This is a genomic window from Massilia agilis (assembly GCF_024756255.1).
GTDB lineage: Bacteria > Pseudomonadota > Gammaproteobacteria > Burkholderiales > Burkholderiaceae_D > Telluria > Telluria agilis.
The window spans coordinates 1,424,018-1,539,360 of sequence record NZ_JANUHB010000001.1 but is presented as its reverse complement, the minus strand read 5'-3'; the positions used below and the strand labels follow the sequence as shown (position 1 = coordinate 1,539,360).

Below are 115,343 nucleotides of genomic sequence, written 5' to 3'. Positions count from 1 at the left end.
GGGGGTCAAGCCCGTGGTCGGGGTCGATGCCTGGATCACCAACGACGAGAACCGCGACAAGCCGTCGCGCCTGCTCATCCTGGCCAAGAACCGCACCGGCTACCTGCAGCTGTGCGAGCTGCTGTCCAAGGCCTGGCTGACCAACCAGTACAAGGGCCGCGCCGAGATCCGCGTCGAATGGCTGGAGGCGCTGGCCACCAGCAAATCGACGCTGGAGCCGGACGTGGACCAGGCCAACGCGCTGATCGTGATCTCGGGCGCGCACTTCGGCGACATCGGCCAGGCCATCGACAACGGCGACCTGGACAAGGCCGAGCGCTGCGCGCAGCGCTGGGCGGCGATCTTCCCGAACCACTTCTACATCGAGATCCAGCGCGCCGGCCAGCCCAACCAGGAGCAGCAGGTGCGCCAGAGCGTGGCGCTGGCGTCCCGCCTGGGCCTGCCCGTGGTGGCCACCCACCCGGTCCAGTTCATCAACAAGGACGAGTTCATCGCGCACGAGGCGCGCGTGTGCATTGCGGAAGGCGAGATGCTCGCCAACGCCAAACGGGTGCGCCGCTTCAACGAAGAGATGTGCTTCAAGTCGCAGGCGGAGATGGCCGAGCTGTTCGCCGACCTGCCCGGGTCGCTGGCCAACTCGGTCGAGATCGCCAAGCGCTGCAACGTGGAGCTGGTGCTGGGCAAGCCGCAGCTGCCGAACTTCCCGACCCCGGGCATGACCATCGACGAGTACCTGGTCGCGGAAACGAAGAAGGGCCTGGAGATGCGGCTGGAGCAGCTGTTCCCCGACCCGGCGCAGCGCGAGAAGGAGCGTCCGCGCTACGAACAGCGCCTGGCGTACGAGAACGAGATCATCATCAAGATGAAGTTCCCGGGCTACTTCCTGATCGTGGCGGAGTTCATCCAGTGGGGCAAGAACAACGGCGTGCCGATCGGCCCGGGCCGCGGCTCGGGCGCGGGCTCGCTGGTGGCGTACTGCCTGAAGATCACCGACCTCGACCCGCTGCGCTACAACCTGCTGTTCGAGCGCTTCCTGAACCCGGAACGGGTGTCGATGCCTGACTTCGACATCGACTTTTGCCAGGAAAAGCGCGAACTGGTGATCCAGCACGTGAAGGACCTGTACGGCCGCGACGCGGTGTCGCAGATCGCCACCTTCGGCACCATGGCCGCCAAGGGCGCGATCCGCGACGTCGGCCGCGTGCTCGACTTCGGCTACAACTTCTGCGACGGCATCTCCAAGCTGATCCCGTTCAAGCCGGGCAAGCAGGTCTCGATCGCCGAGGCGATCGAAGAAGAGCCGATGCTCAAGGAGCGGCTGGAAAACGAGGAAGAGGTCAAGCAGCTGCTCGACCTGGCGCAGCAGGTCGAAGGCATCACCCGCAACATCGGCATGCACGCCGGCGGCGTGCTGATCGCCCCGGGCAAGCTCACCGACTTCTGCCCGCTGTACACGCAGTCGGGCGACACCGGCGTGGTGTCGCAGTACGACAAGGACGACGTGGAGGCCGTGGGCCTGGTCAAGTTCGACTTCCTGGGCCTGACCACGCTCACCATCCTCGACCGCGCGGTCAACTACATCAAGGCGCTCGACCCGGCGCAGGCCGACTTCGACCTGTCCAAGGTGCCGCTGGACGACAAGCCGTCGTACAAGCTGCTCACCGACGCCAAGACGGTCGCGATCTTCCAGCTTGAATCGCGCGGCATGCAGGGCATGCTGAAAGACGCGCGGCCCGACCGCTTCGAGGACATCATCGCGCTGGTGGCGCTGTACCGCCCGGGCCCGATGGACCTGATCCCCGACTTCTGCAAGCGCAAGCACGGCGAAAAATTCGACTACCCCGACCCCCGCACCGAGGGCATCCTGTCCGAGACCTACGGCATCATGGTCTATCAGGAGCAGGTGATGCAGATGGCGCAGATCATCGGCGGCTACACGCTCGGCGGCGCGGACATGCTGCGCCGCGCGATGGGCAAGAAGAAGGCCGAGGAGATGGCCGAGCACCGCGCGATCTTCCGCAAGGGCGCGGCCGAGGGCGGCCTGACGACCGAGAAGGCCGACGAGATCTTCGACCTGATGGAGAAGTTCGCGGGCTACGGCTTCAACAAGTCGCACGCGGCCGCGTACGCGCTGCTGTCGTACCACACGGCCTACCTCAAGGTGCACCACACCGCCGCGTTCATGGCAGCCAACATGTCGCTGGCCATGGAAGACACCGACAAGATCAAAATCCTGGTCGAGGACTCGATCGACGTATGCGGCCTGACCATCCTGCCGCCGGACGTGAACGAATCGCAGTTCCGCTTCACGCCGGAAGGCCCGCCGCAGTCGGTGACGGGCAAGCAGGTCAGGCAGATCCGCTACGGCCTCGGTGGCGTGAAGGGCGCGGGGCAGGGCGCGATCGAGGCGATCATCGCGGCGCGCCAGGAAGGCGGCAAGTTCAAGGACCTGTTCGACTTCTGCAAGCGCGTGGACCGCAAGCAGATCAACCGCCGCACCATCGAGGCGCTGATCCGCGCCGGCGCCATGGACTGCTTCGGCGTGGACCGCGCCGTGCTGCTGGCCTCGGTCGCGTTCGCGGTCGAGGTGGCGGACCAGGCGGCGGCATCGGCCAACCAGGTCAGCCTGTTCGGCGGCGACGACAGCGACCTGGTGGCGCCGCCCGAGTACGTGAAGGCCACGCCCTGGACCGACCGCCAGAAGCTGTCCGAGGAAAAGATCGCGCTGGGCTACTACCTGTCCGGCCACATGTTCGACTCGTACGAAGCCGAGGTGCGGCGCTTTGCCAAGACCAAGCTGTCTTCGCTGGAACCGTCGCGCGAGCCGCGCATGCTGTGCGGTGTGATCACGGGCCTGCGCACCCAGATGACCCAGCGCGGCAAGATCCTCATCGTCACGCTCGACGACAAGACCGCGGTGCTCGAGGTGACGGTGTACGGCGAGCTGTTCGAACAGTACAAGAACATCTTCAAGGAAGACGAATTCCTGCTGGTGGTGGGCAAGGTGTCGGAGGACCGCTTCAATGGCGGGCTGCGCATCACGGCCGAGAAGGTATACGACATCGCGGCGGCGCGCATCCAGTACGGGCACAAGCTCGAAATGGAGATCGACTGCGGCGTGGACCGGGACAAGCTGGCCGAGGTGCTGCAGCCGTACCGGGTGCAGGACGGGCTGCCGGTCAGCCTGCGCATCAGGCCGCAGGGCATCGAGTGCGTGCTGCAGCTGGGCGACGAATGGCGCGTGGCGCCGTCCGACGTGCTGACGCAGGCGCTGCAGCTGACGCTGGGCGCGAAGGACGTCGCGGTCGAGTATTGAGGACGGCAGTGCCAGCGTGGTTTGAACGCGTGGGCAGGAAACCTGCCCACCCTACGGACAACGTTTGCGCTGGCGCGCGCGTGCCTACCCGTAGAACGGCGTGAAGGCGATCCCGTGTTCGATCTGTCCGGTCACCTGCGCCTGGTTCTCGGGGCTCTCGCTGACTCGTGCCAGCACGTCGCCCTCGCTGACGCCGGCGTGCATCGCCTTGGCCCAGAAATCGACACCGTCCTGGTCCGGCGCGCGGTGCAGGACATTGCGGTAGAGCGTGTCGAGGAATGACTCGGGTGAGCGCGTGGCGCCGTACATTTTGGTGAATTCGTCGTTCTGTGTGAACGCGGTCGCCACGTCCACCAGCGACATGCCCTTGTCCATCTGCGCGATCCAGTAGCCCAGCCCGGCGACGTCGGGCTGGCGGTTGAACGCCGCCGCGTACAGGCGGTAGGCTTGGGCGGCGGTCCCGTCCAGGTCCAGCGCCAGCGCGCCGTCGCTGAACAGGATGCGTTCGATCCCAACCAGCGTGTCGGTGCCGACGGCGCCCGTCTTGTCGGCCACCGTCCAGCCTTCGGCGCTGCGCGTGACCGTGAAACCTGCGCTGCTGGCCAGGTACAGCGCCATGTCGCGCCCGGCGCCGCCGTCGAGCCGGTCGTCGCCGGCCCCGCCGCCGAGCAGGTCGTCGCCAGTCCCGCCCCTGAGCTGGTCGTTGCCATCGCCGCCGGCCAGCGTGTCGTTCCCGGCGCCGCCCTCGATCTGGTTGGCGGCCCCGTTGCCGACGATGACGTCATTGCCGGCGCCCCCGATCGCGTTCTCGATCACGCTGCTGAAATTGATCGTCACCTGCCCGGGATCGGAAATCAGCGTGCCCCGTTCGCCCACGTAGCTCCAGTAGCCCGGCTCCAGGTATAGCTGCATCGGTTTGGTCTGGCCGGATCCGTCCAGCGTGTCGATGCCGCCGCCGTCGCCGATCATCAGGCTCTGCTTGTCGCTCACGGTCCAGCGCGTGTCGCCCGCCGCCGCGGCGCTCGACGGTCCGTACAGGAACTGCAGCGCGGCGATGTCGAGCGGGCTGTAGGTGGACGCGTCCGCCTTTTCGCCGGTGTAGCTCATCACCGAAGAGACCACGTTGTCTTCGGCGGCCGGCAGGTAGGGGCCTTCGCCGACGTGGCCGAGCGAGTCGGGAGCGCCGAACGGGTGCTTCAGGCCCAGCGCATGGCCCAGTTCGTGCAGCGCCACCGCGAAGAAGTCCTGGCCGCCGTCGGCGCCCGGATGTTGCGCGTTGCCCCGATCGTTGGACGCCAGCAGCAGCACGCAGTGGGTGTCATCGTGGTGCTCGTAGCCGCCGCTCTTGTCCTGGTGGTTGTTGCCGAACACGATGGTGTAGCCGCTGGTGCTCGCGGCGTCAGTGGTCTGGACGAAATGCACGCCGACCACCGACTCGACGTAGGCCAGCATCTTCTTGGTGTACGCGACCTGGTCGTCGGTGAACGGGGTAAAGCCGTCCTGGTCGGTGGCGTCGAAATAGCTGGCTGGCGCCTGTGCAAAGCAATACTTGATGGTGCCGGTGGTGGCGATCGACACGGCCAGGTTGATATCGTTGCCGAAGGTGAGCGCGTCGATCCAGTAGGGCAGCTTTTCCACGTTGGCCGCCCAGGTCCAGTTTTCCACGCTCGGGTCGGTCTTGTACCAGTCGACATAGATGATGCCGCTGTCCTGGCCCGCCGAGTCGTAGACCCGGTCGTAGAGGCTGCGCACGATATACGTGTCGTCGCCGGCGCCGCCGTACATGCGGTTCACCCCGCTGCCGCCGTCGAGGGTGTCGTTGCCGTCGCCGGCGTCGAGCAGGTCGTTACCGTCGCCGCCCGCAAGCTTGTCGTCGCCGCCGAAGCCGCGCAGGGTGTCGTTGCCGGCGCCACCCACCAGGCCGTCCACGCCCGCGCCGCCGATCAGCATGTCGCTGCCGGCCCCGCCATCGAGATAGTCGCCGTCCGGGTCGTCCACCCACGCCTGGGTGGCGTTGTCCCACACATGGCCGCCGTCGAGCCAGTCGTCGCCGTTGCCGCCGTAGATGAGATCGTGGCCGCCATTGCCCACGATCGTGTCGTTGCCGTCGTTGCCGTAGATTTGTTCTGCGGCCGCGCTGCCCTTCATGTTGTCGTCGTTGGCGCTGCCGTCAATGCGCGGCAGCGGCGTGCCGCTTGCGTGGATGCTCATGCAGTTTCCCTAGGGCCCGGACCGGAGATCCGGTTTATTGTTATTTCCGTAGGGCAATATTACTGCACATCTTATCAATAAGCAAACTAACGACCCGATCTAACGCCGCGACACCAGCGCGCGCACGCGCGCCAGCAGCGCATTCATGGCAAACGGTTTGACCAGCAGCTCCATCTGCGGCGGCAGCGGCTCGTTCTTCATCACCGTGCCCTCCGCATACCCGGTCACCAGCAGCACCGGCAACTGCGGCCAATGCGCGCGCGCGATGTCGGCCAGCTGGCGCCCGTTCATCCCGCCGGGAAGGCCGATGTCGGTGACCAGCAAGTCCGGCGCCAGGCCCGCGTGCAGCTGCCGCAGCGCGGCGTGCGCGTCGGCGGCCAGCGCCACCGTGTAGCCGTGCATGCCCAGCACTTCGGCCATCACCGCGCGGATGTTCTCCTCGTCGTCCACCACCATCACCACGCCCTTGCCTTGCCCGCCATCGGGGGCGGCGTCCGGATGGCGCGGCTGGGTTTCCTGGTCGCCGGCCACGTGGCGCGGCAGCGTCAGCCGCACCGTGGTGCCCAGCCCGGCCTCGGAGCTGATGCGCACGTGCCCGTGCGACTGGGTGGCAAAGCCGTACACCATCGACAGCCCGAGCCCGGTGCCGCGGCCGAGCGGCTTGGTGGTGAAGAACGGGTCGAACGCGCGCGCCAGCACGTCCGGCGTCATGCCGCTGCCGTTGTCGCTCACGCTGATGGCCACGTGCTCGCCCGCGCGCAGGCCCGGGTGATGCGCCGCGGCCGCTTCGTCCAGCACCACGTTGCTGGTCTCGATCAGGAGCAGCCCGCCGTCGGGCATCGCGTCGCGCGCGTTGTTGGCCAGGTTGAGCAGGGCGCTTTCGAGCTGGTTGGGATCGCAGAAGGTGGTCCAGAGCGACGTTGCCAGCCTGGTTTCGAGCTTGATCGACGGCCCGGCGGTGTGCGTGACCAGGTCCATCATCGAGGCGACCAGCGTGTTCACGTCGGTCGGCTTGGGGTCGAGCGCCTGGCGCCGCGAGAACGCCAGCAGGCGGTGGGTGAGCGCCGCCGCGCGCTGGGTGGCGCCCAGCGCGGTGTCGATGCGCTCGCCCAGGTCGGCGGTCTGGCCCAGCCTGAGCTTGAGCTTCATGAGCTCCAGGTGGCCCGCCACCCCGGCCAGCATGTTGTTGAAGTCGTGCGCCAGGCCGCCGGTGAGCTGGCCCACCGCCTCCATCTTCTGCGACTGGCGCAGCGCGTCCTCGGCCTGGCGCAGCGCCTCGCGCTGCTGCCTTTCGGCGGTGATGTCGCGCGCCACGCCGTACAGCAGTTCGCCTTCGGGCACGATGGTCCACGACACCCAGCGGTGCGAGCCGTCCTTGTGCATCACGCGGTTCTCGTAGCGCACCAGCGGCGTGCCGCCGGCCAGCACCTGCATGTGCTGCGCCACGTCCTGCTTGTCGTCGGGGTGGACCAGGTCCATGAACGGCACGCTGGTCGCCTCGTGCTCGCTCCAGCCGAAGGTGTCACTGAATGCCGGGTTGACCGTCAGGAAGCGCCCGGTGGCCAGCGAAGCGGCCGCCATCACGTCCTGCGAAATGCGCCATAAGCGGTCGCGGTCGGCCGCGTGCGCCGCCGCCTGGTGCGCCAGGCGCTCGTTCAGGTGGCGCAGCGCATCCTCCTTTTCCTGCAGCTCGGCGATCGCCTGCACCTTGGCGGTGGTCTCGATCACCGTGCACAGGATGCCGCCGACACTGCCGTCGTCCGCGCGCACCGGGCTGTACGAGAAGGTGTAGTAGGTTTGCTCGCGGTAGCCGTGCCGCTCCAGGATGAGCGGCAGGTCCTCGAAATAGCTGGCTTCGCCGGCCAGCGCGCGCGCCACGATCGGCCCGATCGTGTCCCAGGCCTCGGGCCAGACCTCGCGCAGCGGCCGGCCGAGCGCGCATTTCTCGCCCAGCAGCGGCTGGTAGGCGTCGTTGTGCAGGATGGTGAACTCGGGCCCCCAGCCTAGGTAGCAGGGGAATTTCGAGTTGAGCACCAGCGACAGCGCGCTGCGCAGCGATCCCGGCCAGCCGTCGATCGGACCCAGCGGCGAATGCGACCAGTCGTGGGCACGGATGCGCGCACCCATGTTTCCCCCGCCGGTCAGGAACCCCAGGCCTGGCTTCACAGCTTCCATCTGCACCCGCCTTGCGAAATGTACCCGTATTGCATTGTAACCACGCGTTGCTGGCTTTTGCTGCTTTTTGCTCTTCAGTTAAGGCTGGCGTTGCAGAGAAAACACGGCGCGGAAGCAATGTTGCGCCGGGAAAATCAACCCAGTATGGGTATTTTGGGCGGGAGCGGGCGCACGATTGCGGCTAGGCCGCCGCCATGCGCTGCCACAGCTTGATGCGGCGGCTGGCGGCCCTGGCCAGTGCGAAGCCGAGGCTGTCGCCCAGGGCCAGGCGCACCTGGCGCGCCACCGCGCGCTCGCGCGCCGGGTCGGGCCAGGGCAGCGTGCCGCTGGCCATGGCGTCCAGCACCTGGCCAGGTGCGTGGAACAGGCTGTCGAGGAAGATCTCCTTGACCTGCCTGCGCGCCGCGCGCCCCTGGGCCCAGGGCAGCTGGTAGGAGTTCTTGACGATGCCGATGTAGAAATGGCAGGCCGCCGCGTCGATGAAAAGGCGCAGCGCCTGGCTGGCGCCGCGCTCGGCAAAGGTCGATTTCACCTGGCGCAGCGCCAGCGCGAAATCGAGGCACCACGCGGGCGAGATCGCGCGGGTCAGGCTGGCCGCATGCTGGCGGTAGGCGACGGCCGGCAGCGGCAGGTGGACCATGGTGGCGCATTCGGACAGCAGCCGCGACAGCACGGCCACGTCCTCGTACGCGCGCCCCGGCGGGAACACCGGCTGCGGCAGGCCCGCGTAGATGGCGCGCCGTATCACATGGGCCCAGACGTACATGTGGCGATGGGCGAAGAAGGGCGAGAGGATGGCGTCGCGGCCGGTCACGCTCTGCCCTGGCGCATAGCCCAGCGCGACGCGGCGCGTCTTGCGCTCCTTGTGCGGGTGCCACATCAGGAAGTCCCACGCGACCACGTCGGGATGGTGGTGCGCGATGGCCCGGTCCAGCGCGGCCAGCGCGCCGGGCAGCAGCAGGTCGTCCGCGTCCAAGAAACAGAGGTAGGTGCCACGCGCCTCCAGCAGGCCGCGGTTGCGTGCCGCCGCCACGCCGCCGTTCGGCTGGCGCACCAGGCGCGCGCGCAGGCCGGGGCGCTCGTCGAACACGGCCTGCGCGCGTTCGGCCGTGCGGTCGCGTGAGCCGTCGTCCACCAGCACCAGTTCGTGCGCCGCCGTCATCTGCGGCACGATCGACTGCAGGCAGGCTGCCACCAGGTCCTGCGCGTTGTACGCCGGTACGACGATCGAAACGGCCGGGCTGCCGCGCGATGCCAGCTGTGCCTGCATATGCGTACCCCCTTGCGCCGCCACGGCGCCCTCCGATAGCGGCCGATTGTAGGGGGACGCCCGGCGCGTGCGGCCGGCCTGGATCAAGGCGCGCGGCGCGGGTTGCGGGGAACGGACGGCGTCGTGGCGGGCGGCGCCGGCGGCAGGCGCTTCAGGCGGCGAGCGCGCGCTGCCACTGCTTCAGGCGGCGGCTGAGTGTCTTGCCCAGGCTGAAGGCCACGCTGCCGGAGAGCGCCTTGCGCGCCTGCAGCGCAGCCGCGCGGTCGGCCTTGCGGTCGCGGCTTGGCAGCGTGCCGCGCTCCATCGCGTCCAGCACTTGCTCCACTGGATGGAACAGCGCGTCCGCGAACAGGCGCCCGGCATGATGTCGCGCGGCGGTCCCTTCGCGCCAGGACAGCTGGAACGAGGCCTTGATCATGCCGATGAAAAAATGGCAGGCGCAGATGTCGATCTGCATGCGCAGCGCGGGGCTGGCCGGCCGCTGCTCGAACAGGTGCTTGACGTGCCGCAGGGCCAGCACATAGTCCTCGCACCAGGACGGCGACACCGCGTTCTTCAGGCTGGCCGGATGCTGGCGGTAATCCACCCCCGGCCGCGCCAGCCGGAACAGGCTGCGGCAGTCCGCCAGCAGGCCCGCCAGCGCGGCCACGTCCTCGTAGGAGCGCCCGGGCGGGAATACCGGCTGCGCCTGCTGTTGGTAGATCGTACGCCGGAACACGTGCGCCCACACATAGGTATGGCGGTCGGTGAAATAGGTGGCCAGGATCGCTTCGCGCTCGCAGGTAAGGGTGTCGGGCGCATGGCCCATCGTGACCGGATAGCTCTTGCGTGGATTGTCGGGCCGCCACATGTTGAAGTCGAACACGATCACGTCCGGCGCGTGCGCGGCGATCACGGCGCCCACGTCGGCCAGCAGGCCCGGCAGCAGGATGTCGTCGGCGTCGAGGAACAGCAGGTAGTCGCCGGCCGCCTCAAGCAGGCCGCGGTTGCGCGCACCGGCAATGCCCTGGTTAGGCTGGCGCACCACGCGCAGGCGCGCGTTCGGATACTGCGGCGCCAGCCCTTCGACCAGGGCGGCGGTGTTGTCGCGCGAGCCGTCGTCGATCACCACCAGCTCGTGCGCCGGGGTCATCTGCTGCAAAACCGGCGCCAGGCACGACTCGATGAAGGGCGCGGCGTTGTAGGCGGGGACGACGATCGACAGTTCAGGCGTGGCTGGCATATTCCGGGTCGTCCAGCTCCTGGTGGTCGCGCAGCCCGCGCTCCGCTTGCGTGGTCTTGTTGGCGGCGCGCTCGAGCACCACGCGGCGGTTGCTGGACTCCTGGTCGCGCTTGGCCTCGCGGTGCCACAAGTGGAACACCTCGGTGGCGAACGCGCCGTCCTTGCGCATCACGCCGGCGTGGTACAGGCGCACCACCAGGTCGGCATCCTCGTGGCCCCAGCCGGTGAAACTCTCGTCGAAGCCGTTGATGCGCTCGAGGTCGTCGCGCCAGACGCCCATGTTGCAGCCCTTGATGCGGCGGAACGAGAAGCGCGCTTTTTCGCGCCCGATGTCGGGCAGGGTCCACAGCAGCTGGGCCAGCTTGTTCGCTTCGCCCGACAGGCGCATGCGCAGCTTGTCGAACAGCCCCAGCGACTGCAGGTCGAGCTGGCCGGCCAGCGCGCGCTCGCTGGCCGACGGGTTGAGCAGGATGCGGCTGCCGGTGACCATGAAGCCGCGCCGCGCCAGCTTGCGGTGCTGGGCGACGAAATGGCGTTGCGGGACGCAGTCGCCGTCCACCAGCAGCACGTAGTCGCCGCTGGAGGCGCGAATGCCGCGGTTGCGCGACATCGCCAGCCGGTAGCCGATGTCCGGCTGCCATACGTGCTTGATCGGCACTGGCGAGCGCTCGCGCAGGCGCTCGATGCAGTCGCGGGTGGCCTCGCGCGAGCCGTCATCGGCGATGACGATCTCGAAATCCATATCCGTTTGCGAGAAAAACCCTTCCACCGCGGCCTGCAGCGCCTCGGGCCAGTTGTAGGTGCTGATGACAACCGATAGTGTTGGACGTTTGGTCATGCTCTTGTTGTAGTTATTGTTGTGATGATGATTCGACTACTTTCCGTGCTTGCTATGTTACCGGACCTGCCTGGCTGTGTCGCAGGTGCTCGCGCAGCCCCTTTTCGGCCTGCGTGATCTTGCGCGAGGCGCGCTCGAGCACCACGCGGCGGTTGCTGGCGGCCTGGTCGCGCTGCGCTTCGGGGTGCCACAGGTGGAACACTTCGGTGGCAAACGCGCCATCCTTGCGCTTGACCCCCGCGTGGAACAGGCGCACCACCAGGTCGGCGTCTTCGTGGCCCCAGCCCTGGAAGCTTTCGTCAAAGCCGTTGACCCGTTCCAGGTCGGCACGCCAGACGCCCAGGTTGCACGACTTGATCCGCCGCCAGGTGAAGCGGCGCCGCACGCGCAGCACGTCGGGCCAGCGCACCAGCAGCTGCAGCACCTTGTTCAGGTGGCCGGCGAAACGGTAGCGCAGCTTGGCGCCCAGGCCCAGCGTGGGCAGGGAGATATGGTCGCGCAGCACCTGCGCGGTCAGCTCCTTGCTGAGCAAGATCCGGCTGCCGGACACCATGAAGCCCGGCTCGGCCAGTGCGCGGTGGCGCGCGATGAAGTCGCGCTGCGGGATGCAGTCGCCATCGAGGAACACGATGTACTGGCCGGTGGCGGCCAGCGTGCCGCGATTGCGCACCATGGCCGCGCGGAAGCCTTCGTCGGGCTGCCATACGTGCAGCAGCGGCACCGGCGAACGCGCGCGCAGCCGGTCGATGCACTCCCGCGTGTTGGCAGTCGAGCCGTCATCAGCGATAATGATTTCGAAGTTCTTGTCGTCCTGCGCGAAACAGCCCTCCAAGACGGCTTCGAGCGCATCCGGCCGGTCGTAGGTGGTAATAACGAGCGAAATAATCGGTGAGGGCTGCATGTGTCGCTGGAGTTGGTTGGGGTTAAGGATATCCTACAAGAATATGAATGAACAATAATTTGACAAAAGCTTACAAAGCGTCGCCCTTGTGGGTCGCCGCGCTTGCCTTCTCTCTTCCTTTCCTCAGTCTCATTACCCTGTCCGGCACCAGCGCAACCAGTTACCTGTTGCTGCTGTCGGCCTTGTTGTCGTTCAAGGAGTGCCGCGCCGCGCTCGCGCGCCACTGGCATGATACACGCCTGGTTGTAACGGCATTTCTGATTAATTTCGTATTTGTGTTGCTGTGCTTCGTGCTGCGGCCCGAGGCCAGCGCGAACCACCTCGAAAAGCCGCTGCGCATGCTGCTGGCGGTATCGGCGCTGGCGCTGGTGCTCGCGCGCCGGCCGTCGCGCCAGGCGCTGTGGTGGGGCGCCGTCGGCGGGGCGCTGGCCTGCCTGCCGTTTGTGGCCTACCAGCGCTTCGACCTGGCCCAGGAGCGGCCTGGTGGCCTGATCAATGCGATCACCTTTGGCGACCTGGCGCTGCTGCTGGGGCTATTGTCGCTTGTCGCGGCGATCGACCTGCGCCACTCGCGCGCGCGCGCCGCGCTGGCGGCGCTGGGCGCGCTGGCCGGGCTGCTGGCTTCGCTCCTGACCGGCACCCGCGGCGGCCTGCTCGCGCTGGTGCCGGCGGCGGTGATTTTCTACGTGCTGTCGCGCCATGAACGCGGCGTCGGCCAGCGCGTGCGCCTGGGCCTGCTGGCCGGGACCGTTTTGCTGGCGGGGGCGTACTTCGTGCCCGCGCTCGGACTGGAGGGGCGCATGGCCGAAGGGCTGGCCGACGTGCGCGCATGGGACGGCGGCGGGAACAAGGTGACCAACGTCGGTATCCGGCTCGAATTGTGGAAGGGCGCGATAATGCTGATCCGCGACCACCCGCTGTTCGGGATCGAACCGAACCTGATGAAGATGTACCTGGGCCGCTACGTGGCCGCGGGCGCGCTCGATCCGGTGGTGCTGACGATGCCGCACCTGCATAATGCGATCTTGCAGGCGCTGGCAACCGGCGGCATTCCGGGCCTGCTGGCATGGTTTGGCATGTTTGCCGCGCCGTTCGTGTACTTCGTGCGCGCGATCGGTGCGCGCGGCGCCGCGAGTGCGGCGTTCGCGCCGGCGCTGGCGGGCCTCCTGGTGGTCACCAGCTATTTCTGCTTTGGCCTGACCGAAGTGATTTTCTGGTCCATGAAGGCCTGCCTGTTCTACGCGCTGACGGTGTTCTTGCTGGTGGGGTTCTGCCAGCTTGCAAAGGAAGAAATTGGAAAATAGTGTCATCATCAAGCGCCTGTGGGCGTACATCAAGCCCTATCGCGTGCGCGGCCTCATGTCGATGCTCGCGATGGCGCTCACCGCGGCCACCCAGCCGCTGCTGGGCAAGGCCGTCGAACTGCTGATCGACCAGGGCTTCACGCAAAAGGTCCCGTTCAGCCTGTGGCTGATCCCGGCCGTGCTGATCTCGATCTTCGTGCTGCGCGGGATCGGCACCTTCGCCACCGCCTACCTGAACAACTGGGTCATCAGCCGCGTGCTCAACGACATGCGCGCGCACGTGTTCGAGCGCCTGCTGCGCCTGCCGGTGGCGCGCTTTCACGAGGAGTCGACCGGCCGCATCATCAATACCGTGGTGGGCGACGTGCGCCAGGTGGTGGACATGATCACCTCGGTATTCGTGGCCAGCATCCGCGATTCGCTGGTGGTGGTGGGCCTGATCGCGGGCCTGTTGTATTTGAACTGGAAGCTGACCCTGGTGGCGGTGGTGATCCTGCCGCTGACGGCCGCCATCGTGCGCACCACCACCGGCCGCCTGCGGCGCCTGAACCGCGACAACCAGCGCGTGACGGCCGAGATGACCCAGGTGGTGGAAGAGGCCGCGCGCGGCCACCAGGTGATCCGCGTGTTCGCCGGCGAAGCCTACGAGCGGCGCCGCTTCCACCAGCGCAGCGAGGCCCTGCGCGGCTTCTCGCAGCGCATGACCGTGGCCTTTGCGGCCACCGCGCCGGTCACCCAGATCGCCACCGCGGTCGCGCTGTCGGTGGTGATCGTGCTGGCGGTGCAGTCGCAGATGTCGGCTGGCGAGTTCACCAACTTCGTAACCATGATGCTCATGCTGCTCACGCCGATGAAAGCGCTGGCCGAGGTCAACGGCCCGATCCAGCGCGGCATTGCCGCCGCCGAAAGCGTGTTCGAGATGATCGACGCGCCGGTCGAGGAAGACACCGGCACCAGGGTGCTGGGCCGTGCCCGCGGCCACCTGCGGTTCGAGGGCGTGTCGTTCCGCTACCCCGGCGCGCACAACCCGGCGCTGACCAACATCACGCTCGACGTCCCGGCCGGCAAGACGGTGGCGCTGGTAGGCATTTCGGGCGGCGGCAAGTCCACCTTCGTGAACCTGGCCACCCGCTTCTACGACCCGGAAGCCGGCCGCATCGTGCTCGACGGTGTGCCGTATCCCGAGATCGCGCTGGCCAGCCTGCGCGAGCAACTGGCCATGGTGAGCCAGAACGTGGTGCTGTTCGATGACACCCTGGCCGCCAACGTGGCCTACGGCGCGCGCGAGGTGGACGAGGCGCGGCTGATGGCCGCGATCCGCGCCGCCCACCTGGCCGACGTGGTGGACAAGCTGCCCGAAGGCGTGCACACGATGATCGGCGAGAACGGCATGCGCCTGTCCGGCGGCCAGCGCCAGCGCGTGGCGATCGCCCGCGCGATCTACAAGGACGCACCGATCCTGATCCTGGACGAGGCCACCTCGGCGCTGGACAACGAGTCCGAGCGCGCGGTGCAGGCGGCGCTCGACACCCTCATGGCCGGCCGCACCACGATCGTCATCGCGCACCGCCTCTCGACCATCGAGCGCGCCGACCGCATCGTCGTGCTCGAGCACGGGCGGGTGGTGGAGCAGGGCACGCATGACGAGTTGCTGGCAGCCGGCGGCATGTACGCCAACCTGTACCGCCTGCAGTTCGCCGACACGGTGGCCGAGAAATGAGCGGCCGCACCCTCGTCATTTCGCCGAACTGGATCGGCGACGCGGTGATGGCGCAGCCGCTGCTGGCGCGCCTGAAGGCCCTGCATCCCGAGCGCCCGATCGACGTGCTGGCCCCGCCCGCGGTGGCCCCGGTGTGGCGCGCGGTGGCCGAGGTGGACACCGTGCTCGAGACGCCGTTCCGGCACCGCGCCCTGCAGCTGAAGGAACGCTGGAAGTACGCGCGCCTCTTGCGCGCGCGCGGCTACCTCGATGCCTATGTGCTGCCCAATACGATCAAGTACGCGCTGATTCCCTGGCTGGCCGGCATACCGCGCCGGGTCGGCTACAAGGGCGAGATGCGTTACGGCCTGCTGAACGTGATGCACCACGACGAGCAGCCGGCGCGCCCGATGATGCCGTTCTACGCGGCGCTGGCGCAGGACCCGTCGCTGCCGGCGCCAATGGATGTGGCGCGGCCGTCGATGCGGGTGGCGCCCGAACTGGTGAGTGCCGCGTGCGCGCGGCACGGCATCGACACCGGCAACAAGCTCGTGGTGTTCGCGCCGGGCGCCGAGTTCGGCCCGGCCAAGCGCTGGCCGCCGCGCTATTTCGGCGCGCTGGCGGAGAAAATCGTGCAGGCCGACCCGCAGGCCCGGGTCGCGCTGCTCGGTTCGCCCAAGGACCGGCCGACCTGCGACGAAGTGGTGGCAGCCGCCGGCGTGGCGGCGCCGAACATCCTGAACCTCGCGGGCGCGACCAAGCTGGACGAAGCGGCCGCGCTGATCGCGCAGTGCGATGCGGTGGTGACCAACGACTCCGGCCTGATGCACATTGCGTCCGGCCTGAACAAGCCGCTGGTGGCGCTGTACGGGCCAACCGATCCGCGACACACGCCGCCATCGTCCGAGTTCGCGCGCTGGATCTGGCTGCACATCGAGTGCGCGCCATGCCAGAAGCGGGAGTGCCCACTTGGGCACCACAACTGCATGGAGAAGCTCGGGCCCGACCTGGCCTGGCAGGAGCTCAGGCCGATGCTATCGGCAAGGGTTGCCTGAAAGGTAAGTAGGGTGGGCACTTGTGCCCACGCGTCCGTTTGAGGCGCGGTGTCCCCGCGTGGGCTCGAGAGCCCACCCTGCCGGCTAGCGCCGCTGTCCCCACAGCCGGTCATTCACGGCGGTAGCAAGGAAGGTCATGAGCTCATGGCGCTTTCTCGCCTCCGAGCGCTTCTTTGACGGGATTGCCTCCAGGTCGGGCGCCTGCAGCGGGGTGCAGGCGATGCGGTAGTCGCCGTCGGCCATGCGCTCGGCGCCCATCTCTTCCCAGGTCTGGTTGTAATCGGCCAGCACCCGGCCCTTGCGCATCGCGCAGCGCACCACGCGGTTTTCGTTCGACACCAGCATCATCTGCGCGCAGCCGAACCGGTGGCCGAGCTGGCGCACCAGCGTCACCAGGAGCTGCTTGGGGCGCATGCCGTGCAGCTCGCGCGTGGCCACGCGGATCGCGTCCTGGTTGCCGGCGCTCCGGCCGCCCTGCACGCAGCCGATGCTGACCGCGTGGCTCTCGCCGCGCCACGCAAAAGTGAACGCGGCCGCGTACACCAGCTCGTCGTCCTGGCACAGCTGCAGCACCAGTTCGCCTTCGCGTTCCAGGTTGGTGCCGACCGCGCGCAGCACCAGCTGGTAGCGGGTTCCGCTCTTGCCCTCGAACGCCACCAGCGGCACGCCCGAGTGGCTGGCCTGCACCAGCAGCGGCCCAAGGCCATGTTCGAACATGAACTGGTAGTGCGACGACAGCACCGCAATGCGCGCTTCCATCGGCAGGGTAGCGGTCAGGTAGGGACGGTAGATCTTGTACAGGAAGCGCGGCCAGTTGCGCACGTACTCGGAAAAGGCCGGGTGCGAGTTGAGCAGGCCGAGCCAGCGGCGCGTGTGCTGGTAATGGGCCAGCGACCGGACCTTCAGCTTGAGCAGCTCGCGCCAGTAGGGAACCGGCTTCAGTTCAGGCGACACGCCGGACCGGATCGTGATCGATGGCTGGGCGGTCGAGATCAGGTGTTCCGCCAGCCCGGGCTCCGCGGAATAGAGCCTCATCGGGCACGCTCTCGCAGCAAGGGAACACAGGGGGGCAGGGCGGGGCGCAACAGCGGCATTTCGACGGCACTTGTAAAGTTAGGTGAGCGCTAAGTAACGCTTTGTAACTTAGTGTATCAGAACGATTCACGCTGTAAATATTTTTTATATGAAACTTGAATATCCGGGTTGGAATAGTTCTTCCGTGCAATGATTTTGTAGCGCACATGCCACCATCCTGTCGCACGCGTGTCCTGGCGTGCGCCGGGACACGCGGCAACCCTTACTGGTTCGCGTAGCTTGCCGATTCGATCGTGTTGGCGCGTTCGGCCACTTCCTGGACGAACCGGGCCAGCGCGTCGTCCAGCGGCGGCAGCAGGGACGCCCGTTCGCTGGCCAGGGCGCTGTTCCCCGGACGCCGCGCCGGCTGGCCGAAGCTGTCCCACGGCCGCGCCGTGATGCCGGCCGGGTCCAGCCCTGCCGCGATTGCCGCGCGGCGCGCCAGCTCGGCCCAGCTCACCGCGTCGCCGTTTGACAGGTGCCAGATGCCGCGTTCGCGGTCCACCAGCAGGTCGAGCGTGGCGTTCACCAGGTCCGGCACGAAGGTCGGGCTGACGAACAGGTCGTCTGCCGCGGCGAATGGCTCTCCTGCATCCAGCGCGTTGAGCGCATGGGTCACGAAATTGTGCGCGTCCCACGGGCCGAAGAAGGCGCTGGAACGGATGACCAGGGCCTGCGGGTCGGCGTCCAGCACGCGGCGTTCGGCCTCGGCCTTGCTGCGGCCGTACACGTTCAGCGGCGCCACGAGGTCCGATTCGACATAGGGCGCGCCTTTCGCGCCGTCGAACACCAGGTCGCTGGAGAAGGTCACGAAGCGCAGCGCATGGCGCATGCACGCCAGCGCGAGCACGGTCGGGCCATGCGTGTTCTCGCGCATGCAGCGCGCCGCATCCTGCTCGGCCTCGTCCACGCGCACGTAGCCGCCGGCGTTGATGACGGCCCACGGCTTGAAGCGCGCGATCGCCGCCTCCACCGAGGCCGGGTCGGCCATGTCCATCTCCTGCCGCGTGAGCACGTGGCAGGCCAGGCTGCGCTGTTCGCAGATGCGCGCAAACGCCGAGCCCAGCGTGCCGGTGGCGCCGGTGATCAGGATCGGCTGCACCGCCTGCGACCTGGCCTGGCTGCGCAGCGCGATGTCGGCCACCGCGGTGCTGGTGGCGACCGGCTTGCACAGGAAGCGGCCGGGCCGGCGCCACCAGCCCTGGCCCTGCAGCACCGGGTTGGACAGCGGCCGGTTGGTGGCCAGCTCGCGCATCATGGTGGCCACCGCGGTCGGGCGCGGCGCGGGGCCGCGTACGTCGAACGGGCCGGGCTCGTAGTAGCCCCTGCATTCGGTGACCAGGCAGTTCCAGTCGAACGAGCCAAGGAGCGCCCACACCGTCACCGCGCGCACGTCGACGCCGCCATCGCGCAGCCGCGTGGCCGCGTTCCAGATTTCGAGCAGCCAGCGCAGCTGGTCCTCGCGGTTGGCGTCGATGTGCGCCTCGGTCACCGCCAGCGGCAGGCCGTAGCGTTCCCACGCCTCCTGCATCAGCGGCCCGATGCCGGGTGTGGGCGTGGCCAGCGCGCGCGGGGTCTCGATGTCGGCGTGGTGGATGCCGCGGTAGGTGTGGCGGTGCTGCGGCGGATAGCGCTCGGGCCGGTGGTCGATCCAGCGCTCGCTGGTGACGTAGTAGTTCACGCCGATGATGTCGGGCGGGCAGGTGTTATCGCGGAACCAGAGCAGTTCGGTTTCGCCCGCGCCCGATTCGCGCAGGTAGTTCCACAGCGCGTGGCCGGGCTCCACTTTCCCGCACAGCAGGTCCCAGGCCAGCCAGCGGCGCTCGTTGTAGAACTCGGCCAGCGCCGCCATTTCGGGCGTGCCGTAGGTCTTGGACAGGTCGTCGGTCTGCACCAGCCTGGCGTTGGGATTGACTTCGCGGATCGCGCGCATCGACAGCACCACGGCGCGGCACTGGTTCAGGAGCGCGCGCACGAAGGTCTGTTCGCTGGAACCGTGCGGGTACCACACACCGCTCAGGCCCGAGAAGCGCGCCGTGGTCAGCGGTTCGTTGACCGGCGTGTAGTAGTCGACCCAGGGATAGCGGCGCGCCACCGCGCCCGCGTACTCGGCCAGCTGCTCGGCAAAGCGGGGATCGATGAGGCTGGTGTGGCGCGGGCCGCTGCCGTGGTGGACCAGGCCCACGATCGGCGCGACGCCCAGGTCGCGCAGGGCGGGCAGGCGCTCGTCCGGCCAGCTCCAGTCGGCCTTGTCGATGCCGTCGGGCGCGGTGCGTTCCCACAGCACGGGGTAGCGGATGGCCTGGATGCCGAGGGAAGCGAAGCGCTCGATGTCCTGCAGGCGGTCGGCGTGGCCGTTGCGTTCCATTTGGCTGAAATAATTGTCGCGCACTCGGTTGACCGTGCACTCGAGTCCGCCCCACAGCGCCAGTTGCGCTGCGGTTGACGGGTGACTATTGGTGCTCAGGTTCATGGGGTTCCCTGCGTTGTTGTGACGAGGGTATAGCCTAGACGGCAGGCAAGGACGGCCTGTGTGGGTTGGCGCACACAACGAGGAAGTTTCGGACAAGTCCTACGTGTTCTCGTTCTTTCAATTAATTCGCTGTGACGCGTGTTCGATGTGCGGCTTGGACTTGCGGTCGCAATCGTGGAACAATCGGCGCAACGGGAGAGCAATGCAATGTACATGGTGTACTGGACGATCGTGAACGGCGAAGAGCACGTGCCGCACGAACGCATTTTCGACACGGCCGACATGGTCGCGGCCATGCGCTTCATGGAAGAGCTGCGCCGCCGCCAGCGCGCAGGCGAGGGCGTGCGTTTCATCACCATGTGCTCCGAGCATCCGGACGTGGTGGGCCATCCGGGCGTGGACGTCACCGGACCGGAATACGACTGGAAGAAGCGGCGCCGCTAGGGGCGCAGGGCGGGGAAGGCTTGGTGCAGCGATGCCGTCCTGCCGGTGTCGATGGCGGCATAGCCGGGCAGGGCATCGACCATCGCGTGGTACATGCTGTCCTGTAGCAGTTCCACCAGCTGGCGCATCAGCGGCTCGGCCAGCGCGTCGGTGCGCAGCGCAAAGAAGTAGCGCTCGCGCGCCAATGGAATGAAGTCGAGCCCGAAGCGCGCCGCGGCCGGGCGCACGCCCAGCCCCACGTCGCCCATGCCGCTGGCAATGTAGGCCGCCACCGCAGAGTGCGTGAACTCGGCGCTGTTGTAGCCGTTGATGCTGTCGGGCGCGATGCCGGCATCGTCCAGCATCATCTCCAGCAGCATGCGCGTGCCCGAGCCCGACTGCCGGTTCACGAAGCGCACCCCGTCCCGCGCCAGGTCGGCCAGCCCCTGCACGCCCAGCGGGTTGCCGCGCGCGACCATCAGGCCCTGCTCGCGGTGCGCGATGTGCACCAGCATGTGCTGTTCCGGGTCGAGCCAGCGCAGGTAGCGCGCCAGGGTGGGCGCTTCGAATTTGCCTTCCGGGGTGTGAAAGCCCGCCAGGTCGCATTCGCGCCGCGCCAGCGCGGCCAGCGCGTCCGAGCAGGTGCGGTAGCGCAGCTCCACCGGCACCTCGATGCGGTTCAGGTAGCCGGTCAGCGCGGCCACCGCAAAGCCATGGCTGGCGTCCATGCGCAGCGTGCGCAGCCCGCCTTGCGTCAGCCTGGGCAGCTCGCTTTCCAGTTCGGACGCCAGGCTCTCCAGCGTCGGCGACAGGCGCGCGGCGATGCGGTGGTCGGCCCACACCAGCTTTTGCGACAGCGGCGTGAGCGTGGTGCCGCGCCCGCGGCCGCTGTCGATCAGCTTTTCGCCAAACAGCCGCTCCGCCTCGCGCAGCAGCCCCCAGGCATAGCGGTACGATAACCCGACCGCCTTGGCCGCGTGCGCGATCGAGCCGCTGTCGTGGATCGACAGCAGCAGTCCAAGCAGCGCCGCGGTGTCGAGCGGGGGCTCGGAATGGAAGCTGATCTCCCAGTGCGGACGGATGTGGACTCTGAGCATATGCACAAAATAGCTTATTTTTTGTTGATATGCATCATGCTACCCTGCCGGGAAATAAAAAAGGTTGTAGCAAATATATGTTCTTTAGAGCATATTAAGGTGTAAATATAACAACAAGGAGGAGACATGGCATTACTCGATATGCTGGACAAAGACCGGACCATCGCCGGCCCGATGTTCAACCGCTGGCTCGTGCCCCCCGCGGCGCTGGCCATTCACCTGTGCATCGGCATGGCCTACGGTTTTTCGGTGTTCTGGCTGCCGCTGTCCAAGGCGATCGGCATCAAGGAACCGATCGCCTGTCCGGCCGACATGGGCTTCATGGCCGAGATCTTCAGCACCACCTGCGACTGGAAGATCTCGATGCTGGGCTGGATGTTCACGCTGTTCTTCGTGTTCCTGGGCCTGTCCACGGCGCTGTTCGGCGGCTGGCTCGAGCATGCCGGCCCGCGCAAGGCCGGCGTGGTGTCGGCGCTGTGCTGGTGCGGCGGCCTGGTCATCTCGGCGCTGGGCATCTACCTGCACCAGATCTGGATGATGTGGGTCGGCTCGGGCGTCATCGGCGGCATCGGCCTGGGGCTGGGCTACATCTCGCCGGTCTCCACGCTCATCAAATGGTTCCCCGACCGGCGCGGCATGGCCACCGGCATGGCGATCATGGGCTTTGGCGGCGGTGCCATGATTGGCGCGCCGCTGGCGGACAAGCTGATGAAGTACTTCGCCACGCCCACCTCGGTCGGCGTGTGGGAGACCTTCCTGGCGCTGGCCGCGATCTACTTCGTGTTCATGATGGCCGGCGCGCTGGCCTACCGCGTGCCCGCCGCCGGCTGGACGCCGAAGGGCTGGACCGCACCGGCTGCCAAATCGTCGAACAAGATGATCACCAACCGCCATGTGCACGTGAACCGCGTGTGGAGCATCCCGCAGTTCTGGCTGGTGTGGGGCGTGCTGTTCCTGAACGTCTCGGCCGGCATCGGCATCCTCGCGATGGCGTCGCCCTTGCTGCAGGAAGTCTTCGGCGGGCGCCTGATCGGCGTGAACCTGCCCTACAACGACCTGGACGCGGCGCAGAAGGGCCAGATCGCGGCGATCGCGGCCGGCTTCACGGGCCTGCTGTCGCTGTTTAACATCGGCGGGCGCTTCGTGTGGGCCTCGTGCTCGGACTACATCGGGCGCAAGGCCACCTACTTCGTGTTCCTGGTGCTCGGGCTGGTCCTGTACGCGTCGATCCCGTCGCTGGCGCACTCGGGACAGCTGGCCTTGTTCGTTGGCTTTTTCTGCATCATCCTGTCGATGTACGGCGGCGGCTTTTCGACCGTGCCCGCCTATCTTGCCGACCTGTTCGGCACGCAGATGGTGGGCGCGATCCACGGCCGCCTGCTGACCGCGTGGGCCGCGGCCGGCGTGCTGGGGCCGAGCCTGGTCAACTACGTGCGCGAATACCAGATTTCCCATGGCGTGGCCAAGGCCGAGGCGTACGATCTGGCCATGTACATGCTGGCAGGGCTGATCCTGCTGGGGCTGGTCTGCAATGCGCTGGTGCGCCCGCTGGCGGACAAGTACTTCATGACCGAGGAGGAGCTGGCCACCGAGAAGCGCCTGGCGCACGAGCGCGACGTGGCCGCGTCCAGCGGCACCGGCAGCAGCGTGGTCGCCACCGGCGGCAGCAACCCGGCCATTGCCACCTTTGCGTGGCTGGCGGTCGGCCTGCCGATCCTGTACGGCGTGTGGGTGACGCTGCAGAAGGCGGCGGTGCTGTTCAAGTAGAGGCCGTTCGCAAGCTGGCTGAACGCGTGGGCAGAATCTGCCCACCCTACCGGTAGGGTTACCGTAGGGCGGGCAGGTTTTCCTGCCCACGCGTTCAACGAACCTTGCCTTACCAAAGAAATCTGAATCACATCAGGGACTGTCAACATGAACCACCCCGTCATCCCGATCGCCGTGCAGGGCCCGTCGCGCCAGCGCAAGCGCGAGGCGCCGCGTGGCCGCCGGGTCGATCCGCAAGCCCTGCAGGAGGTGCGCGAACTGCTGGGCGATGGCGCGCGCCGGCGCGACCTGCTGATCGAGCACCTGCACAAGATCCAGGACCGCTTCGGCTGCATCGCCAGCCACCACATCGCCGCGCTGGCGCAGGAGATGCGCCTGGCGCAGACCGAGGTGTACGAGGTGGCCACCTTCTACCACCATTTCGACGTGGTCCGCGAGGGCGAGGCCGCGCCAGCGGCGCTGACGGTGCGCGTGTGCAGCGGCCTGTCGTGCGAGATGGCGGGGGCGGCGCAGCTGATCGAGCGCCTGCCCGCCATCCTTGGCCGCGAGGTGCGCGTGCTCGCAGCGCCCTGCATCGGCCGCTGCGAACAGGCGCCGGCTGCGGTGGTGGGCCAGAACCCCGTGCCCAACGCGACCGAAGAAGCGGTCGCCACGGCCGTCGCGCTGGGCAGCACCACGCACCAGCCGGCTGGCTACATCGGCTACCAGGAATACAAGGAACAGAGTGGCTACGCGATGCTGCGCGCGTGCGTGGGCGGGGCGCGCGACCCCGAGCAGGTGATCGCCACCCTGGAAAGCTCGCACCTGCGCGGCCTGGGCGGCGCCGGCTTTCCGACCGGGCGCAAGTGGCGCATCGTGCGCGGCGAGCCGGGCCCGCGCCTCATGGCCATCAATCTCGACGAGGGCGAGCCGGGCACCTTCAAGGACCGCGTGTACCTGGAGCGCGATCCGCACCGCTTCCTCGAAGGCGCGCTGATCGCGGCCTGGGCCGTGGGCATCGAGGCCATCTACATCTACCTGCGCGACGAATACCACGGCTGCCGCGCGCTGCTGGAACAAGAGCTCGCCAGGCTGCAAGCAAACCCGCCGGTGGCGAACATGCCGCGCATCGAGTTGCGGCGCGGCGCCGGCGCCTACATCTGCGGCGAAGAGTCGGCGATGATCGAATCGATCGAAGGCAAGCGCGGCATGCCGCGCCTGCGCCCGCCCTACGTGGCCCAGGTGGGCCTGTTCGGCCGGCCCACGCTGCAGCACAATTTCGAGACGCTGCACTGGATCCGCGACATCCTGGAACACGGCGCCGACTGGTTCGCCAGCCACGGCCGCAACGGGCGGCGCGGCCTGCGTTCGTTCTCGGTATCGGGCCGTGTGCGCGAGCCGGGCGTCAAGCTGGCCCCGGCCGGCATCAGCGTGCGCGAACTGATCGACGAATACTGCGGCGGCATGCTGGAGGGGCACAGCTTCTATGCCTACCTGCCGGGCGGCGCCTCGGGCGGCATCCTGCCCGCGTCGCTGGGCGATGTGCCGCTCGACTTCGACACCCTGCAGCCCTATGGCTGCTTCATCGGCTCGGCCGCGGTCGTGATCCTGTCCGACCGCGACAGCGCGGTGGCCGCGGCGCGCAATACGCTGCGCTTCTTCAAGGACGAATCCTGCGGCCAGTGCACGCCGTGCCGTGCCGGTACTGCCAAGGCGCTCGCGCTCATCGAGCAGCCGCGCTGGGACACCGCCTTGCTGGCCGAGCTGTCGCAGGTGATGCGCGATGCGTCGATCTGCGGCCTGGGCCAGGCGGCGCCGAACCCGTTCGACTGCGTCATCAAGTACTTCCCGCAGGAGCTGGCATGAACGCGATCAACCGAACCGTACGCTTTTCGATCAACGGCCGCGAGGTCGAGGCGCTGGAGCACGAAACCCTGATCGAGGTGGCGCAGCGCGAGGGCGTCGAGATCCCGCGCCTGTGCTACAAGGAAGGCATGGCGGCGGTGGGCAACTGCCGCTCGTGCATGGTGGAGATCGACGGCGAGCGTGTGCTCGCGCCATCGTGCTGCCGCTACCCGTCGCAAGGCATGAAGGTGACCACCGACAGCGCGCGCGCCGTGGCCGCGCAAAAGCTGGTGCTGGAGCTGCTGCTGTCCGACATGCCCGAGGCCGAGTACACGCGCCACAACGAGCTGGACGAGTGGGCAGACAAGCTTGGCGTTGGCCAATCGCGCTTTGCGCGCACCAGGCGCCAGAGCGCGCCCGACCTGTCCAATCCCGCGATCGCGGTCAACCTCGACGCCTGCATCCAGTGCACCCGCTGCGTGCGCGCCTGCCGCGACGTGCAGGTGAACGACGTGATCGGCTACGCCTTCCGCGGCCAGGATGCGCTGCCGGTGTTCGACCAGGGCGACCCGATGGGCGCCTCCACCTGCGTGACCTGCGGCGAATGCGTGCAAGCCTGCCCGACAGGCGCCCTGATGCCCGCGCGCGGCGTCGCGCTGAACATCCCGGACAAGCAGGTCGATTCGGTGTGCCCGTACTGCGGGGTGGGCTGCCAGCTGACCTATAACATCAAGGACAACAAGATCCTGTATGTGGAGGGCCGCGATGGTCCGGCCAACCACGGCCGCCTGTGCGTGAAAGGCCGCTTCGGCTTCGACTACGCGAACCACCCGCACCGCCTGACGCGCCCGCTGATCCGGCGCGAGGGCGTGCCCAAGACCGGCGACTTCGCGATCGACCCCGAGCGCGTGCTCGAGGTATTCCGCGAGGCGACCTGGGAAGAGGCGCTGGCGCTGGCCGGCGGCAAACTGAAGCAGATCCGCGATACCCTCAGCCCGCGCGCGCTGGCCGGCTTCGGCTCGGCCAAGGGCAGCAACGAGGAAGCCTACCTGTTCCAGAAGCTGGTGCGCACCGGCTTTGGCAGCAACAACGTGGACCATTGCACGCGCCTGTGCCACGCCTCGTCGGTGGCGGCGCTGCTGGAAGGGATCGGCTCGGGCGCCGTGTCCAACCCGGTGATGGACGTGACGAAGGCCGAGGTGGTCATCGTCATCGGCGCCAACCCGACCGTGAACCACCCGGTTGCAGCCACCTGGATGAAAAACGCAATCCGCGCGGGGACCAAGCTGATCGTGTGCGATCCGCGCCGGCCCGAGCTTGCGCGGCACGCGCACCGCTTCTTGCAGTTCAAGCCCGACACCGACGTTGCGCTCCTCAACGCCATGATGCACGTGATCGTGACCGAGGGGCTGGTCAACCAGGACTTCATCGACAGCCGCACCATTGGCTTCGAGGAGCTGGCGAAAAATGTCGAGGACTACAGTCCCGAGCGGATGGCGCCGATCTGCGGCATCGATGCCGAGACCATCCGTTACGTCGCGCGCCTGTACGCGACCTCGAAGGCGTCGATGATCCTGTGGGGCATGGGCGTGTCGCAGCACGTGCACGGCACCGACAACGCGCGCTGCCTGATCGCGCTGGCGCTGATGACCGGGCAGGTGGGCCGTCCCGGCACCGGCCTGCACCCGCTGCGCGGCCAGAACAACGTGCAGGGCGCGTCCGACGCCGGCCTGATCCCGATGATGTACCCGGACTACCAGCGCGTGGACAACCCGCAAGCACAGGCCCGGTTCGAGCAGGCCTGGGGCGTCAAGCTCGATCCCAGGCCGGGCCTGACGGTGGTCGAGATCATGGACGCGATCGACCGCGGCGAGATTCGCGGCATGTACATCATGGGCGAGAACCCGGCCATGTCCGACCCCGACGCCAACCACGCGCGCGCCGCGCTGGCCGCGCTCGACCACCTGGTGGTGCAGGACATCTTCCTGACCGAGACCGCCTACCTGGCCGACGTGATCCTGCCCGCCTCCGCCTTCCCGGAGAAGACCGGCACCTTCACCAACACCGACCGGCTGGTGCAGCTGGGCCGCCAGGCCATCGACCCGCCGGGCGAAGCGAAGCAGGACCTGTGGATCATCCAGCAGATGGCGTGCCGCATGGGGCTTGACTGGCGCTACGGCCACGTGTCCGAGGTGTTCGACGAGATGCGCCACACGATGAACAGCATCGGCGGCATCACCTGGGACCGGCTGGAGCGCGAGGGCGCCGTGACCTACCCGTGCCAGCACGAGGGCGACCCCGGCCAGGCCGTGGTGTTCACCGAGACCTTCCCGCGCGAAGGCGGCCGTGCGCGCTTCGTCCCGGCCGACATCATCCCGGCCAACGAGCGTCCCGATGCCGACTACCCGATGGTCCTGATTACCGGCCGCCAGCTCGAGCACTGGCACACCGGCAGCATGACCCGCCGCACCGCCGTGCTGGACGCGCTCGAACCCGATCCGGTGGCGCTGGTGCACCCGCTCGACCTTCAGAAGATGGGCGTGAAGCCGGGCGAGGTGATCACCATCGAATCGCGCCGCGGCCAGGTGGCGCTGTACGCGCGCGCCGACGACAGCTCGCCGGTGGGCGCGATCTTCGTCCCGTTCTGCTACTACGAGGCGGCGATCAACCGGCTGACCAATCCGGCCCTCGATCCTTACGGAAAGATTCCCGAATTCAAGTATTGTGCGATCCGGGCGCGGCGCGGCGGGGAGGTCGCACCGCAGGGCAGCTTCGGTGGCGGCCGAGTTTTGGAGGGCATGGCACAATAGACAACATGAAACCACGCTATCGCCCGCTGCTGTCGAACGCGCGCGCCACCCTCACGCACGAGGTGCTGGCGATCGACGAACGTGGCCGCAGCTCCACCATCTCGATCCCGGCCGAGCGTCCGCTCACCGTGTACGTGGACAAGCGCGAGCTGGTCACCTTGATGACGCTCGGCGGCGCGCCCGAGGCGCTCACGCTCGGCTACCTGCGCAACCAGCGCCTGGTGCGTTCGATCGACGAGGTGGTGTCGGTGCAGGTGGACTGGTCGGTCGATGCGGTGGCGGTCGTCACCCGTCACGGCATCGCCGACGTCGAGGAACGCACCGCGAAAAAGGTCGTCACCACCGGTTGCGGGCAGGGCTCGGTGTTCGGCGGGCTGATGGACGAGGTGGACCAGATCGCGCTGCCGCCAAACGCGCGCCTGCCGCAATCGGTCGTGTACCGCATCGTCGAGACGATCCGTACCCAGCAATCGGTGTACAAGCAGGCCGGCTCGGTGCACGGCTGCGCGCTGTTTACAGGCAGCGGCGAGCTCCTGTACTTCATCGAGGACGTGGGCCGCCACAACGCGGTGGACGCCATCGCCGGCCTGATGTGGCTGGAGGGCCTCGCGGGCGAGGACAAGGTCTTCTACACCACCGGGCGACTGACCTCGGAAATGGTGATCAAGGGCGCGCAGATGGGCATTCCGTTCCTGCTGTCGCGCTCGGGCACCACGCAGATGGGGCACATGGTGGCGCAAAAGGTCGGCATGTCGCTGCTGGCGCGCTGCACCGGCAAGCACTTTCTGCTGCTGGCCGGGCACGAGCGGCTGGTGTTCGAGCCCGACCTGCTTGAAGCAGCGGCGCGACTGGCGTAATGGGACTGCTGGACGCCACGCTCGGCGCCTTCGTGCTGCTCTTCACCGGTGACGCCGCGCTGTGGAACATCATCTGGGTGTCGCTGAAAACCAGCGTGCTCGGGCTGCTGCTGGCTACACCGCCGGCGGTGGCGATCGGCTACGGCATCGCCATGCACCGCTTCCCGGGCCGCCGCATCGCCATCTGGCTGGCTCAGGCCGCGCTGTCGCTGCCGACGGTGCTGGTTGGCCTGCTGCTCTACCTGCTGCTGTCGCGCCACGGCGTGCTCGGTCCACTGCAGTGGCTGTTCACGCAGCCCGGCATCGTGTTGGGCCAGTTCGTGATCGCGCTGCCGGTGCTGCTGGCCTTTTCGCTGGCCGCGGTGCAAGCCGCCGACCCGCGCTATGCGGAGACCGCGATCACGCTCGGCGCCTCGCGCTGGCGCGTGATGGCCACGCTGCTGTACGAGGTGCGCTTTGGCGTGATGGCGGCGGTGATTAGCGGCTTCGGCCGCGTGATCTCCGAAGTCGGCTGCGCGCTCATGGTCGGCGGGAACATCGAAAACCAGACGCGCACCATTACCACGGCCATTGCGCTGGAAACCAGCAAGGGCGAATTCGCGCAGGGGATTGCGCTTGGCATCGTGCTGATCGCGATTGCGCTTTTGATGAACGGCGCGCTGATGCTGTTGCAGGGCGAGGCGCACATGGCACGGGGCCAGGTATGAGCGCGCTGCTGACTATCCGCGGCCTGCACAAGCGCTATGGCGAGCGCCAGCTGTTCAACATCGACACGCTCACCCTCGATGCGGCCAGTGCCTACGTTCTCACGGGCGTGAACGGAGCCGGCAAGAGCACGCTGCTGCGCATTCTGGCGGGGCTGGAACGGGGCGATTGCGACAGCTTCGAGTTCGACGGCAAGCTGCTGCGGCTGCACCCGTATCCGCGCGAGCTGCGTTGCGACATCGTGTACGTGCACCAGCATCCGATCATGTTCTCGACCTCGGTTGCCGAGAACATTGGGTTCGGCTTGCGCGCGCGCGGCATGCACGGCGCGGCGCTGGCGCAGGCAGTCGATCGCGCCATCGAATGGGCCGGCATGGAGCATGCGCGTGACACCGATCCCGCGCGGCTGTCGGGCGGCGAAAAGCAGCGCGTGGCGCTGGCGCGCGCCAAGGTGCTGCGGCCGCGGGTGCTGCTGCTGGACGAGCCCACCGCCAACCTGGACGGGCCGGCGCGCGAGCAGGTGATCGCGCTGATCCCGACCCTGCTCGAGGCGGGGACCACCGTGGTGATGGCCTGCCACGACCGCGACCTGATTGGGCTGCCCGGCGTGCGGCGGCTGAAGCTGCGCGACGGGCATATCGAATACCGACCACAAAAAGGAGAACACGATGAAACGCCGTAAGCTGCTTGCCTTGCTGCTGTGCGCCACCCTTGCGAGCCCGCTCGCGCTGGCGCAGAACGTGATACGCATGTCCACCACCACCAGCACCGAAAACTCGGGCCTGCTCAAGTGGCTGCTGCCGGCGTTCGAGGCCAAGACCGGCGCCAAGGTCAACGTGATTGCGGTGGGCACCGGCAAGGCGCTCGAGCTGGGCAAGAATGGCGACGTGGACGTGTGCCTGGTCCACGCGCGCAAGCTGGAAGACCAGTTCGTGGCCGAAGGCTGGGGCATCGACCGGCGCGACGTGATGTACAACGACTTCATCGTGGCCGGGCCCACCTCCGACCCGGCCCACGTCAAGGGCATGAAGGACGTGATCGCCGCGTTCAGGCAGATCGCCGCGACCAACGCGAAGTTCATCTCGCGCGGCGACAACTCCGGCACCGACGTCATGGAGAAGAACTACTGGAAGGAAGCCGGCACCAAGCCGGCGGGCGCGAACTACGTGTCGGCGGGCCTGGGCATGGGCGAGGTGCTCAACATGGCGGCCGAGATGAAGGCCTACACGCTGACCGACCGTGCCACCTACGGCGCGTACAAGGCCAAGACGGGGCTGGCGATCCTGGTCGAAGGCGACAAGCGCATGTACAACCCGTACGGGATCATCGCGGTCAATCCCGGCAAGCACCAAGGCATCAACTACAAGGGCGCGAAGCTGCTGATCGACTGGATCACGTCGCCGGAAGGGCAGGCGCGCATCGCCTCGTTCAAGCCGGATGGCGAGCAGCTGTTTTTTCCCTCGGCTCGGTAGGGTGGGCGGGTCTCCCGCCCACGCGTACAGGCGGCGCAGGCACTGATTGAACGCGTGGGCACAATGTGCCCACCCTACGGGTGCCGTACGCGTGTAATATCCCGCCATCGACAGGGATAAGGAAGCAGAAGTGAACGTACTGATTTTCGGCGCCACCGGCATGGTCGGCCAGGGCGTGCTGCGCGAGTGCCTGGCCGCGCCCGACGTTGCCATGGTCAAGACCATCGGCCGCACGCCGACCGGCCAGCGCAACCTGAAGCTGCGCGAGCTGGTGCATGCCGAGATGTGGAACTACGAGGGCATCGAGGACGAGCTTTCCGGTTTCGACGCCTGCTTCTTCTGCATCGGCGTGAGCTCGGCCGGCATGAGCGAAGAGAAGTACACGCACCTGACCTACGACCTGACCCTGAACGCCGCGCGCAAGCTGGCCGCGCTCAATCCGCAGATGGTGTTCGTGTACGTGTCCGGCGTGGGCGCGGACAGCAGCGAAAAGAGCAGCGTGATGTGGGAGCGCGTGCGCGGCAAGACCGAGAACGCCTTGCTGGCGCTGCCGTTCCGGTCGGTGTACATCTTCCGCCCCGGGATGATCCAGCCGCTCGACGGCATCAAATCGAAGACGCCGGCCTACCGCATCTTCTACACGCTGGCCAGGCCGATCCTGCCGCTGTTGCGCGCCGCCCTGCCGACGCAGATCCTCACCACCGCGCAGATGGGCCGGGCCATGCTCAATGCGGTGCGCCGCGGCGCTGCCAGCCGCGTGCTCGGCGCGCCCGAGATCAGCGCGCTGAGCAAGCCAGCGCAGCCCTGAGCGGCACGCACGCGGGAGGGGCGCGGCATGCATATGTTGCGACCGCCTCGGGAAAGCTCCATACTTCCCCGGACTTTTCACAGACCAGTCCGAAAGGAATCCCCGTGTTCTCTCCCAAGAAGAAAATCTGCTCGCTGATCGGCGCGCTTTCCCTGGCTGCCGTGGCGCTGCCGGCCTTCGCTGCCGAACCTGCCTGGGTGGCGAAGAGCAATGCCAATGCCAAGCTGCTGCTCAACGTGATCGCCAAGTATTCGCCGGAAGACGCAAGCCAGTACGGCGTGGACGGTTTCGACGAGCAGATCGTCGACCTGTCGCATGACCAGTACGCGGCGCAGATGAAGGATCTGCGAAGCGCCATCGCGGAGCTGGAAAAACGGCGCAAGGGCGAGACCGACCCGAAGGTCCTGCAGGACCTCGATATCCTGGTCACGCGCGCGCAGGACCAGATGCGCTCGATCACGCTGAACCGCAAGTACTTCATGCCCTTCAACGACGTGACCGGCATGATCTACGGTGTGGTGCAGGCCACGCTCGATCCGCGCATCCCCAAGGCACGCCAGCAGGCCCTGCTCGTGCGCCTGGAAAAATATGCGGGCATGGCGAAAGGCTACCGTCCGGTGACCGAGCTGGCCAACGAGCGCCTGCAGGAACGGCTGAAGGCCAACAAGAACCTGCTGGGCCCGTACAAGGGGGAAGTGGAGCAGGACATCAACAATGGCCCGGCGCTGATCAACGGCATAAAGGATTTGCTCAGCAAGAGTGAGCTGAAGGGCTGGGAGCCGGTGTTTGCGAAGCTGGAGCAGCAACTGACCGCGTACAACGAACAGGTCAAGACGCAGATCCTGCCGCGCGCCCGCTCGGACCACCGGCTGCCGCCCGAGATCTACGCCGACAACCTGCACAACTTCGGCGTGGACATCACCCCGCAGGAGATGATGTCCAAGGCACTGACTTCGTTTGCCGAGATCCGCAACCAGATGAACATCACGGCGGGCCTGATTGCGCGTGAGCGCGGCCTGCCCAAGTCCGACTACCTGTCGGTCATGGCCGAACTGAAGAAAGCGCAGATTCCGGCCGACCAGGTGATGCCGCTGTACACCGAGCGGCTGGCGCAGATCGAAAGCGCGGTGCGCGAACAGCACATCGTGACCCTGCCCACGCGTAAAGCCGTGATCCGCCTGGCCAGCGCTGCCGAAAATGCGCAGCAACCGGCGCCGCACATGAACCCGCCGCGCCTGCTCGGCAATACGGGCGAGTACGGCGAATTCGTCCTGACCACCGGCATGGCGCCGGACGCCAGCGGCAAGTCGCTCACCTTCGACGACTTCACGCACCAGGCAGGCACCTGGTCGCTCACCGCGCACGAGGCGCGTCCGGGGCACGAGCTGCAGTTTGCGAAGATGCTGGAAAGCGGCGTGTCCACCGCACGCGCGCTGTTCGCCTTCAACAGCGTGAACGTGGAGGGCTGGGCGCTCTACGCGGAGGCGGAAATGCAGCCGTACGAGCCGCTCGACGGCCAGCTGTTCGCGCTGCAGGCGCGTATGCAGCGCGCGGCGCGTGCCTTCCTCGACCCGATGGTCAACCTGGGGCAGATCACGCCGGCGCGCGTGAAGTCGTTCCTGATGGAGGACGTTGGCCTGTCGGAGGGCATGGCGACGCAGGAAATGCAGCGCTATACCTTCCGCGCGCCTGGCCAGGCAACCTCGTACTTCTACGGCTACCAGCGGCTGATGGAAACCCGGCAAGCGGCTGAAGTGGCGCTCGGGAAGAAGTTCAACCGCCAGGCCTTCAACGACTTCGTGCTGGCGCAGGGCCTGGTGCCGCCGGCCCTGCTGCGCAAGGCGGTGATGGAGGAATTCGTGCCGGCGCAGGCCAAGCTGTGACCGTGCCGGGCGGTCAGCGGGCAAGCCCTTCCAGCAGCTCGCTGATCGCCGGCTCCAGCGTTTCGTAAGGGATGGCGCCGCGGATCGGCACGGCCTCCTGCCAGGGAGCGTCGCCGGTCCGCAGCAGCATGATGGGCACGCCGCTGACGCCCAGCGAGTGTGCCAGCTGCTCGTCGTCCAGCACCTGCGCGGTGTAGCGCTCGTGGTCAAGCGCGTCGCGCAGCGCTTGCGCGTCCAGGCCGTTGTCGGCGGCGATCGCGCACAGCACGTCGGTCTCGCCGATGTCGCGGCCCTCTTCGAAAAATGCCCTGAACAGCGCCTCGTGCATGGCGCCGAAGCGGCCGTGCGCGTCCGCGAACAGGGCTGCTTCCAGCGCCTTGCGGCTGCGCGGCTGCACCGGCGGCAGCTTGAGCTGCATGCCGCGCTGGGCCGCCATGGGGTACACCGACTGCGCCCAGGTGGTGTTCAGGTATTCCCCGTTGGGGTCGAGCGTGGGGTTCGGTTCGGGCCGCAGCTCGAACGCGCGCCACACCACCTGCAGCCGGTCGGCAAAGCGCGCCTCGAGGCGACGGATGACCGGCAGTTCAAGGTAGCAGAACGGACAGACGTAGTCGCTCCACACGTCGATGCGGATGTCGGGAGAGGCGTTCATGCGGCCATGCTACGCGAAATTCGCGGCGGCCGCGCGCACGGATCTAGGCAGCGCCGACCAGCTCGCGCAGCTCGGGAATGGCCAGCTCGGCGGCGCGCTCGCCCTCGGTGATGGCGGCCGCGGCGCGGTGGTAGTCCATCAGCGCAAAGTTCGACAGGCGCGGGCGGATCAGCAGGTCGGCCGGCTCGCCGGCCAGCCGGCTGCGGGTGATCCGTACCTGCATGATGTGCAGGCTGATGCTCAGCACGTCGAAGATCGAGGGCATCGCGGCCGACGTCGCCGGGCCGCTCTTGAGCCGTCCCAGGCCCAGCGGCAGCTTGCCGACCAGCGATTCGAGCGCGCCCGGCGCGGGCAGCGCGCGCCAGCCCTGCGCGCGCTCGTTGTGGCGCCCCATCAGGTCCCAGTTCAGGTCCACCGCGATCACGATGTCGGCGCCCATGGCGCGGCACAGCGACACGGGCACCGGGTTGACCAGGCCGCCGTCCACCATCAGCCTGCCGTCCAGCTGCGCCGGCTTGAGCAGGCCGGGCAGGGCGATCGAGGCGCGCACCGCGTCGGTGACCGAGCCTTCGCGCAGCCAGATTTCGCGCCCGGTCACCAATTCCGTCGTCACCGCGCCGAACGTCTTGGGCAGCGCCTCGATGTCCTTGTCGGTGAAATGCGTACGGAAGAAGTCGAGCAGCTTGTCGCCGTGGACCAGGCCGCCGTCGATGGTCAGGTCCAACAGGCCCAGCACGCTTTGCCACTTCAGGCCGCGCACCCATTGTTCCAGCCGGTCGAGCTGGCCGTCGGCGTAGGCCGCGCCCACCAGCGCCCCGATCGAGGTGCCGCACACGATGTCGGGCACGATGCCAGCCTGCTCCAGCGTGCGGATGATGCCGATGTGCGCCCACCCGCGTGCCGAGCCGCTGCCCAGTGCCAGTCCGATTTTTGGCCGGTGCGTCATCAATCGGCTCACATCAGGATCACGTCGTACTGCTCCTGGTGGTAGCCCTTCTCCACCTGCAGCGAGATGCGCTTGCCGATGAAGTCGCCCAGCATCGCCAGGTGCTGCGACTCCTCTTCCAGGAACAGGTCGATCACCTCCTGCGAGGCGACGATGCGGAACTCGCGCGGGTTGAACTGCTTGGCTTCGCGCAGCAGCTCGCGCAGGATCTCGTAGCAGATCGTGCGCGAGGTCTTGACCTGGCCCTTGCCGCCGCAGGCGGGGCAGGGCTCGCACAGGATGTGGGCGAGCGACTCGCGGGTGCGCTTCCTCGTCATCTCCACCAGTCCCAGCGCCGAGAAGCCGCTGACCGACACCTTGGTGCGGTCGCGCGACAGCGCCTTCTTGAGCTCTGCGAGCACGGCGTTGCGGTGCTCGTTGTTTTCCATGTCGATGAAGTCGAGGATGATGATGCCGCCCAGGTTGCGCAGCCGCAGCTGGCGCGCGATCGCGTGCGCCGCTTCCAGGTTGGTCTTGAAGATCGTGTCCGCGAAATTGCGCCCGCCGACAAAGCCGCCGGTGTTCACGTCGATCGTGGTCATCGCCTCGGTCTGGTCCACGATCAGGTAGCCGCCGGACTTCAGGTCCACGCGGCGCCCCAGGGCGCGCTGGATCTCTTCCTCCACGCCGTACAGGTCGAACAGCGGGCGCTCGCCGGTGTAGTGCTGCAGGCGCGGCAGCACCGACGGCGTGTACACCTGGCCGAACTCGACCAGCTTGAGGTAGTTCTCGCGCGAGTCCACCTGGATCGACAGCGTCTCGTCGTGCACGAAGTCGCGCAGCACGCGCTGGGCCAGGTTCAGGTCCTGGTACAGCAGGGTGGTGGGCGGCCGGGTGCGCGCGCCCTGCAGGATCGCGTTCCAGGTCTTGCGCAGGTAGTCGATGTCGGCCAGCAGGTCGGCGTCCGACGCTTCCTCGGCCATCGTGCGCACGATGTAGCCGCCTTTTTCCTCCGGCGGCAGCAGGCCCTGCATGCGCACGCGCAGTGCCTCACGGTCGGTTTCCTTTTCGATCTTCTGGCTGATGCCGATGTGGTTGTCCTGCGGCAGATAGACCAGCATGCGGCCGGCCACCGAAATCTGGGTGGACAGGCGCGCGCCCTTGGTGCCGATCGGGTCCTTGATCACCTGGACGGTGAGCACCTGGCCGTCGAACAGCAGCTTTTCGATGGGCGTTGGCTGCGCGTTCGGGCTTTCGTGGTTGCGCGCTTCCCAGATGTCGGCCACGTGCAGGAAGGCCGCGCGCTCAAGGCCGATGTCGATGAACGCCGACTGCATCCCCGGCAGCACGCGCACCACCTTGCCCAGGTAGACGTTGCCGGTCAGCCCGCGGGTGAGCGTGCGTTCGATGTGCAGTTCCTGAACGGCGCCCTGCAGGACCAGCGCCACGCGCGTTTCCTGCGGGGTGATGTTGATGAGGATGTCTTCGTTCATGGAGCGCGCCGTTCACAATATTGTTCAGAGTGTAATCATACACGGCGGCGCGGGGATGGGGGCGTGGGTTCGTAGGGTGGGCAGCTCGTTCGGCTGGGCACTGCCCAGCCTCACCCCACGCGTTCAACCAGCGCGGACGCACTCGCTCAGTTGGCCACTCCGACGCGCTTTGAACGCGTGGGCGGGAGACCCGCCCACCCTACAGGGGTACGCCGGCCTTGCGCAGCAGGTTGGCGGTCTCGAACAGCGGCAGCCCCATGATGCCCGAGTGGCTGCCTTCGATATGCTCGACAAACAGCGCGGCCAGGCCCTGGATGCCGTAGCCGCCGGCCTTGTCGTAGGGCTCGGGCGTGGCGCAGTAGGCCTTGATCGCGTCCGGCGACAGCTTGGCAAAGCGCACGTCCGACACCTGCGTCACTTGCAGGGCCATGTCGGTGTAGTGCACCGCCACCGAGGTCAGCACCTGGTGCGTGCGGCCGGACAGCCGGCCGAGCATCTCGACCGCTTCCTCGTGATTCTCCGGCTTGCCCAGGATCAGGCCGTCGATCGTGACCGTGGTGTCGGCCGTGAGCACCGGCCGCAGCGGATGGCGCCGCATCTGCAGCACGTTCCACGCGAAGGCGCCTTTTTCGTTGGCCACGCGCGCCACGTAGGCGAGCGGGTCTTCGTTCGGGTACGCTTCCTCGCTCACGTCCACCCCGCGCGCCGGATCGCTGCGCAGCGACAGCAGTTCGAAATCGACGCCCACCTGGCGCAGCAGTTCGCGCCGGCGCGGGCTCTTCGAAGCGAGGTAGATCTTGTTGTCCAGGGGTTTGTACGGCATGCGTTGCCTCAGGCGCGGTGATAGGGGTGGTTCTGGGTGATCGACCAGGCCCGGTAAAGCTGTTCCGCGAGCATCACGCGCACGATCCCGTGAGGCAGGGTCATGCTCGAAATGCGGATCATGCCTTCGGCCCGCGCCTTGAGCTCGGGGTCGAGCCCGTCGGCGCCGCCGATCAGGAAAACGGTGTCGCGCCCGTCCTGCTGCCACTGCTGCAGCATGTTGGACAGGCCGACACTGGTGAGGTCCTTGCCACGCTCATCGAGCGCGATGATGCGCGCGCCCTTGGGCAGCGCCGCCTCGATGCGTTCGCGCTCGAGCGCCATGGCAGTGGCCGCGGTCTTGCTGCCGGAACGTTCGACCGGCTTGATCTCCTTGAGCACGATGCGCAGCTCGGGCGGCATGCGCTTCGTGAACTCGGTAAAGCCAGTCTCGATCCAGGCCGGCATCTTGTGGCCGACCGCGGCGATGATGAGCTGCATTGAGGCTTACTCGGCTGCCTTTTTCACGCGGCGGATGACCTTCTTGGCCGGTTCGGCGTCGGCGGGAGCAGCGGCAGCCTTGGCGGCACGCTTGGCCTTCACCTCGGCCTGCGCGGTCTTGGACGGCGCGACTTTCACGGTCTTGCCGACGGCGACCTTGGGCGCGGCCGGCTTTTTGGCTGCCGTGGTTTTGGTGGCAGCGGTCTTGCGCGCGGCCGGCTTGCGCTCGTTGACCGGCTTGGCTTCCGGCTCGTCCTGGTTGGCCGCCAGGTGCTTGGACTTGCTCTTCGGTGCGGCTGCTTCCTTGCCTTCGACGGTGGACTTGCGCTTGGCCGCGCCCAGCTTGACCGGCTTCTCGCCCCAGATTTCTTCGAGGCGGTAGTACTGGCGAATGGCCGGCTGCATGATGTGGACGATCATGTCGCCCAGGTCCACCAGCACCCACTCGCCGGTGTCCTCGCCTTCCAGGCCGACCACGTCGCCGCCGTTTTCCTTGACCTTGTCGCGCACCGATGCGGCCAGCGCCTTGGTCTGGCGGTTCGACGTGCCCGAGACGACGGCGATGCGGTCGAACAGGCTGGTCAGGTGCGTGGTGTCGAACATCACGATGTCCTGGCCCTTGACGTCTTCGAGGGCGTCAACGACAACCGCTTGCAGTTTTTTGATATCCATTAGCTCTTGTATAAATTATGTTGTTGAATATAGTCTAACACCACGGGCGCAACCAGCCCGTTCGCGTTGTTCCCGTGGCGAATGGCCGCGCGTACCTGCGTGGCCGAGATATCGACTGCCAGCGTGTGCGCCACGCACACGCGGCCGTGCGGCGCCGCACGGAGCTCTTCGGGAGGGCCCAGGCGCGCCGCCAGTTCCTGCGCCACCGCCGGCGGCAGCTTGTCCACCGCCAGGTCGAAACCCGGCCGCGCCGCCACCCCGATGTTGGCCACCTCGAACAGCGCGCGCCAGTCGCGCCAGGTGTCCAGTTTTTGCAGCTGGTCGGCGCCCATCAGGAACACGATCGACGCCTGTGGCCCCAGTTCCGCGCGCACCGCACGCAGCGTGTCGATGGTGTAGGTGGCGCCGTTGCGCTCGATCTCCTGCAGGTCGATCGTGACCGGAAAGCCGGCCCGCTTGAACGCCAGCTCCAGCATCTTCACGCGGTCGGCGTCGGATGCTTCCAGGTTCGACTTCTGCCACGGCCGCCCGGCCGGTACGATGCGCAGCTGGTCGGGATGCAGCAGCCGCGCGAACAGCCCGGCCAGCGCGACGTGGCCGGCATGTACTGGGTCGAAGCTGCCTCCCAGCAGGGCGACGCAGCGGTTCACTTTTCCAGCCAGTCCCGGTGCACCAGGAAGTCGGTGTAGAGCTTCGCTTCGGGCGTGCCCGGCTCGGGGCGCCAGTCGTAGCGCCATTTCACGATCGGCGGCATCGACATCAGGATCGCCTCGGTGCGCCCGCCCGACTGCAGGCCGAAGTGCGTACCGCGGTCCCACACCAGGTTGAACTCGACGTAGCGGCCACGCCGGTAGGCCTGGAAGTCGCGCTCGCGCTCGCCGTAGGGCGTCTCGATGCGGCGCTTGAGGATCGGCAGGTAGGCGTCGATAAAGCCGTCGCCCACGCTTTTCACCATCGCGAACGACTGGTCGAAACCGAGTTCGTTGAAGTCGTCGAAGAAGATGCCGCCCACGCCGCGCGGCTCCTTTCGGTGCTTGATGTAGAAGTACTCGTCGCACCACTTCTTGAAGCGCGCGTGCAGCTCGTCGCCGTAGGGCGCGAGCGCGTCGTGGCACACCTGGTGGAAGTGGCGCGCGTCTTCCTCGAAACCATAGTGCGGGGTCAGGTCCATGCCGCCGCCGAACCACCACACCGGCTCCTTGCCCTCGGCCGTGGCTTCGAAGAAGCGCACGTTCATGTGGACCGTCGGCGCGTACGGGTTGCGCGGGTGGATCACGAGCGACACGCCCATCGCTTCCCAGGCGCGGCCGGCCAGTTCGGGGCGCGCGGCCATGGCCGACGGCGGCAGGTGCTTGCCGGTCACGTGCGAAAAGTTCACGCCGCCGCGCTCGAGCACATTGCCTTCCTCGATCAGGCGCGAGATGCCACCGCCGCCCTCGGGACGTTCCCAGGTATCGCGCAGGAACGGCTTGCCGTCGACGTCTTCGAGGGCCGCGACGATGCGCGACTGCAGGTCGAGCAGCCAGGCCTTGATGGCGGCGGGGTCAGGGGCGGACATGGTGTTATGCGAGTAGAAAATTTCGGCGATTGTACACTGTGGCGTTGGGGCGTTACAAAGTTTGAGATTGCGCACCGCAACAACGTCGTTCCCGCAGCCTCAAAACGTCGTTCCCGCGCAGGCGGGAACCCATAGACCGCCTGCTATTCAGGCTCAGCATGGGTTCCCGCCTGCGCGGGAACGACGTATTTAACGTGCGGGTGTTGTTCGGTGCTGCTGTTACTTTACGCCGCGCCAGCCGATGTCGCGGCGGAACTGGGCGCCGTTGAAGTGGATCTGGTCCACCGCGTCATACGCCTGCTTCTGCGCCATCTTGACGTTGTCGCCCAGGCCCACCACGCACAGCACGCGCCCGCCGTTGGTCACCAGCTTGCCGTCCACGATGCTGGTGCCGGCATGGAAGGTGACGCACTCGGGCGTCTCGGCCGGAATACCGTCGATCACGTCGCCCTTGCGCGGGTTGTCCGGATAACCTTCGGCCGCCATCACCACGCCCACCGCGGTGCGGCGGTCCCATTCGAGCTCCACGGCGTCCAGCGTGCCGTTGCAGGCGTGCTCGATCACGTTCACGAAGTCGCTCTTCAGGCGCGCCATGATCGGCTGCGTTTCCGGGTCGCCCATGCGGCAGTTGAATTCCAGCGTGCGCGGCGTGCCCTGGGCGTCGATCATCAGGCCGGCGTACAGGAAGCCGGTGTACTGGATGCCGTCCTTGGCCATGCCCTGGATGGTCGGGTTGATGATCTCGCGCATCACGCGCGCGTGCATCGACGGGGTCACGATCGGGGCCGGGGAGTACGCGCCCATGCCGCCGGTATTCGGGCCCTGGTCGGCATCCTTCAGGCGCTTGTGGTCCTGCGAGGTGGCCAGCGCCAGCACGTTCTTGCCATCGACCATGACGATGAAGCTCGCTTCCTCGCCGGCCAGGAACTCTTCGATCACGATGCGCGCGCCCGCGTCGCCGAAGCGGTTATCCGACAGCATGTGGTCGATCGCCTGGTGCGCTTCTTCCAGCGACATGGCCACCACCACGCCCTTGCCGGCCGCCAGGCCGTCGGCCTTGATGACGATCGGCGCGCCGTTGGCGTCCACGTAGGCGTGCGCTTGTGCCGCGTCCGAGAAACTCTGGTACTTCGCGGTCGGAATGCCGTGGCGCTGCATGAACGCCTTGGCGAAGTCCTTGGACGACTCCAGCTGCGCCGCTTCCTTGGTCGGCCCGAAAATCTTCAGGCCGCGCGAACGGAACAGGTTGACGATGCCGGCCGCCAGCGGCGCTTCGGGCCCGACCACGGTCAGGCCGATGTGCTCGCGCACCACGAAGTCGGCCAGCTCGGCCGGGTCGGTGATTGCGACGTTTTCCAGCCGCGCGTCGCGCGCGGTGCCGCCGTTGCCCGGGGCGACATACACCATCTGGATGCGCTCGGATTGGGCCAGTTTCCAGGCCAGTGCGTGTTCGCGGCCGCCCGAGCCGACTACCAGGATCTTCATACTTTGCTTTCGCTGCTTACTCTTCGATGACGGCGTTGGTATAGACTTCTTGCACGTCGTCCAGGTTTTCGATCGCGTCGAGGAGCTTTTGCATCTTCTGCGCGTCCTCGCCGGTGAACACGGTCTCGACGTCCGGCTTCATGATCACTTCGGCCGAATCGGCCTTGAAGCCGGCCTTTTCCAGCGCTTCCTTGACGTTGGCGAAGTCGTTCGGGTTGCACAGTACCTCGAAACCGCCTTCGTCGTCCTGGATCACGTCGTCGGCGCCCGCTTCCAGCGCCGCTTCCATCAGCTTGTCTTCTTCGACGCCGGGCGCGAACAGGAACTGGCCGGTGTGCTTGAACATGAACGACACCGAGCCTTCGGTGCCCATGTTACCGCCGAACTTGCTGAACGCGTGGCGCACCTCGGCCACCGTGCGCACACGGTTGTCGGTCATGCAGTCCACGATGATGGCCGCGCCGCCGATGCCGTAGCCCTCGTAGCGCACCTCTTCGTAGTTGACGCCTTCCAGGCCGCCGGCGCCGCGCTGGATCGCGCGCTGCACGTTATCCTTGGGCATGTTGGCGTCGGCCGCCTTGTCCACCGCCAGGCGCAGGCGCGGGTTGGACGTCATGTCGCCCCCGCCCATGCGTGCGGCAACCGTGATCTCCTTGATCAGGCGCGTCCAGATCTTGCCGCGCTTGGCGTCGGTAGCGGCTTTTTTATGCTTGATATTGGCCCATTTGCTGTGTCCAGCCATAGTCGGAATTCCTTAGACGGTGGTATTTCGAAGTGGCCGATATTCTATCATAGCCACCTCTTGCCAAACCGCCGGGAAAGGACTAAGGAAAGAGCAGCAGGGTCCCCCACGCGACCATGGCCAGCCCCGCCAGCGTCGCGATCCAGGTGCCGCCGGGCGCCAGCTTTTCGGCCAGCACCAGGAGGGCCAGCGCGGCCGCCGCGGCCAGGTTCATGACCCCGGCCGCGAACAGCAGGGTGGCCAGCAGCGCGCAGCAGCCAACGCAGTAGCGCCCGTGCGTGACGCCCATGCGAAACGCGCCCCAGGCGCCGCGCCGCCAGCCGGTGAGCACGAAGGCCAGCGGCGTGCGGCAGTGGTGCAGGCTGGCGTATTTGGCGGGCGTCCACTGGTACACCCCGGCCGCAACCAGTGCCAGCCCGGCCACCGTGGCGTTGGTGACCGCCATGCCGTTGTCGAGCGCGCCGGCGTCGTGCAGCGCCCACTGGACCAGGGTGGCCGCGGCGGCGAACAGGGTCCACGAGAACAGGTAGCCGAGCACGAACAGGGCGGTGGCCAGGTAGGGCCGGCGCACCGCGTGGTAAAGACGGCTCACGCGCGCGAACAGCACCACCGCCGGGGTGGTGGCGGGCAGCATCATGGCCGACATCATCGCCACCCACATGGCCAGCACCAGGCCCAGCTCGGGGGCGCGGTAGGGCGTGGGCGGCGGCGGCTCCATGCTCATTGCCATGCCCGCGGCGCTGTCGACGGCCACGGGGTGCAGGGCGCGGAACACCAGCCATGCCCAGCACAGCGCCACCAGCGCCGACAGGAAGCCGATGACGACCGCCCGCTCCGAACCGGTGCGGCGCGGGACAGGCGTGAGTGCGTTCATAGCGGCCACCCGGGCGCGCGCCGGCCACGGTGCCGGCGGCGGCCAGCCGGCGCAGGGCGCTCGGGCCTGGCGCACGCTTCGTTCATGCTGCTTGTCATGTCTGGTTCTCCATGGTGAGACAGGGGGGCACGGCGTTGGACAGCGTCCCTGCGGCCGCGTTCGGGAGCTCATCCACGCGGCGCGGCGTTTCCGCTTACAATCTCCTGATGAGTACTTCGCAAGCCGCCACACCCGTCGCATCCGTACCACGCTCCGCTCTCGTCGCCGGACTCACGATCGCCGTCGCCGGGGCCGTGCTGTTTTCCACCAAGGCCGTTCTCGCCAAACTGCTGTACCGCTACCACATGGACGCCGTCACCTTGATCGCGTTCAGGATGCTGTTCTCGCTACCGGTGTTTGCTGCCGTCGCGGTGTGGAAGATGCGTACCGAGGCGCCCCTGTCCTGGGGCGACCGTGCTCGCCTGCTCGGCCTGGGGCTGGTGGGCTACTACCTGTCGAGCTACCTCGATTTCCTCGGCCTGCAATACATCTCGGTGGGCCTGGAGCGGCTGATCCTGTTCCTCACGCCGACCTTCGTGCTCCTGATTACCTCGACCTTCTTCAAGCGCCGCATCAGCCGCATCGAGTGGCTGGCGCTGGCGCTGTCGTACTGCGGCATCGTGCTCGTGTTCGTGCACGACCTGGCCGGCGGCGCGGGCAGCACCGTCGTCGGTTCGCTGCTGGTGCTCGGCTCGGCCGCGTCGTACGCGCTGTATTTATTGGGCTCGGGCGAGATGGTGCGGCGCATCGGCTCGCTGCGGCTGGTGGCCTACGCAATGTGCGTGTCGAGCTTTGCCTGCATCGGCCAGTTCTTCCTGTTGCGCCCGGTAAGCTTGCTGGTGCAGCCGATGCCGGTGTACTGGCTCTCGCTCGCCAATGGCGTTTTTTGTACTATCCTTCCTGTCTTTATGACCATGATCGCGGTCCAGCGCATCGGTGCGCCCGCGGCCTCGCAGGCGGGGATGATCGGGCCGGTCTCGACGCTGTTCCTGGGCGCGCTCGTGCTCGGCGAGCCCATCACCGCCGTGCAGCTGGCGGGAACCGGGCTGGTGCTGGTCGGTATCTACATGCTGTCGCTGAAAAAATAACCAACGGACGATCCAATGAAGCCACGCATCGCGCTGATCGCGCACGACAAGAAAAAGGACGACATGATCACGCTGGCAGCCGAGTACCTCGACTTCCTGCGCAACTGCCAGCTGTCGGCCACCGGCACCACCGGCGGGCGCCTGGCCAACGAACTCGGGCTGACGGTGGACCGCAAGCATTCCGGCCCGTTCGGCGGCGACTTGCAGATCGGCGCGCAGCTGGTCAATGGCCAGATCGATGCCGTGATCTTCCTGCGCGACCCGATGACGCCGCAGCCGCACGAACCGGACATCAACGCATTGGTGCGCGCCTGCGACGTGCACAACATCGCCTGCGCCACCAACCTGGCCAGCGCGCACCTGGTGCTGTCGCAGCTGATGGCGGCCGGCGGTCACGAAAAAACGAAGAAAGGGGCATGAACATGAAAGCCAAGGCAATCCGCATCAACCGGACCGGCGGTCCGGAAGTCATGGAATATGTTGACGTCGAGGTCGGCGAACCGGGACCGGGCGAGGCGCGCGTGCGCCAGCACGCCATCGGCCTGAACTTCATCGACGTGTATTTCCGCACCGGCCTGTACCCGATGCCGCTGCCGGCCGGGCTGGGCCAGGAAGGCGCCGGCGTGGTCGAGGCGGTGGGCGAGGGTGTCACCCACGTCAAGCCGGGCGACCGGGTGGCCTACGCGGGCCGGCCCAACGGCGCCTACAGCGAGCTGCGCGTGATGCCGGCCGACATCCTGCTCAAGCTGCCGGACGCGATCGGTTTCGAGACTGCGGCCGCGATGATGCTGCAGGGCCTGACCGTACAGTACCTGTTCAACCGCACCTACAAGATCAAGGCCGGCGAGACCATCCTGTTCCACGCCGCGGCCGGCGGTGTCGGCCTGATCGCCTGCCAGTGGGCACGCGCGGTCGGCGTGAACCTCATCGGCACCGTGGGGTCGAAGGAAAAAGCGGAGCTGGCCAAGGCTCACGGCGCAGCCCACGTCATCAACTACAACACCGAGGACATCGTCCAGCGCGTAATGGAAATTACCAACGGCGAGAAAGTGCCTGTCGTGTACGACTCGGTCGGCAAGGACACCTTCACCCGCTCGCTCGACAGCCTGCGCCCGCTGGGGCTGATGGTCAGCTTCGGCAATTCCTCGGGCGCGGTGCCGCCGTTCTCGCTGTCCGAGCTGGCCTCGCGCGGGTCGCTGTACATCACCCGGCCGTCGCTGGCGCACTATGCGGCCAAGCGCGAGGACCTGGAGGCGATGGCGGCCGACCTGTTCGACATGGTCGCCAGCGGCAAGGTCAAGATCGAGGTCAACCAGAAATTCCCGCTGGCCGACGCGGCCAAGGCGCACATCGCGCTCGAATCGCGCCAGACCACCGGTTCGACGATCCTGCTGCCATGAGAGAGTTCAGCGACGACAACGATCTGCCTTCCGAGCCGGAAGTGGGCACGCCCAAGTTCGGGCGCTTGCTGATCGTGCTGGCGCTGGCGGTGCTGATTATTGTGGCCGTCACGTTTGGGTCGGAGGCGTACTTCTCGTAAGCGCAAGCGCCACATGAACGCGTGGGCGTTCGCCCGGGCACTGCCCAACCTCACCCTGCCCACCCTACCGGTAACGTTCCGTAGGGTGGGCAGATTTTCTGCCCACGCGTCCAACGACAGCTTGCGCTGACGATCAGCTTTCTTTCTGCTTCAACTCCACCACCCGCGTGCCGCCATTGGGCCCCGGGAAGTCCTGGAACGCACTTTGCACCAGCGCCGGCATCACCTGCGGGGTCGCGCGCACACGGCTGGTGTTGTGCACCTTGACGTCGAACAGCTGCCTGCCGTCCTGGCCGGCGCGGATCGTCACCTGCAGCTCGCGCTGGTACTGGTGCACGATGCGCTCTTCATAATACGGGCCCCAGAACGGGCTGCCATAGAACGGGCTGTAGAAGCCGCCCCAGTAGTGCCGGTACGGACCGTACCAGCCCACCCGCGCACCCGGATAGAAGAACGGGTCCGCCGCCTGCAGCACCCGCACCGGCACGTCGGTCGTGGTGAAATGCATCGCCACCAGCACCGCCGGCTTGCCCGCGCCCGAGTCATGGAAGCCCAGCTTGGCCATCTGCGCGCGCACCAGCTCCTGGTAGCTGCGCCATTCCAGCGTGTCTTCCTGCGCCAGCGGCTGCTCGAAGGCGTAGCTCTTGTCCTCCATCTGCGCCGGCCACTGGTTGAAGGTGGTGACGTCGCTGCGTATCGTCGTGGCGCACCCGCCGAGCAGCAGCGTCAGGCTGGCCGCCACTGTCATGAGCACTCGTTTCATCTCTATCTCCATTCTTTACGGACTTGTTCAAGATGTAGCTTAGGCCGGGTGTTCCGTTTTTGCCGGGATATTTACCCCTGGTTACAGCGTGGATACATTGCGATACACGGAATCGGACAATGTTGCGGCAACACCTATTGATACAATACCCGCTTCATCCACCGACGAGCGGACCCGACCATGCGAACCGACACGCCCCTGACCATTTACCGGAAGGACTATACCGCACCGAGCTACCTGGTTGACACAGTGGAGCTCGGTTTCGATCTCGACCCGGCGCGCACCATCGTGGCCAACCGGCTGACCATGCGGCGCAATCCCGCCAGCGCCCAGCGCGAAATCGAGCTGTACGGCGAGGATATTGAACTGGTGGCCTTGCGCCTGAACGGCAAGGCACTGGGCAAGCGCGAGTACCGCCTCGACGGTAACCTGTTGCGCATCCCCAACGCCCCGGAAGAGGTCACGCTCGAGATCGAGACCCTCTGCGCGCCCGAGAAGAACACCGCGCTGTCGGGGCTGTACGTCTCCAACGGCAACTTCATCACCCAGTGCGAGGCCGAAGGCTTCCGCCGCATCACCTATTTCCCGGATCGCCCGGACGTGATGGCCAAATACACCGTCATGCTGCGCGCCGACAAGGAGCGCTACCCGGTGCTGCTGTCCAACGGCAACCTGGTCGAGGAAGGGATGCTTCCCGACGGTCGCCACTATGCAAAATGGGAAGACCCGTTCCTGAAGCCGTCCTACCTGTTCGCCCTGGTCGCCGCCAAACTGGTGTGCCAGGAAGAAAAGTTCAAGCTGGCCGACGGGCGCGAGGTGCTGCTGCAGGTGTGGGTGGAAGAGGGCAACCTCGACAAGACCGACTACGCGATGCAGTCGCTCAAGAAGAGCATCCGCTGGGACGAGGAGCGCTTTGGCCTGGAGCTCGACCTGGACCGCTTCATGATCGTCGCCACCGGCGACTTCAACATGGGCGCGATGGAAAACAAAGGCCTGAACATCTTCAACACCAAGTACGTGCTGGCCAACCCGCGCGTGGCCACCGACATCGACTTCCAGGGCATCGAGGCGGTGGTCGGGCACGAATACTTCCACAACTGGACCGGCAACCGCGTGACCTGCCGCGACTGGTTCCAGCTCTCGCTCAAGGAAGGCCTGACCGTGTTCCGCGACCAGGAATTCTCGGGCGACATGATCGGCACCGCCACCGGCCGCGCCGTCAACCGCATCGACCAGGTGCGCACGCTGCGCGCCGCCCAGTTCCCGGAAGACGCCGGCCCGATGGCGCACCCGGTGCGCCCCGACTCGTTCGTCGAGATCAACAACTTCTACACCGTCACCGTGTACGAGAAGGGCGCCGAAGTGGTGCGCATGTACCAGACCCTGCTGGGCCGCGAGGGCTTCCGCAAGGGCATGGACCTGTACTTCGAGCGCCATGACGGCCAGGCTGTCGAGTGCGACGATTTCCGCCGTGCGATGGCCGACGCCAACGGCCGCGACCTGGACCAGTTCGAGCGCTGGTACAGCCAGGCCGGCACGCCAGTGGTGCGCGCGCAGATGCGCTACGACGAACAGCAGCAGGCGGTGGAGCTGACGCTGTCGCAATCGTGCCCCGCCACGCCTGGCCAGCCCGAGAAACTGCCGTTCCACATTCCGGTTGCCGTGGGCCTGGTGGGCCGCGACGGGCGCGACATCCCGCTGGTGATCGACGGCCAGGAGCGCGGCACCACGACCGTGCTGGAACTGACCGGGCAAGAGCAGACCTTCCGCTTTACCAACGTGCCGCAGCAGCCGGTGCCGTCGATCCTGCGCGACTTCTCGGCCCCCGTGGTGCTGGAATATGACTACAGCGACGAGGACCTGCTGCACCTGTTCAGCCATGACAGCGACCCGGTCAACCGCTGGGAAGCCGGGCAGCGGCTGGCGATGGAGCGCCTGCTCAGGCTGACCGAAGACGTCACCGCGGGCAGCCGCCTGCAGCTGGACGACACCTTCATCGAAGCGATGCGCAAGGTGCTCACCGACGAGTCGCTCGACCCGGCGTTCCGCGAACAGGCGCTGCTGCTGCCGACCGAAAGCATGATCGCCGAGCAGACCGACGTGGTGCATCCGCTGTCGATCCACATGGCGCGCCAGTTCGTGCGGTCGTCGATCGGCAACCGCCTGCGCGCCGAGCTGCTGGCGGCCTACGACGCCAACCAGACGCCCGGCCAGTACAGCCCGGACGCCGAATCGATCGGCAAGCGCGCGCTCAAGAACCTGGCGCTGGGCTACCTGGCCGCAGCCTCGGATGACGAGGGCATTGCGCTGGCCGAGCGCCAGTTCGACGAAGCCGGCAACATGACCGACCGCGCCGCCGCGTTGGGCGCGCTGGTGCACGCGCGCGCGCCGGCCGCGCAGCGCGCGCTTCAAGGCTTCTACGACGAGTTCGAAAAGGAAGCGCTGGTGGTCGACAAGTGGTTCGCGATGCAGGCGTCCAGCCCGGCCACCGACGTGGCCGCCGTGCGGGCACTGATGAAGCACCCGGCCTTCACCATGAAGAACCCGAACCGTGCGCGCAGCCTGGTCTTCAACTTCTGCATGGCCAACCCGGTCCAGTTCCACGTCCCGGACGGCAGCGGCTACGCGTTCTGGGCCGAACAGGTGATGGCGCTGGACGCGCTCAACCCGCAAGTGGCAGCCCGGCTGGCGCGCGCGATGGACCGCTGGCGCCGTTACGCCCCGGCCCTGCAGGCGCACATGAAGCAGGCGCTCAAGCAGGTGAACGGACTGAAGAAGCTGTCGAACGACGTGCGCGAAGTCGTCAGCAAGGCGCTGGCCTGATGCGTAGGGTGGGCAGATCCTCTGCCCACGCGTCCAGACAGCGGCAGCAAACAACGATAAAGAATCCAGAACCCCCAAGCAAAGGAACCAGATGAAACGCGTCAGCCTCACGCAGCACCTCGTTGAACAGCAACGCCACAACAACGCGATCACGGCCGAACTGCGCCTGTTGATCGAAGTGGTGGCGCGCGCCTGCAAGACCATCAGCCACTCGGTCGGTAAGGGCGCGCTCGGCGACATCCTCGGCAGCGCCGACACCGAGAACATCCAGGGCGAAGTCCAGAAGAAGCTGGACGTGATCTCGAACGAGATCCTGCTCGAGGCGAACGAATGGGGCGGCCACCTGGCCGCGATGGCCTCGGAAGAGATGGAAACCATCCACCCGATCCCCAACCGCTACCCGATGGGCGAATACCTGCTGATGTTCGACCCGCTGGACGGCTCGTCCAACATCGACGTCAACGTCTCGATCGGCACCATCTTCTCGGTGCTCAAGGCGCCCGAAGGCATGGGCGCGCCGAACGAGCAGGCCTTCCTGCAGCCGGGCACCCAGCAGGTGGCCGCCGGCTACGCGGTGTACGGCCCGCAGACCATGCTGGTGCTCACCACCGGCAAGGGCGTGAACTGCTTCACGCTCGACCGCGAGATGGGTTCGTGGGTGCTCACGCAGCGCGACATGCGCATCCCGGAAGACACCAAGGAATTTGCGATCAACATGTCCAACAAGCGCCACTGGCACGCGCCGGTGCAGCGCTACGTGGACGAGATGCTGGCCGGTAAAACCGGTCCGCGCGAGAAGGACTTCAACATGCGCTGGATCGCCTCGATGGTGGCCGACGTGCACCGCATCCTCAACCGCGGCGGCGTCTTCATGTACCCGGCCGACATGCGCGACCCGTCCTCGCCGGGCAAGCTGCGCCTGATGTACGAAGCGAACCCGATGGCCATGATCGTCGAGCAGGCCGGCGGCGCGGCCACCGACGGGCACAAGCGCATCCTCGAGATCGTGCCGCACAAGCTGCACCAGCGCGTGCCGGTCTTCCTCGGCTCGAAAAACGAAGTGGAGCGCGTGACCGCCTACCACCAGGCTTGATTGATCGGCGCGTGCCGCACGTAGGGTGGGCGTTCGGCTGGGCACTGCCCAGCCTCACCCTGCCCACGCGTTCAGCCAGCGCTGGCGTAGCCAGGACACCGGGAATTTTCACGCCAAGCGCCGCCTCGCACCGCCGGGCTAGCAACATTGGCGAATTGTTTGCTAGAATATGCGTCTTCGCCGGTGTAGCTCAGTTGGTAGAGCAGCGCATTCGTAATGCGAAGGTCGTAGGTTCGACTCCTATCTCCGGCACCAACACCACAAACCCGCGTACTCGCAAGAGACGCGGGTTTGTTCTTTTCCGGCCTAACCTGTAACTGTACCCCAGCTTTCCGGGTAATTGCACTATCAATAATATCTGGTATCTTTTTCACAACCTTCCTTGAGGTTGAGGATTGCGCGGACTATTCTTTTGAGACAGGAACCGCCGCGCTCGCAGCGGGCGGAAGTACAACGGGGTCGTCGCACAACCAGCGGGAGCAAGGGATGGTGCAGCTTCAGTCAGTTGTACAAGCGCGGCCGCTCGCGTTCCGGCCGCAGCCAAGCAAGCCTGCCGCGCCGTCCAGGCGCATCGTCGAGGTCGAAAGCCTGCAGGTCATCATCAAGACCGCCGAACGCTGCAACCTGGCCTGCCAGTACTGCTACTACTTCTTCATGGGCGACGACAGCTTCGCCGGTCGCCAGCCGATCATCGGGCGCGAGGTGTGCGAGCGTATTCCTGCATTCCTGCTGCAGGGCGTCGAACAACTGAAGATCCGCGACCTGTCGATCGCCTTCCATGGCGGCGAGCCCACGCTGCAGCGCCTGCGCGACTTTGACCGGCTGTGCACCGCACTGCGGGCCACGCTGGGCCACAAGACCCGCCTGAACCTGGGCATGCAGACCAACGGCATCCACCTGCCCGACGAGTGGCTGGTATGCCTGGACAAGCACGGCGTCGAGCTTTCGTTCAGCATCGACGGACCGGCCGAATACCACGACCGCTACCGCACCGACCGCAAGGGCCGCGGCTCGTACCAGCGCGTGGCCGACAACATCGTCCGCGCCAACGATTTTTTCCGCCACCGCTCCGGCTGGACCGTTGGGTCGATCAGCGTGATGAACCATCGCTTCGACGCGCGCAAGATTTGCCACCACCTGCGCGACACCTTCGGCATTCGCAAGCAGTCCTACCTGCTGCCCATCCGCTCGTGGCAGCAGCCGTTCGAGGAAGGCGAGAGCGCGCTGGCCTATGGCGAGCAGCTGGTGGCGCTGTTCGACGCGTTCGTCGCGGACCAGTCGCTGCAGATCTACTGGGCACTGGAAGCGCTGGCCTTTTTCAAGGAAAAGCGGGTGGTGACGCAGTCGCGCCAGCTCGCCCCCGACGAAGCGTATGCCGTCTGCAAGGCGCTGGTCGTGCAAAGCAACGGCGAGCTGACCGTGGACGACGCCCTGATCTCCGCGCGCGACTGGCGCAACGACAGCCAGCCGCGTTCGATCTTCTACGACGAGCTTGCCGACGTGGTCAACTCACGGCAAAGCTGGCAACTGCTGGAAGCGAGCAACCGCCTGCCCGATGCGTGCCAGTCCTGCAGCGTGCGCAAGCTGTGCCGCGGTGGCCGGCCGGAGCACCGCTACAGCGCGCAACGCGGCTTCAACAATCCGAGCGTGTACTGCGAAGGACTGAAGCGCTACTACGGGCACGTCATCCAGTTCCTCATCAGGAACGGCTACCCGGAACAGAACATCGTCGAGAAACTCGGCCAGTAGGGCCGATCCAGCAGAAAGGAGGTGATCCGGCCAGCGACACCCACGTCTTTGCACCGCAGTTTGTCAAACAACCATAAACCTGAAAGAGGAAAATCATGGAAACCAATGACAACAATGCGCAAATCCTGATCGAACAACTGCTCATTCCGCAAGAGGTGGTGATGGCCGGCGGCTGCGAAGCCAGCCAGATCGTGGCCGACCTGCCGTATCTCATGCGCATCCCGCCTGGGGTGACGCGTTAAGCCAGGCAGCACAACAGGCAGCCCGGGCAGCGCCCCGGGCTGCGCCGCATCGTTCCCCTTCACGGGAGGGCATCCATGGGCTTCCGATTGCTCGACAACGATGGCGCGCTGGCCAATTCCGACAGCGCGCTGTTCGACATCAAGCCCGGCCGTTTCGAGGAACGGCCGTTTTTCGTCGACAGTATTTTCACGCCGCAGGAGTGTGCCGCGATCACGCGCCAGCTCGACCTGCACGACCTCGCGCCGTCGCGGATGATGGGCGAGGGCGACGACGGTTATGTCAACCTGGCGTCCCGGTCGAGCAGGCGGCTTGCGGTCGGGCAGGCGCTGAAGGAAAGCGTGTTCGCCCGCATCGACGCGGCCGTTGACAAGGCCCGCGCCGTGTTCGACATCGACGCGCGCGCCGCACTGAACCGTGAGGAAGAGGACCTGCTGCTGTACGGTCCCGGCGCCGGGTTCGGCGCGCACGCCGACAACAGCCGGCTGGCGAGCGGCCCCGGCCAGGGCACATGGCAACTGGCGCTGCCGCATCGCAAGCTGTCCGCCGTGCTGTGGCTGTCGAGCGGCGGCGAAGACTTTGCCGGCGGCGAATTCCGCTTCCTGAACATCGGCACCGAGCGCGACCAGCAGGGCATCTGCCTGCGCCCGCGCGCCGGCGTGCTGCTCGTGTTTCCCTCGCATCCGTGGTATCGCCACCAGGTGCTGCCGATCACCGCGGGGCAGCGCATCAGCTTCGTGGGCTGGTATTCCTGCGATCGCGGGGCCGGCTGACTGCCGGCTCTGTTAGTCAGCGCACTGTCGCTGCCGGCTCTTCCTTGTATTTTTTCTATTGCGGTGACGACTTGTCGTTTCCGCCCCGTCACGCCGGGCGGCGTGCGGGTTTTACAACGGCAAAAAGGCGGGGTGATCTGCCACCATCAATGGAACTTTTGCGCTGGCTTGGGGTCGCCAACACACACATCTTGACCCAATGCAAAACGCAATCGAAACATTGATGCAGCGCAGGTCACTCTCGTGCCTTCGTTTTGTTTCGGGCGGAATCGGGGAAGAATGTGGTGATGGTCGAGTATCGGTCTACTCCGCGTTGGTCTACATTTTTACGAGGGATACATCATGGATAATCAGAAGTCGAACGAGGGTAAAGCACGCGACACCAGTGCCGGCTCGGGCAGCAGCATGGGCAAGGACCAGAATGCCGGGCGCGGCAGCGCAGCCGGCAGCTCCAGCAGCACCAGCGCCGGCAGCAGCGCCGCGGGCAGCACCGGTTCGATGGGTGGCAGCAGCGCGAGCGCGGGCCAGGGCGGCAACAATGCGTCGCGCGGCACCGGTTCTTCCGGCAGCATGGGTTCGTCGGCCAGCGGTTCGTCGGGCACCTCCGCCACCGGTTCCAGCAGCGGCATGAGCGCATCGTCGGGCACCGGCTCCAGCGGCATGGGTTCGTCGTCCGGTGGTTCGCAGGGCGGCATGGGCTCGTCGGGCAGCATGGGTTCGTCCGGCAGCACCGGCGGCTCGATGAGCCCGGCCAACAGCGGCGACACCATGTCCCGCGCCAGCGGCGAGGCCCACCGCACCATCGACCAGGCGGCGCAGGCTGCCCGCCCCATGGTGGACCGGCTGGCCAGCACCGCGCACGCCGGCGTGGACCGCATGACCGGCATGCTCTCCGGCGCATCGCAATCCATGAGCGAGCGTTCGCGCCAAATGAACGAGGCTGCGCAAAACTACATGGAACAGGGGCGCGAATATGTGCGCAACAACCCGGGCCCGGCCATCGCCATGGCCGTGGGCGCCGGCTTTCTGCTGGCAAAAATTTTCAGCCGCCGCGACTGACTCCAACAGCGGTTCAGTGGTGAACTGCCCGGCCGGGTCTCCTGGCCGGGTTTTTTTTCGCGTAGGGTGGGCACTTGTGCCCACGCCGCAGCACGCGCCGCGTGACTCTGCGTGGGCTCGAGAGCCCACCCTACGCACAACTCGGTCCGGCGCTTAGCGCGTCATCTCCGGTTCGCGCGGCTTGACCGGCGGCTTGGGCCGGCGCAGGGCGCGCGCCTTGTTGGCCAGCCAGTGCTCGAGGTCGTCCACATAGGTGAACACGGCCGGCACCACCAGCAGGCTGAGCAGGGTCGAGGTGATCAGGCCGCCGATCACCGCAATGGCCATCGGCGAGCGGAAGCTGGGGTCGCCCGACCAGCCCAGGGCCAGCGGCAGCATGCCCGCGCCCATTGCGATGGTGGTCATCACGATCGGCCGGCTGCGCTTGTGGCAGGCATCGACCAGCGCCTCGAAGCGGCGCATGCCGGCCTTGCGCGCCAGGATCGCGTAATCGACCAGCAGGATCGAGTTCTTGGTCACGATCCCCATCAGCATGATCAGGCCGATCAGCGAGGGCATCGACAGCGCGCGCCCGGTCACCAGGAGCGCCACGAAGGCGCCGCCGATCGACAGCGGCAGTGCGGCCAGGATCGTCAGCGGCTGCATGAAGTCGGTGAACAGCAGCACCAGCACGCCGTAGATGCACAGCACGCCGATCAGCATGGCGATGCCGAAGCTGTCGAACAGGCCTTCCATCTCCTGCGCGTCGCCCAGGTCGGCCGCTTCCACCGATGCCGGCAGGTTCTTCATGATCGGCAGCTGGGCCGCGGCCTGGTTCGCCTCGCCCAGCGAGGTGCCCGACAGCTCCACCTCCATGCGCACGTCACGCGCGCGGTTCAGGCGGTCGATCTGCGCCGGGCCGCTTTCCATCGTGATGGTGGCCACGTTGGCCAGCATCACCGGGCCGTTTTTGCCGGGCACCGTCAGGCGGCCGATGGCATCCAGGTCGGCGCGCATCGCATCGGGCAGCTTGACGCGGATCGGCACCTGGCGGTCCGACAGGTTCATCTTCGCCAGCGCCAGGTCGTAGTCGCCGGCCGTGGCCACGCGCACCGTGGCGCCGATCGAGGCGGCGGTCACACCCAGGTCGGCGGCGCGCGCAAAGTCGGGGCGCACGATGATCTCGGGCCGCACCAGCGCAGCGCTGGAGTGGATGTTGCCCACGCCCTTGAGCGTGCGCAGCTCGCGCTCCAGCTCGCGCGCGGTGGCCTCCAGCGCGGCCGGGTCTTCACTGCGCAGCACCATCTCCATCTTGGTGCCGGTGTCGCCCGCGCCGACCGAAAAGCGCGCGCCCGGAATGTCGGCCATTTTCGCGCGCAGCGCGGTCTCGATTTCGTCGAGTGCCTGCTTGCGCTCCTTGCGTGGCACGGTGGTGATCGTCAGCACCGCGCGGCGTGCCTCGGCCGCCGCGCCGGGGTTGAAACCGTCGCCGCTGGAGCCGCCGCCCACCGAGTTGAAGATGCTCTTCACGCCTGGCACCTGCATCGCCGCCAGGCGCGCGCGCTCGGCCACCGCATGGGTTTGCGCCAGCGTTGCGCCGGGCGCCAGTTCGACCTGGATCTGCGTCTGCGAGCGGTCGGCTGCCGGCACAAAGCCGGTCGGCAGCAGGCCGGCCAGCGCAATCGATGCGACGAACAGCAGCGTGGCGCCGATCGCGGTGACGCGGCGGTGGCGCAGGCACCAGCGCATCGCGGAAAGGTAGCGAGTCATCACGCGGCCGTCCGCTTCGTTCGCGTGCGCCGCCGGCTTGAGCAGGTAGGCCGCCATCATCGGCGTGAGCAGGCGCGCCACCAGCAGCGAGGCGATGATCGCCAGCGTCGCGGTCCAGCCGAACTGCTTGAAGAACTTGCCGGGGATCCCGCCCATGAAGGCGGTGGGCAGGAACACGGCCACCAGCGAGAACGTGGTGGCAATCACCGCCATGCCGATTTCGTCGGCCGCGTCCAGCGCTGCCTGCATCGGCGTTTTCCCCATCCGCAGGTGGCGCGCAATGTTCTCGATCTCGACGATCGCGTCGTCCACCAGCACACCCACCACCAGCGCAAGCGACAGCAGCGTCACACCGTTGAGCGTGTAGCCGAACAGGTACTGGCCCAGGAACGCGGGAATGGCCGACAGCGGCAACGCGGCCGCCGCCACCAGCGTGGCGCGCCAGTCGCGCAGGAACCACCACACCACCAGCACCGCCAATATGCCGCCCTCGTACAGCATCTCCATCGACGCCTTGAAGTTCTCTTCTACGTACCCGACGTTGTCGATCACCTCGCGCAGCACCATTTCCGGGTGTTCCTTCTGCAGCCTGGCCACCGCCTCGCGCACGCCGCGCGCAACGTCGATCTCGCTGGCCCCGCGCGTGCGGAAGATCTCGAAACCGACCACCTTGCGCCCGTCCTGCTCGGCGATGGCGCGCGGCTCGGCCACGGTGTCCGTCACCTTCGCCACCTGGTCCAGCCGCACGTGGCGGCCGTCGCCCAGCGGGACGTCCATCGCCGCCAGCTCCTGCGCCGTCTTCACGGTGGCGATGGTGCGCACCGACTGCTCGGCGCCGCCCACGTCGCCGCGCCCGCCCGGTTCCTCGCGCTGCACGTTGCGCAGCATGCGCGACACGTCCAGGGCCGATACCTTCAGCGCCGCCATGCGCGCGTCGTCCAGCTCCACGCGCAGCTCGCGCGAGACGCCGCCCACACGCTTGACCGAGCCCACGCCCGGCACCGACAGCAGCCGCTTGGAGACCGCGTTATCGACGAACCAGCTCAGGTCCTGGTCGTCCGGACCGGCGCCGCCCCTGGCCTTGTTCGCTTCGGCGGTGAAGGTCAGCACCACGCGGCCTGCGGTGACGGTCTTGGTCACGCTCGGGTCGCGCATCTCGGCCGGCAGGTCGGCGCGCACCCGCGCCACCGCGTCGCGCACGTCGTTGACCGCCTCGGCCGGGTCTTTGTCCAGGATGAACTCGACCGTCACGTTGGCCACGCCATCGAGCACCTGGGTGTAGATGTTCTTCACGCCCTGCAGCGTGGCGACCGAATTTTCGATCTTGCGTGCGACCTCGGTTTCGAGCTGGGCCGGCGCGGCGCCGTCGAGCGTGGCGCTGACGGTCACGATCGGCAGCTCGATGTCGGGGAAGTCCTGGACCTTGTTGGCCTTGTAGGCGATCAGGCCGGCCAGCGTGAGCAGGGCGAACAGCATGATCGCCGGGATCGGGTTCCTGATCGAGAGAGCGGAAAAATTCATGGCCGGCCCTTCAGCGGCGCGCCAGCGCGCCTGGCGCGGCCGGCACGTTGCGCACCAGGTCGCCGTCGTTGAGGAAGCCGGCCCCGCTCACCACGATCACCGCTTCCGGGTTCAGGCCCGACACCACCTCGACGCGCTCGCCCAGGCGGCGGCCGGTGGCCACCTTCAACTGGCTCACGCGCTGGTCCGCGTTCAGGCGGAATACATACGAGAAACCGTCGCGCACGGCGATGGCCTGGGTCGGCACGGTCAGCGCGCCGGATTCGCCCAGTTCGAACTGCCCGCTGGCGAACATGCCGGCCTTGAACGGCGCGTTGGCCGCGAGCGAGGGCGGCAGGTCCACGTACACCAGCGCGTTGCGCGTCTGCGGGTCGATGGTCGGGCCGACCGTGCGCACGCGGCCGGCCAGCTCGCTGCCGTTGGCGGCCTTCACCGCCACCTTGGCGCCCGGCTTGATGCGGGCCAGCTCCGCCGCCGTCACCTCGGCGCGCCATTCCAGCCGCCCCTGGCGGATCAGCCGGAACAGCTCGGTGCCCACGCCCACCACGGCGCCCACGGTCGCGCTGCGGGCGGAGATGATGCCGCTGTCGGGCGCCACCACTTGGGTGTACTTGAGCCGAAGCTGCTGCTGCGCCAGGCCTGCTTTCGCCGCGGCCAGGCGCGCGCTGGCGGTGCGCTCGGCGGTGAGGTACTGCGTGATCTGCTGTTCGCTGAAGGCGCCGGTGTCCTTCAGCGCGCGGGCGCGCTGCGCGTCCGCCTCGGCGGCGGCCGCGTTGGCCTGCGCCTCCTGCACCGTGGCGCGCGCCTGCTCGACGTCGGCCACCACGGTCTCGGACGAGAACACGGCCAGCACCTGGCCCTTCTTGACCACGTCGCCCACGTTCACGCGCACCTCGGCCAGCTTGAGCCCGCCCGACTCGCTGCCGATCACCGCCTCCTGCCAGGCTGCGACGTTGCCGTTCGCGCCCAGTCGGATGGGCAGCGTTGCGCTTTGCGGGCGGCCTGTCGTGACGGTGAGCGCGGGCTTGGCCGGTGCGGCCTTGTTGTCGTCGGCAGCAGCGCCGGCCGAGGCCAGCACGCCGAGCAAGCACAGCGAGCAAAAAAGGGCGAGGATGGCAGCCGCACCGGGTTTGAGTCGGGTCGTGGTCATGTCGTTGTCAGTGTCAGAGCAGTTCGATGCCAAAGCGCCGCACCAGCAGCGCGAACAGGCCAAAGCAGGCCACCGTGATCAGCACGCTCGCGAGCATGGTGGGCCAGAATCCAATGCGCGCTTGCAGCGACGGGAAGGCGGCAAACATCGGCAGGGTCGGAATCACGTACCACAGCGTGTACCAGGCGTGGTTGGCCACCTTCGATTCAGGCTGTTTTTCCAGGTGCAGCCAGATCAGCGCGAGGAAGGTCACGATCGGCAGCGCGCCGATGAAACCGCCAAGGCGATCGCTGCGCTTGGCGATCTCGGAGATGAGGACCACCACACCGGCGGTGATCAGGTATTTGGTGACGAGCCAGGCCATGATGCGTGACGAAATTGAAACGAAACAGTCTACCAAATTACCGGCCACGACCGTCGTTACATTTGCTTACAGCTGAAACAACACATACCATCAAGCATCATTGAGGTCCGGTATAAATACTGAACAACCATCACTGGAAGGGATTATGAAAACCACAAAGTCCTTCATCGTCGCGCTGGTGCTGCTGGCCTGTTCGCCGCTGCACGCTAGCGCGCTCACGCCGGACCAGCAGGCCGTCCACGTCCTGAACCGGCTCGGCTATGGTCCCAGGCCGGGCGACGTCGAACGCGTCACGCAGATGGGCGTGCAGCGCTACATCGACGCCCAACTGCACCCCGAGTCGATCCCGCTGCCGCAGGACCTGAGCGCGCGCCTGGCCGCCAACGAAACCGTGAACCGCAGCGCGGGCGACGCGCTGCGCGAGTACAACGAGCTGCGCAAGGAAGTGCGCGACGAAGAGGAGGGCGCCAAACAGCGCCGCCGCGCCGCGCTGGCCAAGGCCACGCGCGAAACCGCCGAGGCGCGCCTGCTGGGCGCAATCGACAGCCCGCGCCAGCTCGAAGAGGTGATGGTCGATTTCTGGTTCAACCACTTCAACGTCTTTGCCGGCAAGGGCATCGACCGCGCGCTGATCGCCAGCTACGAGCGCGATGCGATCCGCCCGTACGCGCTGGGCTCCTTCCGCGACCTGCTGGGCGCCACCGCCAAGCATCCGGCCATGCTGTTCTACCTCGATAACGTGGTCTCGACCTCGAACGAGTTCGGCGCCGAGCAGGCGAAGAAGGGCGCCAAGGGACCGCGCGGGCTGAACGAGAACTACGCGCGCGAACTGATGGAGCTGCACACGCTGGGCGTGGACGGCGGCTACACGCAGAAGGACGTGACCGAGCTGGCGCGCATGCTGACTGGCTGGACCTTCCAGCCGCAGCGGCTGGTGCGCTTCAACGAGACCTTCCGCTTCGACCCCAAGCGCCATGACCAGGGCGTGAAGACCTGGCTCGGCCGCACGGTCGAGCCAAGCGGCCAGCGGGAAGGCGAGATGGCGCTGGACGTGCTGGCCGTGCATCCGGCCACGGCGCGCCACGTGAGCTACCAGCTGGCCCAGTACTTCGTGAGCGACGTGCCGCCGCCGGCCCTGGTCGAGCGCATGGCCAAAACCTGGATCGAGACCCGGGGCGACATCCGCTCGGTGCTGCGCACCTTGTTTGCCAGCGACGAGTTCATGGCGCCGCAGGCCGTGGGCGCCAAGTTCAAGACGCCGTACCAGTTCGTGGTGTCGGCCGTGCGCGCCAGCGGCGTGCCGGTGAAAAACGTGCAGCCGCTGATGGGCACCATGAGCCAGCTCGGCATGCCGCTGTACGGCTGCCAGACCCCGGACGGCTACAAGAACACGCAGGACGCCTGGCTCAATCCGGACGCGCTGACCCGCCGCATCACCTTCGCCACGGCGCTTGGTTCCGGCCGCATCGCGCTGTCCGCGCCGCCGCCGGACCTGCAGCAGATGCAGGCCATGAGCGCCTCCGCTGCGCTGCCCGCGCGCGCGGTTGCGCAAGGCGAGCAGGCGCCGCCCATGGGCACCGTGGCGCCTGCGCAGAACCCGCCGATGGTCACCAACACCGTGTCGGCGCAGGCCATGGCTGCCGCCGCCGCGTCGCAGCCGCCGCTCGATGCCAGCCGCCTGCTCTCAACGCTCGACGGCAGCATTTCGCAGCGCACGCTCGACACCCTGTCGCACAACCCGCCGGAACTGCGCGCGGCCATGGTGCTGGGCAGCCCCGACTTCATGCAGCACTGACCAGGAGAACAACATGAAACGAAGAGACTTCCTGAATGCGCTGGCCAGCGCGAGCCTGGTGGTGCCGGTTGGCCGTGGCGCGTGGGCCGCGACCTCGGACAACCCGACCGGCCGCAAGCTGGTGGTGGTGATGCTGCGCGGTGCGGTGGACGGGCTGAACGTGGTGGCGCCGGTCGGCGACGCCGAATACCTGCGGCTGCGCCCGACCATTGGCCTTGCCGCGCCGGGCGCCGAGAACGGCGCGATTGCCCTGGACGGCTACTTCGGCATGCACCCGGCGCTGGCCAGCCTGCAGCCGCTGTGGCAGGAAAAGAAGCTCGCCTTCGTGCACGCCAGCGGCTCGCCCGACGAGACGCGCTCGCACTTCGACGCGCAGGACTACATGGAATCGGCCACGCCGGGCCGCAAGAACACGCCGGACGGCTGGATGAACCGCCTCGTCGCCCAGCTGCCCGGCCAGTCCACGCCCAGCCGCCTGCTGGGCATTGGCCCGGTCATGCCGCGCATTTTGTCGGGGAGCGCAGCCGCCATCAACCTGCCCAACGGCGCGGCCGGCACGCGCGCCAACATCCTCGACCGGCCCAACATCGGCGCCGCGTTCGACCAGCTGTACGCGAACGACCCGCGTTTCGGCCGCGCCTACCAGGACGGCAAGAGCGCGCACAAGGAAGTGATGGAAGCGGCCGAGAGCCGCGAGATGCAGATGGCCGACCGCGGCGCGCCGCTGCCCAACGGCTTTCCCGACGATGCGGCGCGCCTTGCCACGCTGATGCGCAACGACCCGCGCATCCAGCTCGCGTTCGTGGCGCTGGGCGGCTGGGACACGCACACCAACCAGGGCGCCGGCAGCGGCCAGCTGGCCAACCGCCTGACGCCGCTGGCGCAGGGCCTTGCGGTGCTGGCCCAGCGGCTCGGCCCCCTGTTCGACGACACCACGATCGTGGTCATGTCCGAGTTTGGCCGCACCGCGCACGAGAACGGCAACGGCGGCACCGACCACGGCCATGGCAACGTGATGTGGGTGCTGGGCGGGCGGGTCAACGGCGGCAAGGTGCATGGCGACTGGCCCGGCATCGGCGAATCGGCGCTCAACGAAGGGCGCGACCTGGCGGTGACCACGGACTTTCGTGCGGTGCTGGCGCAGGTGGCAGAGCGGCACCTGCGGCTGTCGGACAAGGCGCTGGCGCAGGTCTTTCCCGCAATGCCGCAAAAGCAGGCCGGCTTCGAACTGTTCAGGGCCTAGTCCTACTCTGGGGGAGCGGCTGCGCCTACAGTATTTCTACCGTATTGCAGCGCACAATAAATCGGACTATATTGTGTACGTCTCCTCCAGTTTTCTCCGAAAACCTGGATTCTCGCCCGCCGCCTCCCAGGCCTCGCGGGCGTTTTTTTGCGCGTGCTTCGAGTAGGGTGGGCTCTTGAGCCCACGCGGTTGATCACGCGACGCGTCACCTCGCGTGGGCTCAAGAGCCCACCCTACCTTGGAATTTGCACCAATGTGGTGCGCCTGTCAGGCGTCGTCGCCCTGGAACGCCCCCGCCCGATAGGTCAGCACCAGCGTATCGCGATGCCCGTTGTCCCCGGTTGGCTGGATCGGCGTGGACTCGTGTATCACCGCCTCGTCGTCCAGCAGCAGCATGGTCCACGGCTCGAGCATGGTAAACCGCTTGCCGTCCGGGCCGTTGGCCTCGAACACGCGCGTTTCGCCGCCCTTGACGTTGTGGCGCTCAACCAGGATCACCGCGACGAAATCGACGCCGTCACGGTGCGCGCCTTCAGGCGTGGGCCGGCCAATGCCTTCGGCGGTATCGATGCGGAACTGGTGCGCCTCGATGAACCACGGCTGTCGCCCCTTCACGCTCGAACAGACCTCGCCCAGCGCGCGCAGCAGGCGCTGCCAAGCGTTGTGCGCGACGGTGGCCGGCTCGACCGGCTCGAACAGCCGGTGCATCCCGCCGTGCAGCGCGTTGTACTCGACCGGCTGCCAGTGCGCCCGGTGCGGCGCTTGCTCCAGCACGCCCTGCCGTTCGACGAAGCAGGAGTGGCGCCGCTGCCGGTAGTGGCCGCCGTCGCGCAGGTACTTGTCCGGCGCGAGCCGGTTCCAGCTCGGCGCCAGCGCGTCCAGTTCGTCAACTGTGCAGCCGGCCAGCGCGGCCACGTCCTCGGGACGGACGAGCGCGTAGCCCTGGGTGCGCAGCGCCTCGGCGATGCGCGGTAGTGGTGTAAACGGTTGTGCTGAAGTGCTCATGCAAAATAGCGTAGCACTTTTCAAACCAGGCCGTTCGGTGCCTACCAATTCCTGGTCAGCGTGATGCGCAGCGAACGCGGCTCGATCGGGTGGAAATGCACGTCGCCGCGTGCGGCGCTTTCGCTGCGCAGGCGCGAGAGGTAGTAGTACTCGACCGCCGAATCCTGCCGGTTGGCGAGGTTGAAGCCTTCAATCTCGAGACGGGTCGCCTTGTCGATGCGGTAGCCGGCGCGCGCGCCCAGCGTCATGCTCGCGCGTGAGCGCACGCTGTTGTCCTCGACCAGCGGGCGCGGCCCGAAGTAGCGCAGCCGCAGGGCGCCCGACCACGGGCCGAGCCGGTCCACCGTGAGCGCCAGCTGGCCGACGCCTTCGACCGCGCCTGGAAGATGGCTGCCGGCCGGGTCGTAGCCGCGCGAGCGCGCGTGCGCAAAGGCCGCGTCCAGGTCGAGCGACAGCCACTTGAGCGGCTTGTAGTAGTTCGAAAACTCGATGCCGACTCGCCGGCTCGGACGCCCCGCCTCGGTCGTGCCCTCGTCGCCGACGAAGGTGAGCTCGGAATCGAAGTCCAGCCGGTACAGCGACAGCGTGGTCTGCATTTTTGGAACCGCTTCGGTGCGCAGGCCCAGCTCGGCGCCGTGCGAGCGCACCAGGCCGGGCGCGCGGCCGACTGCCTCCATGGTCTTCGGATCCATGGAGGCCACGGTGCCGCGTGCGTCGTTGCTGTGAAAGCCGTTCCCGATATTGGCGTAGAACTCGGTCGAGTTCCACGGCGCGTACGCGATGGAGAGCGACGGGCTGGCGAGACGCGCGCTGGCGCGCCCGGAGTTCTGCGCCAGGCTGCTGCGCACGTCGAAGCGGTATGCGTCCGCGCGCAGGCCAAGCGTGGTGCGCCAGCGTTCGTTCCACCGCGTTGCGCTCTCGACGTACAGGCCAAGGCTGCCCTCGACCACGTGGTCTTCGCGCGTGGCGGACAGGCGCTGGCGCGCGCCGGTGCTGTACAAGCCGTTGAAGACGTTGTCGTTCTGCGCCTGCAGCCCCAGCGTCAGGCTGGAGCTGCTGGTCTCGCCGCGATGCACATGCCAGGTGTGCATGGCATCCATGCCGCTGGTCACGCGCCGGTCCGGCTGGCTGAACTGGTCGCCGTTCACCGGGTCGCTCAAGAAGTAGGTGAAATTCGAGTACAGGTCGAGCTGGTTGCGGATCAGGTAAGCGCTCACTCTCGATGCGGTATCGGCGGCAGTGCGGCGCCAGTTGCCCGACAGGCTCAGGCGCCGGGCGGCACCGCCGTCGGTGGGGTCGAGCGCATCGAAGCGGCCGAGCGTTCCCGCGTCCACTGCGCGCTGCGGAACCTGGTCGGTGGCGTTCCAGCTGCCGTGGTAGGCCATGGCCGTCACGCTCCAGCCGTTGTTGGCGTAGCCGCGGCTGTAGCGCAGCACGCCGTTGGCCTTGCGGTAATCGTCCGGGTGCGTGAACGGGCCGTCGTTGTGCAGCAGTTCCAGCGCGTACAGCAGGCTGCCGCCCGCCAGCTGCGGCGAACCGGCCAGCGTGGTGCGCACGAAGCCGTCCTGGCCCAGCGTCACGGTCGCCACGTCCTGCACCAGCCGGTTGGCGTAGGTGATCGAGGCGCTGCCGGCGGAAGCGAAATCGCCTTGCCGCGCCGAGTACGGCCCTTTGGCGTAATCCAGGCGCGTGGTGATCTCGGGGATCAGGAAATTCAGGTCGGTCCAGCCCTGGCCGTGCGCGTGGCTGCGCTGGTTGACCGGCATGCCATCGACCCAGGTGGCCAGGTCGGTGCCGTGGTCAAGGTTAAATCCGCGCAGGTAGAACTGGTTGGCCTTGCCTTCGCCGCTATGCTGGCTCACCATCAGGCCCGGCGCCGCCTCCAGCAGTTCGCCGGGGCGGTAGGCGATGCGCTGCTCGAGCTCCCTGGCGCCAATGCTGCCGCTGCTGGCGGCATCGAGGACGCCAAGCTGGCTTGCGCGGGCACCCTCGACCAGCACGCGCTGGATCACGAAGTCGTCCGCGTGGCAGGCCGCATGCATGAACAGCGCGGCCAGCGCAAAGGGCAGTGGACGAAGCAGGGGCATTGCTGCGGGCGGTCAGCGCAACGGCCGGTCGGCGGTCTTGCTGTCGAAGTTCAGTGTGCGCACGCCGCCGTTCTCGTTGATGTTGACCGTGTTGACCTGGTCCGGCAGGAAGTCGGTCATCACCTCGTCGTGCACCAGCGCGGCTTTCGATAGCGGCGTCTGCTCGGCTTCCTGGTAGATCATCACGCTCAGCGCGTCGGCCGTCACGCCGACCCAGCGCAGCGGCAGCTTGCGCTGGTCCTGGCCCTGCAGCCAGAACTGGCGCTCGATGTACTTGCGCAGCACTTCCTGGTCATCCGGTTGCGACAGGTCGAACTGGCGCTGGTACATGTTGGCCAGCAGCGCCTCCACATCGTGCGCCATGTAGGTGTGTACCACCTCGGTGCTGCCGGTGCGCGCGTTGAAGCTGATGTCGGTGATCCCGGCGTGGAAGTTGTGGGCTTGTGCGCTCACCGCAGCCGAGAACAGCACGAACGCCACCGCTTTTCGTAGGGTGGGCTCCTGAGCCCACGCGACCAGCGCACGCCGTACAGTCGCGCATCGCCGCGTGATGAACGCGTGGGCACAAGTGCCCACCCTACCGTAATGCTTCATTCTGCTGCCTTCGTTTCGCCGATGTTTTTCAGCGGCTCGTTAAAGTCCTTCATCATGTCGTCCTGCTCGCGCTTGGCCTTGAACAGCTCCAGCCGCGAGGGCATCAGCTTGCGCGGCCATGCGTTGTTGCTGGTGTCGACGTCGGCGGTCTCCAGATACGGGTCCTGGGTCAGGCCTACCATGGGTTCGTCAGTGATGACCAGCTTGGTGATCTTCTTGGGGTTGTGGCGCCAGACTTCGGCCGGCACGCGCTCGATGTACTTCTTGCCGCTGGCGAGCGTGATCTCCAGCACCAGCGGCGTTACCAGCCCGCCGACGTTGGTGAAATCGACCAGGTACAGGTGCTTGCCTTCCTTGAGCAGCGCCTTCTCCCAGTCTTCCAGCCCCGCGACCGTTTCATTGTACTTGTTGCGGTCGTGGTTGGTCACGGTGAAGTCGTCGTGCTCGTTGTAGAAGTCCTTCAGCCCTGGCTTGCCGTCCACGTAGCGCGACAGCGTGCCCTTGTTGCGCTGGTCGGTGATCGAGATCGGTTCCTGGTCGTGCTGCGCCTTCTTCCACTTCTTCTCGATTTCCGGGTCCTTGGAACTGATCTGGTACTCGCTGATGCCGTCCACGCTCACGTCAACTGGCTGCGTGCCGTAAAACCAGCCGCGCCAGAACCAGTCGAGGTCCGTGCCCGACGCGTCCTCCATTGTGCGGAAGAAGTCCGCAGGGGTGGGGCGCTTGAATTTCCAGCGCTGCGCGTACTCGCGGAAGGCAAAGTCGAACAGCTCGCGGCCAAGCACCGTTTCGCGCAGCACGTTGAGCGCGGTGGCCGGCTTGGCGTAGGCATTGTTCCCGCGCGAGAGCACCGATTCGGAGTTGGTCATGATCGGCGTCTGGCCGCGGCTCTTCATGTAGTCCACGATCGCGCGCGCTTCGCCGCGGCTGGACGGATAGTTTTCTTCCCACGCCTGCTCGGCCAGGAACTGCATGAAGGTGTTGATGCCCTCGTCCATCCAGGTCCACTGGCGCTCGTCCGAATTGACGATCATCGGGAAGTAGTTGTGGCCGACCTCGTGGATGATCACGCTGATCAGGCCGTACTTGGTGCGCTTCGAATACGTCAGCTGCCCGGTCTTCTTGTCCTTGGTCGGACGCCCGCCGTTAAACGAGATCATCGGGTACTCCATGCCGCCCACCGGCCCGTTGACCGAGATCGCCACAGGGTAGGGGTAGTCGAAGGTGTACTTGCTGTAGCTGTCGATGGTGTGGATGATCGCCGGCGTCGAGTACTTCTCCCACAGCGGATTGGCTTCCTTCGGATAGAACGACATCGCCATCACGTCGGTGCCGCCGCTCTTGAAGCCCTGCGCATCCCAGATGAACTTGCGGCTCGTTGCAAAGGCAAAGTCGCGCACGTTGGCCGCCTTGAAGCGCCAGGTCCTGGTTGTGGTGGCGCGCCCCTTTTCGGCAGCCTCGGCCTCGGCTTGCGACACGATCACCACCGGTTTGGTGGCGGTGCGCGCCTGCTCCAGGCGCTTGCGCTGCACGGCGCTCAGCACGTCCTGCGGGTTCTGCAGCACGCCGGTGGCGGCAACGATGTGGTCGGACGGGACCGTCAGTTCCACGTCGTAGTCGCCGAATTCAAGCGTGAACTCGCCGTCGCCCAGGTACTGCTTGTTCTGCCAGCCGTGTGCGTCGTAGTACGCCGCCATGCGCGGATACCACTGCGCGATCTCGAACAAGTCGTTCTTGTCTTCCTTGTCAAAGCGCTCGAAGCCCATGCGCCGGCCCAGCACGATGTTCTCGGGTAGGTTGAAGCGCCACGCCATCTTGAACGCGTAGCGCGCGCCCGGCTTCATCGGCTGCGGCAGGTCGATGCGCATCATGGTCTTGTTGATCACGTAGCGCAGCGGCTTGCCGTCGGTGTCGGTCACGCTCGCGATCTTGAAGCCGCCGTCGAAGGCGCGGCTGGCAAAGATGAAGCGCGCCGCGTCGAATTGCAGGCCGCCCTGGCCCGTACGGCCCGTCGCCCACGCCTCGCGCGACGGGTAGCTGATGATCGTGCGGTTATCCGAGTCGGCCGCGAACATGTTCTGGTCCAGCTGCACCCAGAGGTAAGAGAGCGTGTCCGGCGAGTTGTTGCGGTAGGTGATCGTCTCGGTGCCGCTGATCGCGCGCTTGGCTTCGTCCAGCGTTGCGCGAATGGTGTAGTCGGCGCGCTGCTGCCAGTACGCGTGGCCGGGTGCGCCAGAGGCGGTGCGGGTGTCGGTGGGCGTGGGCAGCAGTTCGTCGAGCTGGCGGAACTTGTCGTCGAACTGCTGGGCCGATGCGGCGAACGCGGCGAGCAGGGACAGGGCTGCGAAGCTGGCGTGCAGGCGTGTCATGGTCTGGGTTCTGTAGATGGAAAAACGGCAGCTTTTCGCAAAGCTGCCGGTGTAACTCGTAGGGTGGGCTCACGAGCCCACGCCGTATTACGCGACGGGTATCACCGCGTGGGCTCGAGAGCCCACCCTACGGACTTACTCGGCCTTCTTGGCGTCGTCGGCCTTGGCAGGCTTCAGCTTCTCGTTGAAGTCCTTCATCATGTCCTCGCCCATGCCGCGCTGCTGCGACTTGAACAGCTCCAGGCGCGACGGCATCACCTTGCGCGGCCACGCGTTGTTGCTCACGTCGGTGTCGGCGGTTTCCCAGTACGGGTCCTGGGTCAGGCTCACCATCGGCTCGTCGGTGATGACCAGCTTGGTGATCTTCTTCGGGTTGTGGCGCCAGACTTCGGCCGGCACACGCTCCACATACTTCTTGCCGCTGGCAAGCGTGATCTCCAGCACCAGCGGGCTCACGAGGCCGCCCACATTGGTGAAGTCCACCAGGTACATGTGCTTGCCTTCCTTGAGCAGCGCCTTTTCCCAGTCCTCCAGGCCTGCCATGGCTTCGGCATACTTGTTGCGGTCGTGGTTGGTGACGGTGAAGTCGTCATGCTCGTTGTAGAAGTCCTTCAGCTCGGGCTTGCCGTCCACGTAGCGCGGCAGCGTGCCCTTGTTGCGCTGGTCGGTGATCGAGATCGGCTCCTGGTCGTGCTGCGCCTTCTTCCACTTCTTCTCGATTTCCGGATCCTTGCTGCTGATCTGGTACTCGCTGATGCCGTCCACGCTCACGTCCACGTGGTCGGTGGTGTAGAACCAGCCGCGCCAGAACCAGTCGAGGTCCGTGCCCGAGGCGTCTTCCATGGTGCGGAAGAAGTCGGCCGGGGTCGGGCGCTTGAACTTCCAGCGCTGCGCGTATTCGCGGAAGGCGAAATCGAACAGCTCGCGGCCCAGCACGGTCTCGCGCAGCACGATCAGGGCCGCGGTCGGCTTGGCGTACGCGTTCGGGCCCAGTGCCGAGATCGACTCGGAGTTGGTCATGATCGGCTGCTGGCCGGCGCTCTTCATGTAGTCCACGATCTGGCGCGGTTCGCCGCGCGAGATCGGGTAATTCTCTTCCCAGGCCTGCTCGGCCAGGTACTGCACGAAGCTGTTCAGGCCTTCGTCCATCCAGGTCCACTGGCGCTCGTCGGAGTTGACGATCATCGGGAAGTAGTTGTGGCCCACCTCGTGGATGATCACGCCGATCAGGCCGTACTTGGTGCGCTTGGAGTAGGTGATCTCGCCAGTCTTCTTGTCCTTGGTCGGGCGCGGGCCGTTAAACGAGATCATCGGGTATTCCATGCCGCCCACCGGGCCGTTCACCGAAATGGCGATCGGGTACGGGTAGTCGAACGAATACTTGTTGTACTCGTTGATGGTGTGGATGATCGCAGCCGTCGAGTACTGGCCCCACAGCGGGTTGCCTTCCTTCGGGTAGAACGACATGGCCAGCACGTTGGCGCCATCCTTCTTGAAGCCCTGCGCGTCCCAGATGAACTTGCGGCTCGACGCCCAGGCGAAGTCGCGCACGTTCTTGGCCTTGAAGTGCCAGGTCTTGGTGCCGGATGCGCGAACCTTCTCTTTTGCCTCGGCTTCGGCCTGGGTCACGATGACAACCGGCTTTTTCGCCGTGCGCGCTTGCGCCAGGCGCTCGCGCTGGGCGGTGGACAGGACCGCGTCCGGATTCTGCAGCTCGCCGGTCGAGGCGACGACGTGGTCGGCCGGGACGGTCACTTCCACGTCGTAGTCGCCGAACTCCAGCGTGAATTCGCCGGTGCCCAGGAACTGCTTGTGCTGCCAGCCCATCACGTCGTAATAGGCCGCCATGCGCGGGAACCACTGGGCGACCTCGAACAGGTCGTTCTTGTCATCGAACTTCTCGTAGCCCGAGCGGCCGCCGAGCACCTTCTGCTCGTTGATGTTGTAGCTCCACTCGATCGAGAACGCGACCTTGGCGCCCGGCTTGACCGGCTGCGGCAGGTCAATGCGCATCATGGTGCGGTTGATGACGTAGTGGAGCGGACGGCCGCTGGCGTCCTTGACGCTCTTGATGTTGAAGCCGCCGTCGAACAGGCGCGCTTCCAGCATCGAGCGCATCGAATCGAACTTCATGCCGTCTTCCGGACCGCGCGGCTTGCCCCATGCGTCCTTGGAGGCGACCGTGGCGGTGGTGCGCGAGTCGGAGTTCGGCTTGTAGATGTTCTGGTCGAGCTGCACCCACAGGTAGTTCAGGGTGTCGGGCGAGTTGTTGTGATACGTGATCGTCTCGGCGCCGGTGATCGCGCGCTTGGCCTCGTCCAGCGATGCGCGGATCGAATAGTCCGCGCGCTGCTGCCAGTAGGCGCGGCCCGGCGCGCCGGACGCGGTGCGGATCGTGGTCGGCGTCGGGAGCAGTTCGTCGAGCTGGCGGAACTTGTCGTCGAATCCGCTGGACGGAGGGTCAGCCGCAATCGCGGACATGGAAAGGCACAGCGCAGCTAGGCCGATCGGCAAACGCATCATATTTACCCTGTCTTTGTCGGAGAAAAAGGAAAAAATGATTCTAAGCTGAGCTTTTCGGCAATTGTCCTTGAGAATGTAACAAAGCTGATACATGGGGCATGGCGCGCCGCACCATGTTCCATATTTGACACAGGATATGAATTCTCGGTAGTTATGTGACGGCTACTTCGAGTTGCATTCGCCGCCCGCCTTATACCGTCCAGGCCCCGTTCTCGTACACGCGCTCCTCGCCCAGGTACACCGCGTCCGTCACCGCGAACACGTCGATATGGTAGCGCGCGTCCTTGCGCTTGAAGCCGGGCTTGGGATACACGCCGTGCTTGGCGCCCAGCGACAGGTGGATGCCGCACATGCGCTCGTAGGTGCCGATGTCGTCCACCCGCCGCTCGCGCGTGAAGGCGCGGTTCAGGCCGAAGCCAAGCTCACGCACCCACACCTCGCCCTCGTCGCGCCGGATGATGTCCAGCACTTCCTGGAACTCTGGCGTGGCGTCGATCGCGTCAACCACGCGCCCGCGCTCGACCACCATCGTGATCGGCTTGTCCGGCCGGTTCGAACGATAGGAGGTGTCGCCGAACACATGCACCAGCACCGTGCCGCTGACCGCCTCCAGGTCGCGCGCCTCGGTGAACACTTCGCCGATCGGGAACTGGCCGCCGACATTGTGCATGTCGCTGTAGTCGCCCACGTTGAGCTTGGCCGGCTCGAAGGGCGAGGCGAATACCAGTTCCGCGTCGCCGCCGACCACACGGCCGTAGGGAGCCACATCGATGCGCGCCTTGAGCGCCTTGCCCACCCCGCGGAAGTACGCCGGGTCGTAAGCCAGCGCCTCGATGTAATGTTCGGCCTGCGGCCCAGGCATGCGCGAAAGGTGCACGTGCTCGATCACCTTCAGCCCCAGCTTGAACAGCTCGACGCGAATGCGGAACGCCTCGAGCCTGAAATTGGTGGACTGGACCAGCACCACCAGGTCCTTCGGCGTCATGCGCCTGAACGCGGCCAGCACTTCGTCGGCGCCGGCGGTGTCGAAGTCGATGAAGGTCGCGCCGGGCAGGTTGCGGCGGTAGGCATCGGTGAGGGCGCGCGCAAGGCCGGTGCGGGTGTCGAAGACGACCAGCGCGGCGTGGCCGGGGCCATGCTCGACGGCGATGCGCACGATGTCGCGCACGTGCGCTTGGGCCGCGTCGATGGCGTGGGCAGGCAGGTCGGGTGAAATCTGGGTGGTCATGGGAGGCGGTCCTGATAGACCTTCCATTATACGTTGCGCCGGAAGGGCTTTTCCCGCCGCGCCCGGCCCGGTGTATGCTTGTGCGCACAAGCCACCAACAGGGAGATGGACATGAAAGCGACGATCGGAGCGTTGGTTCTGTGCGCGCTTGCCGCCGGCTGCAGCCGCCACGACGCGGCGCCGGCGCAGCCGCCCGCCAACACGGCGGACGACGCCGGGGCCAAGGCGGCGCAGGCGCTGCACAAACCAATCGACCAGGCCAGCCAGGCTGCCCAGGCGATCACGCAGTCCGCGGACGAGGCAAGGGACAAACTGAAGGACGCGACCGGGGACGCCGAAAAGTAGCAGGCGGCCGCCATCGCGTAGGGTGGGCTCTCGAGCCCACGCGGTCAGACAGGTGCTACGTGCGCGCGCGTGGGCTCGGGAGCCCACCTTACGTCGTTGTCGTCAACCGGCCGCGCGCAGCTCGGGCCACTCGCCGCCCAGCACGATCGACAGGTCCACGAATTCGGAGCGCCATGCCCGTTCCAGGTCCTGCTCGACTTCCTCGATCGAGGTCTGCTCGAAGTTGCTGAAGCCACGCACGCCATACGCGCGGTTGCGGCCGTGCGCCTTGGCCAGGTAGAGCGCCATGTCCACCAGGTTGACGGCACGCTCCCACGACAGCGGCTCGCCCATCGGCGCCAGCGGGAACGGCGCAAAACCGATCGATACGTTGGCCGACAGCGGCTTGCCCTGGTACTCGATGTTGTTCGACGAGATCCCTGCCAGCAGCCTGCGCGCCACCTCATCGAGCCCGCTGCGCGGAATCGCCGGCAGGAAGGCCAGGAATTCCTCGCCGCCCCAGCGCACGATCATGTCGGTTTCGCGCAGGATCTCGCGCAGGCAGTCGGCGATCGCACGCAGGACCGAGTCGCCCGCGGCATGGCCGCAGCTGTCGTTGATGTGCTTGAACTGGTCCACGTCGAGCAGGAACAGCGCGCCCACCAGTTCCTCGCCCGAGGTGCCGACGCCGCGCTTTTCGAGCGGCTGGTAGCTGCGCATGTATTCCTGGAAGTGGCGCCGGTTGTACAGGCCCGTGAGCGGGTCGCGCACGCTCTGCTGCTTGAGCTCCAGGTTCTTTTCCTCGAGCTTGGCGTTGGCGCTGCGCACCTTGCGGTACAGGATGCCGACGATGACCGAGGACAGCGCGAACACCAGTGCGAGCAGCCACCACACGCGCTGCTGCAGTCGCCGGTTGTCGAGCTCCGCCGACTTGACCTGGTTCTCGCGCTTGAGGAGCTCGATCTGTTGCTGCTTCTTGTCGGTGTCGTACTTGGCCTGCAGCTCGAACATCTGCTTCTGGCGCCGCTTCTCGAACAGCTCGTTGGACAGGTCGCGTTCGCGGTGGTAGGCCTTGATCGCACCGGCCATGTCGCCCGCCGACTCCAGCGTCTGGCCATACTCCAGGAGCGCCATCTGCAGGGACGGCTTGTCGCCGGCCTTTTCGATCATCGCCAGGCCTTCTTCGGCAAGGCGCTTGCCTTCGCCGATGCGGCCCTTGCCGATCTGGGCCTCGCCCATGTTGATGTGCGCGACCGCCGTGATCCACGTATTGTTCAGCGCGCGGCCGGCCTCCAGGGCCTTGGCCGCGTACAGGGCCGCGTTGTCGTAATCCTTGAGCTTGAGGTAGCTGTCGGCGAGGTTGCCGAGCGTGCCGGCGATCAGCGCCTTGGCGCCGAGCTTGCGCAGCCCGGTCAGCGAGGCCAGGAGCGCCTCGCGCGCGCGCTTGAGCTGGCCGCTGTCGCGCGCCAGCGCGTATTCGCTGCGCTTGAGCAGCGCGATGCGCCCGACCGATTGGGTCTGCTCCGCCGCGTCATAGGCTTCCTCCAGCGCGGCGAAGCCCTTGTCGTACTCATGCAGGTCGATGTACAGCTCCACCAGCTGGTTCAGCGCCCGCGCCAGCATGGCCTGGTTGCCGGAGCTGCGCGCGATCGAGGCCGCCGTCTGCTTGTGCTCCAGCGCGAGCGGGAAGTTGCCCTCTTCGGCGAACGCATCGCCCGAAGTGAGCAGCGCCTTGATGCGCAGTTCCGCGTTGTTGCTGCGGGCGGCAATCTTCTCGCCTTCCCAGATCAGCTTGTGCGATTCGGGCAGTTCGCCGCGGATGAAGGCGATGTCGCCCTTGTCGAGCAGGCCCTTGGCCAGCGCCACGTCATCGCGCTGCGAGCGGCCGAAGGCAATGAGCTCGTCGCAGGAACTGTTGGCGCGGTCGAAGTTGCCCAGCTTGCGGTAGGCGATGCACAGCTGCGACAGGAACTCGGCGCGGTCGGCCCCGCCGGCGGCCTGCGTTTCCTGCTCCAGCGCCTGCAGCATGGGCAGCGCCCGTTCAGGGACGTATTGGTTCAGTTCCGCAATCTCGGCAAGCCGGTCCGCCAGCGGCACGGATGGCTGGGCGCTGGCAATCGCCGCGACGAGGCACAAGGAGGCGACCAGGCTGGTGCTGTAGCGGCGGGACCGTCGGGTTGTCGAAGCTGCCGGCATAACTCCCTCGAGAACGTGACCGGTGGCCCCGGTCGCGAGGGCACCTGCTCAAATTATATAATCGTTGCAGAGAGGAAATTCATATTTTTGTGGGTAAATACAAAAAAATACAAACTTTGTAGTCACAACACGACGTCCCGGAACCGGCTCAGGCAGCGAGCTGCTGGAGCTGGTACAGCCGCTGGTACAGCCCGCCGTCGATGCGCATCAGCTCTTCGTGGGTGCCGCTTTCGGCGATGCGGCCGTGGTTGAGGACGATGATGCGGTCGGCGCTGCGGATCGTGGACAGCCGGTGCGCAATCGCGATCACCGTGACCCGCCCGCGCAGTTCGTCCAGCTCCTCCTGCACAACCTGCTCGGTCTGGCTGTCGATGTGCGAGGTGGCTTCGTCCAGCAGCAGGATGCGCGGGCTGCCGGCCAGCGCGCGGGCGATCGCCACCAGCTGCTTCTGGCCGGTGGACAGGCGCGAGCCGCTTTCGCCCAGCGGCGTGTCGTAGCCCTGTTCGAGCGCGGCGATGAAGTCGTGGGCGTGCGCTGCGCGCGCCGCTTCCTCGATGCGTTCCTGCGGCAGGCCGCGGCCCATGTCGATGTTTTCGCGCGCGGAGGCAGCCAGCAGGAACGGGTCCTGCGGCACCAGCCCGACCTCGGCGCGAAAGCGCTCGTTGCTGATGGCGGCCAGCGGCTCGCCGCCGATCTCGATGCTGCCGCTGGCCGGGGTGTAGTAGCGCAGCAGCAGCGACAGCAGGGTCGATTTGCCGCTGCCGGTATGGCCGACGACGCCGACAAAAGCGCCTTGCGGGATCTCCAGCGACAGGTCATGCAGCACCGGCTGCCCCGGCACATAGGCGAAGTTCAGGCCGCGCACGCGTACCGCCGGCGCGTCTGGCCTAGCCACGCGCTGCGGTGCGCCGGCCGCCCGCCCGGCGGTGTGCTCGGTCGCCTCGGGTTCTGCCAGCAGGGCGTTCACGCGCGAGGCGGCCACGATTGCCTGCTGCAGGCTGCTGAACTGCATCGTAATCTGGATCAGCGGCTCCACCACGCGGGTGATGTAGCTGATGAACGCGTACAGCACGCCGACTTCGACCGAGCTCATTGCGCGCTGGCCGAAGCTGTAGATCACCACTGCCAGCAGTATCACGTTGAGCAGGTCGAGCGCGGGGCGCAGCAGCAGCGCGTTGGCGCGCAGCTCGGCCACCCGGGCCTTGTAGTGGGCGGCATTGGTGTTGGCAAAGCGCTGGCCAAAACGCCGCGCGGCGTTGTTCGCCTGGAGCACGCTCATGCCGCCGATCGACTCGGCCATCTGGCCGTTGATGTCGCTGCGCAGGGCGCGCGCGCGCGTCACGGCGGGCGCGGACAGGCGTTGGTACAACCACACGATGAACAGCACCGCCGGCACCAGCGCGAGCACGATCAGCATCAGGCGCCAGTCGAGCCAGGCCATGGCGGCGGTGGTGCCGAGCAAAACGATGCCGCTGTCCAGGATCACGAACAGCGCCTGGATGTACAGCCGCTTGACCGCCTCGGTGTCGTTGGTGACGCGGCTGACCAGCTGGCCGGTGATGGCGTGGTCGAAGAACGCCATCGGCAGGCGCAGCACGTGGCCGAACACCCATTCGCGCAGGCGCTGGACCGAGCGCATTGCCAGTCCCGACAGGCGCACCAGCTGCAGGTAGCGCAGCCACGAGGCGCTCCAGCTGAAGACCAGCACACCCGCCAGCAGCATGGCCATGCGCGGCCAGTCGGCGCGGTGCGGCAGCAGGTGATCGTCGATCAGCTTTTTGCCCAGCAGTGGGCCGAGCACCTCGAGCCCGGCCGCCACCACCAGCCACAGGATCGCCCAGGCCAGGTGCTTGCGGTCGGGGTGGGCGGCGCGGCGCAGCAGGCCAAAGGCTTGCCGGGCCTGGTTGCGGATATCGGTGCGGGAAGTTTCAGGTTGCATCCAGGCTGGCCTCCAGTTGTTGGTAGCGCCACTGGCTGGCGTACCAACCGTCTTGCGCGAGCAGTTCGTCGTGGGTGCCCGATTCGGCGATGCGCCCGTCCTTCAGCACCACGATGAAGTCGGCATTGGCCACGCCCGACAGGCGGTGGCTGGCGATGATCGCGGCCAGCTCGGGGCGCGTGCGGCGTACTTCGGCCAGGTGTTCGAGGATGCGTGTTTCGGTCCCGGTGTCCACGGCTGACAGCGCATCGTCCAGCAGCAGGAGCGAACTGTCGGCCAGCAGGGCGCGCGCGATCGCCACGCGCTGGCGCTGGCCGCCCGAGAGCGTGATCCCTTTCTCCCCCACCGGCGTGTCGTAGCCCTGCGGGAAGCGCAGGATGTCGTCGTGGATCGCGGCCATGTCGGCTGCATGTTCGATCTCGGCGCGCGATGCGCCCGGCCGCGCCAAAGCGATGTTCTCGGCGATGCTGGCCGAGAACAGGAACGACTCCTGCGGCACCCAGGCGATCGACGCGCGCAACGCGGACAGGCGATAGCCGGCCAGCGCGCGGCCGTCCCAGGTGACCGTGCCCGCTTGCGGCTCGGCCTGGCGCAGCAGCACCCGCAGCAGGGTGGACTTGCCGGAACCGGTCGGGCCGACCAGGCCCAGCGTCATGCCCGGTTCCAGCGCCAGCGACACGTTGTCCAGCGCCGGCTTGTCGCCCTCGTGGTAGGCAAAGCGCACGCCGCGCAGCGCCAGCGTGCCGCGCTCGACCCGGGTGCCCGTGCCATCGTCGGCCACCGCCAGCGGCGCGTCGAGCATCGGCTGCAGCCGCGCGAGCCCGGCCCGGCCCTGCGCCACCAGCGACAGGACCCAGCCGGCCGCGAACATGGGCCAGATCAGCTGCCCGAGGTACATCGTGAAGCTGGTCAGCGCGCCGATGGTCAGCTGGTTGTTCCACACCAGGTAGCCGCCAACGCCCAGCGTGAGCGTGCTGGCCGCGCCCAGGGTCAGGCCCACCGCGGGCTCGTAGGCCGCCTCCCACTTCTGGTTGTCCAGGCTGGCCTGTGCCGCGCGGCCGGCCAGTTCTGCGAACTGGCGCGCGCTGCGCTGCTCCAGCCCCAGCGCGCGCAGGTTGCGCACGCCGGCAAGGCTTTCCTGCACGTGGTCGTTCATGTGCGCAAAGCGCTTGAGCGCGTCGTCCGAGACCACGTAGATGCGCCCCGTGATGCGCCAGAACGCGAGCGCCATGAACGGGAACGGAATCAGCGCCACCAGCGTGAGGCGCCAGTCCACGCCCAGCGCCATGATGCCCAGCACCGTCACCAGCGTGAGCGTGCCGTCGAAACCGGCCAGCATCGCTTCACCGGCGGCCTGCTCGATCGCGTCGATGTCGTTGGTGGCCAGCGCCATCAGGTCGCCGGTGCGCTGGCGCTGGTAGAACGACGGCGCCTGCGCGGCCAGCCGTTCATACAGCTTGGTGCGCAGCTCCACGCCCAGCTGGTAGGCCGCCGAATACAGGCGGGTGCGCCAGCCGACGCGCAGCACGTAGATGGCCACGCCCAGCGCAACCAGCTGTGCGAGCTCGATCAGCAGGTCGTGGCGCGACATGCGCTGCGCCGCCAGGCCGTCGATCATCAACCCGACCTTGCGCGGAATCCAGGCGGTGCACACTGCCACGGCGACCAGCATCACCGCGGACGAAACATAACTTTGCCAGTGCCGGCGTACGAAGCCGCCGACCAGCTGTGCGAGACTCATTAATCGTTGTCCTTGTCCGGGTGGCCCAAAAACGAAAGCGGGCCGAAGCCCGCTAATTTACTATCTTTGCACCGGCCGCGCAGGCCGCCTTGGCAATTACTTCTTGCGCGCCTTGCGCGCGGTGGCCGGCTTCAGGTGGACCACGGCGGCGCCGGCCTCCACCTGCGGCTTCGGGTCGAGCACCGCTTCGATGGCGATGGGCGAGGCGGACGGCTTGGCCGCACCGCGCTTGCCGGCGACCTTGCGCACGGCCTTGGCGATCGGCTTGGCCTTGGCCGGCAGTTCGGCGGCGGCCTGGCTGTCGGCAACGGCCACCGGCTTGCTCGGCGCCGTCTGCTGCGGCTCGGCGGGGGCGGCAGGGGCAGCGGCCTGCTCTGTCTCCGGCTGCGGCGCGGGCATTTCGCCGGCGCTGCGCGACAGGTTCAGGCGCGCGTCCGTCACGATGTTGAACAGTTCGCGGCCGTACTCCAGCATCGACGACAGCTGGTCCTGGGTGGTCGAGCCTAGCGTGAACAGGTCGCGCGGGTCGCTGATCGACAACAGCCGGCGCAGGGTGGAGGCGGTGCGCTCGACCTGGGCGCGCGAGGTGCTGATGTTCAGGGCCAGCACCTGCTCGGCGGTGGCAAATGCCTGGGCGGTCAGGGAGCGGGTGAACTCGAGCTGGGCGTCGAACTGGCCCTTGCGTGCTGCGGACAACTGTTCAGAAAAAGCATTCATGTGATCCTCTTGGAGTTATGACGCGCTGCAATATTGTCTAGTGTATCGGCGTTTGTCGGGGTTGAAAAGCGCATTTTGTAGCGTTTTCGTCGCAAAATCTCGCATTGCAGCATCTTACTTGCGTTGGGCAAATTATTGTCGGCATTGAAACGGTGTGGCGCACGGTTACAATGGAGCAACCAGCTCAACCAGGGGACAACCATGCAGCTCGTGATCCGCAATGCCGCCCTGCCCGACGGGCGGCGCGGCATCGACATCGCCATCGACGGCGCGCGCATCGTCGCGGTCGCGCCAAGCCTGCCGGTGCAAGGCGCGCGCGAGATCGACGCCGGCGGCGACCTGGTCACGCCGCCGTCCGTGGACGCCCACTTCCACATGGATTCGACCCTGAGCTATGGCCAGCCGCGCGTGAACGCATCGGGGACGCTGCTCGAGGGGATCGCCTTGTGGGGCGAGCTCAAGCCGCAGCTGACGCAGGATGCGCTGGTCGAACGTGCGCTGCGCTACTGCGACTGGGCCGTGGCGCGCGGGCTGCTGGCGATCCGCAGCCACGTGGACGTGTGCGACGACCGGCTGCTGGCGGTGGAAGCGCTGCTCGACGTGCGCAGGCGGGTCGCGCCTTACCTCGACCTGCAGCTGGTCGCGTTCCCCCAGGACGGGCTGCTGAGGAGCCCGCGCGCATTCGACAATCTCAAGCGCGCCATTGCGATGGGTGTGGACGTGGTGGGCGGCATCCCGCACTTCGAGCGCACCATGGCGCAAGGCGCCGAGTCGGTGCGCCTGCTGTGCGAGTTCGCGGCCAGCCAAGGGCTGCGCGTGGACATGCATTGCGACGAGACCGACGACCCGCTGTCGCGCCACATCGAGACGCTGGCGTTCGAGACGCAGCGGCTGGGATTGCAGGGCAGGGTGGCCGGCTCCCACCTGACCTCGATGCATTCGATGGACAACTACTACGTGAGCAAGCTGTTGCCGCTGCTGGCCGAATCGGGCGTGGCGGCGATCGCCAACCCGCTCATCAACATCACCCTGCAAGGGCGCCACGACAGCTATCCCAAGCCGCGCGGCATGACGCGCGTGCCCGAGCTGCTGGCGGCCGGCGTGCCGGTCGCGTTCGGCCATGACTGCGTGATGGACCCGTGGTATGGACTTGGCTCGGGCGACATGCTCGAAGTGGCGCATATGGGCCTGCATGTGGCGCAGATGACCGGGCAAGAGGCCATGCACCAGTGCTTCCTGGCCGTGACCGAAACCCCGGCGCGCATCCTGGGCCTGGAGGACTACGGCATTGCGCCGGGCTGCCACGCCGACCTGGTGCTGCTGGACGCCGCCAGCACGGTGGACGCAATCAGGCTGCGCGCAGCGCGCCGGGCCGTGGTGCGGCGCGGCGTGGTGGTGGCAGAGGCGCCGCGCGCACAGGCGGCCCTGCACCTGCCCGGTCGGCCGCAGGCGGTGGATTTCCGGCTCGGCAGCTGAACCGTAGCGGTGCTAAGATCGCCCAACCCGCAGTATTGACGAACGTGGCCGCAGGCCAGGAACAGGACCCGCATGATCATCGCCGAAACCGAACGCCTTCGCCTGCGAACCATCACGCTGGACGAGGCGGACGTCGCCTTCCACCTCGCGCTGCTGAACGATCCGGCGTTCATCGAACATATCGGCGACCGCGGCGTGCGCACCATGGAAGAATCGCGCCACTACATCACCGACGGTCCGGTGGCGATGCACGAGCGGCACGGCCACTCGATGTACATGGTCGAACTGAAGGACAGCGGCACGCGGATCGGCATGTGCGGCCTGATCAAGCGCGACTTCCTGGAAGACGTGGACATCGGCTACGCCTTCATGCCCGAGTACCGCGGCCGGGGCTACGCGCTGGAGGCCGCGCGCGCCACCGTCGAGCACGCGCGCGCCCTCGGGATCAGGCGGCTGGCCGGCATCACAAGCCCCACCAACACCGCGTCGATCGAGCTGCTGCAAAAGCTCGGGCTGCGCTTCCAGCGCGTCATGTACAAGTCGCCGGAGGACACCGGCACCAACCTGTACCTCGCCGAACTGGCCTGACGCCGCTCAGCGCACCCGCAAGAGGCGCACGCCGTAGATGTCGAACCGGTTCGACGGCCCCTCCACGCCGCCGGCTGCGCTGAAGGTGCTGTTGCTGCGCAGGTAGCTCATGTTGTAGAAGTCCGAGAGCTCGAGCCGGTAGCTGCCGGGCGTGAGCGTGGCGGCGATCGGTGTGGAATACACCGTGGGCGTATCCGCTTTCTCGATGCGCGCGTGCGGCAGCTGCACCACACCCTCGGCCACGACTTGTCCGCTCGCGTCCTTCAGCGCGAGCCATTTCACGCCGCCGCTGATCCCCAGGTTCACTTGGTTGGCGCTATTGTGGTATCGCACCTGCACCGCATATTGGCCGGCCTGCCCGACACGGATCGCATCGACGGCGAACCGGTCGCCAAACCTGCCCCAGTCCTGGATGTGCGGCTGCGGGAAGCGCTGGCTTGGCGTGGCCAGCGGCACGCTGGACGAGACCCGCGCATCGGTGACAGGCACTTCGATGGCGGCGCCGATGCAGCGCGGGATGCCGTGGTGGCTGTAGTTGTTCGCGTCCTCATACACGGCTTCCACCGCGTAGCAGCCGGTGGCGCCGGCGTGATTGTCGGTCCATGCTCCGCTGTTGATGCCGGCGGCCACCAGCTTGCCGTCCCGGTACACGTTGTAGCGCGCATCGGCATTGCCGCCGTCCGCGATGTGGAGCACCGGCTTGCCGGCCGGCGCGCGTTCCAGGCGCGCGATCTGCGGCTCGCGCGGGCCAAAGACGGCGCGATCTTCGTCGTACGGGTTCGCGTTGACCCGACGGATTGACTGGTCACCCGCGACGAGCGCGCCCAGTTCGATGTCGATCGTACTGCCGTCCTTCAGTTCTTGCCAGGCGATGGCGGTGCGTGCCGGTTGGCCGTCGAGCATGATGCGCGCTACGCGGTAGTACCCGTTGCCCTGTTCGGCGCGTGGAAGATGCAGGCGCACTGCGACCGCCTTGCCCTGCAGGCGCAGGTTGTCGAGCGTGGCGACGCTGGACTGGCCGAACGCGCCGCGCCGCAGCCGGGCCGTGATGAAGGGCTTGATCTCGATGCCGTTTGCGGCCAGGTGAACGCCGAATATGTCCTCGATCACCATGCCAAGGTAGGCGCCGACCGACCACAGTTGCCGCCTGGAGCTGATGACCGGCCCGATCAGCGACGGGTGCTGTTCGTCGAGCAGCAGCGGCTGGCCGGACAGCCACTCCAGGTTCTCCATGTTCGACAGGTTAAGGGCGGCGCCGCGCATCAGGGTGTCGTAGGCTGCGTCGGCCACGCTCACGTTGCCGGTGCGCGCCGCGGCCCTGAGCCCGTACGCGGTGACGAACGGCCAGATCGCGCGGTTGTGATAGACAGGCATGCCTTGCTGCTGGGGCCAGATGACCGGCGCGCCCATCGGGCCGTGCGGATAGCTGGCCACGATGCTGCGCGCGCGGGCCGCGCCGGCCACCCCGGTGTCGATTGCCAGCGCCTGGCCGAGCCAGTCGAACTTGTGCATGGGCGCGCCGTCGAAATGGCCGGCGCTCAAGCTGCTGTACATGCCCGCATCGTCCAGCCACAGCCTGCGGTTGATGGATTGCTTCAGTTCGCGCGCCCAGCTTTCGTACCGCCCGGCGCGCGCCATCTCGCCCTGTTCGCGCGCCAGTTGCGCCGCCAGGGTCAAGGCTTTGTAGTGGCCCACGTTGGTGGACAGGGCCTTGGCGCTCGCCATCGACGCCAGGTCTGATGGAATCCACGCGGCATAGGACTGGTCGCGCCAGTCGAGGAAGGACTCCTCGCCCGTGTACAGGCCGGTGGCCTTGTCGAACGCGGCCAGCCGGTCGTTCTCGATCGTGTTCGACAGGGCCGTGAGCGCTGTACGGGCAAACGCGGCGCGTTCTGCCGGGGGCAGGGTGAGCAGCACCTTTTCGGCGGCATAGGCCCAGGTGACGCGGTCGGTGCTGACCGGCCAGCTGCCGCCGCTGCCGGTGTCCTGCACGACCTGCAGGCCATCGCTGCTGCCTGCAAGGTGCGGCGCGAGCGTCACGCCCGGTCGCCAACCCGAGAGCTTGAATTCGAGCGAGTTCCTCACGCGCTGCGGGTCGAGCATGGCGAGCCCCAGGTCGGCCGCGTAGGACAGGTCGCGCGTCCACACGTAGTGCCACTTCTCGCCGGTCTCGAAGCACTCGCAGGGGATCGGCGCGTTGCCGTTGTAGTTGCCATCCCTGATCTCGTGCACCGAGTCCTGCAGCATTTCGGCGCCGGCCAGCGCGAACAAGCCATCGAAGGCGAGGTTCCCGCTGCGCACGCGCGGCAGCGAGGCCGATTCGCGGTAGCGCACATGCTGCGGGCCGGGGTCGCGCAGCTGCATGGTGGTCGATTGCGTGTAGGTGCGCAGTGGCGCGGCGGGGTCATCGATTGAGAAGCGCGCGGTCTCGCGCTTGCCGTCCCAGGTGGAAAAGTCCAGCGACACAATCGGGTGCCCGGCATGCGGATCGGCCGCACTCACCGGTGCCGGACCCTCGACACGCGCGACACGCAGCACGGTGCTGGCCGGATCGGACACGTCCACCGTAAAGCGCCAGGTCGAGGTCTGCTTGACGAACAGGTAGTCCTCCGGGCCGGGATGGGTGTCCATGCGGTAGGGCTTGCCCGGCTCCACGGATACGCTGGCGGCCGGGTCGATCACCCACTCCGCGCCCCAGTCGCGGCTGCCGACCTTGAATGCGTGGTAGCCGGGGCTGACGAGGATGTCCGCCTCGTAGATGCCGTTGCCGCGCCAGGCCATCACGTTATCAAGGCCCCAGCCGTTGAAGGCGCCGCGGATGTAGATGTCGTTCTTGAGCGGCGTGCCGTCCGCGGCCAGTACCGCGGCGGGGATCAGGGCCGCGCCGAGCAGCCAGCGGAGTGGTTTCATATGAGCTTAGCGATAGTCGTTTCGTTCGACGATGCCCTTCAGGACATCGCGCCCGCGCAGCATCGGGAATGCCTCGGGGCGGTAGGCCTTCGGTTTCACGAAGTGCAGGTTGCCGATCAGGCCCGCGTAAGAAGGCTGTACCACGACGGCAGCAAGCGGCGCGCCGTCGATGCTGGCATGGCCGCTTGCGACCAAGAGCGTCGATGCCTTCCCTGGCGCGAGCGTGAACTCGACGACGGCACGGCTCTTGTCCGGACGGAGCAAGTCGAAGCGGACCTTGCGCGCAAGCTTGCCATCGAGCCGGAAGGTCCAGCGTTCTCCATGCCTGCGGTCGAAATCGACGGCAAGCGATTCACCCTGGCCAAACGGCAGGACGGCCGCAAAGCTGGTCCAGGCGGCGGGAATCGCTGGCGAGAACGCGAGCACGTCCTGCACCAGGTCCGGATGAAAACCCACATAGTCCTGGTAGGCGTTGCGCGCGTATTCGGCCACGCTCCACGACTGCGCAAACGTGCCGGACGGCTTGAGCCTGCCGCCCTCGTGCGGCAGCGCGTCCAGCAGTTCGCTCATATTGCCAAGGGTGCCGAGGTGCAGGATCTGGTCGCCCAGGTTTTGCGTCAGCCGCCATGACAAGTCCTGGTAGCCGAATTTGTTCAGCGCGGTCACGGTGAAGCCCGCGTTCCAGCCCCACACCGTGCCCTGGTGGTAGGCGGCATCCTTGTGGTGGAATGCGGGATTCTCGTGGCGCGGGTGGAAGTAGGGATCGTCCTGGCTGAGCGAGGCGATCCCGTAAGGGTAGAGCAGCTGCGAGACCGCATTGCGCGTGACCTGCGCCTGCACGGCGCGCGGCACGAAATCGTCGAACGGGATCGAGGCCAGCATCAGCTGGTTGGGCCGCAGCTTGGTGTCGCGGCTGCCGTCTTCGCGCAGGCGGTCCGCCATCGTGCGGCCGTCCCAGAACAGGCGCAGGAAGCTGGCGCGCGCCTGGTCCGCGCGCGCACTCCACTCGCGCGCATGTAGCTCGTCCCCGGCTTGCGCCGCGAACCATGCTCCTGCCTGCAGGGCGGTGTACCACAGCGCCTGGATCTCGACCGCGCGCGGGCCGCGTGCGGACCACGGCTGCTTGTTCGCGATGCGCGCGTCCATCCAGGTGTCGGCCGAATCGTGGCGCAGCAGGCCGTCGCTGTCCACGTAATTGGCGAAGGCGCCGTCGAAGTAGGGCACGGCCAGCTTGAGCATCTGCGCGGCGAATGCGCGGTCGCCCGTGTAGCGCACGTATTCGAGCGCCTCGCGCAGCATCCATGGCGTGCCGTCCACGGTGTTGTAGATGATGTCACCCAGGCCCACGCGGTTGGGGATGCGGCCATAGTCGCGCCCGCGCGGCTCGCCCAGGTTCTGGTAGTGCGCGAAATTGGCGAGCACCGCGCGCGCCTGGTCGAACTGGCCGGAGACCAGCAGCGTGCCAGGCAGGGCGATGAAGGTGTCGCGGCCCCAGTTCTCGCGGAACCACGGCAGCCCGGCCCAGATGCCGGCGCCATATTCATCGACCACGAACATATATGACGCCGCTTTGGCCCAGTTGAGCGCCTTGTTGTACTCGGCGTCGCTGGTCTGCAGCCAACTGCGGGTGAGGATCTGGTAGAGCGCGGCCTTTTCGAGTCCGATCGGGTCGCCCTGCGCGAGCGCGCGCGCCTTGCCTGCGGCCTCGTCTGCGGTGGCGGCAAACGCGGCCACGACCGTAAAGCGGTGTGCCGCAGCGGTGGTGCGCAGCACCAGCCGATCGTCATGGGTGAACGGCTGGTCCGCCGCCAGGGCCATGAACAGCGTCGCGCCCGGGCCAGGCGCGACGACGAGCACGCCGTCGCGCATCTCCACGGCGCCGCGTGTTGCCAGCAGCGGCTGCACGCCCAGTGCCTGCGCGCTCGGGCTTGTGACGGTAATCGCAAGCGCCTGCTGCTTCGACAGGAGCGCCATCTCTTCTGTTGCGCCGTTGTTAAAGCGCAGACGGTGGCCGTAGGGCAGCACCTGCTCCTGCCCGCGCGCGCGGTCGTTTTCACGCTCGCCAACCAAGCTTGTGTAGTCGCGGAAGATCGTGCCGCTCTTGAAGACGTAGCCTTCGCCCTTGCCGTGGCTGTGCGTGAAGCCTTCGTAATAGCCGGCCAGGTTGTCGCCCGCCACAAAGCGCGACTGCTGGCCAGCCGGCACGGTGATCGCCATCTGGTCGAACAGCGCATCCATGCCCGGGCGCTCGGCCGCGCCCAGCGGCAGCGCGCAGAGCGCGGCGACAGCGACGGCAAGACGCTTCATCGCGTGCCCGCAATCTGCAGGATGATTGCGGCGTGGGGCTGCAGTACCAGTTCGGTATCCAGCGCATAGGTCTTGCCGGTCAGGACATCGACACCGGATGGCGCGCCCTGCAGCATCTCCTGGAAGCGGCTGGTGGCCAGCCGGGTTTCCTTGGCGCTGGCGTTCAAGGCCACCATCACCTTGTCGTGATCGTCGTAGCGGAACCAGACGTAGGCGTCGTCCTCGGGACCGTAGTGCATCAGCTTCCCGTGGTGGATCACGGACTGCGTCTTGCGCCACTTGACCAGCTTGCGCACGAATTCCTGGGCTTCGCGCTGGCGCGGCGTGAGCCCGGTCCCCGTGAAGGCATTCACCTTGTCGCCGGCCCAGCCACCGGGGAAGTCGCGCCGGTAGCTCGAATCGTCGCGCTGGCCCACGGTGCTGGTCATCAGGATCTCGTCGCCGGTGTAGAACTGCGGGATGCGCGGCATCGTCATCACGAACACCAGGTCCATCTTGTACTTGTCGAAGTCCTCGCCCACCACGCTGTACAGGCGCGCCAGGTCGTGGTTGCCGTCGAAGAGGACCAGGTTGCCCGGGTCAGGGTAGAGATAGTCCAGCGACAGCGTCTCGTACACGTCGTTGAAGGTGTTCCAGGCCTCACCCTTGCCCGACAGCGCCTTGCGCATCGCCTCGGCCAGCGGGAAGTCCATCATGCTCGGCATGTGGCTCGCGTAGCCGTCGAAGTTGGCCTTGCCGCGCTGCCAGCGCGAGACCACGGGTGGCAGCATGCTCCATTCCTCGCCCACCATGTTCAGGCGCGGGTATTCGTCGGTCAGGCGGCGCGTGTAATCGGCCAGGAAGCGGCCGTCCGAATAGCTGAAGGTGTCGATGCGCAGGCCCGACAGCCCGGCGTACTCGATCCACCAGATGTTGTTCTGGATGAGGTAATTGGCCACCAGCGGGTTGGTCTGGTTCAGGTCCGGCATGCCGGGCGCGAACCAGCCGCGCGTGAAGTTCTCGGCATCCACGCGCGCGGCATACCTGTCCTGCACCGCCACCCGGTGGTGGTGGGTGGGCACGAACTTGCCGCCGTAGTTGACCCAGTCGGGCGTGGGCAGGTCCTTCATCCACCAGTGGCCGCTGCCGATGTGCGACAGCACCACGTCCTGGATCAGGCCGATGCCGTGCTTGCGCGCCTCGCGCGACAGGCGCAGGTAGTCGTCATTGCTGCCGTAGCGCGGGTCGATGCGGTAGTGGTCGGTCGCGGCGTAGCCGTGGTACGAGGCCGCCGGCTCGTCGCTTTCCAGCAGCGGCGTTGGCCACAGCTGGGTGAAGCCCAGGCCGGCGATGTAGTCGAGATGGTCGATGATGCCCTGGATGTCGCCGCCGTGGCGGCCGTGCCCGAGCGCGCGATCGAGCTTGTCGGCCAGGCCCGCGACGCTGTCGTTGCGCGGGTCGCCGTTGGCAAAACGGTCGGGCATGACCTGGTAGATCGCATCGCGGCTCGAAAAGCCCTGGCGCTGGGCCGAACCGGGCTCGCGCGCCAGCAGCCGGTACGCATGGTGCAGCTTGCGGCGAGCACCCTGGAACTCGATATCGAAGCTGCCCGGCGCCGCGCTGTCGTCGATGACGAGGTTGATGAACACGTAGTTACGGTTGGCCACCCGCGTGACCGACGCAATGCGCACGCCGGGGTAGGCGATGTGCGGTTCCAGGTCCGCGATGCGCTCGCCGTGCGCCATCAGCTGCAGCTCGTGGTGGCGCATGCCGACCCACCAGAATGGGGGCTCCATGTGGTCGATGGCGGGGGCGGGCGCCGCGCAGGCTGGAAGGGCAATGCTCGCAAACAGCAGGCTTGCGGCAAGTTTATTCTTGAAGTCCAAGGCGTCTCCGTTCACTCGGCTTAGTCACGCAGCAATAAAAGTAGCGTGACTACATCAATCGCCGGGTCCCATGGACAACCTGGCCCCAAGCGTTTTCGTTCGTATGGTGCTGAGAATACTATAGGAAATTGACAACATCAACGCGCGAGCGCCGCGCTTGCGCTAGTTTTGTTACAGTGCTTGCAGGCACCGATCGCCCAGCAGCGCCGTCCGAACAGCGAAAATCCTCGCACCGCTGTAGTGCAGTCCCGCCCCACGCCGGTGAAAAACAGAATGGATGTAGTACGACTACATCTGCATCTGTATATGTTTGTAGCTGAAATACAACGATAAAAGGCTTTCTCCCTAGAGAGAGCCAGAAAAGCCGGGGTATTGACGTAACATGAAGCAAGCCGCGTTGACAGTGCATCTAGTTTTAGTACAGAATCGTTGACGAACGTCTAAGAACGTTTGCTTCAGGCTCCCGCGTTGTTCTGGCCGCCGGCTGTAGTTCGGGAAAACAATAGATATCTGATGAGTGAGGGGACAAATGAATACTCTGGAAGGCAAGCGCGTCGCCAGCATCGATGGCAAGCTTGTGTTTAAGCTGAGCCCGGTGGCAGCAGGTTGCGCCGTGTTCCTGTCGGCGCTCTCCGCCAACGTGTACGCGCAGGACGCCCAGCAAGCTGCAGACGCCAATGGCGCGCCGGTCGAGAAGGTCGTCGTGACCGGCATCCGCCGCGGCATCGAAGATGCCATCTCGGTGAAGAAGAATTCAACCTCGATCGTCGAGGCGATTTCGGCTGAAGACATCGGCAAACTGCCGGACGTGAGCATCGCGGAATCGATCGCGCGCTTGCCGGGCCTGGCGGCGCAGCGGGTCGGTGGCCGCGCCCAGGTCATCAGCGTGCGTGGCCTGTCGCCCGATTTCTCGACCACCCTGCTCAACGGCCGCGAGCAAGTCAGCACCGGCGACAACCGCAGCGTCGAGTTTGACCAGTACCCGTCCGAGCTGCTCTCCGGTGTCACCATCTATAAGACGCCCGACGCATCGCTCGTCGGCCAGGGCCTGTCGGGCACGCTGGACATGCAGACTGTGCGTCCGCTGTCGTTCGGCACCCGTACCGTGGCCATGAATGCGCGAATGGAGAAGAATTCGCTTGGCGCGATCGCCAACGCCAAGTCGACCGGCAATCGCTTCTCGGTCAGCTACATCGACCAGTTCCTCGACCGCACGCTTGGTGTGGCGATTGGCTTTGCCCACCTCGACTCGCCCGTGCTGACCCACGAGACCGGCATGTACGAGCCGTGGAAGACCGACTCGCGTCCGGGCGTCCCGGCCAACACCTATATCATGGATGGCGTCAAGTCGGTGGCCCGCAGCGGCGACAACCGCCGTGACGGCCTGATGGGCGTGCTCCAGTACCGCCCGTCGCGCCAGTGGACCAGCATCCTCGACGTGTATGCTTCCAACTTCCACCGCGAAGAAACCGCCAACCAGATCGAGGTGAACCTCGGCGGCTGGAACGGCGGCTTCGACCCGGGCCTGATGTACAAGCCGGTCACCACCGCGAACGGCGTGTTGACGGGCGGCGTCGCGCAGAACGTGTACCCGCTGGTGCGCGGCATGTACAACGACCGCCACGACCAGATCCGCGCAACCGGCTGGAGCAACGAATTTACCTTTGACGGCTTCAAGCTGCTGGCCGACATGAGCTATTCGAAGGCCGAGCGCAATGAACTGAGCCTGGAGAACAATACCCAGATCAGCACCGTCTCGTCCACGCCGACGCCTTTCCTCGATAACATGACCCTGCGTTTCGGCATGGGCGGTTTCCCGACCATTGCCGGCACCCGCGACTACAGCAATCCCGCCAACCTGTTCGTGCGTGACACGATCTATGGTTCGGGCTACGGCAAGACTCCGCACGTGGACGACGAGCTCAAGAGCTTCAAGCTCAAGGCCAATATCCCGCTGGCCGGCGACCTGGCCGGCGTCATCGACAGCATCGACGTTGGCGTGAATTACTCGGACCGCGACAAGCGCAAGCGCCAGCCGGAAGGCAGCATCTCCCTCAAAGGCGCACCGACGACCATCCCGGGCGACCTGCAGTACTCGCCGGTTGACCTGAGCTTTTCGGGCTCGGGCTGGATTCCGGCCTGGAACGTGCCGGCCGTGGTGGCCAGGTACATGTCGTTCAATCCTAGCGACAGCGCGTCCTACCTGATCTCCAAGGGCTGGAACGTCAAGGAGAAGATCACCACCGGCTTCATCCAGGCCAACATCGACCACGACTTCGGCTCGGTCAGTCTGCGCGGCAATGCCGGTGTGCAGGTGCAGCGCGCCGACCAGTCGTCGTCCGCCAACTACTGGGACGGCACTGCCGCGGCCGGCAGCCAGGTCAAGCCGGTCAACGACGGCAAGACCTACACCGACGTGCTGCCGAGCCTGAACCTGGCATTTGGCCTGGCCAACGATCAGACCGTGCGCTTTGCCGCTGCCAAGCAGGTTGCGCGTCCGCGCGTGGACCAGCTGCGCTCGGCGCTGGACTTCGGTGTGAGCAATGTCGACTTCAAGCCGGGTGGCAGCGGCGGCAACGCCCAGCTCGACCCGTGGCGCGCCAACGCGTTCGACCTGTCGTACGAGAAGTACTTCGGCAAGAAGGCCTATCTGGCGGCCGGCGTGTTCCACAAGAAGCTGACCAGCTACATCTACACCCAGACCAAGACCTACGATTTCTCGAAGTACATCCCGGACACGATCGCCAAGACCCAGTACGGCAACTACACCGCGCCGTATAACGGCCAGGGCGGTACGCTCAAGGGTATCGAGCTGTCCGGCTCGCTGCCGCTGAACCTGGTTTCGCCGATGCTGGACGGCTTTGGCGTGATTGCCAGCGCCACCTACAGCGACAGCTCGATCAAGATCCAGGATCCGAGCAGCAGCATCGGCCAGGACATCCCGCTGCCGGGCCTGTCCAAGCACGTCACCAACCTGACCGTGTACTACGAGAAGGCTGGCTTCGAGGCACGCGTGAGCCAGCGCAAGCGTTCGGACTTCGTCGGCGAAATCGGCAACTTTGCCGCTGACCGCGCCCTGCGTTATGTCGTGGGCGAGAACGTGGTCGACATGCAGCTCGGTTACACCTTCGACTCGGGCATGCTGAAGAATGTTGGCCTGCTGTTGCAGGTGAACAATCTGACCAATGCCGCGTACGAAACCTACGCCGCGCGCCGCGACCAGCAGCTGGAATACCAGAAATACGGCCGCACGATGCTGGTGGGATTGAACTACAAGTTCTGATCCCGTCCTGGCCGCCCGCCGGCCATCACGCCCAAATGCCGTTCAGCCTGGCCTGAACGGCATTTTTATTTTGTGGCGCGAAAGGTTTACGCAGCTTGCCACCTGCGCGACAATGGTCGTTGCCATTGCATCTCGTTACAGCTCGCGGCGAAAGCCCGGCACCCGCACCATATGCTTCGACAGCACCTACAGGCGGCCATCGCGCTCGCCGCCATCCTTTTCGGCAATCCGGGAGCCGCGCCGGCGCAAGAGCGACCGGATCAGGCCCTTGTACGGACGCTCGCATCCGCACCGCTGCAAGTTTCCACCGCCCACGCCTGGAACGGGCGCGACTGGCTCGACCGCTTTTATGCGCCGCGCGGCTACGCGCCGGCCTGGAATCGCCAGCAGGCCGAGGCCGCGCTCGCGCTCCTCGAACAGGCCCCCGCGGAAGGGCTCGACCCCGGCGACTACCAGGCCGATGAGCTGCGCCGCCTGCTGGACGACGCGCAGGCCAGCCAGGCCCGCCGTGACGTCGCGTTCACGGCTGCCATGCTGCACTACCTGGCGGACCTGCGGCTGGGACGGGTTCGCTCCGAATACCACACCGCCGGCACGGACCCGCGCCTGGCGCACTTCGACCCGGTGGAGCTGCTGCGCGGCGCACTCGGCAAGGCTAGCCTGGCCGACGCCGTGGCAGCCGCCGAGCCGCAGGTGCCGCTGTACGGCCGCGTGAAGCAGGCGCTGGCCCGCTACCGCGAGCTCGCACGCGAGCCCCAGCCGCGCCTGCCGTCGCCTCGCAAGACGGTCGCGGTTGGCGACGTGTACGCGGCCGTGGACGAGCTGCATGACCGGCTGGTGCTGCTGGGCGACCTGGCAGGCGACGAGCCCGGGCCGCAGGACGGGCTGTACGACGCCACGCTGGCCGAGGGCGTGCGGCGCTTCCAGGGACGGCATGGCCTGCCGGAGACAGGTGAACTTGGCGCCGCCACCGTGGCCGCGCTCAACGTGCCGCTGGCCCAGCGCGTGCGCGAGCTGGAGCTCACGCTCGAGCGCTTGCGCTGGATTCCCGACCTGCCGGCCGGCCCCATGGTCGCGGTCAACCTGCCGGCCTACCGGCTGTGGGCCTTCGACCGCGCCAACCCGGCCGCGCAGCCGCTCGAGATGCGCGTGATCGTTGGCCAGGCCGTGAAGACGCCGACGCCGCTGTTCATCGGGCAGATGCGCTACCTCGAATTCAACCCGTACTGGAACGTCCCGCGCAGCATCACGCTCAAGGAAGTGATTCCCAAGCTCGAACGCAATCACGGCTACCTGGCCACCAATGACATGGAGCTGGTCGGGCAGGGCGGCGTGACGACCACGGTGAGCGCGGAAACCATCGCCGAGCTCAGGTCGGGCAAGCTGCGCGTGCGCCAGCGTCCGGGACCCAGGAATTCGCTTGGCGCGATCAAGTTCGCCATGCCCAACCCGCAGGACATCTACCTGCACTCGACGCCGAATCGCGAGTTCTTCCTCAAGTCGCGCCGGGACCTGAGCCATGGCTGCATCCGCGTCGAACAGCCGGCCGAGCTGGCGCGCTTTGTGCTGCGCAACGATCCGCGTTGGGACATCGACCAGATCCAGGCTGCGCTGCAGCCAGGCCCGACGCGCCGCGTGGACTTGCCCGCGACGGTGCCGGTGGTGCTGTTCTACGCAACGGCGCTGGCCGGGCGCGACGGCAAAGCGCTGTTTGCGCGCGACATCTACCGTCGCGATCCGCAGCTGGAGCAGGCGCTGAAAGAGCATAGCGACGCGGCGGCGTCCAAATAGTGCCCTCGGTATCGGGCCGACAGAGTAAACTGTCGGTCTTTTAGCACCGAAGAATCACTCCCATGCCTGATACCTCTCCTGCCGCGTTTGCCGAGCTTAACCTTCCCGCGTCCGTACTGAAGGCGCTTCGCGAGCTTGGCTACGAAACGCCTTCGCCGATCCAGGCCGCCACCATTCCCTTGCTGATGCAGGGGCGCGACGTGCTCGGCCAGGCGCAAACCGGCACCGGCAAGACGGCGGCGTTCGCCCTGCCGATCGTGGCGACGCTCGACATCAGGCAGCACGCGCCGCAGGCGCTGGTGCTCGCGCCCACGCGCGAACTGGCGATCCAGGTCGCCGAAGCGTTCCAGAGCTACGCCTCGCACACCAAGAATTTCCACGTCCTGCCGATCTACGGCGGCCAGAGCTACGGCCCGCAGCTGGCGGCGCTGCGCCGCGGCGTGCACGTCGTCGTCGGCACGCCGGGCCGGGTGATCGACCATATCGAAAAAGGCTCGCTCGACCTGTCGCAGCTGAAGACGCTGGTGCTGGACGAAGCGGATGAGATGCTGCGCATGGGCTTCATCGACGACGTCGAGCACATCCTGCAGCAGACGCCCGAGGGGCGCCAGACCGCGCTGTTCTCGGCCACCATGCCGCCGCAGATCAAGCGCATCGCCAAGACCTACCTGCGCGACGCGGCCGAGGTCACGGTGGCGGCCAAGACCAGCACCGCCGAAAACATCACGCAGCGCTACTGGCTGGTGGCGGGCATGCAAAAGCTCGACGCGCTCACCCGCATTCTGGAAGCCGAACCGTTCGACGGCATGATCATCTTCGCGCGCACCAAGCTGGGCACCGAGGAGCTGGCCAGCAAACTGCAGGCGCGCGGCTTTGCGGCCGCCGCCATCAACGGCGACATGGCGCAGCAGCAGCGCGAGCGCACCATCGACCAGCTCAAGGACGGCCGCATCGACATCCTGGTGGCCACCGACGTCGCCGCGCGCGGACTGGACGTGGAACGCATCAGCCACGTGATCAACTACGACGTGCCGTCCGACCCCGAAAGCTACACCCACCGCATCGGCCGCACCGGGCGCGCCGGCCGCAGCGGCGAGGCGATCCTGTTCATCACGCCGCGCGAGCGCGGGCTGCTCAAGGCCATCGAGCGCGCCACGCGCCAGCCGGTGTCGCCGCTCACGCTGCCGACGGTGAAGGCGGTGAACGAGGTGCGCATCGCCAAATTCAAGGACCAGATCACCGAAACGCTGGCCGCCGGCGGACTGGAGGTGTTCCGCTCGCTGATCGAGGAATACGAGCGCGAGCAGGACGTGCCGGCGGTGGACATTGCCGCCGCGCTGGCCAAGCTGGGCCGGGGCGACATGCCGCTGCTGCTGGAAAAGCCGGAACGCGAGCCGCGCCCGGAACCCACCTGGGACGAGCGCAACCAGCGCGCACCGCGCGGCGAAGCGGCGCCGGGCTACAAGCGTGAGCGCGTGGCCCACACGCCCGAGGCTGGGATGGGGACCTACCGCATCGAGGTGGGGCATGTACATGGCGTCAAGCCGGGCAACATCGTCGGCGCGATCGCCAACGAGGCTGGCATCAACGCCAAGCACATCGGCCGCATCGAGATCTACGACGACTTCAGCATGCTCGACCTGCCGGCCGACCTGCCGCCGGACCTGATGGAGCACCTGAAAAAGGTGTGGGTGGCTGGGCAGCAGCTCAACATCACCCGGGATGGCGAAGCGCCTGCGCCCAAGAAGGCCGGTGCGAAGAAGGGCGGCGATCGCCGCTTTGCGGAGAAGGGCAACGGCAAGAAGCCGTACCGCAAAGCCCAATCCTGATCACGTCGTCCCGCGGAGGCGGGGACCCATGCTGAGCATGGTCAGCCAGCGGCGTCAGGCGACGAGGTTGCGCAAACGGTCCACGGGTCCCCGCCTCCGCGGGGACGACGTTATTTGGTGGTGGGGGAGAACAGCCACAGCACGGCCTCCTTGAACTCACCGCTCCAGAAGCCCTCGTTGTGATGCGCCCCCGGCACGATTTTCAGCACCATGTGGTCCGCGGGCAGTCCTGTGTTGCGCACCACCTGCGCCATGTGCTGCACGTCCGGCACCATGGTGTCGCCTTCGTCCCCGCCCATCAGCATGTACACGCGCGCATCCCTGGGCAGCGGCGTGCGCGCGACAAAGCCGTATGACTGCGGCGCCGTCCAGTAGGCGGGCGAGAACACGCCGGCCTTGCTGAACACCTTGGGATACTGGTTGATCGCAAAGTGCGAGATCAACCCGCCCATCGAGCTGCCCATGATGGCAGTGTGTTCGCGGTCGGGCAGCGTGCGGTAGCTGCTGTCGATGAGCGGCTTGACGACCTTGACGATGAAGTCCATGTACTGCCGCCCTTCGGCGGGCCCGAAGCGCGGGTTGTCCCACGCATTGAGCTCGTTCATCCGCTTGTCCTGCCCGTTGTCGATGCCGACCACGATCAGTTCCAGCTTGCCCGCCTTCGCCAGCGCATCGAGCGTTTCGTCCACCTTCCATTCGCCCGCGTACGAGGTGGCGTCGTCGAACAGGTTCTGCGCGTCGTGCATGTACAGCACCGGGTAGCGCTTGTGCGAGCTGGCGTAACCGGGCGGCAGGTAGATGCGCAGCTGGCGCTGGCGCCCAAGGCCCGGCATCTCCAGCTGCGTGGGCAGCAGCGAAACCCCGGGCAGGGCGGTGGACGGTCGCGCCGGTACATCGGCCGCATTGGCTTGCAAGGCGATGATGGTGAAGGCGGCAAGGGCTGCCTTGAGTGCATTCATGGTCGTGCTCCTTTCAGTGTGCCGATACCGGCTGCGCGGCGCTCGCCGCCACGTTCTTGCTGTCGCTGACCAGGCACCACAGCAGCGCGGAGACGGCCAGGCACGCGGCGCAGATATAGAACAGCAAGCTCTTGTCGGCGGCGTCCTTGAGCGCGAAGCCAACCTGGGTCGAGAGCAGCTGCGGCAGCACCACGGACAAGTTGAACAGGCCCATGAAGAAGCCCATGCGGCTCTTGTCCACCTTTTCGCTCATCACCGCGAACGGCAGGGACACCACGGCGGCCCAGCCGATGCCGACCACCGCCATCAGCACATACAACATTGGGGCGCTGCGCGCGGCCAGCGCAATGGCCAGGTAAGCCGCTGCCATCGTCGCCACGCACGCCACGTGCACGCGCACGCGGCCAAAGCGCGCCACCAGCGGCGCCAGCACCGCCGCCGGCAGGATGAAGCCGACCACGTTCATCACCGCGAACGAAATCGCAATCACCCGCCCGGACTGGCCCGCGGCGTCGGCCGAGCCGGCGGCGACGATGTGCTGCTGGATGAACGAGATGATGTACACGAACATCGACTGCACGCCCAGCCAGGTGAAGCCGTGCGCGAGGAAGATGCGCCACAGCTGGCTCCATTCGGTCGTGGTGGCAGCCTGCGTTTCGGCCGGGGCCAGCTCGCGCGGCTCCTCGACCAGGAACATCGGCAGCACCGAGAACGCCAGCACCAGCACCACGCCCATCGAAATGAGCGCATAGTTGTCGATGAAGGCGCCGACCAGGTAGGCCATCACGCCCCAGAAGCCGGAGATGGTCTGCATCCACGTGTAGCCGCGCGTGCGCGCGTCGCCCTCGGGCGTGAGGTCGGCGATCAGCGAGCGGGTTGGGTTGAAGCTGATGTTGATCGAGATGTCGAGCGTGAGCGCCACCATCACCGCGACCACCAGCAGGTTGCCCACGCCGAGCATGCTCGCCACAAGGTCGATGCGAGGCAGCAGGAACAGCGACAGCGCTGCCAGCGCTCCACCGATCAGGATGAACGGCCGCCGCCGCCCGCCCCAGAACCAGGTGCCATCGCTGATCAGGCCGATGATCATCTGGCCCAGGATGCCCGCGGCCGGCCCGGCCGCCCACACCACGCCGATCTCGTGGATGTCGAGGTGGTATTTGGTCGAGAGCAGCCAGGACAGCGCCGAGATCTGGATGCACAGCGCGGTGCCCATCGCCGTGGCTGGCAAGCTGATGACCGTGTAGAAGAAGTTCGAGAGGCGCCTTTGCATCGGCAGCATGTGATGTCCCCGTCCTGTTGTTGTGTTGTTTGACTACAAAACGCCGGTGTGGCGATGCGGTCATCCCGATTCTACAATGGAAACTGTTCAATTGACACTCAGAAATCGCCATGTTATTTTGCTACAAAACATGGCCCAGCCTGCCAGCGCAAGACATCAAGCGCCCGAGCTCAAGGGGCGTCACCGGAGACACATCAAGTGGAAATGCAAACCAACGCGCTCAAGCCGCGCCTGTCGTTCTGGCAGCTGTGGAACATGAGCTTCGGCTTCTTCGGCATCCAATTCGGCTTTGCGCTGCAAAACGCCAACACCAGCCGCATCTTCACCACGCTGGGCGCCAACCCCGACAACCTGTCCCTGTTCTGGCTGGCCGCGCCGGTCACGGGCCTGTTGGTGCAGCCGGTGATCGGCTACCTGTCCGATAACACCTGGCACCCGCGCTGGGGCCGTCGCCGCCCGTTCTTCTTCGCCGGCGCGCTGATGGCCGCGCTGGCGCTGTTCCTGATGCCTAATTCGACCGCGCTTTGGATGGCGGTGGCCGTGCTGTGGATGATGGATGCGGCGATCAACGTATCGATGGAGCCGTTCCGCGCTTTTGTCGGCGACAAGCTCGACGAATCGCAGCGCACCGCGGGCTTCGCGATGCAGACCTTCTTCATCGGCGTGGGCGCGGTGATCGCGTCGATGCTGCCCACGATCTTTGCGGACTACCTGGGCGTATCCAACGTGCCGGTGGGCGGCGGCATCCCTGATACCGTACGCTACTCGTTCTACATCGGCGGCCTGGTATTCCTGCTGGCCGTGAGCTGGACCGTGCTGACGGCCGACGAACTGCCGCCGGAGGACCTGGAGGGCTTCAAGGTGCAGCGCAAGCACGCGCGCCGCTTTGGCGTGGCGCTGTCGGAGATTTTCGGCGGCTTCCTGCGCATGCCGCGCACCATGGTGCAGCTGGCCTTTGTCCAGTTCTTCACGTGGATCGCGCTGTTCGCCATGTGGATCTACACCACCAACGGCGTGGCCGAAAACGTGTACGGCACCGCCAACGCGCAGTCGGCACAGTTCCAGGATGCGGCCAACTGGGTCGGCATCATGTTCGCTGTGTATAACGGCGTGTCCGCGCTGGCCGCCTTCGTGCTGCCGGCACTGGCGCGCGCAACCAGCCGCAAGATGGTGCACGCGCTGTGCCTGGCCGTTGGGGGCGCGAGCCTCATCAGCCTGTACTTCATCACGCACAAAGAGACGCTGGTCCTGCCGATGATCGGCGTGGGCCTGGCCTGGGCCAGCATCCTGTCAATGCCGTACGCGATTTTGGCGGGCTCGCTGCCGGCGCGGCGCATGGGCTACTACATGGGACTGTTTAACTTCTTTGTGGTGATCCCGCAGATCTGCAGCGGCACCCTGCTGGGCTTCGCCAACAAGTACCTGTTCGACGGCCACACGATCCGCCTGCTGGTGCTGGGTGGCGCGAGCATGCTGCTCGCCGCCGTGCTGACCCTGTTCGTGACCGACAAGTCGGACAGCTGACCAGTCCTGCGCCGCGATTTTCGCTCCTGTCGTATCGTGAAGGTTTGACAACAAACCATGACGAGACCGAATCGGGACAGGAGCGAAGCATGACAATCCACACCGTAGCGACAAGCCCGTTCAGCGGCCAGCGCCCCGGCACTTCCGGGCTGCGCAAGAAGGTCACCGAATTCCAGACGCCTGGCTACCTCGAAAATTTTGTCGAAGCGATTTTCACGACCCTGGGCGACTGCTCGGGGCTTACCCTGGCGCTGGGCGGCGACGGCCGCTACTTCAACCGCACCGCGATCCAGGTCATTTTGCGCATGGCGGCGGCGCACGGCGTGGCCAGAATGCTGGTCGGGCGGCGCGGCCTCATGTCCACGCCCGCCGTGAGCTGCGTGATCCGCAAGCGCGGCGCCAACGGCGGCATCGTGCTCTCGGCCAGCCACAACCCGGGCGGGCCGCACGGGGACTTCGGCATCAAGTACAACATCGAGAACGGCGGGCCGGCGCCAGAGAAGATCACCGAAGCCATTTTCGCCAACACCCACGCGCTCACCAGCTACCGCATCAGCGACGCGCCGCCGGTGGACATCGACACCATCGGCAAAACGCGCATCGAGTCGATGGAGGTCGAGGTGATCGACCCCGTGGCCGACTACGCCGGGCTGATGGAAAGCCTGTTCGACTTTGGCGCGATTCGCGCCCTGTTTGCGCGCGGTTTCACGATGCGCTTTGACGGCATGCACGCCGCGTCTGGCCCGTACGCAAAGGCGATCATCGAGGGCATGCTGGGCGCACCTGCCGGCACCGTGATCAATGCCGAACCGCTGGAAGACTTCGGTGGCCACCACCCCGACCCGAACCCGGTCAACGCGGCCGAGCTGATCGCACTGATGGCGGGGGCAAGCGCGCCCGATTTTGGCGCCGCATCCGACGGCGACGGGGACCGCAACATGATCGTCGGCCGCAACTTCGTGGTCACGCCGTCGGACAGCCTGGCCATCATCGCCGCCAATGCGACGGTGGCGCCGGGCTACCGCGAGGGCATCCGTGGCATCGCCCGTTCCATGCCCACCTCGACCGCCGCCGACCGCGTGGCTGAGGCGCTGGGCGTGAGCTGCTTCGAAACGCCCACCGGCTGGAAGTACTTCGGCAACCTGATGGACGCGGGCCTTGCCACGCTGTGCGGCGAGGAGAGCTATGGCACCGGATCGAGCCACATCCGCGAAAAGGATGGCGTGTGGGCGGTGCTGTTCTGGCTGAACATCCTGGCCGCAACCGGCAAGAGCGTGCCGCAGCTCGTGCGCGAACACTGGCAGCGTTTCGGGCGCAACTACTACTCGCGCCATGATTACGAAGCCGTGGACCCGGCTGCCGCGGAAGACGTGATGGCGGACCTGCGCCACAAGCTCCCGCTCCTGGCCGGACACACTTACGGCGGGCACCGCATCGCGCTGGCCGACGATTTCGCCTACACCGACCCGGTGGACAAGTCGGTCGCCATGCACCAGGGGATCCGCATCGTGATGACCGACGGCTCGCGCATCGTGCTGCGCCTGTCGGGCACCGGTACCGAAGGGGCGACCGTGCGGCTGTACCTCGAGCGCTACGAGGCCGACACGGCGCGCCACGATCTCGATACGCAGGAAGCACTGGCCCCACTGGCGGCGATCGCCGAACAGATCTCCGGGCTGCGCAAGCGCACCGGCCGCGAGCGGCCCAGCGTCATCACATGATTCGACCAACCACAACAACAAGGGACCCTGAATGAAATCAACCGCTCTCGCCGTTTCGCTTGCTTTGGCCTGTGGCTATGCATCCGCCGCCCCGGCCAGGCCCTTCGCGTGGGAGAACGCGACCGTGTACCTGGTGATGACGGACCGTTTCAACAACGGCGACCCGTCCAACGACCACGCGTACGGACGGCGCGATGACGCGGCCACGCTGCGCGGCTACATGGGTGGCGACCTGGCCGGGATCACGGCGAAAATCAACGAGGGCTACTTCAACGACCTGGGCGTGGACGCGATCTGGATCACGCCGCCGGTCGAGCAGATCCACGCCGGCACCGACGAGGGCACGGGCAAGAGCTACGGCTTTCACGGCTACTGGGCGCGTGACTTCACCGCCGTCGACGCCAACCTCGGCACCGGGGACGACGTGCGCAAACTGGTCGATGCGGCGCATGCGAAGGGCATCCGCGTGCTGCTCGACGTCGTGATGAACCACACCGGCCCCGTTACCGATCAGGACCCGGTGTGGCCGGCAGGCTGGGTGCGCACCACGCCCAAGTGCACCTACAAGGACGTGAAGACCATGCGCGACTGCACGCTGGTGGCCAACCTGCCGGACATCCGCACCGACAGCAACGCCAGCGTGCCGCTGCCGCCGGCGCTGGTGGCCAAGTGGAAGAAGGAGGGCCGCTTCGAGCGCGAAGTGCGCGAGCTCGACCAGTTCTTCAAGCGCACCGGCTACCCGCGCGCACCGCGCTACTATCTGGTCAAGTGGCACGCGGACTGGGTGCGCAAGTATGGCTTCGATGGCTTTCGGGCCGACACCGTCAAGCACACCGAGCCCGGTATCTGGAAGGACCTGAAGAAGCAGGCCAGCCTGGCCTACGAAGAGTGGAAGCGCGCCAATCCGTCCAAGCGCGTCGGCGACCTGCCGTTCTTCATGACGGCCGAGGTGTACAACTATTCGATCGCCAGCGGCCGCCTGTTCAGCGAGGGCGGAGAAACCGTCGATTACTACGACAACGGCTTTGACAGCATGATCAACTTCAGCATGAAGTCGGACGCGCGCCAAAGCTACGAGCAGCTGTTTTCCAGCTATTCGGCCGCGCTGAACGGCCCGCTCAAGGGGCGTTCGGTGCTCAACTACGTCAGCTCGCACGACGATGCCACCCCGTTCGACGCGTTGCGCGAGCGCCCGTTCGAGACCGCCAACAAGCTGCTGCTGGCGCCCGGCGCTGCCCAGATCTATTACGGCGACGAGACGGCGCGGCTGCTCAAGGTCGACGGGGCTGAAGGCGACGCCAACCTGCGCTCGTTCATGAACTGGGACGAGTTGGCCGCCAATGCCCAGCGTGGCGGCTACCGCGTCGGCGACGTGCGCGACCACTGGGCGCGGCTGGGTCGCTTTCGCCACGCGCACATGGCAGTCGGGGCGGGCGTGCACCAGATGATCCAGGCCAGCCCGTACACCTTCAAGCGCACCTACGACAGCGGCGGCGTCGTCGACCGCGTGGTGGTGGCGCTCGACCTGCCGCGCGACCACCCGGTGCCGATCGCGGTGTCCGGCGTGTTCATGGACGGGCAGACCGTGCGCGACTGGTACACGGGCCAGACGGCCGTGGTCGCGGGCGGCAAGGTGCAGTTTGCTTCTGCCGGCCCGCTGGCGCTGGTCGCCCAGGACTGAAGCGGCGTGCGGCGAGCCCTGTTCTGGGGCCTGTCGTTCAGTGGTATCCTACGCGCGTTCCGGGACGAGCGTCCCGACCCACAGGGACGCAATGAGCACCGAACACGACAACGAACAAAAAACAACCCGCAGCGCATACCCGGACGGTCCGCGCCTGGTGGCCGACATCGGCGCCACGCATGCGCGCTTTGCGCTCGAGACCGCGCCGGGCCTGCTGCGCGCGGTCGAAGTGCTGCGCTGCGACGACTACAGCGGCATTGTCGCGCTGTTGCACGCCTACCTCGCGCACCATCCCGGCACGCGGATCGCGCACGCCGCGTTTGCGCTGGCCAACCCGATAAGCGGCGACATGATCCGCATGACCAACCGCGATTGGCAGTTCTCGACCGAAGCGGTGCGGCGCGAGCTGGGCCTGCAGACGCTCCTGATCGTCAACGATTTCACCGCGCTGGCAATGGCGCTGCCGGGCCTGAAGCCCCAGGACCTGATGCAAATCGGCGGCGGCCAGGCGCAGCAGCATGCGGTGGCCGGCGTGCTGGGGCCGGGAACGGGCCTGGGCGTCTCGGGCGTGATCCCGACCGTCGATGGCTTCGTCACGCTCGGCAGCGAGGGTGGCCACGTCAACTTTGCCCCGGCCGATGAGCGTGAATTCGCAATCCTGCAGTACGCCTGGCGCGAGTGGCCGCACGTATCGAACGAGCGCCTGATCTCCGGGCCCGGCCTGGAACTGATCCACCGCGCGCTCGCACAGCGCAATGGCGTGCAGGCGCCGCCGCGCACCGCGGCCGAGATCGTGAGCGCCGCGCTGGAGCAGAACGACAAGCTGTGCCTGGAAGTGCTCGAATGCTTTGCCGGCATGCTGGGCGGGGCCGCTGCCAACCTGGCGGTCACGCTGGGCGCGTTTGGCGGCATCTTCATCGGCGGCGGCATCGTGCCGCGCATTGCCGAGTGGTTCGCCGCGTCGCCGTTCCGCGCCCGCTTCGAAGCCAAGGGTCGCTTCACCGATTACATCGCCCAGATCCCGACCTACGTGATCATGACGCCCAACCCTGCGCTGTTCGGGGTGGCCACCATCCTGTCCGAGCACCTGCGCGGGCGCAGCGGCGCCAACACCCTCATGGAGCGCGTGCAGCACCTGCAGCACGAGCTCTCGCCAGCCGAGCAGCGCGTCGCCACGCTGGTGCTGGAACACCCGCGCAAGGTGCTGTCCGAGCCGATTGCAGAAATCGCGCGCCTGGCCGACGTGAGCCAGCCGACCGTGATCCGCTTCTGCCGTTCGCTCGGTTTCTCGGGCCTGGCCGACTTCAAGCTCAAGTTCGCGGGCAGCCTGACGGGCACCATCCCGGTGCGCCACAGCCAGGTGCGCATGAGCGACAGCACGCACGACCTGTCGGCCAAGGTGATCGACAACACGGTCTCGGCCATCCTCAAGTTCCGCGACCAGATGGACGTCAACTCGATCGACCGTGCCATCGACATCCTGCGCAAGGCCAGGCGGGTCGAGTTCTACGCGATGGGGAACGCGCGCGTGGTTGCGCTGGACGGGCAGCACAAGTTCTTCCGCTTCCGGATCCCGACCTCGTCGTATGGCGACTCGCACCTGTTCACGCTGGCGGCCGAGCTGCTCGGCCCGGGCGACGTGGTGATCGCGATCTCGACCTCGGGCCAGCTGCCGGAGCTGCTGGCGGCCGTGGACAAGGCACGCGCGGCGGGGGCGGATGTCATTGCCATCACCAGCAGCAAGTCGGCGCTGGCCAAGAAGGCGACGGTTTGCCTGGCGGTCGATCACAGCGAGGACAGCACGACCTTCCTGTCGATGATCTCGCGGATCCTGCAACTGCTGCTCATCGATATCATGGCGGTCGGCCTGTCGCTCGGCGCCCATGGCGAGGCGGCGGTGGAGCCGGATTCCGACCGGCGGCGGATGCTCATCTCGCACTTGGATATTTGAGCGGGGCGCGACAGTCCACCAGTACGCCAACTCAAGCACGTCGTCCCGGCGCAGGCCGGGACCCATGCTGAGGTTCAGGAGCACGCGGCGTTCGCCTCAGATGCTTGCGCTGTCGCTGGGCAGGTTCAGCATGGGTCCCGGCTTTCGCCGGGACGACGTTAGTGGTGGGTTTTCTTTTTCGGGCGCGACGCGACGGCCGTGGTTTCGGCCTCGACAAACACCACCGCCGTCCTTGGCGGAATGCTGAACGTCCCCGTAAAGCTGTCATACCCCGCGCTGCCCGCCCGCTTGTCCGCCGCGCCCGGCGCGCTGTGCACCGGATGCAGCCGCATGCGCTTGCCCTGCGCCTGCGGGTCCACGATCACGTGCGCCACCTTGTCCACGTTGACGAAGTAGCTGATTCCCTCGAAACCCGCGCCAGGATAGCCCTTGCCGTCGATGTGCGCGCCGATCACCGTCGGCTCCTGCCGCGATCCCGTGTTGAAGAAGCGCAGCCGCTGTTTGATGTCCTGCGCGCTGCGCATCCGCAGCAGCGTCGAGCTGGCGCGAATGCGCAGCAGGTCGCGGAAGGCGTCACGCGTGAACGCGATGTCGTCAGGCGTCGGCTTGATCGCCGCATTGGCCAGCAGCGGCTTGAGCAATGGCCAGTCCTTGCCGTTGTCGTCTGCCGGCGGCAGGCCGGCGCCGAAGTAGTTGTCCCGGTAGCTCCAGTCGATGCGGTTGAACCAGTCGCCCGAATTGAAGCTGTTCCGGTCGAGTGACTTCGAGCGCAGGATGTCGATCCCGGCGTGGAAGTAAGCCACGCCCTGGCTGAACGCATCGATTGCCATTCCCAGCACCTGCACGCGCGCGCGGTCCGCGCTGCTGGTTGCCACGGGCAGCTTGAGCACGTTGATGTCGAAGAGCGTCTGGTTGTCATGGTTCTCGACGTAGTTCACGGTTTCACCGGGTTCGCTGGCGTAGCCCGCAGGCTGGCCGTTGTAGTCGATCGCTGCCAAAGGCACGCTGCGGTCGTCGAGCGTGACCAGCGGGTAGCTGCGGATGGATCCGGCAAGGCCCGCGCGCACCAGGTCGGCCGTGCGCATCAGCTCCGCCGGTGGCCGCTCGGCCCCGCTGGTGTTCGGGTCGTAGATCAAGCCGTTGATGTAGCCCTGGCGCTTGATCATGTCGATTCCCGAGTCGCCCGCCGAGCCGCCGCGCACTGCGTCGCGCTCGCGGTCGTTGAAGGTGCCGATGCCGGTGCCGTTCAATGACAGCTGCGAGGCCTGCACGAAGCGCGCGCCGTCGGCCACTTCGCCGAAATTCCAGCCTTCGCCGATCAGCTGCACCTTGCGCCGCGCAGCCTTGTCGACGCGCTCCTGCAACTGCTCCATCACCGAGCGCGGCTGGTGGCCCATCAGGTCGAAGCGGAACGAATCGATCTTGTACTGCGTGGCCCACAGCGCCACCGAGTCGATCATCAGCTTGCCCATCATGAGGTTCTCGGTGGCGGTGTTGTCGCAGCAGGTCGAGCGTTCGACCTCTCCGTTGGCGTCGAGGCGATGGTAGTAGCCGGGCACGATGCGGTCGAGGACGGATTTCTCGTTCTGGCCTGCGATGAAGCTGTGGTTGAACACCACGTCCATGCCCACGCGCAGGCCGGCGCGGTGCAGGCTTTGCACCATCTCGCGCAACTCGATGATGCGGCGCGCGCCGTCGGCCGGATCGGTCGCGTAGCTGCCTTCCGGCGCGTTGTAGTGGTAGGGGTCGTAACCCCAGTTGAAGCAATCGGTCTCCGCCGTCTTTTTCACCAGCGCCTGCTGTGCGCTGCCGTCCGGCGCGCCCGCCGGAGCGGGAACCGCGCAGCCTTGTTCGGGCACGCTGCCGATGTCGTACACCGGCAGCAGGTGGATGTCGGTCAGCCCGGCTTTCGCCAGCGCGGCGAGGTGGCGCATGCCGTTCGATTCCGTCTCGGTGAATGCGGCGTACTTGCCGCGGTGCGCCGGGCTCACGCTCGCGTCGTTGATCGAGAAGTCGCGCACATGCAGTTCATAGACGACCATGTCCGTTTGCGCCTTGACGGTGCCTGGCGCCGGCGTCTTGTCCCAGTCTTTCGGCTTGAGCGATGGCGCGGCGAGGTCCGCGACGTAGCTGCGCTTTGAATCGGTCGTCAGGCTGACCGAGTACGGATCGGTGACGAGGTTGCGCACGACCCCTGCGCCGTTGACGGCCACGTCCAGCGCGTACTTGTAGTATTTGCCGTGCTGGTCCCCGGGCAGCGCCGCGTTCCATGCGCCGGTGCGGCCGTCGAACGCCATCTGGAAGACGCCGCGGGCGCGCGAGCTGCCCGTGTCGTAGAGGCAGACCGCGGCCTGCTGCGCCGTCGGCGCCCATAACGAAAAACGGGCCTGCTTGCGGCCGGGCGCGACGCCCAGGTTATCGAGCATGCCCGCCGCCGCATACAGGTCATCCAGCGCGCCCGCGGCCTGCAGGTAGGTGGCCGCGCGTACCGTCCCGTCCGGGGCCTCCTGGACCAGCACCATCTGGCCCCGGTGCAGTTCGGGCAGGCGCGCCAGGTCCGGCTCACGCACCGCGAGCACGGGGCCAGGCTGCACGTATTTGAAGCGCGTGGCCAGCGCTGGCGGGACTGCTCCCGTGAACACATCCAGCGTCAGCGCCCCCGCCGCGCCAAACACTCTGGACCCCACCGTCGCCACGATTGCCGCAGTGGGCGAGTAGTACAGCTTGAAGCTTGCGGCCGGATCCGCCCCGGGCCATTTGGCCAGCCGCCGGTCAAGCCACACAGCGCGCGCGTCGAGCTTTTGCGAGGACGCGTGCTGGACGATCTGGAACGAAGGGCTGTCGCAAGCGTCGATGGGAATCTCGGCGCGGGCGGTGCAGGCCGCGGCGACAAGGGCGAGCAGGGCAGCTGGGCGGTAAGTGCGCATGTGGTGGTGGATTACTGTAGTTTGACTACTGAAATTTTCGCCAATTGCAAGGTCAAATGGCTGCAAGTGTTTGAAATTAAGGCAGTAATTCGTATGATCTGCGTTGCCGGCCGGATTTGTAAAAAGGAATCCTCTGCTGTATATTATCTACAATTCAGTATCAACCGGACAAGCCAATGCAGAACACTTCCCCGTGGTGGCGCGAGGCCATCATCTACCAGGTCTATCCGCGCAGCTATCTCGATACCAATGGGGACGGCGTCGGCGACCTGCCCGGCATCACCAACAAGCTCGACTACATCGCCAGCCTGGGTGTGGACATCGTCTGGCTGTCCCCGTTCTTCAAGTCGCCGATGAAGGACTTCGGCTACGACATCTCGGACTACTGCGACGTGGACCCGCTGTTCGGCACCCTGGACGACTTCGACAAGGTGGTCGCCAAAGCGCACAGCCTGGGCCTGAAGATCATGATCGACCAAGTGCTGTCGCACACGGCCGAAGCGCACCCGTGGTTCGTCGAAAGCCGCAAGAGCCGCGACAACCCCAAGGCCGACTGGTACGTGTGGGCCGACCCGCTCCCGGACGGGAACCCTCCCAACAACTGGCTGTCCGTGTTCGGCGGCTCGTCGTGGCAGTGGGACAGCCGGCGCCGCCAGTACTACCTGCACAACTTCCTCACCAGCCAGCCGGACCTGAACTTCCACAACCGGCAGGTGCAGCAGGCGCAGCTCGACAGCATGCGCTTCTGGCTAGCGCGCGGTGTGGACGGCGTGCGCATGGACGCTTGCAACTTCCACTTCCACGACCGCCAGCTGCGCAGCAATCCGCCGGCCACCAAGCGCGACACTGCCACCGTCACCGACGTGAACCCGTACGGCATGCAGAGCCACCTGTACGACAAGACCCAGCCCGAGAACATCGAATTCCTGCGCAAGATCCGCGTGCTGCTCGACGAGTTCGGCGCGGTGTCGATCGGTGAAGTGGGCGCCGACGATTCGCTTGCCGTGATGGCGGACTACACCTCGGGCGACGACAAGCTGCACATGGCCTACAGCTTCAACCTGCTCACGCCGCAGTGCTCGGCTGCCTACATCCGCAAGCAGGTCGAAGACTTCGAAGCGCGCGTGAAGGGCGGCTGGGCCTCGTGGTCGGTCGGTAACCACGACAGCATCCGTGTGATGACCCGCTGGGGCGGCGACCAGCCGACGCCTGCGCTGGCCAAGCTGGTGCTGGCGATGCAGCTCTCGCTCAAGGGGACGCCTTGCCTGTACCAGGGCGACGAGCTGGCGCTGGAGGAAGCGGACGTGCCCTACGAACAGCTGCAGGACCCGTACGGCATCACCTTCTGGCCCGAGTTCAAGGGCCGCGACGGCTGCCGCACGCCGATGCCGTGGACGAGCGATGCGCCGAACGCCGGCTTCACGACCGGCACGCCGTGGCTGCCGGTCGCGCAGCCGCACCTTGCGCGCGCGGTCTCGGTGCAGGAGCAGGACGGTAACTCTGCCCTCAATTTCGCGCGCCGCTTCATCGCATGGCGCCGCCAGCAGCCGCAGCTTACGCGTGGCGACATCGCCTTCTTCGATGCCCCCGAACCCGTGCTGGCGCTGCGCCGCATGCTCGATGGCGAGCCGTCGGTGCTGGCCGCGTTCAACCTGGGTGACAAGGAAGTCAGCTTCGACTGGCCTGAATCGGCCGGCGCCGGCGACCTGCCGGGCCACGGACTGCCGGGCGCGGCCAGCGGCGGACGCGTGACCCTGCCGCCCTACGGCGCATGGTTCGGCAAGGCACGCTGATGACGACTGTCGACGCCGGCGCCGCGGCGCAGCCGGCGTTTGCCGAAGGGCCGCGGCTCGTCGCCGACATCGGCGCCACCCACGCGCGCCTGGCCTTGCAGATGGCGCCAGGCGTGTTCAGCCATGTCGCCGTGCTCAAGTGCGACGACTATGCCGGTATCGTGCCGCTGCTGCGCTTCTACCTTGCCGGCCACGCCGGCCTGCAGCTGCAGCATGCCGCGCTGGCCGTGGCCAATCCGGTCAGCGGCGACAAGGTGCGCATGACCAACCGCGCGTGGGAGTTCTCGACCGACGACGTGCGGCGCGAGCTCGGGCTATCCACGCTGCTGGTGGTGAACGACTTCACCGCGCTGGCGATGGCCATTCCCGGCCTGTCCGGCGCGGACCTGATGCAGGTGGGCGGCGGCACGCCAGTGCCCAAGGCCGTGATCGGCGTGCTCGGTCCGGGCACGGGCCTGGGCGTGTCGGGCGTGATCCCGACCGAGGACGGCTTCGTCACCCTGGGCAGCGAGGGCGGCCACGTCAACTTTGCCCCGGCCGACGAGCGCGAATTCGCGATCCTGCAGTACGCCTGGCGCGAGTGGCCGCACGTGTCGAACGAGCGGCTGCTCTCCGGCCCCGGCCTGGAACTGATCCACCGCGCACTGGCGCAGCGCAATGGCGTGGCAGCGCCGGCGCGCAGCGCGGCCGACATCCTGGCCGGCGCGCTCGAGCAGCGCGATGCGTTGTGCCTGGAAGTGCTCGAATGCTTCTGCGCGATGCTGGGCGGCGCGGCGGCAAACCTGGCGGTGACGCTGGGCGCATTCGGCGGCGTCTTCATCGGCGGTGGCATCGTGCCGCGCATGGGCGCATGGTTCGCGACCTCGCCATTTCGCGCGCGCTTCGAGGCCAAGGGCCGGTTTTCGAGCTACCTGTCTGACATCCCGACCTACGTGATCACCACGCCTTACCCGGCGTTTCATGGCGTGGCCGCGATCCTGGCCGAGCACCTGCGCGGGCGCGCCGGCGCCAATTCGCTGATGGAGCGCATCCGGCACATGCGCCCGGGCCTCACCCCGGCCGAGCAGCGCGTGGCGGCGCTGGTGCTGGAGCAGCCGCGCCTGGTCCTGAACGAGCCGATCGCCGACATTGCACGGCTTGCCGAAGTGAGCCAGCCGACCGTGATCCGCTTTTGCCGCTCGCTTGGTTTTTTGGGCCTTGCCGACTTCAAGCTCAAGTTCGCCAGCAGCCTGACCGGCGCCATTCCCGTTCGCCACTGCCAGGTGCGTGGCTCGGACAGCACGCACGACCTGTCGGCCAAGGTGATCGACAATACGGTTTCCGCGATCCTGAAGTTCCGCGACCAGCTGGACGTGCGCTCGGTGGACCGCGCGATCGAACTGGTGAGCCGTGCGCGGCGCGTCGAGTTTTACGCGATGGGCAATTCGCGCGTGGTCGCGCTCGACGGCCAGCACAAGTTCTTCCGCTTTCGCATTCCGACCACGGTGTACGGCGACGCGCACCTGCTCACGCTCGCGGCCGAGTTGCTGCAACCAGGGGACGTGGTGATCGCGATCTCCAATTCGGGCACCGCGCCCGAGCTGCTGGCGGCGGTGGACGCGGCACGGCATGCCGGCGCGGACGTGATCGCGATTGGCAGCAGCCAGTCGCCGCTGGCGCGCAAGGCGAGCGTGTGCCTGGCGGTGGAGCATGCCGAGGACAGCAACACCTTTCTGTCGATGATTTCGCGCATTCTGCAGCTGCTGCTGATCGACATTATGTCCGTGGGCATTTCGCTCGATGCGCAGCAGTCCAACGACCAGGCCGTGATGGAGCGGCGCATGCTGATTTCGCACCTGGACGGCTGAGAAGGGCGGCTAAGCATTCAAGCCGCCGGCCCCGCGAGCCCGGCATGGGTCCCGGCTTGCGCCGGGACGACGGGCAGGCGCCGCCGGCCGGAGGGAGGAGTGGCCGCCACCGGCAAACGGAAAACGGTGGCGGGAAGCGGCCAGCGGCTGCCTGCAACGATACGGTGCTCTGCCGCGACGCCTTTGTGACCGCTCAATCGTGCGCCGGGTGCCTCATTCGGACGTGTTGGCGAGCACCTTGCGCACCGTGCGCCGCCATTCGGTCAGCGTCAACAGCCTGTCGGAAAGAGGATCTTCGACCAGCACTTCACCGCCGGATTGTGCGACGAGGAAGCTGGCGCGCCGGTGCACCATATCGGGCCGGTTTTCGACAAAGCTCAGCTGCCAGTAAGGCTTGCCGTTGATGATGCGTGGCTGCGGATCGTCCTCGATGATCGCGCCATGCACCTTGCCGCGCGAGTTCTTTTCGAGTTGCTCGGACCAGGACTTGAGCTCCGGCACCTCCATCAGCGAGACCATGGCCTGCTCCTTGGTGGGCGCCTTGGCGACGGCGGCTGGCGCGGGCACGGCGGGTTTGGCCGGTGCGGGCTGCTCGCGTTTGCAGGAGGCAAGCGTGCAGGTCAGCACGGCAGCAGCGGAGAGGGCAAACAGCCTGGGTAAGGCGCGCATGGGGAGGGTTCCGTGTTTTGGCTGCGGCCATACTAAACCAAGTGCCCACCCACGGCAACGGCGAACTGGACAGGGATGCAGGTCGGCCTTCAAATCGGCATGCGGTAGCCGTAGAACTCATGGTCTTCGTTATAGCCGCCCTGTCCGGCGCCAAGATGGCTGAAATCGTCGACCAGCTCGATTGCCTCGATCCATTTGACCATCTTGAATCCAAGCTCGTTCTCGCACCTGAGTCGAAGCGGCGCACCGTGCATGAAGGTCAGCGGCGCATCGTTCATTTCGTAGGCCAGCAGGGATAATGCGTGGCGCATATTCTCGATCGAGTGCACGTCGTAATACCGTCCGCCCGCGGCGCCGTCCGCAAACGAATAAAAGACCACGTAACGCGCGCCCGGCAGCGGCCCGACCAGTTCAAGCAGCCGGCGCATCGGCAGGCCACCCCATTTGGCCACACCCGACCAGCCCTGGATGCAAAAGTGCTCGCAGACCTGCACCTGCTTGTCCATCGCCTTGATCTGCGCGAACGACAGGGTGCAGGGCCGGGCGACCAGCCCGCCGATACGCAGGCGATAAGCGGCAAAGTCCTCGCGCCGCAGTGCCTCATAGGCCGCGGAGCGGGGCAGGGTGCCGTTCAGCCAGAAGTACGATGAAATGTCGGTGTCGGCGTATTGCACACGCGGCTCCCAGCGCTCGGCCAGGCCCTTGATCCTGCCGATCAGGCGCCGGCCGGCGCGTTGGACCAGGCGCGCGTGCCTGATCGTCAGGGGCGATGCACACACCCAGGCAAGGGCGACGAACGCCATTGCCACCGCAAACAGCGCAACCCCGCGCCAGGACTCGTCGTTGACGCCGGCGAACATGAAATTCAGGTTGCGGCGCATGCCCGTGGTGAACACCAGCGTGACGTGGATGAAGATGAACAGCACGAACCAGCACATCACGAGGAAATGCACGCTTCTGGCAGCCTGGCGGCTCAATCGCCGCGACAGGCCGCCGAACCGGTTCGCGATGGCCGGACTTTGCATCAGGCCCGTGATTGCGGCCAATGGCGCGGCAATGAACACCGTGATGAAGTAGGTCAGCTGTTGCAGGGCGTTGTAGCGGGTCCAGGCTTGTTCCACCGGAAACTGCAGCGACAGGTACTGCAGTGCGGTCGAGAGTGCGTTGGGGAACACCGACCAGCTCGTCGGCACGAGCCTGTGCCATTGGTCCGTCGAAAACAGAAGCACCCAGGACACAAGGCCGTTGGCCAGCCACAGCAGGTCGAACGACAGGTGCCACCAGCGCGCCAGGCCAACCGAGTGGCGTACGCCAGGAATGCCAAGCCAGGCAGGGATGGTCACGGAGTCGTCCTTGGATGTCCACACGCGGTCTTGCGGCACGTCGCGCTGGAACCGGAACCATTCGCGGCCAGGAATCGACCCGCGCGACCAGTACAGCCGCGGGTGGTCGGCGAGAATCTGGATGCCGGACCGGATGATGAAGACCATGAACAGCAGGTTGAGGAAATGCTGCAAGCGCAGCCACCACGGAAACCCCGAGTGCACGGCGCTCGGCCAGGGCGCAAGGCCAGGATAGGTTGCCATGAAGGCGGCCACGGACGGGAGCGTGCGCACATACCGGGCGGCCACGATGGCGGCGGCCAGCAGCACGGCAAGCAGCGGCACTGCCCACAAGGTGTTGATCCAGTGTTTCCCGAAGCGGATGCGCGGCGCGATGCCATGTTGTGGCGGCAGCCACTCGTCAAGCCGCAAGCGGTCGGGAGCATTTGTGAGGCGGGCCTGCAGGGGATCGCGCCGGCTGTCCATTGCTGCCGCCGCGGTGGATCAGGCCTTGTCAGGGTGCGTACTGCTGGCGAGCAGCAGTGTGCGCAGGGCAACAGCATCATTGTGAAGCTCGTCCCGCGCGCCGTAGACCAGCGTGACGGTTCCCTTGCGCGCCAGCGCACGCAGGCGCTCGAGCGCGTCCGCATGCTGGTGCAGCTCGTCGGCATAGCGCATCTGGAATTCTTCCCAGCGCGCCGGATCATGGTTGAACCATTGGCGCAGTTCGGTACTGGGGGCGAGGTCCTTTTCCCACAGGTCGAGCGCGGCATCGGTCCTGGCGACGCCGCGTGGCCACAGGCGATCGACGAGGATGCGCGTGCCGTCGGCCGGGCTGGCCGGCTCGTAGGCACGTTTCAGCTTGATATGGTCGGCCCGGATTCGTTGGCTCAAGTCGCGCTCCTGGTTCGCGGCCCTGCCGGCGTTGGCTGCGGCCCGATGCATTCATTCTGCCACCAAGCCGGCCGGCCGGGCGTTCTTGCGGCCAGCGGTGCGCGCCCCGCGCGTTTGATGCGACTCAATCGGTCGCCCATGGCATGCCATTAGTGTGTGATGCGATGCGCGAACAAATCGCGCCAGGGAATCCGTGATGGAACACGAACAGCGGCGGCCCAGGTTCTTCAACCTGATGCAGATCCAGATGCCCGTTGGCGCGCTCACGTCCATTGGCCACCGGGTGTCCGGCATCATCCTCGCACTGTGCGTGCCGTTCTACATTTACGTGCTTCAGCTGTCCCTGCAAAGCCCTCGCGGCTATGCGCTCGCCGCTGGCATCCTCGGCCGCTTGCCGGTGAAAGCCTTGGTTGCGGCCTCGATCTGGGCCCTCGCGCACCATGTCCTCGCAGGAATACGTCATCTGCTCAGCGACGTGGACATCGGCTCGCCATTGCCGGCTGCACGGACGAGTGCCTGGGCGGTCAACTGTGCGGGCCTGGTCATCTTGCTGCTGGCCGCGGGAGCTTTGCTTTGAAAAAGGTTTTCTCCGGACTGCCGGCGTGGCTGGTGCAGCGCTTCACCGCAGTCTGGATGCTGTTCTTTCTCGTTTTTGTCTTGCTTCACATGGTGCTCGACCGGCCAGGCTCCTATGACGAATGGCATGCCTGGGTCAGCTTGCCGATGGTCCGGTTCGCTGCGGCATTGTTTTTCCTGTCCATGTTCCTGCACGCCTGGGTTGGCCTGCGCGACGTGCTGATCGACTACGTGCGCGTGCTGCCGCTGCGGCTGGCGTTGCTGGCAGCGCTGGCCCTGGTGCTGGCCGGACTGGCGCTGTGGGCCGGGCAGGTGCTGCTGCACGCCGGCCCGGCTTGGGAGGCCCGATGAAGTTTTCCATCTACCGCTACGACCCGGAGCGTGACCGACAGCCGCACATGCAAGACGTGGAGATCACGCTCGCGCCGAGCGACCACATGCTGCTCGATGCAATACTTCGGATCAAAATGCAGGACGATACGCTGACCATTCGCCGTTCCTGCCGTGAAGGCGTGTGCGGGTCCGACGCCATCAACATCAACGGCCGCAACGGGCTGGCGTGCATCACCCCAATCAGGACGCTGAAGGAGCCTGTCGTGTTGCGGCCCTTGCCCAGTTTTCCCGTGATTCGCGACCTGGTCGTGGACATGACCCAGTTTTTCGCGCAGTACCATTCGGTCAAGCCCTACCTGATCAATCCTGATCCGCCGCCGGAAAGGGAAAGGCTGCAGTCGCCGCAGCAAAGGGACGCGCTCGACGGGCTGTACGAATGCATCCTGTGCGCATGCTGCTCCAGCCAGTGCCCATCGTTCTGGTGGAATCCCGACAAGTTCGTCGGTCCCGCCGGGCTGTTGCAGGCGTATCGTTTCATTGCCGACAGCCGCGACCGGGCGACGGACGAGCGGCTGGATGACCTGAACGATGTCTACCGGCTGTTCCGGTGCCGGACCATCATGAACTGCACCGAGGTTTGTCCCAAAGGCTTGGCGCCCTCGCGCGCGATCGAAAAGATCCGCCTGCGACTGGCGGCACGTGCGTGCTGAGCCTCCCGGGGCAGGCGAATGCCGCGTATTACCGCGTGGGCACTTGTGCCCACCCTACGCAAAATAAAAAAGCCCGCAAGGCGCGAACCTTGCAGGCTTTTTCGTGAGGCGAGGCGACGCCGGCCGCAACCGGCGCGCGACGGACCTGGCAAATTACATCATGCCGTCCATGCCCATGCCGCCCATGCCACCCATGCCGCCCATGCCGCCGGCCGGTTTCTCTTCGGCGATCTCCGAGACCATGCAATCGGTGGTCAGCATCAGGCCGGCGATCGACGCTGCGTTCTGCAGTGCCGAGCGGGTGACCTTGGCCGGGTCCAGCACGCCCATCTCGACCATGTCGCCGTAGGTGCCGTTGGCGGCGTTGTAGCCGTAGTTGCCCTTGCCAGCCAGCACAGCCGACACCACGACCGACGGCTCGTCGCCGGCGTTCTGGACGATCATGCGCAGCGGCTCTTCCATGGCGCGCAGCACGATCTTGATGCCGGCGTCCTGGTCGTGGTTGT

The 115,343-nt window shown here is 66.7% G+C and carries 86 protein-coding genes and 1 tRNA gene (2 of these 87 running past the window's edge); 42 read left to right on the top strand and 45 right to left on the bottom strand.

The window, feature by feature from the left end:
* On the top strand, positions 1-3,316 hold the 3' portion of the coding sequence (gene dnaE / locus NX774_RS06920; protein WP_258821411.1) for a DNA polymerase III subunit alpha. It extends 179 nt beyond the left edge of the window; only the last 3,316 of its 3,495 coding nucleotides appear in the window; its start codon lies beyond the left edge, outside the window; the stop codon is at positions 3,314-3,316.
* An 84-nt stretch (positions 3,317-3,400) separates the two neighbouring features.
* Here the strand turns inward: dnaE and NX774_RS23370 are convergent, their stop codons facing one another.
* The 6 genes from NX774_RS23370 to NX774_RS06880 form a co-directional block, all read right to left on the bottom strand.
* A complete protein-coding gene (locus NX774_RS23370) occupies positions 3,401-5,527 on the bottom strand; it encodes a DUF4214 domain-containing protein (RefSeq protein WP_307731111.1) in 2,127 nt (708 codons plus the stop codon).
* A 99-nt stretch (positions 5,528-5,626) separates the two neighbouring features.
* Positions 5,627-7,702: a hybrid sensor histidine kinase/response regulator gene (locus tag NX774_RS06900; protein WP_258821410.1), complete on the bottom strand. Its 2,076-nt coding sequence runs from the start codon at positions 7,700-7,702 to the stop codon at positions 5,627-5,629.
* A gap of 181 nt (positions 7,703-7,883) precedes the next feature.
* The gene (locus NX774_RS06895; RefSeq protein ID WP_258821409.1) at positions 7,884-8,972 is read right to left on the bottom strand and encodes a glycosyltransferase family 2 protein; all 1,089 of its coding nucleotides are present in this window, start codon (positions 8,970-8,972) and stop codon (positions 7,884-7,886) included.
* Between the two features lie 151 nt (positions 8,973-9,123).
* Positions 9,124-10,194 carry a glycosyltransferase family 2 protein gene (locus NX774_RS06890; RefSeq protein WP_258821408.1) on the bottom strand — a complete coding sequence of 357 codons (1,071 nt, stop codon included), beginning with the start codon at positions 10,192-10,194 and terminating at the stop codon, positions 9,124-9,126.
* Complete coding sequence (locus NX774_RS06885) at positions 10,178-11,032, bottom strand: glycosyltransferase family 2 protein (RefSeq protein ID WP_258821407.1); 855 nt, start codon at positions 11,030-11,032, stop codon at positions 10,178-10,180. Before NX774_RS06885 ends, NX774_RS06890 begins: the two co-directional genes overlap by 17 nt.
* Positions 11,033-11,084: 52 nt before the next feature.
* Positions 11,085-11,933 carry a glycosyltransferase family 2 protein gene (locus NX774_RS06880; protein ID WP_258821406.1) on the bottom strand — a complete coding sequence of 283 codons (849 nt, stop codon included), beginning with the start codon at positions 11,931-11,933 and terminating at the stop codon, positions 11,085-11,087.
* Positions 11,934-11,980: 47 nt separating this feature from the next.
* On the opposite strand from NX774_RS06880, the gene NX774_RS06875 reads away from it, so the two are divergent.
* The 3 genes from NX774_RS06875 to waaF are packed head-to-tail and all read left to right on the top strand — an operon-like array spanning position 11,981 to position 15,991.
* The gene (locus NX774_RS06875; RefSeq protein WP_258821405.1) at positions 11,981-13,237 is read left to right on the top strand and encodes an O-antigen ligase family protein; all 1,257 of its coding nucleotides are present in this window, start codon (positions 11,981-11,983) and stop codon (positions 13,235-13,237) included.
* 55 nt (positions 13,238-13,292) lie between these two features.
* Positions 13,293-14,957 carry a lipid A export permease/ATP-binding protein MsbA gene (gene msbA / locus NX774_RS06870; RefSeq protein WP_258821457.1) on the top strand — a complete coding sequence of 555 codons (1,665 nt, stop codon included), beginning with the start codon at positions 13,293-13,295 and terminating at the stop codon, positions 14,955-14,957.
* Positions 14,954-15,991 (top strand): lipopolysaccharide heptosyltransferase II, encoded by a 1,038-nt coding sequence (gene waaF, locus NX774_RS06865; protein ID WP_258821404.1) that lies wholly within the window; start codon positions 14,954-14,956, stop codon positions 15,989-15,991. Before msbA ends, waaF begins: the two co-directional genes overlap by 4 nt.
* 84 nt (positions 15,992-16,075) lie before the next feature.
* Here the strand turns inward: waaF and NX774_RS06860 are convergent, their stop codons facing one another.
* Positions 16,076-17,026, bottom strand: coding sequence for a DUF535 family protein (locus NX774_RS06860; RefSeq protein WP_258821403.1), 951 nt, complete (start codon positions 17,024-17,026; stop codon positions 16,076-16,078).
* A 262-nt stretch (positions 17,027-17,288) separates the two neighbouring features.
* On the bottom strand, positions 17,289-19,538 hold the full coding sequence (locus NX774_RS06855; protein WP_258821402.1) for a family 1 glycosylhydrolase: 2,250 nt from the start codon (positions 19,536-19,538) through the stop codon (positions 17,289-17,291).
* A 207-nt stretch (positions 19,539-19,745) separates the two neighbouring features.
* On the opposite strand from NX774_RS06855, the gene NX774_RS06850 reads away from it, so the two are divergent.
* A complete protein-coding gene (locus tag NX774_RS06850) occupies positions 19,746-19,982 on the top strand; it encodes a hypothetical protein (protein ID WP_258821401.1) in 237 nt (78 codons plus the stop codon).
* Here NX774_RS06850 and NX774_RS06845 read toward each other — a convergent pair.
* Positions 19,979-21,058 carry a substrate-binding domain-containing protein gene (locus NX774_RS06845; protein WP_258821400.1) on the bottom strand — a complete coding sequence of 360 codons (1,080 nt, stop codon included), beginning with the start codon at positions 21,056-21,058 and terminating at the stop codon, positions 19,979-19,981. The genes NX774_RS06850 and NX774_RS06845 overlap by 4 nt on opposite strands.
* Before the next feature lie 126 nt (positions 21,059-21,184).
* Here NX774_RS06845 and NX774_RS06840 point away from each other — a divergent pair, with 126 nt between their 5' ends.
* The 9 genes from NX774_RS06840 (at position 21,185) to NX774_RS06800 (ending at position 33,184) form a co-directional block, all read left to right on the top strand.
* Positions 21,185-22,825, top strand: a complete 1,641-nt coding sequence (locus tag NX774_RS06840) for an OFA family MFS transporter (RefSeq protein ID WP_258821399.1) — start codon at positions 21,185-21,187, stop codon at positions 22,823-22,825.
* A gap of 147 nt (positions 22,826-22,972) precedes the next feature.
* Positions 22,973-24,670 carry an NAD(P)H-dependent oxidoreductase subunit E gene (locus NX774_RS06835; RefSeq protein WP_258821398.1) on the top strand — a complete coding sequence of 566 codons (1,698 nt, stop codon included), beginning with the start codon at positions 22,973-22,975 and terminating at the stop codon, positions 24,668-24,670.
* The gene (fdhF, locus tag NX774_RS06830) at positions 24,667-27,459 is read left to right on the top strand and encodes a formate dehydrogenase subunit alpha (RefSeq protein ID WP_258821397.1); all 2,793 of its coding nucleotides are present in this window, start codon (positions 24,667-24,669) and stop codon (positions 27,457-27,459) included. Before NX774_RS06835 ends, fdhF begins: the two co-directional genes overlap by 4 nt.
* A 5-nt stretch (positions 27,460-27,464) precedes the next feature.
* Entirely contained in the window at positions 27,465-28,316 is an 852-nt protein-coding gene (locus NX774_RS06825; RefSeq protein ID WP_258821396.1) for a formate dehydrogenase accessory sulfurtransferase FdhD, read from the top strand.
* Positions 28,316-29,023, top strand: coding sequence for an ABC transporter permease (locus NX774_RS06820; RefSeq protein ID WP_258821395.1), 708 nt, complete (start codon positions 28,316-28,318; stop codon positions 29,021-29,023). Before NX774_RS06825 ends, NX774_RS06820 begins: the two co-directional genes overlap by 1 nt.
* Positions 29,020-29,703 carry an energy-coupling factor ABC transporter ATP-binding protein gene (locus NX774_RS06815; RefSeq protein ID WP_258821394.1) on the top strand — a complete coding sequence of 228 codons (684 nt, stop codon included), beginning with the start codon at positions 29,020-29,022 and terminating at the stop codon, positions 29,701-29,703. Before NX774_RS06820 ends, NX774_RS06815 begins: the two co-directional genes overlap by 4 nt.
* Entirely contained in the window at positions 29,690-30,493 is an 804-nt protein-coding gene (locus NX774_RS06810) for an ABC transporter substrate-binding protein (protein WP_258821393.1), read from the top strand. Before NX774_RS06815 ends, NX774_RS06810 begins: the two co-directional genes overlap by 14 nt.
* 130 nt (positions 30,494-30,623) lie before the next feature.
* Positions 30,624-31,301 (top strand): Rossmann-fold NAD(P)-binding domain-containing protein, encoded by a 678-nt coding sequence (locus NX774_RS06805; protein ID WP_258821392.1) that lies wholly within the window; start codon positions 30,624-30,626, stop codon positions 31,299-31,301.
* A gap of 104 nt (positions 31,302-31,405) precedes the next feature.
* Positions 31,406-33,184 carry a DUF885 domain-containing protein gene (locus NX774_RS06800; RefSeq protein WP_258821391.1) on the top strand — a complete coding sequence of 593 codons (1,779 nt, stop codon included), beginning with the start codon at positions 31,406-31,408 and terminating at the stop codon, positions 33,182-33,184.
* Between the two features lie 13 nt (positions 33,185-33,197).
* Here the strand turns inward: NX774_RS06800 and NX774_RS06795 are convergent, their stop codons facing one another.
* The 11 genes from NX774_RS06795 to NX774_RS06745 form a co-directional block, all read right to left on the bottom strand.
* Entirely contained in the window at positions 33,198-33,836 is a 639-nt protein-coding gene (locus tag NX774_RS06795) for a DsbA family oxidoreductase (RefSeq protein ID WP_258821390.1), read from the bottom strand.
* A 43-nt stretch (positions 33,837-33,879) separates the two neighbouring features.
* The gene (gene rssA, locus NX774_RS06790) at positions 33,880-34,782 is read right to left on the bottom strand and encodes a patatin-like phospholipase RssA (protein WP_258821389.1); all 903 of its coding nucleotides are present in this window, start codon (positions 34,780-34,782) and stop codon (positions 33,880-33,882) included.
* A gap of 8 nt (positions 34,783-34,790) precedes the next feature.
* On the bottom strand, positions 34,791-36,254 hold the full coding sequence (gene rng / locus NX774_RS06785; protein WP_258821388.1) for a ribonuclease G: 1,464 nt from the start codon (positions 36,252-36,254) through the stop codon (positions 34,791-34,793).
* Between the two features lie 199 nt (positions 36,255-36,453).
* The gene (locus NX774_RS06780) at positions 36,454-37,077 is read right to left on the bottom strand and encodes a Maf family protein (RefSeq protein WP_258821387.1); all 624 of its coding nucleotides are present in this window, start codon (positions 37,075-37,077) and stop codon (positions 36,454-36,456) included.
* A gap of 8 nt (positions 37,078-37,085) precedes the next feature.
* Complete coding sequence (rlmH, locus tag NX774_RS06775) at positions 37,086-37,556, bottom strand: 23S rRNA (pseudouridine(1915)-N(3))-methyltransferase RlmH (protein ID WP_258821386.1); 471 nt, start codon at positions 37,554-37,556, stop codon at positions 37,086-37,088.
* Between the two features lie 6 nt (positions 37,557-37,562).
* Positions 37,563-38,228, bottom strand: coding sequence for a ribosome silencing factor (gene rsfS, locus NX774_RS06770; RefSeq protein ID WP_258821385.1), 666 nt, complete (start codon positions 38,226-38,228; stop codon positions 37,563-37,565).
* Positions 38,228-38,878 carry a nicotinate-nucleotide adenylyltransferase gene (locus NX774_RS06765; RefSeq protein WP_258821384.1) on the bottom strand — a complete coding sequence of 217 codons (651 nt, stop codon included), beginning with the start codon at positions 38,876-38,878 and terminating at the stop codon, positions 38,228-38,230. Before NX774_RS06765 ends, rsfS begins: the two co-directional genes overlap by 1 nt.
* Positions 38,875-39,786 (bottom strand): oxygen-dependent coproporphyrinogen oxidase, encoded by a 912-nt coding sequence (gene hemF, locus NX774_RS06760; RefSeq protein ID WP_258821383.1) that lies wholly within the window; start codon positions 39,784-39,786, stop codon positions 38,875-38,877. The genes NX774_RS06765 and hemF overlap by 4 nt, the downstream gene beginning before the upstream one ends.
* A 219-nt stretch (positions 39,787-40,005) precedes the next feature.
* The gene (gene purD / locus NX774_RS06755) at positions 40,006-41,271 is read right to left on the bottom strand and encodes a phosphoribosylamine--glycine ligase (protein WP_258821382.1); all 1,266 of its coding nucleotides are present in this window, start codon (positions 41,269-41,271) and stop codon (positions 40,006-40,008) included.
* A gap of 16 nt (positions 41,272-41,287) precedes the next feature.
* Positions 41,288-42,013 carry a YebC/PmpR family DNA-binding transcriptional regulator gene (locus NX774_RS06750; RefSeq protein WP_258821381.1) on the bottom strand — a complete coding sequence of 242 codons (726 nt, stop codon included), beginning with the start codon at positions 42,011-42,013 and terminating at the stop codon, positions 41,288-41,290.
* An 82-nt stretch (positions 42,014-42,095) separates the two neighbouring features.
* Positions 42,096-42,887, bottom strand: a complete 792-nt coding sequence (locus NX774_RS06745) for a DUF2182 domain-containing protein (protein ID WP_258821380.1) — start codon at positions 42,885-42,887, stop codon at positions 42,096-42,098.
* A 206-nt stretch (positions 42,888-43,093) separates the two neighbouring features.
* Between NX774_RS06745 and NX774_RS06740 the strand changes: the two genes are divergently transcribed.
* The 4 genes from NX774_RS06740 to NX774_RS06725 are packed head-to-tail and all read left to right on the top strand — an operon-like array spanning position 43,094 to position 45,554.
* On the top strand, positions 43,094-44,014 hold the full coding sequence (locus tag NX774_RS06740; protein WP_258821379.1) for a DMT family transporter: 921 nt from the start codon (positions 43,094-43,096) through the stop codon (positions 44,012-44,014).
* Between the two features lie 15 nt (positions 44,015-44,029).
* On the top strand, positions 44,030-44,434 hold the full coding sequence (locus NX774_RS06735; RefSeq protein WP_258821378.1) for a methylglyoxal synthase: 405 nt from the start codon (positions 44,030-44,032) through the stop codon (positions 44,432-44,434).
* Positions 44,435-44,436: 2 nt separating this feature from the next.
* Positions 44,437-45,414 carry a quinone oxidoreductase family protein gene (locus NX774_RS06730; protein ID WP_258821456.1) on the top strand — a complete coding sequence of 326 codons (978 nt, stop codon included), beginning with the start codon at positions 44,437-44,439 and terminating at the stop codon, positions 45,412-45,414.
* A complete protein-coding gene (locus NX774_RS06725) occupies positions 45,411-45,554 on the top strand; it encodes a hypothetical protein (RefSeq protein ID WP_258821377.1) in 144 nt (47 codons plus the stop codon). Before NX774_RS06730 ends, NX774_RS06725 begins: the two co-directional genes overlap by 4 nt.
* 133 nt (positions 45,555-45,687) lie before the next feature.
* Here the strand turns inward: NX774_RS06725 and NX774_RS06720 are convergent, their stop codons facing one another.
* Positions 45,688-46,317 carry a DUF4136 domain-containing protein gene (locus tag NX774_RS06720; protein ID WP_258821376.1) on the bottom strand — a complete coding sequence of 210 codons (630 nt, stop codon included), beginning with the start codon at positions 46,315-46,317 and terminating at the stop codon, positions 45,688-45,690.
* A gap of 180 nt (positions 46,318-46,497) precedes the next feature.
* Here NX774_RS06720 and pepN point away from each other — a divergent pair, with 180 nt between their 5' ends.
* The 6 genes from pepN to NX774_RS06690 all read left to right on the top strand — a co-directional run bounded on the left by pepN (position 46,498) and on the right by NX774_RS06690 (position 52,995).
* Positions 46,498-49,140 (top strand): aminopeptidase N, encoded by a 2,643-nt coding sequence (pepN, locus tag NX774_RS06715; RefSeq protein ID WP_258821375.1) that lies wholly within the window; start codon positions 46,498-46,500, stop codon positions 49,138-49,140.
* A 91-nt stretch (positions 49,141-49,231) separates the two neighbouring features.
* Positions 49,232-50,233, top strand: a complete 1,002-nt coding sequence (locus tag NX774_RS06710) for a class 1 fructose-bisphosphatase (protein WP_258821374.1) — start codon at positions 49,232-49,234, stop codon at positions 50,231-50,233.
* A gap of 179 nt (positions 50,234-50,412) precedes the next feature.
* Positions 50,413-50,488: transfer RNA gene (locus tag NX774_RS06705), tRNA-Thr, on the top strand.
* Positions 50,489-50,719: 231 nt separating this feature from the next.
* On the top strand, positions 50,720-51,982 hold the full coding sequence (locus tag NX774_RS06700) for a radical SAM protein (protein WP_258821373.1): 1,263 nt from the start codon (positions 50,720-50,722) through the stop codon (positions 51,980-51,982).
* Between the two features lie 95 nt (positions 51,983-52,077).
* Positions 52,078-52,224, top strand: a complete 147-nt coding sequence (locus tag NX774_RS06695) for a hypothetical protein (RefSeq protein ID WP_258821372.1) — start codon at positions 52,078-52,080, stop codon at positions 52,222-52,224.
* Positions 52,225-52,299: 75 nt separating this feature from the next.
* Positions 52,300-52,995, top strand: a complete 696-nt coding sequence (locus NX774_RS06690) for a 2OG-Fe(II) oxygenase (RefSeq protein ID WP_258821371.1) — start codon at positions 52,300-52,302, stop codon at positions 52,993-52,995.
* Between the two features lie 350 nt (positions 52,996-53,345).
* Here NX774_RS06690 and NX774_RS06685 read toward each other — a convergent pair whose 3' ends face one another.
* A complete protein-coding gene (locus tag NX774_RS06685; protein ID WP_258821370.1) occupies positions 53,346-53,624 on the bottom strand; it encodes a hypothetical protein in 279 nt (92 codons plus the stop codon).
* On the opposite strand from NX774_RS06685, the gene NX774_RS06680 reads away from it, so the two are divergent.
* Entirely contained in the window at positions 53,623-54,054 is a 432-nt protein-coding gene (locus tag NX774_RS06680; RefSeq protein ID WP_258821369.1) for an ElaB/YgaM/YqjD family protein, read from the top strand. The genes NX774_RS06685 and NX774_RS06680 overlap by 2 nt on opposite strands.
* Before the next feature lie 153 nt (positions 54,055-54,207).
* Here the strand turns inward: NX774_RS06680 and NX774_RS06675 are convergent, their stop codons facing one another.
* Genes NX774_RS06675 through NX774_RS06665 form a run of 3 tightly spaced genes read right to left on the bottom strand, consistent with a single transcriptional unit; the run spans position 54,208 to position 58,838 of the window.
* The gene (locus NX774_RS06675; protein ID WP_258821368.1) at positions 54,208-57,324 is read right to left on the bottom strand and encodes an efflux RND transporter permease subunit; all 3,117 of its coding nucleotides are present in this window, start codon (positions 57,322-57,324) and stop codon (positions 54,208-54,210) included.
* Positions 57,325-57,334: 10 nt separating this feature from the next.
* Positions 57,335-58,474: an efflux RND transporter periplasmic adaptor subunit gene (locus NX774_RS06670; protein WP_258821367.1), complete on the bottom strand. Its 1,140-nt coding sequence runs from the start codon at positions 58,472-58,474 to the stop codon at positions 57,335-57,337.
* Positions 58,475-58,487: 13 nt separating this feature from the next.
* Positions 58,488-58,838, bottom strand: a complete 351-nt coding sequence (locus NX774_RS06665; RefSeq protein WP_258821366.1) for a DUF3147 family protein — start codon at positions 58,836-58,838, stop codon at positions 58,488-58,490.
* Between the two features lie 145 nt (positions 58,839-58,983).
* On the opposite strand from NX774_RS06665, the gene NX774_RS06660 reads away from it, so the two are divergent.
* On the top strand, positions 58,984-60,633 hold the full coding sequence (locus NX774_RS06660; protein ID WP_258821365.1) for a DUF1800 domain-containing protein: 1,650 nt from the start codon (positions 58,984-58,986) through the stop codon (positions 60,631-60,633).
* Between the two features lie 13 nt (positions 60,634-60,646).
* Complete coding sequence (locus NX774_RS06655) at positions 60,647-61,876, top strand: DUF1501 domain-containing protein (RefSeq protein ID WP_258821364.1); 1,230 nt, start codon at positions 60,647-60,649, stop codon at positions 61,874-61,876.
* Between the two features lie 267 nt (positions 61,877-62,143).
* On the opposite strand, the gene NX774_RS06650 is transcribed toward NX774_RS06655, so the two are convergent.
* The 6 genes from NX774_RS06650 to NX774_RS06625 form a co-directional block, all read right to left on the bottom strand.
* Complete coding sequence (locus tag NX774_RS06650; RefSeq protein ID WP_258821363.1) at positions 62,144-62,881, bottom strand: 2OG-Fe dioxygenase family protein; 738 nt, start codon at positions 62,879-62,881, stop codon at positions 62,144-62,146.
* Between the two features lie 41 nt (positions 62,882-62,922).
* Positions 62,923-64,968, bottom strand: coding sequence for a TonB-dependent receptor (locus NX774_RS06645; protein ID WP_258821362.1), 2,046 nt, complete (start codon positions 64,966-64,968; stop codon positions 62,923-62,925).
* Between the two features lie 12 nt (positions 64,969-64,980).
* Positions 64,981-65,448: a DUF6702 family protein gene (locus NX774_RS06640; RefSeq protein ID WP_258821361.1), complete on the bottom strand. Its 468-nt coding sequence runs from the start codon at positions 65,446-65,448 to the stop codon at positions 64,981-64,983.
* Positions 65,449-65,558: 110 nt separating this feature from the next.
* Entirely contained in the window at positions 65,559-67,931 is a 2,373-nt protein-coding gene (locus tag NX774_RS06635; protein ID WP_258821360.1) for a M1 family metallopeptidase, read from the bottom strand.
* 135 nt (positions 67,932-68,066) lie between these two features.
* Positions 68,067-70,451 (bottom strand): M1 family metallopeptidase, encoded by a 2,385-nt coding sequence (locus tag NX774_RS06630; RefSeq protein WP_258821455.1) that lies wholly within the window; start codon positions 70,449-70,451, stop codon positions 68,067-68,069.
* A gap of 193 nt (positions 70,452-70,644) precedes the next feature.
* Positions 70,645-71,682 carry a M29 family metallopeptidase gene (locus NX774_RS06625; protein WP_258821359.1) on the bottom strand — a complete coding sequence of 346 codons (1,038 nt, stop codon included), beginning with the start codon at positions 71,680-71,682 and terminating at the stop codon, positions 70,645-70,647.
* A 111-nt stretch (positions 71,683-71,793) separates the two neighbouring features.
* Here NX774_RS06625 and NX774_RS06620 point away from each other — a divergent pair, with 111 nt between their 5' ends.
* A complete protein-coding gene (locus NX774_RS06620) occupies positions 71,794-72,027 on the top strand; it encodes a hypothetical protein (protein ID WP_258821358.1) in 234 nt (77 codons plus the stop codon).
* Between the two features lie 102 nt (positions 72,028-72,129).
* On the opposite strand, the gene NX774_RS06615 is transcribed toward NX774_RS06620, so the two are convergent.
* The 4 genes from NX774_RS06615 to NX774_RS06600 form a co-directional block, all read right to left on the bottom strand.
* Positions 72,130-74,202, bottom strand: a complete 2,073-nt coding sequence (locus tag NX774_RS06615; RefSeq protein WP_258821357.1) for a diguanylate cyclase — start codon at positions 74,200-74,202, stop codon at positions 72,130-72,132.
* 148 nt (positions 74,203-74,350) lie between these two features.
* On the bottom strand, positions 74,351-76,141 hold the full coding sequence (locus NX774_RS06610; RefSeq protein ID WP_258821356.1) for an ABC transporter ATP-binding protein: 1,791 nt from the start codon (positions 76,139-76,141) through the stop codon (positions 74,351-74,353).
* Positions 76,131-77,882 carry an ABC transporter ATP-binding protein gene (locus tag NX774_RS06605; protein ID WP_258821355.1) on the bottom strand — a complete coding sequence of 584 codons (1,752 nt, stop codon included), beginning with the start codon at positions 77,880-77,882 and terminating at the stop codon, positions 76,131-76,133. Before NX774_RS06605 ends, NX774_RS06610 begins: the two co-directional genes overlap by 11 nt.
* 96 nt (positions 77,883-77,978) lie before the next feature.
* A complete protein-coding gene (locus NX774_RS06600; protein ID WP_258821354.1) occupies positions 77,979-78,599 on the bottom strand; it encodes a phasin family protein in 621 nt (206 codons plus the stop codon).
* A gap of 201 nt (positions 78,600-78,800) precedes the next feature.
* Here NX774_RS06600 and NX774_RS06595 point away from each other — a divergent pair, with 201 nt between their 5' ends.
* Together NX774_RS06595 and NX774_RS06590 are read left to right on the top strand one after the other, a co-directional pair.
* Positions 78,801-80,075, top strand: coding sequence for an amidohydrolase family protein (locus NX774_RS06595; protein WP_258821353.1), 1,275 nt, complete (start codon positions 78,801-78,803; stop codon positions 80,073-80,075).
* A gap of 72 nt (positions 80,076-80,147) precedes the next feature.
* Positions 80,148-80,663 carry a GNAT family N-acetyltransferase gene (locus tag NX774_RS06590; protein ID WP_258821352.1) on the top strand — a complete coding sequence of 172 codons (516 nt, stop codon included), beginning with the start codon at positions 80,148-80,150 and terminating at the stop codon, positions 80,661-80,663.
* A 6-nt stretch (positions 80,664-80,669) separates the two neighbouring features.
* Here NX774_RS06590 and NX774_RS06585 read toward each other — a convergent pair whose 3' ends face one another.
* From NX774_RS06585 to NX774_RS06575, 3 genes are read right to left on the bottom strand one after another with little or no spacing between them, the layout of a single operon-like run.
* The gene (locus tag NX774_RS06585; protein WP_258821351.1) at positions 80,670-83,573 is read right to left on the bottom strand and encodes an MGH1-like glycoside hydrolase domain-containing protein; all 2,904 of its coding nucleotides are present in this window, start codon (positions 83,571-83,573) and stop codon (positions 80,670-80,672) included.
* Positions 83,574-83,579: 6 nt separating this feature from the next.
* Positions 83,580-85,880 carry an amylo-alpha-1,6-glucosidase gene (locus NX774_RS06580; protein WP_258821350.1) on the bottom strand — a complete coding sequence of 767 codons (2,301 nt, stop codon included), beginning with the start codon at positions 85,878-85,880 and terminating at the stop codon, positions 83,580-83,582.
* Positions 85,877-87,745 carry a glycoside hydrolase family 13 protein gene (locus tag NX774_RS06575; protein ID WP_258821349.1) on the bottom strand — a complete coding sequence of 623 codons (1,869 nt, stop codon included), beginning with the start codon at positions 87,743-87,745 and terminating at the stop codon, positions 85,877-85,879. Before NX774_RS06575 ends, NX774_RS06580 begins: the two co-directional genes overlap by 4 nt.
* Before the next feature lie 529 nt (positions 87,746-88,274).
* Between NX774_RS06575 and NX774_RS06570 the strand changes: the two genes are divergently transcribed.
* The 3 genes from NX774_RS06570 to NX774_RS06560 all read left to right on the top strand — a co-directional run bounded on the left by NX774_RS06570 (position 88,275) and on the right by NX774_RS06560 (position 94,648).
* Positions 88,275-91,028, top strand: a complete 2,754-nt coding sequence (locus NX774_RS06570; protein WP_258821348.1) for a TonB-dependent receptor — start codon at positions 88,275-88,277, stop codon at positions 91,026-91,028.
* Positions 91,029-91,199: 171 nt separating this feature from the next.
* Positions 91,200-92,819, top strand: a complete 1,620-nt coding sequence (locus tag NX774_RS06565) for a L,D-transpeptidase family protein (protein WP_258821347.1) — start codon at positions 91,200-91,202, stop codon at positions 92,817-92,819.
* Positions 92,820-92,881: 62 nt separating this feature from the next.
* Positions 92,882-94,648 (top strand): DEAD/DEAH box helicase, encoded by a 1,767-nt coding sequence (locus tag NX774_RS06560; RefSeq protein WP_258821346.1) that lies wholly within the window; start codon positions 92,882-92,884, stop codon positions 94,646-94,648.
* Positions 94,649-94,758: 110 nt separating this feature from the next.
* Here NX774_RS06560 and NX774_RS06555 read toward each other — a convergent pair whose 3' ends face one another.
* Together NX774_RS06555 and NX774_RS06550 are read right to left on the bottom strand one after the other, a co-directional pair.
* Entirely contained in the window at positions 94,759-95,607 is an 849-nt protein-coding gene (locus NX774_RS06555; RefSeq protein ID WP_258821345.1) for an alpha/beta hydrolase, read from the bottom strand.
* A gap of 13 nt (positions 95,608-95,620) precedes the next feature.
* On the bottom strand, positions 95,621-96,889 hold the full coding sequence (locus NX774_RS06550) for an MFS transporter (RefSeq protein ID WP_258821344.1): 1,269 nt from the start codon (positions 96,887-96,889) through the stop codon (positions 95,621-95,623).
* A gap of 204 nt (positions 96,890-97,093) precedes the next feature.
* On the opposite strand from NX774_RS06550, the gene NX774_RS06545 reads away from it, so the two are divergent.
* The 4 genes from NX774_RS06545 to NX774_RS06530 all read left to right on the top strand — a co-directional run bounded on the left by NX774_RS06545 (position 97,094) and on the right by NX774_RS06530 (position 103,766).
* A complete protein-coding gene (locus NX774_RS06545; protein WP_258821454.1) occupies positions 97,094-98,413 on the top strand; it encodes an MFS transporter in 1,320 nt (439 codons plus the stop codon).
* Between the two features lie 89 nt (positions 98,414-98,502).
* Positions 98,503-100,134 carry an alpha-D-glucose phosphate-specific phosphoglucomutase gene (locus tag NX774_RS06540; RefSeq protein ID WP_258821343.1) on the top strand — a complete coding sequence of 544 codons (1,632 nt, stop codon included), beginning with the start codon at positions 98,503-98,505 and terminating at the stop codon, positions 100,132-100,134.
* 31 nt (positions 100,135-100,165) lie between these two features.
* Entirely contained in the window at positions 100,166-101,815 is a 1,650-nt protein-coding gene (locus NX774_RS06535; protein ID WP_258821342.1) for an alpha-amylase family glycosyl hydrolase, read from the top strand.
* Between the two features lie 91 nt (positions 101,816-101,906).
* The gene (locus NX774_RS06530; protein WP_258821341.1) at positions 101,907-103,766 is read left to right on the top strand and encodes a glucokinase; all 1,860 of its coding nucleotides are present in this window, start codon (positions 101,907-101,909) and stop codon (positions 103,764-103,766) included.
* A 158-nt stretch (positions 103,767-103,924) separates the two neighbouring features.
* On the opposite strand, the gene NX774_RS06525 is transcribed toward NX774_RS06530, so the two are convergent.
* The gene (locus tag NX774_RS06525; protein WP_258821340.1) at positions 103,925-106,693 is read right to left on the bottom strand and encodes an alpha-1,6-glucosidase domain-containing protein; all 2,769 of its coding nucleotides are present in this window, start codon (positions 106,691-106,693) and stop codon (positions 103,925-103,927) included.
* Positions 106,694-106,869: 176 nt separating this feature from the next.
* Between NX774_RS06525 and NX774_RS06520 the strand changes: the two genes are divergently transcribed.
* Both NX774_RS06520 and NX774_RS06515 read left to right on the top strand, forming a co-directional pair.
* Positions 106,870-108,486: an alpha-glucosidase gene (locus NX774_RS06520; protein WP_258821339.1), complete on the top strand. Its 1,617-nt coding sequence runs from the start codon at positions 106,870-106,872 to the stop codon at positions 108,484-108,486.
* Positions 108,486-110,333 carry a glucokinase gene (locus NX774_RS06515; protein ID WP_258821338.1) on the top strand — a complete coding sequence of 616 codons (1,848 nt, stop codon included), beginning with the start codon at positions 108,486-108,488 and terminating at the stop codon, positions 110,331-110,333. The genes NX774_RS06520 and NX774_RS06515 overlap by 1 nt, the downstream gene beginning before the upstream one ends.
* A 213-nt stretch (positions 110,334-110,546) precedes the next feature.
* On the opposite strand, the gene NX774_RS06510 is transcribed toward NX774_RS06515, so the two are convergent.
* The 3 genes from NX774_RS06510 to NX774_RS06500 all read right to left on the bottom strand — a co-directional run bounded on the left by NX774_RS06510 (position 110,547) and on the right by NX774_RS06500 (position 113,218).
* On the bottom strand, positions 110,547-111,002 hold the full coding sequence (locus NX774_RS06510; protein ID WP_258821337.1) for a hypothetical protein: 456 nt from the start codon (positions 111,000-111,002) through the stop codon (positions 110,547-110,549).
* An 89-nt stretch (positions 111,003-111,091) separates the two neighbouring features.
* A complete protein-coding gene (locus NX774_RS06505; protein WP_258821336.1) occupies positions 111,092-112,810 on the bottom strand; it encodes a molybdopterin-dependent oxidoreductase in 1,719 nt (572 codons plus the stop codon).
* A gap of 18 nt (positions 112,811-112,828) precedes the next feature.
* Positions 112,829-113,218 (bottom strand): DUF488 domain-containing protein, encoded by a 390-nt coding sequence (locus NX774_RS06500; protein ID WP_258821335.1) that lies wholly within the window; start codon positions 113,216-113,218, stop codon positions 112,829-112,831.
* A gap of 196 nt (positions 113,219-113,414) precedes the next feature.
* On the opposite strand from NX774_RS06500, the gene sdhC reads away from it, so the two are divergent.
* From sdhC to NX774_RS06485, 3 genes are read left to right on the top strand one after another with little or no spacing between them, the layout of a single operon-like run.
* The gene (gene sdhC, locus NX774_RS06495; protein ID WP_258821334.1) at positions 113,415-113,795 is read left to right on the top strand and encodes a succinate dehydrogenase, cytochrome b556 subunit; all 381 of its coding nucleotides are present in this window, start codon (positions 113,415-113,417) and stop codon (positions 113,793-113,795) included.
* Positions 113,792-114,145 carry a succinate dehydrogenase, hydrophobic membrane anchor protein gene (gene sdhD, locus NX774_RS06490; protein ID WP_258821333.1) on the top strand — a complete coding sequence of 118 codons (354 nt, stop codon included), beginning with the start codon at positions 113,792-113,794 and terminating at the stop codon, positions 114,143-114,145. The genes sdhC and sdhD overlap by 4 nt, the downstream gene beginning before the upstream one ends.
* The gene (locus NX774_RS06485) at positions 114,142-114,837 is read left to right on the top strand and encodes a succinate dehydrogenase iron-sulfur subunit (RefSeq protein ID WP_258821332.1); all 696 of its coding nucleotides are present in this window, start codon (positions 114,142-114,144) and stop codon (positions 114,835-114,837) included. Before sdhD ends, NX774_RS06485 begins: the two co-directional genes overlap by 4 nt.
* A gap of 153 nt (positions 114,838-114,990) precedes the next feature.
* Here NX774_RS06485 and groL read toward each other — a convergent pair whose 3' ends face one another.
* A protein-coding gene (groL, locus tag NX774_RS06480) for a chaperonin GroEL (RefSeq protein WP_258821331.1) crosses the window boundary here: on the bottom strand, positions 114,991-115,343 show its 3' portion. Its footprint extends 1,291 nt past the window's final position; 353 of the gene's 1,644 nt are visible here — the last part of the coding sequence; its start codon lies off the right edge, out of view; its stop codon occupies positions 114,991-114,993.

Bases quoted from the DNA above. Each gene is read 5' to 3' on its own strand.
- NX774_RS23370 (WP_307731111.1), bottom strand. From the start codon at position 5,527: ATGAGCATCCACGCAAGCGGCACGCCGCTGCCGCGCATTGACGGCAGC.
- NX774_RS06900 (WP_258821410.1), bottom strand. From the start codon at position 7,702: ATGGAAGCTGTGAAGCCAGGCCTGGGGTTCCTGACCGGCGGGGGAAAC.
- NX774_RS06895 (WP_258821409.1), bottom strand. From the start codon at position 8,972: ATGCAGGCACAGCTGGCATCGCGCGGCAGCCCGGCCGTTTCGATCGTC.
- NX774_RS06890 (WP_258821408.1), bottom strand. From the start codon at position 10,194: ATGCCAGCCACGCCTGAACTGTCGATCGTCGTCCCCGCCTACAACGCC.
- NX774_RS06885 (WP_258821407.1), bottom strand. From the start codon at position 11,032: ATGACCAAACGTCCAACACTATCGGTTGTCATCAGCACCTACAACTGG.
- NX774_RS06880 (WP_258821406.1), bottom strand. From the start codon at position 11,933: ATGCAGCCCTCACCGATTATTTCGCTCGTTATTACCACCTACGACCGG.
- NX774_RS06875 (WP_258821405.1), top strand. From the start codon at position 11,981: ATGAACAATAATTTGACAAAAGCTTACAAAGCGTCGCCCTTGTGGGTC.
- msbA (WP_258821457.1), top strand. From the start codon at position 13,293: ATGTCGATGCTCGCGATGGCGCTCACCGCGGCCACCCAGCCGCTGCTG.
- waaF (WP_258821404.1), top strand. From the start codon at position 14,954: ATGAGCGGCCGCACCCTCGTCATTTCGCCGAACTGGATCGGCGACGCG.
- NX774_RS06860 (WP_258821403.1), bottom strand. From the start codon at position 17,026: ATGAGGCTCTATTCCGCGGAGCCCGGGCTGGCGGAACACCTGATCTCG.
- NX774_RS06855 (WP_258821402.1), bottom strand. From the start codon at position 19,538: ATGAACCTGAGCACCAATAGTCACCCGTCAACCGCAGCGCAACTGGCG.
- NX774_RS06850 (WP_258821401.1), top strand. From the start codon at position 19,746: ATGTACATGGTGTACTGGACGATCGTGAACGGCGAAGAGCACGTGCCG.
- NX774_RS06845 (WP_258821400.1), bottom strand. From the start codon at position 21,058: ATGCTCAGAGTCCACATCCGTCCGCACTGGGAGATCAGCTTCCATTCC.
- NX774_RS06840 (WP_258821399.1), top strand. From the start codon at position 21,185: ATGGCATTACTCGATATGCTGGACAAAGACCGGACCATCGCCGGCCCG.
- NX774_RS06835 (WP_258821398.1), top strand. From the start codon at position 22,973: ATGAACCACCCCGTCATCCCGATCGCCGTGCAGGGCCCGTCGCGCCAG.
- fdhF (WP_258821397.1), top strand. From the start codon at position 24,667: ATGAACGCGATCAACCGAACCGTACGCTTTTCGATCAACGGCCGCGAG.
- NX774_RS06825 (WP_258821396.1), top strand. From the start codon at position 27,465: ATGAAACCACGCTATCGCCCGCTGCTGTCGAACGCGCGCGCCACCCTC.
- NX774_RS06820 (WP_258821395.1), top strand. From the start codon at position 28,316: ATGGGACTGCTGGACGCCACGCTCGGCGCCTTCGTGCTGCTCTTCACC.
- NX774_RS06815 (WP_258821394.1), top strand. From the start codon at position 29,020: ATGAGCGCGCTGCTGACTATCCGCGGCCTGCACAAGCGCTATGGCGAG.
- NX774_RS06810 (WP_258821393.1), top strand. From the start codon at position 29,690: ATGAAACGCCGTAAGCTGCTTGCCTTGCTGCTGTGCGCCACCCTTGCG.
- NX774_RS06795 (WP_258821390.1), bottom strand. From the start codon at position 33,836: ATGAACGCCTCTCCCGACATCCGCATCGACGTGTGGAGCGACTACGTC.
- rssA (WP_258821389.1), bottom strand. From the start codon at position 34,782: ATGACGCACCGGCCAAAAATCGGACTGGCACTGGGCAGCGGCTCGGCA.
- rng (WP_258821388.1), bottom strand. From the start codon at position 36,254: ATGAACGAAGACATCCTCATCAACATCACCCCGCAGGAAACGCGCGTG.
- NX774_RS06780 (WP_258821387.1), bottom strand. From the start codon at position 37,077: ATGCCGTACAAACCCCTGGACAACAAGATCTACCTCGCTTCGAAGAGC.
- rlmH (WP_258821386.1), bottom strand. From the start codon at position 37,556: ATGCAGCTCATCATCGCCGCGGTCGGCCACAAGATGCCGGCCTGGATC.
- rsfS (WP_258821385.1), bottom strand. From the start codon at position 38,228: ATGGATATCAAAAAACTGCAAGCGGTTGTCGTTGACGCCCTCGAAGAC.
- hemF (WP_258821383.1), bottom strand. From the start codon at position 39,786: ATGTCCGCCCCTGACCCCGCCGCCATCAAGGCCTGGCTGCTCGACCTG.
- purD (WP_258821382.1), bottom strand. From the start codon at position 41,271: ATGAAGATCCTGGTAGTCGGCTCGGGCGGCCGCGAACACGCACTGGCC.
- NX774_RS06750 (WP_258821381.1), bottom strand. From the start codon at position 42,013: ATGGCTGGACACAGCAAATGGGCCAATATCAAGCATAAAAAAGCCGCT.
- NX774_RS06745 (WP_258821380.1), bottom strand. From the start codon at position 42,887: ATGAACGCACTCACGCCTGTCCCGCGCCGCACCGGTTCGGAGCGGGCG.
- NX774_RS06740 (WP_258821379.1), top strand. From the start codon at position 43,094: ATGAGTACTTCGCAAGCCGCCACACCCGTCGCATCCGTACCACGCTCC.
- NX774_RS06735 (WP_258821378.1), top strand. From the start codon at position 44,030: ATGAAGCCACGCATCGCGCTGATCGCGCACGACAAGAAAAAGGACGAC.
- NX774_RS06730 (WP_258821456.1), top strand. From the start codon at position 44,437: ATGAAAGCCAAGGCAATCCGCATCAACCGGACCGGCGGTCCGGAAGTC.
- NX774_RS06725 (WP_258821377.1), top strand. From the start codon at position 45,411: ATGAGAGAGTTCAGCGACGACAACGATCTGCCTTCCGAGCCGGAAGTG.
- NX774_RS06720 (WP_258821376.1), bottom strand. From the start codon at position 46,317: ATGAAACGAGTGCTCATGACAGTGGCGGCCAGCCTGACGCTGCTGCTC.
- pepN (WP_258821375.1), top strand. From the start codon at position 46,498: ATGCGAACCGACACGCCCCTGACCATTTACCGGAAGGACTATACCGCA.
- NX774_RS06710 (WP_258821374.1), top strand. From the start codon at position 49,232: ATGAAACGCGTCAGCCTCACGCAGCACCTCGTTGAACAGCAACGCCAC.
- NX774_RS06700 (WP_258821373.1), top strand. From the start codon at position 50,720: ATGGTGCAGCTTCAGTCAGTTGTACAAGCGCGGCCGCTCGCGTTCCGG.
- NX774_RS06695 (WP_258821372.1), top strand. From the start codon at position 52,078: ATGGAAACCAATGACAACAATGCGCAAATCCTGATCGAACAACTGCTC.
- NX774_RS06690 (WP_258821371.1), top strand. From the start codon at position 52,300: ATGGGCTTCCGATTGCTCGACAACGATGGCGCGCTGGCCAATTCCGAC.
- NX774_RS06680 (WP_258821369.1), top strand. From the start codon at position 53,623: ATGAGCGCATCGTCGGGCACCGGCTCCAGCGGCATGGGTTCGTCGTCC.
- NX774_RS06685 (WP_258821370.1), bottom strand. From the start codon at position 53,624: ATGCCGCTGCTGGAACCGGTGGCGGAGGTGCCCGACGAACCGCTGGCC.
- NX774_RS06675 (WP_258821368.1), bottom strand. From the start codon at position 57,324: ATGAATTTTTCCGCTCTCTCGATCAGGAACCCGATCCCGGCGATCATG.
- NX774_RS06670 (WP_258821367.1), bottom strand. From the start codon at position 58,474: ATGACCACGACCCGACTCAAACCCGGTGCGGCTGCCATCCTCGCCCTT.
- NX774_RS06665 (WP_258821366.1), bottom strand. From the start codon at position 58,838: ATGGCCTGGCTCGTCACCAAATACCTGATCACCGCCGGTGTGGTGGTC.
- NX774_RS06660 (WP_258821365.1), top strand. From the start codon at position 58,984: ATGAAAACCACAAAGTCCTTCATCGTCGCGCTGGTGCTGCTGGCCTGT.
- NX774_RS06655 (WP_258821364.1), top strand. From the start codon at position 60,647: ATGAAACGAAGAGACTTCCTGAATGCGCTGGCCAGCGCGAGCCTGGTG.
- NX774_RS06650 (WP_258821363.1), bottom strand. From the start codon at position 62,881: ATGAGCACTTCAGCACAACCGTTTACACCACTACCGCGCATCGCCGAG.
- NX774_RS06645 (WP_258821362.1), bottom strand. From the start codon at position 64,968: ATGCCCCTGCTTCGTCCACTGCCCTTTGCGCTGGCCGCGCTGTTCATG.
- NX774_RS06635 (WP_258821360.1), bottom strand. From the start codon at position 67,931: ATGACACGCCTGCACGCCAGCTTCGCAGCCCTGTCCCTGCTCGCCGCG.
- NX774_RS06630 (WP_258821455.1), bottom strand. From the start codon at position 70,451: ATGCGTTTGCCGATCGGCCTAGCTGCGCTGTGCCTTTCCATGTCCGCG.
- NX774_RS06625 (WP_258821359.1), bottom strand. From the start codon at position 71,682: ATGACCACCCAGATTTCACCCGACCTGCCTGCCCACGCCATCGACGCG.
- NX774_RS06620 (WP_258821358.1), top strand. From the start codon at position 71,794: ATGAAAGCGACGATCGGAGCGTTGGTTCTGTGCGCGCTTGCCGCCGGC.
- NX774_RS06615 (WP_258821357.1), bottom strand. From the start codon at position 74,202: ATGCCGGCAGCTTCGACAACCCGACGGTCCCGCCGCTACAGCACCAGC.
- NX774_RS06610 (WP_258821356.1), bottom strand. From the start codon at position 76,141: ATGCAACCTGAAACTTCCCGCACCGATATCCGCAACCAGGCCCGGCAA.
- NX774_RS06605 (WP_258821355.1), bottom strand. From the start codon at position 77,882: ATGAGTCTCGCACAGCTGGTCGGCGGCTTCGTACGCCGGCACTGGCAA.
- NX774_RS06600 (WP_258821354.1), bottom strand. From the start codon at position 78,599: ATGAATGCTTTTTCTGAACAGTTGTCCGCAGCACGCAAGGGCCAGTTC.
- NX774_RS06595 (WP_258821353.1), top strand. From the start codon at position 78,801: ATGCAGCTCGTGATCCGCAATGCCGCCCTGCCCGACGGGCGGCGCGGC.
- NX774_RS06590 (WP_258821352.1), top strand. From the start codon at position 80,148: ATGATCATCGCCGAAACCGAACGCCTTCGCCTGCGAACCATCACGCTG.
- NX774_RS06585 (WP_258821351.1), bottom strand. From the start codon at position 83,573: ATGAAACCACTCCGCTGGCTGCTCGGCGCGGCCCTGATCCCCGCCGCG.
- NX774_RS06580 (WP_258821350.1), bottom strand. From the start codon at position 85,880: ATGAAGCGTCTTGCCGTCGCTGTCGCCGCGCTCTGCGCGCTGCCGCTG.
- NX774_RS06570 (WP_258821348.1), top strand. From the start codon at position 88,275: ATGAATACTCTGGAAGGCAAGCGCGTCGCCAGCATCGATGGCAAGCTT.
- NX774_RS06565 (WP_258821347.1), top strand. From the start codon at position 91,200: ATGCTTCGACAGCACCTACAGGCGGCCATCGCGCTCGCCGCCATCCTT.
- NX774_RS06560 (WP_258821346.1), top strand. From the start codon at position 92,882: ATGCCTGATACCTCTCCTGCCGCGTTTGCCGAGCTTAACCTTCCCGCG.
- NX774_RS06555 (WP_258821345.1), bottom strand. From the start codon at position 95,607: ATGAATGCACTCAAGGCAGCCCTTGCCGCCTTCACCATCATCGCCTTG.
- NX774_RS06550 (WP_258821344.1), bottom strand. From the start codon at position 96,889: ATGCTGCCGATGCAAAGGCGCCTCTCGAACTTCTTCTACACGGTCATC.
- NX774_RS06545 (WP_258821454.1), top strand. From the start codon at position 97,094: ATGCAAACCAACGCGCTCAAGCCGCGCCTGTCGTTCTGGCAGCTGTGG.
- NX774_RS06540 (WP_258821343.1), top strand. From the start codon at position 98,503: ATGACAATCCACACCGTAGCGACAAGCCCGTTCAGCGGCCAGCGCCCC.
- NX774_RS06535 (WP_258821342.1), top strand. From the start codon at position 100,166: ATGAAATCAACCGCTCTCGCCGTTTCGCTTGCTTTGGCCTGTGGCTAT.
- NX774_RS06530 (WP_258821341.1), top strand. From the start codon at position 101,907: ATGAGCACCGAACACGACAACGAACAAAAAACAACCCGCAGCGCATAC.
- NX774_RS06525 (WP_258821340.1), bottom strand. From the start codon at position 106,693: ATGCGCACTTACCGCCCAGCTGCCCTGCTCGCCCTTGTCGCCGCGGCC.
- NX774_RS06520 (WP_258821339.1), top strand. From the start codon at position 106,870: ATGCAGAACACTTCCCCGTGGTGGCGCGAGGCCATCATCTACCAGGTC.
- NX774_RS06515 (WP_258821338.1), top strand. From the start codon at position 108,486: ATGACGACTGTCGACGCCGGCGCCGCGGCGCAGCCGGCGTTTGCCGAA.
- NX774_RS06510 (WP_258821337.1), bottom strand. From the start codon at position 111,002: ATGCGCGCCTTACCCAGGCTGTTTGCCCTCTCCGCTGCTGCCGTGCTG.
- NX774_RS06505 (WP_258821336.1), bottom strand. From the start codon at position 112,810: ATGGACAGCCGGCGCGATCCCCTGCAGGCCCGCCTCACAAATGCTCCC.
- sdhC (WP_258821334.1), top strand. From the start codon at position 113,415: ATGGAACACGAACAGCGGCGGCCCAGGTTCTTCAACCTGATGCAGATC.
- NX774_RS06485 (WP_258821332.1), top strand. From the start codon at position 114,142: ATGAAGTTTTCCATCTACCGCTACGACCCGGAGCGTGACCGACAGCCG.